Origin of the sequence: Actinosynnema sp. NPDC020468, assembly GCF_040642015.1 — a bacterium.
Taxonomy (GTDB): Bacteria; Actinomycetota; Actinomycetes; order Mycobacteriales; family Pseudonocardiaceae; genus Actinosynnema.
Genome location: NZ_JBFAEO010000011.1, coordinates 1 through 115343, shown reverse-complemented (window position 1 = coordinate 115343; position 115343 = coordinate 1). Strand labels below are relative to the sequence as shown.

The window sequence follows — 115343 nt, the reverse complement described above, 5'->3', positions numbered from 1 at the left end:
GGGTCGGTGTAGGTGACGGTCTGGTTATAGCCGGTGATCGAACCGCAGGTCCAGCCGCTCGTGGCGCCGGACTTGCAGAGCGACGCGCCGACCGCGCCGCGGTTGCCGCCCTTGACGGTGATCAGGCCGGCCGCGCCCCAGGTGCCGACCTGGGTGGTGATCGAGTTCCCGGAGTCGATCCTCGCCACGCCCATGTCCACGCTGTTGCTGCCCAGCGCGTACCGGGTGCTGGTGCCCTTCGCGAACCGGGTGCCGTTGTAGTAGAGCGAGGGCAGGCCCGCGATGCAGTGCCCGGCGCTGACCAGGTACTGCACGCCCGTGCTGGTCCGCGCGCCGAACCCGACCGAGCAGTAGCCCGAGCCGCCGTTGATCGTCATCTTGCTGCCCGGGTACACCGCCGCCTGGGTGCTCAGCGACTGCGAGACCTGCTCCACGCGGATCGCGGACCCGTGCTTGGCGGCCTCGGCGAGGAACGACCGGGCCGGCGGCCTGGTCCGGTCGACCACCTTGACCGTGACCACGTCGGAGGCCACGTCGACGCCCCACGACACGACGCCGGTGGGCGCCTGCTTCTCGGCGAGCCGGTCGAGGTCGGCCTGCACGTCGGTCAGCGCCTTCTCGCCGCGGGCGGGCGTGCGGGTCGCCAGCCCGACCGAGCGGGCCTTCGCCGCCCCCGCCTGGTCGACGTTCACGGTGAGCTTGCCGGACTGGTCGAAGTACGCGCCGTCCACGCGCACGCCGCTGCCGACGAGACCGGACAGCGCGCGCTGCTGGGCCGCCTCGCCGTCGAGGCGCTGCACGGCGGCGTTCTCGCTGACGCCCAGGGTCCGGGCCAGGGCGGCCACCATCTCGGGCTGGTAGTCGGATCCGGCGGCGGACGCGGTCGCGCCGCCGGACAGCAGGGTGAGGGGGATCAGACAGGAAAGGGCCGCGGCGCCGAGCACACGGTTTCGAGACACGGTGTCAACCTTTCGCAACCGGGGCGGACCACCACAGGGGAAAGAAGTGCGCAAAAGAAATGGCGACACATTCGATCAATGGTCCGTCCCCGGCCGACGGGACTTCCCGCCGTGCGGGCAACTCTGCCCCGCTGCTCCGTTGAGAGCAATGACACGCATTTCACAGCCGGCCTACGCCGAACTTGAAAAACAATACTTCGGGCGCAATGCGGCACTACCGGACGCGCTGCGCTCCCGCGACCAGCACCCAGAGCACCAGGGCGCCGGTGCCGAGCACGCCCAGCACGATCGCGCCGATCGAGAGCGCGCGGTCGTAGCGGCCCTTCGGGTTCACCACGCCGATCACCCCGAGCACCAGGCCGACGGGCGACAGGCAGCAGAAGAAGGACATCGCGAACGCCACGATGGGCAACGTCGAGGTGCTCTTCAGGTACACCGGTACCGGCGCGGCCTGCCACGTCGGGGGAGGCGGCGCGGCGGGCGGCCAGTGCCGCGGAGGCGGCACGATCGGCGACTGCCAGGTGGTGGTGGGCGGCGGGTCGGCGACCGGCGGGTGCACGCCGGAGACGACCTCCTCGCTCTCCCAGACCGACTCGGGCTCGTCGTCCCGGTCGAGTTCCTCCTCGTCCCACACACCGGCCGGCGGGTCGTCGTCCCGATCCGGTTCGTCGGAGTCGGACGAGTCGCCCGCGTCGACCTTGGCGCGTTCCTCCGGGTTCAGCAGCACGGCCCTGGCGATGTGCAACAACTTCGTCGTGTACTCGTCGCCGCCGGGCCGGTCCGGGTGCACCAGCAGGACCTGCTCGCGGTGCGCGGCGATGATCTCGGCGCGGGTCGCCGAGGACGGGATGCCCAGCAGCTCGTAGGGATCGAACCCGTCGAGGTCGTCCCGGTCGTGGTTGCTCACCGCGGGGTGCCCAGCACCTCGACCCGCCAGCACGTGAGGTCCCACGAGCGGGGGCCGGTCTCCGGCCGGTAGCCCTGCCCGACGCCGGTGGCGAACGTGACGTGCCGCTTGTCCGCGAGGTAGCACCAGACCTGGAGCGAGGCGCCGCCCATCGCGCTCGCCGACCCGTGCCGGTAGTAGTGGTGGTCGTGCCACAGGTCGCCCTCGCCGCCGACGAAGGGTTCCTGCAACAGCTGCTGGGCCCGGACGGGAAGGTTGCCGAGGAACCCGCTCATCCCCGCGCTCAGCCTGGTCTTCGGCGCGGCGGGCGGCGTGCCCGGTCGACTGCCCGACCCGGTGGGCGCCGCGTCCGGCCTGGCGTCCGGCGGCCCGCTGACCGACGCGCGGCGGAACGTCGACCCGTCCAGCTTGAGCGCCCGGATCTCGTGCGCCGGTCCGCCCGAGGCGTTCACCGTCGGCAGCACCGTCACGAACTCCCGCGTCCCCAGCACGACGGCCGAACCGCGACCGTCGACGTCCCACGCCCACCACTCGACCAGCTCGCCGACCCGGGCGTTCACCCGGTCCCGGAGCTTGTCGCCGAGCCGGTCCCAGACCTGCTCGCGGGTGAGCGAGGAGCCGCCGAACCCCAGTGTCGTCGCGGCGTGGATCGGGCCGGTGCCACCGGACGGCGCCGGTGGCCGCCCGTCACGCCGCGCGGGGACGGCGGCGCCGGGCCGGGATCGGATGGGTAAGCGGTCTTCCGCCACCGGTGTTCCTCCAACAGCCGAACCGGGATGGGCCGCCCATCGTAGTCAGCGCGCGAAGGTCGCCGACACCTCGCCCACCCCGGCCACGACGGCGCGGAACTCCCCGCCAGGAAGGGCGGGCACGACCAGGCCGAGCGCGCCGGTCAGCACCACGTCACCGGCCCGCACCGGCTCACCGTGCCGCCGCACGGCGTCCGCGAGCCACCCCAGCGCCAGGTACGGGTCGCCGTAGCTGTCCGCGCCGACGCCGTGCGCCACGACCTCCCCGTTGTGCCACAACGTGGTCGCGCAGTCCCGGGGTTCGACGGCGCCCGCGTCGACGGCGTCGCCGAGCACGAACAGCGCGGCGGAGGCGTTGTCCGCCACCGTGTCCACGAGCGTGATGTCCCAGTCGGCGATCCGGCTGTCCACGATCTCCAGCGCGGCGACCACCTCGCCGACCGCGTCCCGCGGGTCGTCCACCGCGGCCAGGTCGCGCGCCAGCACGAAGGCGATCTCGACCTCGACCCGAGGCTGCCGCAGCAGACCCGCCTCGATCGTGCCGCCGGTCGGGCGCGCCATCTCGTCCAGCAGCACGCCGAAGTCCGGGTGGTCCGCGCCGAGCCGGGCGCGCGCCGCCGGGTTGGTGAACCCGATCTTGCGCCCCACCACCCGCGCGCCGGCCGCCCGTCGCGTGCCCACCCACCCGGCCTGCACCGCGTACGCGGCGTCGAGGTCCGCCACCACGTCCCGGACCGGCGCGCACTGCGCACCGCCCGACCGGGCGCCCACCAGCCTGTCCAAGGCTTCCGTCACGTCCACCACCCCGTTCCGCGCGGTGATCACTCTCGCACGGCGACCGGCCCCGGCGACCTCGACCAAGATATTCCTTGACACGAATATTCGAGGCGAGGAATACTTCGGCCCATGGACCGGATCGCCTCAGCACTCGGAGACGCCGCGCGGTGGCGGATCGTGGAACTGCTCGCCGAGCGCCCGCGGTCCGTCGGCGAGCTGGCCGACCTGACCGGCTCGCGCCAACCGCAAACCACCAAGCACCTGCAAACCCTGGCCCGCGCCGGGCTCGTCACCGTCACCCCGCTCGGCCAGCGCCGCGTCTACGCGGTCGACACCACCCCGTTGACCGCCCTCGTCGGCAGGCTGCGGGAGCTGGTCGACACCGCCGAGGCGAACGTGGGCGAGCGGGACGTCCTGGAGCGGTACCGCGCCGCCCTGGAGGCGGACACCGCGCTCGCCGACCGGGACCGGTGGGCCGACGGCCGGACGTTCGCGTTCGACCGGGTGCTCGCCGCGCGCCCCGACGTCGTGTGGCGGCACTGGACCGACCCGGAACTCCTGGCGACCTGGTGGGCGCCGCCGTCGATGACGATCACGGACTGCGTGCTCGAACCCGAGCCCGGCGGCCGGGTGGTCCTCGAGTACCGCGACGCCGAGGGCCGCTACCGGTCCGAGGGCCGGGTCCGCGCCGCGACCGGGCCGACGCGCCTCGCGTTCGACCTGTCGGTGTTGGACCCGGAGGGCGGGATCGCGTTCACCGGCCACCACGACCTGGCGCTCACCGACACCGCCGAGGGCACCCGGCTCCGGCTCGACCTGCGCGTCACCGGCACGACCGTCGACGCCGCTCCGTTCGTCGCCGGCATCCGGACCGGCTGGGACCAGGTGCTCGACACCCTCGCGGACACCGTCCGCGCCACAACCGCACCGCACCAAGAAGAAGAGGAACCACGAGCATGACCAACCCGACCGCACGCAGGGTGACCGCGAACCTGAGCCTCACGCTCGACGGCCGCTACAACGGCCCCGGCGGTCCCGGCGACCTCGGCGCGATCATCCCGTACGCGACCACCGAGGTCGCGCGGAACCACCTCACCCGCATCTGGGAGAACGCCACCACCGCGGTGCTCGGCAGGCTCAACGCGCAGGGCTTCCTCGGCTTCTGGCCGTCGGTCGCGGGCGACGAGAACGCCGACCCCCGCGACCGCGGCTACGCGAAGTGGTTGGTGGACGCGGAGAAGGTCGTCCTGTCCCGCACCCTGACCGAGGCGCCGTGGGAGCGCACCCGGGTGGTCGACGCGCCCGCCGCCGACGTGGTCGCCGAGCTGAAGCGGACCGGCGAGGGCGACATCCTGGTCAACAGCAGCGCGAGCGTCATCAAGCCGCTGCTCGCCGCGGACCTGGTCGACCGGCTGTACCTGATCGTCTGCCCGGAGATCGCGGGCGGCGGCGAGCGGTTGTTCGAGGACGGACTGCCGGGGTCGCGGTGGTCGGTCACCCACCTGGAAACCGGCGACCTGGGCGAAACCGCGGTGGTCTACGACCGCGTGCGCTGACCCGGGGTGCGGGCGACGACCACACCCCCGGCAGCACGACCGCGCTGCCGGGGGTGGGCGTCTCCGGACCGGGCCCGGCGGCCCGCGCCTCAGGTCAGTTGCCCGCCCAGGCTCGCCCAGGAACTCCAACCGTTGTTGGGCTTGGTCTGCCAGATGTGCCACAACGCGTCGTCGGTGCCGCGCGCGAACACCTCGAGCCGGCCGTCCTTGTTGTTGTTCACCGCGGGCAGCGAGGTGATCTCGCCACCGAGGCTCGCCCAGGAACCCCAGCCGTTGTTCGGCTTCGTCTGCCAGATGTGCCACAACGCGTCATCCGTGCCGCGCGCGAACACCTCCAACCGGCCGTCCTGGTTGTTGCCCACGGCGGGCGAAGAGGTGATCACCCCACCCAGACTCGCCCACGAGCCCCAGCCGTTGTTCGGCTTCGTCTGCCAGATGTGCCACAACGCGCCGTCCGTGCCGCGCGCGAACACCTCCAACCGCCCGTCCTGGTTGCTGCCCACCACCGGGTCCGTCGTGATGACGCCACCGAGACTCGCCCAGGAACCCCACCCGTTGTTCGGCTTCGTCTGCCAGATGTGCCACAGCGCGCGGTCGGTGCCGCGGACGAACACCTCGAGCCGGCCGTCCTGGTTGTTGTCCACGGCGGGCGAGGAGGTGATCACGCCACCCAGGCTCGCCCAGGAACCCCAACCGTTGTTGGGCTTGGTCTGCCAGATGTGCCACAGCGCGTTGTCCGTGCCGCGGGCGAAGACCTCCAACCGCCCGTCCTGGTTGCTGCCCGCGACCGGGTCCGACGTGATCACGCCACCGAGGCTCGCCCACGAGCCCCAGCCGTTGTTCGGCTTGGTCTGCCAGATGTGCCACACCGCGTTGTCGCCGCCGCGGACGAAGACCTCCAACCGGCCGTCCTCGTTGTTGCGCACGGACGGCGTGCCGGTGAAGAAGCCGCCGAGGCTGGCCCAGGAGCTCCAGCCGTTGTTGGGCTTGGTCTGCCAGATGTGCCACAGTGCGCCGTCCGTGCCGCGCGCGAAGACCTCCAACCGGCCGTCCTCGTTGCGCCCCACGGCCTGCGGGTTCGTCAACGCCGACACCTGCGGCGCCGCCGCGGTGTCACCCACTCCCGGTTGCGCCGTCGCGACGCCCGCGCCGGCCGCCAGCAGGATCGCGGCGACGCCGATCACGAATCGGGTTCTCATCGGTTCCCCCTTCGAGTGTCCACTCCGGACTGAGTCCGGCTCCTCCACCATGCACCGCCCGGCACGGGGCGAGAAGTCGGCGTTCAGGGGAAGGGCCGCACGTTCGGGGCATGTCTGCCGGTAATCGGTTTGAGCCGGCGGAACCGTCGTTCCCGCAGGCAGTCGGTACCGGTCCGGTGGTTCGTGAAAGGTGTTCGAGAACGGGTGGTCACCCGTATTCCCCGCGATTCGGGTGACAGCCGCCCGAATGGTTGACGCCCGCGCGCGCCGGGTCGGACAATGCCCGGTCCCGGGCTCCCCGTAGCGTGCGACCCCGTGGTGGTGTGGAGCGTCGTCGGCGGTGCGCTCGGCGTCCTGGCCCTGGCCGCGTGGGGCACGGTGCGGGTCGCGGTGGTGACGCTGGCCGCCGTGCTGTGCGGCGGCGTCGGGGTCGCCGTGCTCGCCGGCGTGCCCGCGCGGATCGCGCTCGGCGGAGGTCTGGTCGCGGCCGGCGCGGTGACCACGACGTGGGCGCTGGGCCGGTGGTGCCGACGGTGGTGGGCGGTCCGGTCCGCGACCCTGGCGCACCGCGCCGCGGCGGCGACCGTGCCCGACGCGGCGGCCGCCGCGGAGCGCAGGCGGATGGCGGCGGTGCTGCACGACGTTGCCGCGCACCGGTTGACCTCGATCGTGGTGGCGGCGGGCGCGGCGGCCAGGCTGGCCGACCCGGCGTTGCGCGCCGAGGCGATCCGGCACGCCGCCGTCGAGAGCCGGCGCGTGGTCGCCGACCTGGACCGGCTCGCGGACACCGACCGGCCGCCCACCCTGCCCGAGGTCGACGCGATCGCGGCGGGGTTGCCCGGAGTCGAGTACCGCCGGGAAGTGCCGGACGCACCGCCCGAGGTGGTGCTCGTGGTGTACCGGGTGGTGCTGGAATCGCTGACGAACGCGCTCCGGTACGCCTCCGGCGCGGCGGTGCGGGTGCTGGTCGAGGGCGACGGGACCGAGGTGGTGGTGACCGTCGCCGACTCGGGCGGCCGGGCCGCCGCGCCCGACGTCGGGTCGGGCCGGGGGTTGGCGGGGTTGCGGGAGGCGGTGGTCGGGTGCGGCGGCGGGTTCACCGCGGGCCGCGTCGGGACCGGGTGGACGGTGTGCGCCCGGGTACCGGTGACCTCGGCCGCGAGCCCGGACCGGCGCAGGCCGCTGGACTGGGTCGCGGTGCTGCTCGCGACCGCCACGTCGATCGGCTTCCAGCTGGTCGCCGACGACCCACTCCCCGGGGTGGCGCCGACCGCGGTCCTGCTGGCCGTGTACGTGCCGCACGCGCTGGCGGTCGGGTTCCGGCACCGCGCGCCCCGCCGCGCGGCGGCGACGGCACTGGGCGCGTTCTGGCTGTGGCTGGGGTTCGACCTGCTGTCGTGGACGCCGACACCGGCGAGCGACGGCTTCCTGGTGCTGTGCTGGGTCGACCTGGTGCTGGTGCACACGGCGGCGTCGGCCGGCTTCGCGCGGTCGTGGCTCGCGGCGGTCGCGGTCGCCGGCACGGGCGGGGTGGTGCTGGCGAGCGGTGCCGGGATCACCGGCGGTCGGGTCGCGGCGGCCGTCGTGCTGGCGGGGGCGGTCGCGGTGCCGGCGTTCGGGGCGTGGTTCGCGGGCCGGGGTGCGGGTCGGGGACGGCGACGGCGGGGCGCGGCGGTGGTGCGGGCACAGGCGGAGCTCGACCGGCGGGCCCGGGAGGCCGCGTCGGACGAGCGGCGGCGGATCTCGGTCGGCGTGCGGCGGCACGCGCGGGAGCACGCGCGGGCGGTCGCGGTCGCGGCCGAGGAGGAGCGGCTGGGGGTCGTGCTGGTGCGGGCGCGGGCCGCGGTGGTGGCGCTGCGGCGGTTGCTCGCGGTCGAACCGTCCGATGTGGACGAAGGGCCGCCGACGGTGGGCGGTGTCGCGGTGCTCGCCGAGCGGCGGCGGGCCGGGTACCGCCGGGTCGGCGTGGTGCGGGCGGTGTCGCCGGTGGTGGACGTGCTCGCGCACCGGGTCGCGGGACGGCTCGTCGGGCCCGGGTCCGCGGTGACGGTCGGCTACCTGGCGGGCGGGGTGGAGCTCGTGGTGGCGGGCGCCCGGCCGGACCGGCGGGTGCGGGGCGTGGTGGACGCGGTCGGCGGGCGGGTCACGGCGGAGAGGGATGGCACGATACGGGTGTGGCTACCCGATCCGGTCCCGTCACCGTGACCGTCGCCGACGACGAGGCGATCGTGCGCGCCGGCATCGCGGCCGTGCTGTCCGCCGAGCCGGACCTGGTCGTGGTAGGGCAGGACGCGGACGGCGAGGGCGCGGTGCGGCGCGCGGTCGAGCTGCGGCCCGACGTGTGCGTCGTGGACATCCGGATGCGCGGCACCGACGGCATCGCCGCCACCGCGCGGATCCGCGCCGAGGCGCCGGGGTGCGGCGTGCTGATCCTGACCACGTTCGGCCACGACGACTACGTGTTCGGCGCGCTGCGGGCGGGCGCGGCGGGTTTCCTGCTCAAGGACTCGCCGCCCGCGCGGATCGTGGACGCGGTGCGGGTCGTCGCGCGGGGCGGGGCGGTGGTCGACCCCGGGGTGACCCGGCTGCTCCTCGAGCACTGCCGGCCCTCGCCCACCGGCCCCGGTCCGACCGGGCTCACGCCACGCGAGACGACCGTGCTGACGCACCTCGCGGCCGGGTTGTCCAACGCGGAGATCGCGGCCGAGACGGGGTTGCGGCCGGCCACGGTGAAGGACCACGTCGCCGCGATCCTGGGCAAGCTGAAGGTGCGCAACCGGGTCCAGGCGGCCGTCGCGGCCTACGAGAGCGGGCTCGTCCGACCCCGGTCGTAGACTCCCCCGCCGGTCGGCGGGGGTCGGGAACGGTCCTCCGGCACGATCCGCCCGGCGGGTCGCCGACCCTAGCGTCCGGACCGTGCCTCGGATCATCCTCCGCCGCGTCGCCGGGTCGACGCTGCTCCTCCTCGCCCTGCTCGGCTCGCTCGCCGCGGGCGCGTTCGCGTTCCTGCTGACCGCGGCGCTCACCGCGACCGTCCCGCTCGTCGCCGGCACCGCGCTGGCGGTGCTCGCCGGTACCGCGTTCTTGTTGTCCTGGGCGGGTTTCCGCGTGTTCGGCGGCCTCGGTCTTCGTGCCGCCGTCTACTTCGCGGCCACCGCCGCGGTGCTGACCGGCGTCCTCGCCGCCACCACCGTCTTCGCGCCCGGCCCGGTCGTGCCGGGCTCGCCACCACCGCCCGGGGTCCGGTTCTGGGACCTGCCGACGGGTTCCCGCATCGCCTACCAGCACCTGCCCGCCGCCGGCACCGCGCGTCCCACCCCGATCGTGTTCCTGCACGGCGGTCCGGGCACGCCCGGCGAGGGCATCCCGGCCGCCGGGCGCGCGCTCGCCGCCGACGGCTACGACGTGTACACCTACGACCAGGTCGGCGCGGGCCGGTCCACCCGGCTCGCCGACGTCACCGGGTACACGGTCGCCCGCCAGGTCGCCGACCTGGACGCGATCCGCACCACCATCGGCGCGGACCGGTTCGTCCTCATCGGACAGTCGTGGGGCGGATCGCTGACCGCGCAGTACCTCGCGGCCCACCCGGACCACGTGGCGAAGGCGGTCATCACCTCGCCCGGCCCGATCTGGCGCGGCGACGTGGTCTCCGACGCCGACGAGGGCTCGCCGTGGACCACCGAACCCGACCTGACCCCGCGCGCCCTGGCGATGTTCCTCCTCCTGGACCAGAACCCCCGGGCCGCGCACGCCCTGGTGCCCGACGCCGAGGCCGACACCTGGATGCACGACCTGGTGCTCACCGGCAAGGACGCCACCGGCTGCCCCGGCCAACCACCCGCCCCGCGCACGGCAACATGCAGGGCTTCTACGTCAACCAGCTCACCAACACCGACTTCGCCCGCATCCCCGACCCCCGCCCGGCGCTGCGCCGGGTCACCGTGCCGACCCTCGTCATGCGCGGCGAGTGCGACTTCGTGAGGTGGCCGATCACCCGCGACTACCGCGCGACGCTGCCCGCCTCGACCCTGGTGTACGTGCGCGGCGCGGGCCACTCCATCGCCACACCCCAACCCGAGCTGTACCTGACCCTGATCCGGAACTTCCTCGCCGACCGCCCACTCCCCCTGCCCGACTACGCGGCGGACGCACCGCCCCGCTAGCACCCGGGCGTCAGCCGACGGCGGCGAGCTTCTCCGGGTTCATCATCCAGAAGATCCCGTCGATGCCGTCGGCGGACGCGGCCACGGTCAGGACCGCGAACGTGGTGCCGTCCCGGCGCAGCAGGGCGGCCTCGGCGCCGTTGACCGACGACCACCCGATCTCCACGTCGGTCCAGAAGTGGCCGGCGAAGGCGCGCACGTACTTCGCCACCGTGGTCGCGCCGCGCACCGGGATCCGCGAGGCGCGGACCACGCCGCCGCCGTCGGAGTGGCTGACCACGTCGGCGGCGAACAGGTCCTCCAGCGCGGTCAGGTCGCCCTCGCGGGCGGCGGCCACGAACGCGGTCAGGAGGCGGCGTTGTTCGGGTGCCGCCACCGGGGCGCGGCGGCCGTCGGCGAGTTGTCGGCGCGCCCGGCTGACCAGTTGCCGCGCCGAGGCCTCGGTGGCGTGGACGATCTCGGCGATCTCGGCGTAGGAGTAGTCGAACGCCTCCCGCAGCACGTACGCCGCGCGCTGGGTCGGGGTGAGCTTCTCCAGCAGCACCAGCACGGCCACCTCCAACGCGGCGTCGCGTTCGGCTCCCAGTTGCGGGTCGGCGGAGGTGTCGACCGGTTCGGGCAGCCACGCACCGGCGTAGACCTCGTGCCGGGCCCGCGCGGTCCGGCTCTCGTTGATCGCGAGCCGGGTGGTGGCGGTGGCGAGGTAGGCGAGCGGGTCGCGCACCGACGCCCGGTCGGCGGCCCGCCAGCGCAGCCACACGTCCTGGACCAGGTCCTCGGCGTCGGCCGCGCTGCCCAGCATCCGGTAGGCGATGCCGAACAACCGGGGTCGCGCCTGCGCGAACGCCGCGTCGGGCTCCGGCATCGGACGTCCTCTCGCCACCGTGCGGTCCGGTCGGATCGTAGCGCTGTCACAAATCCGCGCGCCGTCTTGTCCTGGTGGGTGAAGGGCGTCCCGGAACGGCCGGGACGCCGGTGGAAGGAGCCACGTGATGAAGGTCGTCGTGATCGGCGGAACCGGCCTGATCGGATCGGGTGTGGTCGCCCGGCTCGGCGAGCACGGGCACGAGGCGGTGGTCGCGGCGCCGTCGACCGGGGTCGACACGATCACCGGCGAGGGTGTCGCCGAGGCGGTGCGGGGCGCGGACGCGGTGGTCGACGTGTCGAACTCGCCGTCGTTCGCCGACGAGGACGTGCTCGCGTTCTTCCGGACCTCGACCGGCACCCTGGTCGAGGCCGCGAAGGCCGCCGGTGTCGGCCACTACGTCGCGCTGTCGGTGGTGGGCGCGGACCGCGCGCCGGACTCGGGCTACCTGCGCGCGAAGGTGGCGCAGGAGCGGTTGATCCGGAAGTCCGGGCTGCCGTGGACGCTGGTGCGCGCCACGCAGTTCTTCGAGTTCGCGGCCGGCATCGCGAACTCGGCGACGGTGGACGGCGTGGTGACGCTGTCCGACGGCGCGGTGCGGCCGGTGGCCGCGGCCGAGGTGTCCGCGCTGGTGGCCCGCACCTCGGTCGGCGCGCCGCGCGCGGACGTGGTCGAGATCGGCGGTCCCGAGGTGCTGGGCCTGGACGGCTGGATCCGGACCGCGCTGGCGGCCCGGGGTGACGCGCGGACCGTGGTCACCGACCCGACGGCCCGCTACTTCGGCACCGTGCTGGACGACAGGACGCTCCTGCCCGGGCCCGACGCGGTGACCGGCGAAACCCGGCTGGCGGACTGGCTGACCCAGGACACCCACCGCTGACCCGAGCGGAGGCGGGCACGCCCGGGTACCGCCACCCGACCGGCGTGCCCGCCGCCGTGCCGCCGCACGCGCCCTGCTGCGCCCGCACCCGACCACCTGCGCCCGGCCGGGTGCACCGCCACCGACGGGAAGCCCGAACTCCTTGCCACCACGGGACATCCGGGCCTGCCGGGACGGCCGCCGACCTCGGATCCGCGACCGTGAACGGGCGTCGCCGACGGCCCGGCCACCGAATGGTCCAGACCCATTGACGTGAGTTGTCCGGTTCCGCGAACGTGTGACGGGCTTGGCCGCCTTCCCGTCCCGAGGAGGAACCAACGGTGAATGTCCGACATCGGGTGGCGCGCGTGCTCGCCGCCCTGCTGGTGGTCGGCGGGGCCACCGTCGTGTGGAGCTCCGGCTCCGACACCGCGTCCGCCGCCGCGTCGCTGCAACGCCTCGTCCCCGCACCCGTCTCACTCCAACCCGACGCGCGCGGCAGACACGTGCTGTCCGCGTCGACCAGGATCTACACCTCGCCGGCCGCGCACGCGGTCGGCGAGTACCTCGGTGGGGTCCTCCGCCCCTCCACCGGCTACCCGCTGCCCGTCCGCAACACCTTCGCCACCCCCGACCGGGGCATCGCGCTGCTGCTCGGCGGCGCGCCCCGCTCGGTCGGCGACCAGGGTTACCAGCTCGCCGTGACCCGGTCCGCCGTGACGATCCGCGCCAACACCACGACCGGCCTGTTCGCCGGCGTCCAGACGCTGCGCCAGTTGCTGCCGCCGGAGATCGAGAAGCGCGACCGGCAGCACGTCACCTGGACCGTGCCCGGCGTGCGGATCACCGACTACCCGCGCTTCGCGCACCGCGGCGCGATGCTCGACGTGGCACGGCACTTCCACCCGGTCGCCACCGTCAAGCGGTACGTCGACCAGCTCGCCCTGTACAAGATCAACTACCTGCACCTGCACCTGACCGACGACCAGGGCTGGCGGCTCCAGATCGACGGCTGGCCCAACCTCACCGCGCACGGCGCGAGCACCCAGGTGGGTGGTGGGCCCGGCGGCTTCTACACCAAGGCCCAGTACCGGGAAATCGTGAAGTACGCGGCCGAGCGCAAGATCACCGTGATCCCCGAGGTCGACCTGCCGGGGCACACCAACGCCGCGCTGTCCTCCTACGCCGAGCTGAACTGCGACGGCGTCGCGCCGCCGCTGCGCACCGACATCGAGGTCGGCTACAGCTCGCTGTGCGTGTCCAAGGACGTCACCTACAGGTTCGTCGAGGACGTCATCCGCCAACTGGCCGCCATCACGCCGGGCGAGTACCTGCACATCGGCGGCGACGAGGCCAAGGCGACCACGGACGCGGACTACCAGACCTTCCTGGACAAGGTGCTGCCGCTGGTCGGCAAGTACGGCAAGAAGGTCGTCGGCTGGCACGAGTTCGTCAAGACGACCACCGACACCTCGGCCGTGCCGCAGTACTGGGGCACCACGACGACCAACGCGGTCGTGCAGGCCGCCGCCGCGCGCGGCAACAAGGTGCTGCTCTCGCCCGCCAACAAGGCCTACCTGGACATGAAGTACGACGCGTCCACCCCGCTCGGCCTGAAGTGGGCGGGGTACGTCGAGGTGCGGACCGCGTACGACTGGAACCCGGGTGCGTACCTCACCGGTGTGCCGGAGTCGTCCGTGCGCGGCGTCGAGGCGCCGTTGTGGACCGAGACCATCGTGACACCGGCGCACATCGACTTCATGGCGTTCCCGCGCCTGCCGGCCATCGCCGAACTGGGCTGGTCGCCGTGGTCCACGCACGACTGGGAGAGCTTCAAGGTCCGACTGGCCGCCCAGGGCGCCCGCTGGACCGCACTGGGCATCGACTGGTACCACTCGCCGCAGATCCCGTGGACCTCGGCGCAGGCCGAGGCCTTCGACCAGACGACCACGACGACCACCGCGTCCACCTCGCCCTCGGGTCCGACCGCTCCGACGACCACGACGCGGGTCGTCGGCACGTGGAGCGCCGGGACCGCGTACAAGGTGGGTGACTACGTGACCTACCAGGGCAACCGCTACCGGTGCCTCCAGTCGCACACCGCCCAGCCCGGCTGGGAGCCGTCGCTGGTGCCGGTGTTCTGGGTGCCGGCCTGACGCCCGGCGGCCGTCCGGAGTGGAGTCCGCTCCGGACGGTCGCCGTCGGACGGTGGTAACGAAGCGGGCCGGTGCGGCGAAGTGTGACTGATGAAGATCGTCCGCACGTCGCGGACGGGAGTCATCACGTGCTCGCCGCCGCCCACCGGACTCCGAGGAACCCCAGATGGCACAGGACGGAAACTTCAAGTTCGTCGTCACCCAGGACCAGCCGTGCCCGCTCGCCGACGGCCAGACGGGGCAACTGATCCTGCGCGCCGACATCTACGCCGCGAAGATCAACGCGGATGTCGAGCAGGCGGCCGTCTACGTCGACCTGAGCGAGTCGACCGTCTCCGCGGTCACCCACGTCGAGGGTGACGCGACCCCCTCCGACATGGCCTGGAACAACAACCAGGACCAGGGCTACTTCGTGGAGCGGATCGCCGTGCTGGTCAAGGCGACCACCCAGGACGGCGAACAGCTCGAGCTGAGCCAGAACTCGCCCCAGACCACCCACGAGCGGGGCACCGTGGCGAGCCACGTGGACTACTCGATCGGCGCGGACCAGGCCGCGAGCATCGGCTTCTTCGGCGAGGAGCCGACCGGGTCCGTCACCGCGGGCGTCCACGAGGGCATCTCCTGGGGCAACTCGTACTCCAAGGAACTCCAGGCGTTCGAGGTCGACAACCAGTCGAGCGACACCGAGGCCGCGCACTACTACAACCTCACCGCGCACAGCCACGGCCGCTACGACGACTGGCAGTCCCTGATCCACAACGACATCACCACGATCGGCATCGGGCACATCGACCTGGTGCACGCGGTCGACCGCGGTTGCGTGTCGAACGTGCCGATCGCCTCCCAGGCGGTGTTCTACCTGCCGCGGCTGACCGGCGAGCAGCACCTGACCGTCGAGATCTCGATCACCGCCACGTTCCGCCGGGTGTGGGCCGAAACCAAGGACTTCCTGCTCGGGATCGAGGCGCACACGGACGCGATCGAGTCGACGGTGTCCGCGGCGAAGGTGCTCTACCCGTGACCGCGCCCGCCGAACCGACGCCGCTCGCGGAGTGGGACGCCGTGGAGCCCGGCGTGCTGTACCGGTGCCAGCAGCCGGGCTACGAGCCGCGGCTGGACCGCGACACCCCGCACGCGTTCACCGACGCCCAGATCCTCTTCCTGCGCGCGCACGCGATCAGTCTCGTGCTGTCCGCCAACTCGATCGCGCTGGAGGACGCCGACGTCGCGGCGTTGCGGGACGCCGGGATCGACTACCGGCACTTCCCCGTCACCGACTACACCGCGCCCACCCGGGACCAGGTGATCCGGGCGTCCACGGCCTTGGCCGCGAACAGCCGCGACGGTGGCGCGAGCCTCGTGTACTGCGGTTTCGGGCACGGGCGCACCGGAACCTTCGTGACGGCGTGGGAAATCCTCACCGACCACCCGCTCCGGCAGGCCGCCGCGTCCGTCCGCGAGCTGTGCGAGGCCAACCACGTCGAGCGGCAGACCCAGAGGGACCTGCTGGAGCGACTGGACGCCACGTCCCGCGGCCTGCTGGCGGACGACGGGTCGAGCGAGTCGGACTCGTCCTCCGGGTCCGACGACACCTCGGACTCCTCCGACACGTCCTCCGACACCTCGTCGGACGACACGTCGTCGGACTCGGACTACCGCCCGGACGACGACGGCGGCGAACCCGAACGCGGCGGCGAGGGCCGGATCGGCACCGGGGTGGCCGACGGTCGGTGACGCGGTCCGCCGGTCGTGGGCCACGACCGGCGGGCGGGGTCAGCGGCCGAGCGCGGCGGCCAACTGCTTCTTGGTCATCTTCGACCGGCCCTTGACGCCGCGCTGCCTGGCCTCGTTGTAGAGCTGGTCGCGGGTGGGTCCCTGCGGCCCCTGCCGCTTGCCCGACCGCAGCCCGCCGCGTCGTTGCGAGGAGATGTCCTCCAGGGACGAGCGGCTCGCGGTCTTGGACTCCCCTGCCCGCGCCCGGTTCTTGTTCACCGTGCGGGCCGCGATCTCCTCGGCCTGCGCGGTGGACTCGCCGCGCTTCTCCGCGGACTCCTTGATGTGCTCGTACTGCCGTTCCCGCTTGGCGCTGAACCCACGTGGCATGACGACCTCCCGCCCGTCGGTTACCCCGCCACCCGCCGTCCACACCCGACGGCCGTCAGCGGTCGGTGTCGGCGGGCTCGACGGGCGCGAGCAGCTCGTCCGGGCGCACGAACAGCGTCAGCAGGTCGTGGCGGGACACCACGCCGATGCGCCGGCCGCCGCCGTCGACCACCGGCACGGCCTCGGTGTCGGGTTCGGGCACGGGTTCCTCCCGGGTGTCGCGGGGTCTCCTCCGCGGACCACGGTCGTCCTGCGAGGTGAGGCGGGCCAGAGTCGTTGGTCCACTCCCGGTCCTCGATCGGACGGGACTTCCGGCTCTGCGCGGGCGTGGTTCGGCGGTGCCACGGTCGGTGCGGGGACCACGAAGCGCGGAGGTGAGCCGGGTGGACCGCGGTCGGCCGGACGACGAGACGATCAGGGCGGCGATCGCCTTCGCCTGCCGAGCGCCCTCGGTGCACAACACCCAACCGTGGCGGTGGACGATCGGCGACCGCGGCGTGCACCTCCACGCGGACCCGACGCGGCGGTTGCCGGTCACCGATCCGACCGGGTCCGACCTGCTGCTGGGGTGCGGCGCGGCGCTGCACCACCTCCGCGTCGCGCTCGCCGCGCTGGGCCGGCACGCGGTGGTGCACCGGCTGCCGAACCCCGCCGAACCCGACCACCTGGCGGCGGTCGAGTCCACCACCCGGCGCCGTCCGACCGACGCGGACGTGGCACTCGCGGCCGCGGTGCCCCACCGCCGCACCGACCGACGCCGCTACTCCTCGTGGCGCGTGCCCGCCGCGGTGCTCCGCCGACTGGAGGACCGGGCCGCCCGGGAAGGGGTGGTGGTCCGAGAGATCGTCACACCCCGTGCCCGCCACGAGCTGACCGCGGCCGTCGAGATCGCGGCCGTGCGCCAGGATGCGAACCCCGCGTACCGGTGGGAGTTGCGGGCGTGGTCCGCCCGGCACGCCACGCCCGACGGGGTGCCCGCAGGCAACGCGCCGCCCGGCGTGCCGCGACACGGCGACCTGCGGCTCCGCGAGTTCCCCGGCGGGGAGCTGGTCGACGGGCCGTCCGGCGAGTGGGAGGACGACGGCGCGTCCCTGCTGGTGCTCGGCACGTCGTCGGACGACCGTCGGTCCGCGCTGCGGGCGGGCGAGGCGATGAGCGCCGTGCTCCTGGAAGCCACCGCCGCCGGTCTCGCCACGTCCCCGCTGAGCCAACCGCTGGAGATCCCCGACACCCGCGCACACGTGCGGGACGCCGTGCTCGACGGCACCCTGCACCCTCGGATGGTGCTGCGCGTCGGCTGGGCCGCCTTCAACGCCGACCCCCTCCCACCCACACCGCGCCGCCCGCTGTCGGAGGTACTCGGCGGCTTGGCCTAGACCGACACCACGCGGCCGTCGAGGTGCCGCGCGCCGTGCCCCAGGCGGTGCGAAGCCTGGCCGACGCCGCGCCGCCCACTGCCGGGGGTCCTCGGGCCGCTCCAAGCCGGGCGACACCCGACCGCCACCACCCGCCCGCCATCGGAGGAGTCGCTTCGCCTGCTCCAGGCCGCGCGACACCCGGCGGGTACTACGCCGCCCACCGCCGAAGGTGCCCGGCGCGGTCCGCCCCAAGCTGTGCGGTGCCCGGTCAGCGCTCTCGGTGTTCGGCCTGGGCCGGGCGGCGGCCCCAGCGGAAGTACGAGAGCGGGCCGACGAAGTTCACGCCGATGAGGAGGGCCCAGAGCTTCTTCGGGCCGTTGACCCGTGCCGCCGGTCGGGTCGCCAGGTCCGCCCACGCCGCGGCGGCCAGTGCCACCTGGACCGAGCCCAGCGCCAGCACCGCGGCCCGTTCGACCGGACCGAGTTCGCTCCACTTCTTCTTCACGCCCCCGATCCTGCGCCCACCTCGCCCGCTCCGCCAGGCACGGCGCGGCACCCGGTCGGGCGCCCGTCCGCCGGGTGACCGGTGGTGGCCCGCGCCGCCCGCCCGGACTACGGTCCGCGCACCGACCGCGGGAGGGTGCCCCGATGTCCATCCACGTGCAGCAACCGAGGACGAACGACCTGGTGGGAAACCGGATCCTGATCGGCGGAACGGCCGGCGGCGCGTTCGAGGCCGCCTTCGGGTTCCGGGTCCACGACGGGCACGACGAGGTCACCGGGTTCTTCACCGCGGGCGACGGCGCGGGCGGGCACGGCCAGTTCCAGGTCACCGCGAACGTCTCGGGCGCGGCGTTCACCCTCGACCGGGTGACCGTGGAGGTCTTCCACACCTCGCCCGAGGACGGCGCGGAGCTGGACAAGCAGGTCGTCCAGGTCGTGCTGGGCCCGCGCGTCCTGCCCGGCTACCGCGCCTACCTGGAGCACGTCGTCGCGCCGGGCGACACCCTCTGGGCCCTGTCCACCCGCTACTACGGCGCCGGCAACCTCTTCCACCGGCTCGTCGCGGCCAACCCGGGCACCGTCACCGATCCGAACGCGATCAAGCCCGGCGACCTGATCCGGGTGCCGCGCACCTGACCATCCACAGTGGACACCCAGGCGATCACACCGCCCCGGTCGCCTCGACCCGGCGCACCACCTGCGCGGGCGCCAACCCGCGCGCCCGCCGCGCCACGTCGCGATAACCCTTGCCGTACAAGGGATCCGGACTCTCCGCCATGCCGCGCAGCAGGTGCTCGGCGAGCGGGCCGCCCCGGTGCGCCAACCACCAGCTGCCCACGAGTTCGCACGTCCCCTCCTCCACGGCCGCCGACCGGGTACCGGGGCACCGGGCCAGCCACGCGTGCGCCATCTCGTGCGCGAGCACCCGGCCGAACCCCGTCGCAGGCAGCCCGGACACCACCTCCAGCGACACCACGCGCGCCGACCGGCCGAACTGCACGACCCGGGTGAGCCCGTGCACCGCCTGGCCGCCGAGCGTCAACCCGGCCGGCCCGGCGAGCGACACCCTCACCCGGTTCGGCAACGAGATCCCGTAGGAGTGCAGCAGCGGCCGGACGAGCGCGACCACGCCGCCGACGTCGGACTGCCGGTCCACCGCCGACCGCGAACACCGCGCGCAGCGCACCCGCCCGTCGGCCAGCACGGTGCGGGCCCGCGCACCCGTGCCACCGGTGACGGCCTCGCAGCTCCAGCACGGCGGACCTCCCGCGCAGCCTTGGCACAGCGTCTCGCCGAAGTGGTCCTCCACCCACACGAACCGCAATTGTCGTTGGCACACAACGCATTCGTCCGCTCTCATCGACTAGACTGGCCCGATGAGAGCGGATGTGGTGCTCGCGCGGTGCGGTCGGGACTCGGCGCTGTACGGCCTGCGGGTCGAGCAGCGCCCGGACGCGTGGTACGTGACGTGGGCGTTCGCCCTGGACGAGAAGCGCGCGAGCGGCGAGAAGTACGGCGCCGCGGACATCTCGGGGCTGCTGCTGACGGCCGACGACTTCCCGGGGTGCCCTCGCTGCAAGGTCGACTCCTTCGTCAAGTGCGGGCTGTGCGGCCGGTTCACCTGTTGGCGCGCCGGCGAACGGCGGTGGCGCTGCCGGTGGGCGCCGTGCCGGTCGCACGGCGCCCCGAGCGGGTCGATCAGCTCGTTCTCCACCCGGGGCGACCGCTGACCGCGGTGGGGTCCCCGCCCGAGGACCCCACCGCTCACTCCTCCACGACCGCCGTCGCCGCCCCGAACTCGATCTGCGTGCCCTGGCGCAGCGCGATCGACTGACCCGGCGAGATGGGTCGCGTCGCCGCCGCGCCGGGCGGGGTCGCGTACCACTGCGAATCGGTCAGGTTCTTCAACCCGTACAGGTCCTGCGTCGGGTGCTTGGCGAGCTTGGCGAGCGCCTGACCCACCACCGCGGTGCCGTCCTTGACCGCGAGGTGCCTGGCGAACAACTGCGTGTCCGGGTTCAGCACCACCACCTGCTTCCCGTCCAGCACCAACCTCGGCGGGGTGCGGAACACCCGGCGGCAGCCCCAGCACGCGGCGCCGGGGTTGCCCGCGGTGTAGAAGTTCTCCCGCTTGCAGTTGTCGCAGGCGAAGATCGCGTCGAAGGCGGAGAACAGCGCGCGTTCCCACGTCCCGAACGACGGCCGCAACCCGGGGTCGGCCATGCCGTCGGTGAACACCTGCGTGAAGACGTCCCGGATCTCCTGCGGGTACAGCTGCCAGAAGATCGGCGCGTTCACGTGCACCCCGCCGACCGGCCGGTTCGTCTTGTTCACCGGGTCGAAGATGAACACCGGGTCGTCACCGTAGATCCGCTTCATCGCCGCGGCGTCGAACACGTGGATCCGCGCCTCGGCCGCGCCGTGCAGCGGGTGGTCGTTCATCAGCAGCAGGAACAGCAGCACCGCCATGGAGAAACCGTCGGTCAGCGCGGCGGGCTTGACCTCGCCGCGGACGATCTCCGGCGCCATGAACCGCGGCGTGCCCAGCACCCGCGGCGCCGTCCGCTTCGAGCCCACGTTGTCGTTGTCGCAGATCAGCACGTCACCGGTGGCCGGGTCGACGAACAGGTTGCCGTCGGAGATGTCGCAGTAGAACAACCCCTTGGCCTGCAACGCCTTGAACGCCGCCACGATGTGCCCGGCCGCGCGGACCAGCTCGCGGAACCGGATCTTCACCTTGCGCCCGAGCACCTCGGGCATGCCCGCGTAGGCCTTGGGCCGCAACGGCATCACGTAGCCGAAGTCGCCGTCCCGGAACACGACGTCCTCGGGCCACAGGAACGCCCGGGACGGTGACCTCGCCTCGACCAGCGCGGTGATGTTCTCCCGCAGGTCCGCCGTCTGGAACTGCGGCAGGTACCACTTGATCGCGACCTCGCGACCGTCGGGCGTCCGTCCGGAGTAGACGGTGCCCTGACCGCCGGAGCCGAGCACCGCCCCGACGGTGACCGCCACCCCGGACTCACTGCTGAGCTGCTCTCCCGCTGTCAGCATCGCGTTCGCACTCGTTCCCTTCCGATTCCGGGGCGGATTCCGCCGGACTGGATTCCTCTGAAGTCGGTTCCCCCAGGGCGGATTCCCCTGGAGCGGATTCCCCCGGAGTGGATTCGTCCGGTTCGCCCGGAGCGCGTTCCTCTTCCACGACCTCGTGCATCGCCCCGCCGGGCCGGTCGTCCGGAGGCTCCTCCACGACGGGCTGCTCCACGGCGGGCGCCTCGGATCGGACGGGTGCCGCGCGCACGGGCTCGGCGACGTGGTCGCCCCGACCACCGCCGACCCACGCCAGCGCCACGGTCATGTCGTCACCGCTGCCCCGCCGGGACAACTCGGGCAGCCACCGGGTCAACCCCTCGGCCACGTCGTCGCCCCGCCGCGCCCGGACCACCAGGTCGTCGCAGAAGTGGAGGAACTCGGCCTCCGACGGGTAGGAGTTCGGCAGGCCGTCGGTGGTCACCAGGAGCGCGGACGGCAGGTCGCTCTCGGCGAGCGGGTCGGTGTCCACGACCAACCGCCGGTCCGCGTCGTCGTCGCACAGCGACGGGGTCTCGTTCGCGAACGCCTCCGCGGGCGGCTCGACCAGGCGCTGCGCCCGGCCGTCCACGAACCGCAGCATCGCGCCGTCGCCGATCCGCAGCCAGTGCACCGACGTCGGCCCGACGAGCACGGCCAGCAGCGTCGTGCCGTACGCGCGGGCCTGCCAGCCGCCCAGCGTCGCGACGTCCCAGGTCGGGTCGGACGGCAGGGGCAGCGGCCCGAGCCGCTCCGGCGCCAGGTCCCGGCGCTTGCCTGCGTACTCGGCGAACCAGTGCAGTTGCAGGTACGTCTGGTAGTTCCGGTCGTGCCGACCCTCGCCGACGACCTTGTCGAGGAACCGGCGCAACCCCGGTTCCCGGTCCAGGTCGGCGAGCCGCGGCGGGTTGTCCACCAGGTCGGCGTGCACCAGGTACCGCCACGACGGCACCAGCCGCCGGGCCTCGGTGTCCCACAGGTCGGCCAGCGTCTTGATCGTCGGCGTTCCCCCGACCTGCCGGAGTTCCCGGTGGAACGACGCGACGACCTGCCGCGCCGCGGCGACCGCGAACGCCGCGCCGCGATCGCTGCGGAAGCAGTGGTCCGAGCCGTGGCCGTCCGCGACCACGACGAACGCCCACGCGCCCTCGTCCAGGACCTCCGCCGTGCCGGCGTCCTGGCACGGCGCCCCGCTCCTGAGGTGCGCGGCGCCGGTGGTCGAGTGGTGCGCGGTACGCCACGACCGCGCGTCCGCGTCCGGCTGCCCGCGATCGACCCAGCGCCGGATGAGGTTCACCACACGTCGTCCTGGTTGGCCAGGGTCGGCGCGGGCGGCGGAGGCGGCGGCGGGGTGCCGATCACCTGCGTGCCGACGGGTCGGCTCGCGGGCGCGGACGCCGACTTGAGCACGGTGGTCGACGCGTACCTGATGAACCGCACCAGATCTTCCGGGTTCTTCGCGGTCAACGGCTCGATCTCGGGGTGCGCGATGAACTTGCGCAGCACCTCCAGGTCCGCGTCGTCGCCGATCGCGATGGCGATCCGGACCGCCCGCTTGCCCCACGGCTCGTTCAGCAGCGCGCGCAGGCCGCTGTCGAAGTCGTCGGTGGGCTGGCCGTCGGACACCAGCACGATCACCGGCGGCAGACCGCGCTCGGGCATGTTGCCGACGGACAGCTCCGCCGCCATCGCCTTGAGCGCCGAGCCCATGTCGGTGATGCCGCTGACCGGCACGTCGGTCCAGCTGAAGTCCTCCAGCGTGATCGGCTTCGGCGTCATCCAGCGGAAGCCGGAGCCGAAGGTCATCGCCCGGATCTCCACGGCCGCGTGCGGGTTCTCCCTGGCCGAGGCCTTCATGGGGTCCAACGACTCGCGGATGGCGTGGTTGAGCGAGCCGATCTTCTCGCCCGCCATGGAGCCGGACACGTCCAGCATCCAGAAGAAGCGGAGCGGCCGGTGGGAGACGGCCCCGCCGGGAAGGTCTGACGTCACAGCGAACTCCTGTCCGGGGTGCCGGTGCTCCCGTGCCTCGCGCCGGCGCCCGAATCGGTCGGATCTGGTGGAACAGTGCGGTTTCAGCAGTCCTGGGCGGGCGTGGGCGCGAGCGGCCCGTAGCTGCCCTCGATCATCGGGTAGACGTTGACGGTGATCGCCCCGTCGGGTTTGTCCGGTCGGGGGTTGCCTCCCCAGAAGGCCCGGCTCGGCACCACACCGCCGTCGTCGCGGTGCGCGAACCGGCCCAGCCTCGGCAGGACGTCGGTGTTGAACGCGGCGGCGCGCGCCTCGCCGGTCTGCGGTTGGTCGGCCACCCCGAACGCCAGCACGATGCCCGCCCGGCGGCCCGCGAGGTCCGGTTGCGCGAGCCGCGCGGTCAGCTGGTCCTCGACGGCCTTGAGGGCGCCGTCGCGCTGCGGTGACGGCGGCGCGACCAGCAGCGCCGGGTCGGCGGTGACCCGGAAGCACACGAAGACGCTGTCCACGCCCGGCGGCGCGGTCGACGTCGTCGTGGTCGGCGTGGTGGTCGTGGTGCTCGACGGCGCCACGCTCACCGCGCCGCCGGTCTGCGTCGCGAGGAACACCACCACGAGCACCAGCAGCGTGTCGGCGAAGATCCAGCCGACGATGCCGACGAGGTTGGCGCCGGACCGGGTGCGCTTGCGCCGGCTCATCCGGCCACCCGGTCGTCCACCTGGTCCGACCGGGACCACGGCCACCGGCGGCGCGGCACGCCCTGGAGCCCGGTCTGGTCGACGTACTGGACGAACCGGGTGAGCGACTCGACCAGTTCCCGGCTCTGCCGGAGGCTGTGCGCCAACCCCTCGGAGGCCGCCCGCAGGTCCGGCGCGGTGAGCGCGGGCGCGGCCGCCAGGTCGTCCACCGCCCTGCTCAGCGTCCGCGCGGCGGTCGTGGTGGAGCCGGTGAACTCCTCGAGCGCGGTGCCGACCTGGTCGGCCGCGGCACGGCGTTCGGCCAGCTCGCGGTCGAGCGCGGCGAGCACGCCCTCGCGCAGCCGGTCCATCTGGTCCGGCAGCGCCTGGACGGTGGCGTGCAGGGCCTGCTCGACCCGCCGGGCCTCGTCCGCGGTGCGCTTGGCCGCCTGCGCCGCGGCCAGCGGGTTGTCGGCGAGCACGCCGAGCTCCTCGGCCACGACCTCCTGCCGCGCGTGGATGGCGTCCAGCTTCACCCCGAGGTCGCGGACGGCCGCGAGCACGTCCAGCACGCCCTGTTGCGCGGCGGGCAGCTGCCGGTTCAGGCCCTCGGCGCCCGACACCAGCGCCTCGACGCGGCCGCCGAACTCGGCCGTGCTCGTGGTGAGCGCGGTGACCGTCGTGGCCAACCGGTCGGAACCGGCCGCGACCGCGCCGCCGCCCTCGGCGATGTCCCGCGCGGCGCGGGCGAACTCGGCGACCTCGACGCGGCCCCGGTCGAGGGAGGCGGCGAGCTCCTGCCGGGCGCGGGCCAGGTCGGCGGCCGCGGTCGCGTGGGCGGCACCCTCGGCGCGCAGTTCGCCCAGCCGGGCCTCGTACGACTCGCGCAGGTCGCGGTCGAGGTCCCGCACCCCGGTGACGACGGCGAGCACGCCGTCCCGGGCGTCGGGCAACCCGGCGGTCACCTGCGAGAGCCCGGTCACGAGCGAGCCGACCGCGGTCTCCACGTCCCGCACCCGGGTCGCGATCGCCGCCGTCGGGTCCTCCAGCTCCTTCACGCTCGCCGCGATCGCCACGCCGGCGTGCGCGAGGTCGCCGGTGACGCGGGCGAGGTCCGCGACGTTGCGCCGGCCCGTGTCCACGAAGTCGGTCATCTCGCGCTGCGCGGTCACCAGCCGGTCGAGCGTCTGCTGGTAGAGCGGCAGCAGCTCCGCGGTGCGGTCGGCGAGCCGGTCGATCGCGTCGCCGGCGTCGACGTGCACCAGCAGGCCGGCCTCGACCAGCCTCGTCCGCAGCACGTCGACCTTGGCGAGCCGGTCGACCTCCTCGGCCTCGTCGGCGCGGCGCTGCAACCAGGAGCCGAGGACGGAGAACACGATGACGGCCAGGATCGCGGCGGAGTCCAGCAGCGCCACCACGTCCAGCGTGACCCACGTGCGGTCGCCGAACCCGCGCGTCCACATCTGGAGGAACGAGGCGTCCACGAACACGGCCTGCTCGGCGGCCGGCGCGTCGAGCAGCGCCCGGTACGCCTTGACCGCGAAGTAGATGCCGCCCCAGGTGAGCAGCAGCGGCACGAACAGCAGGAGGTTGCGCACCAGCTCGACGTTGCGCGCGATCCGCGCCCCGGCGCCCGAGCCGTCGCCGACCACCACGTCCGGGTCGAAGAACGCGAGCAGGTCGACCTTCCGCCACGACGCGGCGGCCCCGGAGTCGAGGTCGTCGGCGAGCCTGCCCAACGCCGCCGCGCAGTTGCGGTACGCGCCCTGACCGGCCAACTCCCTCAACCCGGCCGCGACCGTGCCCGTCGACCCCAACTCGAACCCCGCTCCCCTTGGCGCGCGAAATAGCCGGACGGCGCCGGGAGAAACCTCGTCGGCACTTCACCGCGAGCCCGTTCCCGAACCGGCGGAACATCCGTCCGCGAATGGTATCGGAAGAATCGCACTCACCTGATCGGAGTCCATCCGGAACAATGCCCGCAAATTGCGGAATTACCGCCAGTGTCGACCCTTGCGGTTTGCGTGACGATATTTGCGCTGGTCACGAGGGTGGCTCATATAAATGTCGGCACTGACCCGACAACAACCCGACGGAATAGCGACAGCGGGGTGCGCGGATGGCCACAGCGGGCGCCGGCGTTTGCCGTCGAATGGGGCCCGGCCGACCGAACCCCACTCGCGTTTTCCGGCCGCGGTGACGCGCTACTCGACCCGTTCGAAGAGCACGGTGAGGCCCAGGCCGCCGGCGATGCCGAGAAGGGCCAGGCCCCGGGAGCCCGGCGCGGTGGGGGTGCGGATCAGTTGGGTGTGCAGGCGGGTCACCAGGATCGCGCCCGAGGCGCCGTAGGGGTGGCCCAGGGCGATCGCGCCGCCGTCGCGGTTCACTCGGTCGTCCTCGATGGACAGCTGGTCCAGCGACGCCAGCACCTGGGAGGCGAAGGCCTCGTTGAACTCGATCGCCGACACCGCTCGCAGGTCGAGGTCCGGGCGGCGGCGCAGGAGGCGGCGGGTGGACTCGACCGGGCCGATGCCCAGCAGGTTCGGGTCGACGCCCGCCGAGGCGCCGTCCACGAAGGCCAGCACCGGGCCCAGGCCCAGGCGGCGGGCTCGGGACAGGCTCGTCACCAGCATCGCGCTCGCGCCGTCGTTGAGCGGGCACGAGTTGCCGGCCGTGACGGTGCCGTCGGCCGCGAAGGCGGGGCGCAGTGCGGCCAGCGCCTCGGCCGAGGTGTCCGGTCGCGGGCACTCGTCGGCGTCCACCACGCCGCGCCGGGTCGGCACCGGGACGGTTTCGGCGGTGAAGCGGCCGGCGGCGGCCGCGGCGACGGCACGGCGGTGGCTGCGCAGCGCGAACGCGTCCTGGCGCTCACGACCGATCCCGAACGCCCGCGCCACGTTCTCCGCCGCCTCGCCCATCTCCGGGTCGCCGACCGAGTCCGGCGCGAACCGGGCACGGGCGTAGAAGCGCGGCACACCGGTGGGTCGGGCCGGTCGTTCCGCCCGCCACGGCGCGGTGCTCGTGCTCTCCACGCCACCCGCCAGGTAGCACTCCCCCGCGCCGGCCGCGACCAACCGCGCGGCCGTCATCACGGCCTCCAGCCCGGACCCGCACTGCCGGTCCACGGTCACCCCGGGCACGCTCACCGGCAACCCCGCCGTCAACGCGGCAAGCCGTGCCACGTTGCCACCGCCACCGGCGGCGTTGCCGATCACCACGTCGTCCACCTCGCCCGGCTGGACACCGGCGCCGGCCAGGACCGCCCGCAGCACGGGCGCCAGCAGGTCCTCCGCCCGCACGCCGGCCAACGTCCCGCCCGCGCGCCCCACAGGCGTCCGCAGGGCCACCGCCACGACCGGACGCCGGTCGTCGGACCACGACTCGACTGCCATCACCGCACTCCTCGGGCTCGACCGGGTCCAGCATGCCCGTCAGGCAGGCAACGCCACGAGCCGGCCGTCACCGGCCGCGAGCCACTCCTCGACCCGGGCCCGGACGATCTTGCCGCTGGGCGTCAGCGGCCAGTCCCGCACGACGAACACCCGGCGCGGGATCTTGTGCCGCGGCAGGTGGTCGGCGCACCCGCGCCGCACGTCGGCGGTGCTCAACGCACGCGCGCCCGGCCCGGACACGACCGCCACCAGCACGGTGCCGAGGTACTCGTCCGGCAGCCCGACCACGACCGCCTCGTCCACCCCGTCCAGCCGGCGCAGCGCCGTCTCGACCTCGCTGGGGTAGACGTTGTGACCGCCGGTGATCACCATCGCGCCGGCCCGCCCGACCAGGTGCAGCTCGCCCGCCTCGTCCAGCAGGCCGTGATCACCCACCGTGGCCCACTCGCCGTCGGTGCGGAACGCCGTGCCGTCGTCGCCCCACACGTACCCGGAGCTGACGAGCGGGCCGCGCACGTGCACCGCGCCCGGCACCCCGGCGGGCACGGGCCGGCCGGCGTCGTCCCGGATCTCGATCTCCACGCCGGGGAACGGCGTGCCGACAGCGTCCGGGTCGTCGTCGGGCAGCGCGTCCGGCGGGGTGTGCCGCACCGTCACGAAGCTCAGCTCCGACGCGCCGTAGTACTCGTGGACGTGCGCGTGGGGCAGGTGCGCGCGGGTCCGCGCCACGGTGGCCGGGTCGAGCTTGGCGCCGCTGCTGACCACGCCGGTCACCCCGGGGTAGGCCGCCGGGTCCGCGTCCAATTCCCGGTTCAGGCCGCGCAGCATCGTCGGCACGACGACCAGCCGGGTCACCGCGCCCAGCTCGGCCCGGGTCGCGGCGGCGTCGAACCGGGGCAGGGTGGCGAACGTGGTGCCCTCGTGCAGGGCTTCGACCAGCGCGTAGAGGCCGAGGCCGTGCGAGAGGGGTCCGGGCGCCAGGGTGTGGTCGCCGGCCGCGAGCCCGAACACGTCGCCCGCGTGGGCGAGGCTCGCCCGCCAGGTGCCCCGGGTCCGGGAGAACGCCTTGGGCACGCCCGAGGTGCCCGACGTGAAGCCGATCAGGAACGTGCTGCCGGGATCGCCCGCCACCAGGTCCCGCGCCGGGTCCGCCTCCTGGCCCGCGAGCCACCCGGCGTACGAGCCGTCCTCGCCGACGGTGAGCACCGGCGCGTCGACCGCGACCGGGCGCGTCGTCACGACCAGGTCGGGTCGCAGCAGGCGCAGCACCTCCCGCGTCCGCGCGGCCGGCCACGCCGGGTCGAGCACCGCGCACACCCCGTCGCCCGCCGTGCCGCCGACCACCAGTTCGGCGAACGTCGGCGAGTTGCCGACGTCGATCGCGAGCAGCGGCCGGTCCCCCGCCAACGCCCGCAGACCCGTCGCGACGGCCGCGGCGCGCGCGGCGAGATCGGCGTACCCGAGCCGGAACCCGCCCACCCGGAACGCGGTGGTGCCGGGCCGCAGGCGCGACCAGGTGAGAACCCGTTCGGCGACCGGCATCACTTCACCGGGATCGGGTAGGCCCGGCGGACGCCGTGCACCACCAGGCCCGCGACGACCGCCTTGACGAGGTCGCCGGGCACGAACACCAGCCCGCCGACGAACGCCTTGCCCAGGGTCAGCCCGGACGCGAGCCACAGCCACGGGATGCCGATCAGGTAGACCACCAGGATCCCGCCGACCACGCACGCCGTGATGTAGCCCGCGATCTGCGCGCCGCGACCCCGCAGCCGCAGCACCCAGTGCTTGACCAGCAGACCGGTGACCAGCGCGCCGAGGATCCAGCCGACCACGTAGCCGCCGGTCGGGCCGAGGAACACCCCGACGCCGCCCCGGCCGCCCGAGAGCACCGGCAACCCGATGAGGGTCAGCAACGCCACCAACGCGCAGGACAGCGCGCCGCGCACCGGTCCCAGGGCCGCCCCCGCCAGCATCACGCCCAGCGTCTGGAGCGTGATCGGGACCGGCACGACCCCGATCGAGACGGGCGGCACCAGGCCGAGCGTGACGATGATCGCGGCGAACAGCGCGATCATCACGACGTCTCTCGTGCCCAGCCCGGATTCGTTGCGCGTGCTCATGGCGTGGTCTCCCGCCCTGTGGGGTGAGGTGGTGGGTAACAGCGGGCGTCGATGGCGTCCGCGATGGCGTCGGCGGACTTCAGCGTCCGCACGATCAGCGGCACGACGAGCGCGGCGGGGTTGGCCCGCAGCCCCCGCGCGGCCTGCGCCTCCCGGATCTCCAGGTAGCCGCGGTGGACCTCGGGCACGAACCGCAGCACCAGGGACACGCCCAGGCTGATCTTGGCCGGGTTCGCGACGCCGAGCCTGGCCAGCGGCGCCGTCAGCCGCTCGAAGAACTCGAGCAGGTCCGCGGCCCGGGTGCTGAAGGTCACCGCGAGCGCGAGCAGGAGCAGCGCGAGCAACCGGAACAGCACCACGAACGCCGTGTGCACGCCCTCGAACAGCGCGGCCGCCGCGAAGATCACCGCGAGGGTGATCAGCAACCCGGTCAGCTGACGCCGCAGCGCGGTCGCCGGCGGTCGCACGGACAGCAGCAGCCCCGCGCCGACGGCGGCGGCAGGCCCCAGCACCAGAACGCGGTCGGTGAGGAACAGCGCGATGCCCGACGCGAACAGCACGCCGAACTTCACCGACGCCGGCAGCCGGTGCAGCGGGGTGTTCCCGCGCACGTACAGGGAGAGGTTCACGAGCAGTGCTCCCGGTACCAGGCCACCGCGGTGGCCGGGTCGGCGTCGCACGCCACGCGTCCCTCGTGCACCACCAGCACCCGGTCGAACCCGTCGAGCAGGTCCAGGTCGTGGGTGACGACGACGGCGGCCTGCGCCATCCGCCCGATGGTGTCCCGGATCAGGTTGCGGTTCCGCAGGTCCAGCAACGTGGTCGGCTCGTCGAAGACGACCAGCTCCGGCCGCATCACCATCACCGCGGCGAGCGCCACCAACTGCTTCTCGCCGCCGCTGAGCAGGTGGCTCTGCCGCTCCGCGAGGTGCCCGATGCCGAACTCGGCGAGCGCGTCGGCGACCCGGCCCGGAATCGCGGCCTTGGGCACGCCGAGGTTCTTCACGCCGAACGCGAGGTCCTCGGCGACGATCGGGAAGACGATCTGGTTGTCCGGGTTCTGGAAGACGAAACCGACCTTCGACCGCACCTCGCGCGGGTGCTCGGCGGTGTCCAGCCCGGCCACCCGGACCGTGCCGCGCCCCGGCACGACGAGGCCGTTGAGCAGCCGGGCGAACGTGGACTTGCCGGAGCCGTTCGGGCCGATGACGCCGATCCGGCGCTCGGTGAGCCGCACGGTCACGTCGGTCAGCACGGGACGGTCGTCGTAGGACACGTGCACGCCGTCGAGTTCGAGCACGGGCGCGACGGTCGGTGCGGGTGGCTGTGCCGCGCCGGTCATGCGAGCGGGCCGCCCGCGGTCGCGCCCAGCGCGGCGTGGACGTGCTCGGGCACCGGGGTGGAGCGGCGGGTGGCCGGGTCGACGCACACCCACACGACGGTCGCCTGCACGGCGGGCTCGATCGCGCCGACGGTGCGGACCTCGGCCTCGAAGGTGAGGCTCGCCCGCCCGATCCGGCCCACCCGGGCGGTGACGTCCACCACGTCCTCGAAACCGATCGGCGAGTGGTAGAGGACCTCGACCTTGCGGACGTGGTAGGCGAGATCGGAGGAACGCGGGTCGAACTTCTCGGCGAGTCCGTTGTCGCGGAGGAACTCGTTGATCGCGTCCTCGACGTAGGCGACGTAGCGCCCGTTGTGCACGTTGCCGTGCATGTCCACGTCGGAGAAGGAGATCCGGGTGCGCATGTGCCTGCCCTCCCACGGGTGCTGCGGCGCGCACGCCGGGGCGCCATCGGGGATCGGAAAGCGGCGGGCGCCCCATTGTCCGGTGGCCTTCGGAGTCTTGTCCATATGATGTCGGACGACTTCCCGGAGGTGCGTTTGTACAGGGCGATCGCGCGCTCGTTCGGCCCCGCCGCCGACGTGGTGGAGGTGGAGCGCTACCAGCCGCCGACGCCCGGCGCGGGCGAGGTGCTGGTGCGCATGACGGCGGCCACGGTGAACCCCTCGGACCTGGTCACGATCTCCGGTGCCTACCGGTCGCGGACCACGCTGCCGCTGGTGCCCGGCTTCGAGGGCGTCGGCGTGGTGGACCGGCTGGGCCCGGGCGTCATCGGCCTCGCCGTGGGCGACCGGGTGCTGCCGATCGGCACGGCCGGCGCGTGGCAGGAGGTGAAGCCCACCGAGGCCCGGTGGTGCTTCCCGGTCCGCCCGGAGTTGACCGACGAGCAGGCCGCGACCGCCTACATCAACCCGCTGACCGCGAAGCGGATGATCGACGAGCAGGTCCTCGTCCGGGACCGGCCGCGGGTCGTCGTCAACGCGGCCGGGTCGGCGATCGGGCTGATGCTGTCCCGGATGCTGCGCCGGCTCGGCGTCCACCCGGTGGGACTGGTGCGCGGCGACCCGGACCGCCCGGAACTCGCGGACCCGGCCTGGTCGGCCGTGCTGAGCACCGCGCGTCCGGACTGGCCGGAGGAGGTGCGGCGGCTCACCGGCGGTCAGGGGCCGGACGTCGTCTTCGACGCGGTGGGCGGAGAGGAGGGCGAACGGCTCGCGCTGGGGTTGCGCGCGGGCGGGTGCCTGCTGCACTACGGCCTCCTGTCCGGTCGACCGCTCCCGTTCGACCTGCCCGCCCGGCGGCCGGACGTGACGATCCGGCTGTTCCGGTTGCGCGACTGGGTGCACGTCGCCGACCGGGCCGAGTTGCGCCGCGCGCTGGACGAGGTCGGCGGGCTGGTGCTGGGCGGCGAGGCGGCCAGTCGGGTGCAGGGCTCGTTCCCGCTGGCCGACATCACCACCGCGATCCGCCGCAGCGTCGACCGGGCGCGCGCCGGCAAGGTGATCATCACCCCCTAGCGGCGCAGGACGAGGGTCAGCGCGAGGTAGCCGCCGCCGAGGGTGACGGTGAGCGCGCCGACGGGGAGCTGGGTCGGCGCGAAGAGGTGGGCGGCGGCCCAGTCGGCCACCCCGAGCAGCACCGCGCCCACCAGCGCGCCGGCGGTGATCGGGTGGCCGCGCGGGAGCAGCGGGCGGGCCAGGTGGGGCGCGGCCAGGGCGATGAAGGCGATCGGGCCGGCGATGGCCGTGGTGACGGCGGTGAGGCCGACGGCGCACGCGATGAGCAGCGCCCGGCTGCGGGTGACGGGCAGGCCGAGGCCGGTGGCGACGTCGTCGCCGAGCGCGAGGATCCGCAACCTGGTGGCGACCGGGTAGGTGAGCGCGGCGAGGGCCGCGAGGGTGAGCAGGGCCGGGGTGGCCTGCTTCCAGCGGAGGTTGTCCAGGGTGCCGGCGGCCCAGATCGACCCGGTGGCGGCGGTGGCGGGGTCGGTTTTGTAGACCAGCCAGGTGTTGACCGACGTCAGCAGGGCGCTGACCGCGATGCCGGTGACGATGAACCGCCGTCCGGTCAACCCCGATCGCGCCGTGAGCACCGTGACGAGCGCCGCCGTGGCCAGGCCGCCGAGCAGCGACGCGGTGGCGAGGGTGGCGAACCCGGCGGCGGGCACGGTCAGCAGCGCGAGCAGCACGCCCGTGTAGGCGCCCGTGTCGAAGCCGATCACGTCGGGGCTGCCGAGCGGATTGCGGGTCAGGGACTGGAAGATCGCGCCCGCCGCGCCGAGCGCGGCGCCGAACGCGAGGGCGGCCAGCACGCGCGGCAGCCGCCAGTCCACCACGACCGCGGTGGTGAACGGCGTCGCGGACCCGGTCAGCGCGTCCCACACCTCGGTCGGGCCCAGCGGCAGGTCGCCGACCGCGAGCGAGGCGAACAGCACCACGGGCACGACCGCCGTGAGGGCGCCCCACCGCCACAGCCCTTGCGTCATCAGGTGACGCACCGTCACCGCCCCCTTCTCGACAGCACGATCAACACCGGCGCGCCCAGGGCCGCCGTCACCACGCCGACCGGGATCTCACCCGGCCACAGCGCGACCCGCGCCAGGGTGTCCGCCAGGAGCACCAGGGCCGGGCCGACCACCAGGCACGCGGCCAGCACCCGGGCCGTGCCGGGTCCGGTGAACGGGCGGACCGCGTGCGGCACCATCAACCCGACGAACGCGAGGGGACCGGCGACCGCCGTCGCGCCGCCGACGAGCAGGGCCGACGCGGCGGCCGAGGCGGCCCGGACCAGGGTGGGCCGGGTGCCCAGGCCGCGGGCCAGGTCCTCGCCAAGGCCCAGCGCGTCCAGCGGGCGCACGAGGCCCGCCGCGAGCAGCAGGCCGGCGCCGAGGAACGGCGTCGCCACGGCGAGCACGGCCTGGTCGGGCGCGGCGAGGGAGCCCGCGGACCAGGCGCGCAGGGCGTCCAGCGCGCGCGGGTCGAGCAGCGTGATCATGGACCGCACGCCCAGCACCGCCGTGCTGAACGCGATGCCCGCGAGGATCAGCCGGGACCCGTCGCCGCCGCGCAACCCCAGCAGCAGCACCAGGATCGTCATCACGGCGGCGCCGGCGATCGCGGTGAGCGCGACGCCGAGCGCCGAGTGCAGGCCGAACGCGCTCATGCCGACCGTGACGAAGAAGGCGCTGCCCGCGCCGACCCCGAGCAGTCCGGGGTCGGCGAGCGGGTTGCGGGTCGTCGTCTGCATCAGCGCTCCCGCGACGGCCAGCGCGACGCCGACGGCGAGGGCGGCGAGCGTGCGCGGTGCCCGCACCCGCCAGAGCAGCGTGAGCACGTCACCGTCGCCGTGCCCGCCGAGGGCGTCCAGCAGTTCGGCGGGTGAGACGGGGCGCGAGCCGATCAGCACGCTGCCCACCGCGACGACCACGAGGACGAGCACGGCCGCGGGGGCCCCGAGCGGTCGCGCCCGACCGAGGCCCCCGCCGCGCGGTGTCACCGGGTCGGCACCAGGGCCAGGCCCGGGCGGAGCCGGTCGAGCAGCCACGGCACGGCGACCACGTTCGGGTCCTGGAGCGCGGTGGCCACCTCCGCCTCCAGCGGCACGTACCGGGTGGACATGATCGGTCGGGACGCCACGGTCGGCGCCTTCTCGAAGGCGTCCCGGAGCGCGTCGGACTGGTAGGTCATGAACAGCACGCCCGCGTCGTCGAACAGCGGCGCCTGCTCGAAGCTCACGTCCACCGCGCCCGGCACGGAGCCCTTGCCGCCCAGGCCGGCCACTGCGGGCAGCGCCACGAGACCGAGCCGGCGCAGGAACCGCGCGGTCACGTTCCGGTCCTCCACCAGCATCACCACGACGCCGGCGCGGGCCTGGCCGTACAGGTAGGTGCCGCCGTCCAGGTTCGGCAGCTCCTTCTTGACCTCGTCGATCGCGTCGGACGCGGCGGTGACGAGCTTCCCGGCCGCCTCGACCTCGCCGAGCGCGGTGCCGATCCGGGTCGCGGACTCGTCGCCGGTGGCCGCGTAGAGCGACTTCTCGTAGGTCACGACCGGCGCGATGTCGCCCAGCTGCTCGTACTGCGCCTGGTCCAGGGTGAACGCGGCGGTGGCGAGGATCAGGTCCGGCCGGGCCGCGGCGACCTGCTCGACGTTGACGCTCATCGGGTTGACCCACGTGACGTCGGCGGCGAGCGGCTTCGCGTAGGGCAGGTTCCGGTCGGCGTCGGGGCGCGACAGGCTGCCGAACGACTGGGGCGCGACGACGACCTGCGCGCCCAGCGCCGAGGCGAGCGCGACGTCCGCGTAGCCCAGGGCGGCGATCCGCTGCGGCTTGGCCGGGATCGTGACGTCGCCGTACGCGTTGTGCAGCGTCACGGGGAATCCGCCGCCGGTCGGCGCGGCGGCCGGTGCCTGCTCGGGTGTCGAACAGCCGGCGAGCAGGAGGGCGGCGACGACCGCGATCGCCGTGCCGGGTCTGGAGGTTCTCATGTGCTCTCTTCCGGGGAGGGGGTGCGGAGGACGGAGGCCGCGGTGCGTAAGACGGCCGCGGCGGACGCGGTCGCGTCGAGCTCCGCCCAGCGCTCCACCAGACCCGCGACCACCGGCACCGAGCCGTCGAGGCCCAGCCGCACGCCGACGTCCACCGGGCCCGTGCTCCCCCGCCGGGCGTGGGTGACCGTCGCCTGACCCAGGACCGCGGCGAACATCTGCCGGTAGAACAGGAACGCGCGTCCCTCGTCAAGCCCGGCGGCGAACCCGCAGGACAGGAACTCCTCCGGGAACCGCAACCCCGCCGGGCTCGCCAGCCGCCCGGTCGAGATGAGCCGGATCATCCACGGGTGCGCGACCAGGAAGTCGTGCAGGCACAACGCGGTCGCGACGGCCCGGTCCACCGGGTCCTCGACCGGCGCGGGGAAGACGATGCGCTCGGACACCCGGCCCACCACGGCCAGCAGCAGCCCGTCCCGGTCCGCGAAGTGCCGGTACAGCGCCATCGGCGTGACCCGCAGCCGCGTCGCCAGCGCGCGCATCGACAGCGCCGCCTCGCCGCCGTCCGCGATGACCTCCATCGCGACGTCCACGATCTGCTCGCGGTCGAGCTTGCTCACGACTCCCCCAAGGTTAGGCTGACCTAAGTATACGCGTATACCTCGCGGCTCGGAACTCCCCCTCCGGTTCAGCCGATGGGGTGCATTCCGATCGACCCGGGCCGCGCACGGGGGTGGACCCGGACACTGGCTCGCACCAGAACGGGACCGATCGCGGGAGGACCGGACGATGAGCACAGCTGCGACCTCACCCGGAGAGGGCGCCGGCACGGCGGCTCCGGCCAGGGTGCGCGACGTGGTGCGCGACGTGGTGGCCGAGATCGCCGCGGAGGAGTTGCCGGTGGTCGACGGGCTGGCCGCGCTGGACGACGCGACGGCGCTGCGGCACCTGACCGACCGGAGCCACCGCCGCGAGCCGCTCGGGTTCGGCTGGGAGAACCTCGTGGTGCTGGTGACGCCGGTGGTGTGGCTGGTGGTGGACGAGGCGGCCAAGCGGGCCGCGGGCTCCGTGGTCGACGCCGGGGTCAAGTGGTCGAAGTCCTTGTGGCGCAAGGGTTCCCGACGCAAGGCCGAGGAGCTCGCGGTGCCGCCGCTGAACGCCGACCAGCTCGACCAGGTGCGGCTCCGGGTGCTGGAGGAGGCCGAGCGCCAGGGTCTGCCGGCGGACCGCGCGGAGGAGTTGGCCGCCAAGCTCGTGGACCGGCTCGGCCGGATCGGCCTCGAACCGCCCCGCGCGCCCGAGGACGAGGCCGACCCGCCGGCCGGGTCGTAGCGCCGATGGCGATCGGGTCCGCGCCGCGCCGGGTGGACGAGCGGGTGCTGGGCGCGGGCACCACGACGCGGTTCGTGCTGTTGATCGTGCTGATGGTCGTGGCGAGCGGCGTGATGATGGCCGACGTCCTGGACGGGCTCTCGGGCTCGCACGACATCGGGTGCGTGCTGGCGGGTGGCGGGGACCCGGACGCGGGCATCAACCAGGTCCGGGTGGTGCTGCTCCGGCAGTCCGCCGCCTACCAGGAGTGCGCTGACCTCGCCCGGCCGGCGACCGCGTGGTGGGTCGTGCCGGTGTGGCCGGTGCTCGTGCTGCTCGCGGCGGCCCTGCTGTTCCGGGTGATCCCCGCGCGCCGGCTGCGCCGCGTCGTGCCGCTGGAGGCGGTGGACCGCGGCGGTGTCACCGGCCGGCTGGTGGCGGAGGCCGCCGAGGTGGCCGGTCTGCGCCGCCCGCCGCGGGTGGTGGTGGACCCGACGGCGGTGGCCTCGACGGGCGCGACGGCGTTCGGCAGCGACCGGCGACCCGTCGTGTCCCTGCACAGCGGGTTGCTGGTGCTCGCCGCGACCGATCCCGAGCGGGTCCGGGGCGTGCTGCTGCACGAGTTGGCGCACATCAGGAACCGGGACATCACGCTCACCTACGCCACCGTGGCGCTGTGGCGGGTGTTCCTGGGCGCGGTGCTGATCCCGTACGCGGGCTGGCTCGTCGTGGCGGTGGTGTCCCCGTCGTGGTGGTCGGGCGATCAGGCGGTGCTGGCCCGCGGCGCGCTCGTCGTCGCGCTGATGGTCGTGCTCGTGCACCTGGCGCGGGCGGACGTGCTGCGGGGTCGGGAGGTGTGCGCCGACCTCGCCGCCGCCCGGTGGGGCGCGTCCCACCGGACCTGGGCCGGTCCGACCCCGGAGCCCGCCGGGCGGTGGTTCGCGCGCGCCTTCGACGCGTTCCGCGAGCTGTGGCGCACCCACCCCCGCAAGGACCGGCGACGGGCCGCGGTGGTCGACGACACCGGGCCGCTGGTCGGCGCGGGCGCCCTGGCGATGTTCCTCACCGGAGTCGCGGCGACCCTGGTGAACTCCCAGGCGCATTCCGCCTTCGGGTACTTCCCGGCCCGGGGCGTGGCGCTGGGCCAGGTCCCGCCGCTGCTGTCCGCCGGGTTGGTCGTCGGCGTGGCCGGCACCGCGCTGTGGCGGGCCGTGGCGCACGCCGGCGCGACCGGGCGGCGCGCGCCGTCGGGGCTGCGGGCCGGCGCGTGGCTGGGGCTCGGGCTGGCGTTCGGCGAACTGGCCCAGAACCGGGTCGCGGTCGCGGAGTGGGTGCCCGTCCACCCCGAGGCGCTGCTGCTCGTGGTGGTGGCGGGCGCGGCGGTGGTCTGGTGGATCGGGCAGTGCGCCGACCTGTGGACCACGACGCGGCGCGGTCGCGGCACCCGGCTCGCGATGCTCGCCGCCCTGGGCACGGCCGGGTTGGCGCTGTGGTCGTGGTTCGTGTGGTGGCAGGACACGGGCGTCCTGTACGCGAGCGAGTGGCCGTTCGCCGGCTCCCGGATCCGGGAGGTGCTCGCCGCCGGGCTCGGTGGGCCGAGCGGCGATCACCCGGTGCTGCTGGCCGCGGTGGCGGTCGGGATCCCGGTGCTGCAAGGGCTTTCCGCGCCACTGCCGGTGCTCGCCGCGGTGGGCGGGTTGTGGGTCGTGCCGCTGCTCGCGTGGGCGATCCGGCCGGCGGACGGCGTGCCGCGGTGGTTGCGCGGGACCGTGGACGACCTGGGCGGCGTGGCGGTCCGGCCGTCGACGCCGGCGCTGGGTCGGGTGCTGCTGCCCGGGTTGCTCGGCGGCGCGCTGACCTGCGGCGCACTGGTGGGCGTGCAGGCGGGGTTGCACACCTGGTGGCCGTTGGCGCCGGGTTCCGGCGCGCTGTACGCGTTGGCCCACCAGGCGTGGGTGTTCGCGGTCCTGGTCGCGGGAGTCGTGGTCGCCGCGGTGGCGGCCGCCGTGCCCGCCGGACCGCACCGGTTGCCGGCCACCCTGGTCGCGGCGGAGGTCGCTGCCGTGGTCGGCTTCACCGGGAAGCTCCTGCTGGCGTCCGCCGACGGCTGCGTCGAACCGCTGACCGTCCTCGGGACGTCGTGCACGCCGCACCTCCTCGGCACGGGCCTGGAGTTCAGCGTGATGCTGGGCTCGCTGGTGGTGATCGGCGCGGTCGTCGCGTTCCTCACGGCCGGCGTGGCGACGGTGCTCTCCCGGCTGCGGCCGGCCCGGCGGGTCGTGCCGAGGCGCGACCCGGTCGGTCGGGGCGCGTTCACCACCCGGCGCGGCGTGATCGGGGTGCTCGCGGCCGCGGCGGTCGCGATCGCCGGCACGGGGGTGTGGCAGCAGGCCGCCGCCGGCGCGTCCGGCGGTGAGGGCGGGGTGGCGGGGTTGTTGGCGGTCGCGGCGGACCGGCCGGTGCCCGAGCGGACCCGGCGGGCGCAGCTGTACGCGTGGTTCACCCGCGGCGGCGACGGGTTGATCCGGCGGGTGAGCGAGAACGAGACCCGGGTGGTCACGGCGGTGGAGGGGATCGGCGACACCCCGACCGGGGCGGCCGACCTGTCCGCGTTGGCGGACGCGTGCGCCGAGTTCGAGCGGATCGCGCGGGACGCGGAGCGGTACTTCGAGATCCCCGACCGGGAGGCCCAGGCGCACTGGGTCGACTTCCTCGCGGGGGTGAAGGTGGGTGCGGGCGACTGCGTGCGGGTCGTGGCGCGGCCCGACCACCGGGTGCTCGGTTGGGAGCAGGCGCTGAGCCGGTCGCTCGACCGGCTCACCGCCGCGCTCAGGTCGGCGGACGCGGCGGTGGCGCGGGTGACGGACGTCGTGGTCGGGTGAGCGCTACCCGCACGGCGGCCGGTAGTCCCGGCCCGGCAGGTAGTGCTCCCACTGCTCCCGGGTGATCGGATCGCCCACCGCGGCGCACAGGCCCGCGACGATGGCGGCCGGGTCGGTGTCCCACAGGTCGACGCCCGCGCCGCCGCGGACCACCGCGAGCGTCCGGCCGTCCGGGCTGAACGCCAGGTCGTAGAAGGACACGTACTCGCTGCCCGGCAGGTAGAACTGCCGCACGGGCGCGCCCGACACGTCCCAGACCTCGGGTCGGGTGTCGGAGTTCGACCCGCTCCTCGACCGGGCGATCAGCGCGAGCCGCCGGCCGTCCGGGCTGAACGCCAGCCGACCGCCACCGCTGCCGGTGCCGACCACCGCCCGGACCGGGTCGCCGATCGGCAGGTGGTCCCGCACCGGCCACACCCGCAGGGTTTGGGTGGTGTCGAAGGCGATCAACCGCGAGCCGTCCGGGCTGTAGGCGAACTCGGTGCTGAGCCCGGGCGGCAGGACCTTGCGCCACAGCTCGGCCGGGTGCTCGGGGTCGGTGACGTCCAAGGAGCGCAACTGCTTGCCCGCCTCGGGGTCGAACGACACGGTCGCGACGTCGCCGTGCACCTGGAGGGTCAGCGCGACGCCGTCCGGTGAGAAGGCCATCCCCCACACCTCCAGCGGCAGCCGGGCGATCTGGCGCGGCTCGGTCGGATCCGAGATGTCGTAGAGCCGCAGGCTCGGCGCGACGAGGTTGCGCGCCGCGAGGCCGTTGACGTCGGACACCGCGAGCAGGGGTTCGGTGGGGCTGAAGGCGATGTCCCCGATGCCGTTGTCCAGGTCCTCGATCACCGCCAGGGGCCGGGCACCGGCGGGGGCGGTGCGGCGCAGCGCGACCCCGACGGTCTTGCCGTCCGGCGACACCTCGGGCGCGGCGAGGAGTCCGCCGTCCGCGGTCAACGCCAGGGAGCCGCCGGTGAGCGTGCCCGGCGCGTCCGTGGTGGTGAGCTTCCTCGGGCGGGTCACGTCCTCGACGTCCCACAGGGTGTTGACGCCGACGTTCTGCACGGCGATCAGGTCCCGGCCACCGGCCGCCCGGTAGTCGAGTCGACCGCCCGTTCCCGGCTCCGGGCCCAGGAAACCCTTCGCGCCGGGACGGTACGGGTTGGACAGGTTCCAGACGTGGACGCCGATCGCGGTCGCCTGGAGCAGCCGCGGGCCGGTGGGGTCGAACACGACGGGACCGGGTTCGCGGTCGATGAGGTCGGTCGACGTGGCCTCGGTGAGCACGCCCGGGTCGCCCGCGTAGGTCAGCACGTGCCAGTGCCCGTCGCACACGGCGACCAGGTGGTCGTCGTGCGGGCTGAACGCCAGCGAGGTCACGTCGTCGCCGCTGCACGGTCCGACCGAGTAGCCGTCCTCCCTCCGGTAGGGGAGCCGCTCGGGCGAGCGCGGGTCGGTCAGCCGCCACACCAGCGGGTTGCCGAGGTCGGTCCCGCCGGGCTCGGGCGCCACCGCCGCGGTGGCCAGGAGTCGGCCCGTGCGGTCGAACGCCACCCGGTGCAGGGGTTGCCGGGCCTCGCCCGACGACGGTTCGTGGGCGGCTCCGACCAGGTCCGCGACCGGAGTCGGGTGGGCGGCGTCGGCGAGGTCCCAGATCCTGACCTTGCCGTCGGCGCTCGCGCCGGCCAGCAGCCCGCGTCCCGGCGCGACGGCGAGCGAGTCGACGCGCGAGGTGTAGCCCTCCACGGGGGTCAGGGCGCGGGGTTCGGCGCGGTCGGCGACGTCCCAGACCTGGATCCCGCCCGCGGCCGTGCCGCCGTAGAGGGTGCGGCCGTCGTCGGTGAAGGCGAGCGAGGCGACCACCGAGGGCATCGGCGTCTCCGCGGTCTGCCGGGGGTTCGCCGGGTCGGAGATGTCCCAGAACCGCAGCACACCGGACCACGCGCGCGCCGAGTCGAAGTCCGCCGCCACGAGCCCGGTGCCGTCCTTGGTCACCGCCACCGCGCCGGTCAGCAGCCGGTCGATCCGGCCCGCGCCGTCCCGGCCGCGCAGCGTGACGCCGTCGGTGGTCGCGATCACCAGCACGCGACCGTCGCCGGCGGGCAGGAGGTCGGTCACGACCTGGCGGTCGGCGATGACGCCGGGCAGGCGCTGGGCGGCGAGCATGGCGCGCTCGCCGGCGTCCGGCGCCAACCGGTAGGCCAGCACGCCGAGTTGCTTGGCCAGGCCCGGTTGGCGGTCGCGGACGTCCTCGGACTCGGCCGCGAGGAACCGGGCCAGGTCGTGGTCGCGAGCCCGGGCGGCCTGCTTGCCGAACACGACGGCACCGGTCAGGCCCGCGGGTGCGAGCAGCGCCAGGAGGGCCAGCAGGGCCACGAGTGCCCGCCGCCGGCCCGTCCGACGCCGCTCGCCGCGCCAGGACGCGTCCAGGAAGCGCGCGGTGCGGGGGTTCAGGTCGGCCGCCCGGCCCGGTGCCGCCGCGGCGCGCAGGTTCGCCGCCGCGAGCCGGTTTCCCCGGTACAGCAAGGACTTGTCGTGCCCGGCGCGCTCCCAGTCCACCGCGTCGGCGGTGATCCGGCGGCAGGCGTGCCACCAGTCCCGGTCGGCCTCGAGCCACTCCCCCAGCCGCGGCCACGCGTGCGGCAGCACGGCGTGGCCGATCCGGACCACGTCCCGCTCCGAGGTGAGCAGTCCCGCCTCGGTGAAGGCGTCCACGACGCGTCGCCCGGCAGGCACGTCCGGCAGCCCGGCCACCAGCGTCGCCGCCTCGACGGCCTCGACCGGGTCGCCGTCACCGGTCCGGACCAGTCGGGGCAGCACCCGCCGTGCCGCCTCCCGCTCGACCGCGTCGAGGTCCCGGTACACCTGCTCGGCGTGCGTCCCGATCGACGCGACCGGGCCACCCGCGGCCCGATAACCGGCCACCGTCAACACAGTCCCCTCGCGGCGCGTCCACGTCGCCCACAGCACGTGGGACAGCGGCGCGAGCTCCTCCACCTCGGCCAGGACCAGATCCGCGAGGCCGTCCTCCAACTCCAGACCGGCCGCGGCCGCCGGTTCCTCGATCGCCGCGCGCCGCTCGGCGGTGGTCATCGGCTCGACCGGGACGCGGTGGTCGCGCGGCACCCGCGCCCACTCCGGGAGCCGGTCCACGTGGCCGTCGAAGCCGGCGTCCAGGGCCGCCACGACCCGGGACCGTTCGGCGAGGGCCGTGAGCGCCCGGACGAACGCCGCGCGCTCCGCGGGGTCCGAGCAGCGCGTGAACAACTCCTCCAGGCGGTCCACGAGCAGCACCAGCGGCCCGTCGACCAGGTCGACCACCCGGTCCGGCTCCTCGCGCAGCACCTCGACGGCCCCGGGCTCGGCGTCCAGCGCCGAGACCAGACTGCCCAGCGGACTCGGGCCCGGGGTGATCGACCGGCACGTCGCCACCTCCCGCAGTCGCGCCTCGACGCCGGCGTGCAGCAGCGAGGTCTTCCCGGAGCCGGGCGGTCCCACCAGCACCGCGAACCCGGCCGCGCCCACCAGGCTCTCGACCACCCGCTCACGCCCCGCGAACACGGCGGCGTCCTCGACCCGGAACGGCCGCAGCCCGCGGTACGGGGCCACCTCCCCCGCGGGCGTCGGCACCGCGCGGCCTTCCACCGGGTTGTCCGCGAGGACGAGGGCGTCGGCACCCGCGTGCCGCCGCGGCACCGGCGCGTCCTGCTCCAGCGCCTGCCGGAACAGCGCGTCGTGGACCGAGTCGAGCGTGAGCCGCCGCGGACCGCGCGGGTCGCCGTGCACCAGCAGGTCGAGGAACACCCCGCTGAGCACCGGCCCACCGGCGGACACCGACCCGAGCAGGTACACCCCGTCGGGCACCGCGAACCGGGCCACGTCCGCGCCGTCGGTGACGCAGTCGAGCACCACCGCCACCGACCGCGCCCGCCCGGCGCGCACCGCCCGCACCACCGAGCCGACCGACAACGCCTCGTGCTCGGCCATCCCGTCCGCCACCGCGCCGGTGTCGGCGGCGGCCAGGTACAACTCGCCGTCGCCGTCGACCACGCACCGCCCGACGAAGTAGACCAGCAGCACCGACTCGGCCGCCCGCGCCTCCTCCACGACGATCCGCGCCGCGCTCCGCGCGTCCGCCGGGTCGAGCACCGCCCGCACCCGCTCGGCCGCGACACCGCACCGTTCGACCAGAACCGTCCGCAACTCCCGAAAAGCCCGCACCACCGAGTCCGCGACCACCGGGTCCGCACCCTGGTGGGAGGCTGTGCCGATCAGCAGGACCCGCACGCCCTCGCCGGACAACTCCGCCACGGAACCCCTCCGACCGCCATGGACCACCTGCCGATCAGGAACGACGACCACCGGAACCGGATACGTCCGCACCGGGTTTTCCAGCCGATCGGTGGAGCGGGTCCGGGGTCACCCGCCCAGCACGGCGTGGACCCACCACTCGTGCAGCGCGTCGAGCTGTGTTGAGTCCACTATGGACAGTCGACCGGCGACCAGGGTGCGGGAATCGGTCCACCACAGCACGCCGGTGCCGTTCTCGGTGAGGCAGGAGAGGAACTGGTCGGGGCGGCCCGGGTCGGCCTCGGGGGTGAAACGGGCGTAGTACTCGTGCGGCGCCCCCGACGTGCAGCCGCCGCGGCCGTCGAGTCGGGGGATCTTGTGGTCGCGCATGACGTCCACGTAGAACTCGTTCAGCGCGTCCAGGGTCGGGAACAGGTGGAACTCGGCGGTCGGGACCGACGGGCGGAGGAAGTCGTAACTGGTGGTGTTCGGGGTGGGACAGGTGACCGAGGCCCGGGCACCCTGCGCGGTGGCCAGGGGGCGGCACTTCTCGTTGCCCGCGTAGGCCGTGCCGGGCAGCGCGCCCAGCAGGGCCTTGTCCGCGGCGGCGGTGGACGGGCCGGCGGACGTGGTGGTGGACGGGGCGGTCGTCGTCGAGGACGGCGAGGCTTCGTCGCGGTCGAACAGGCTCGGGGTGAGGATCGCGACCGCGGTGGCCAGGGCGGCGAACACGAGCACGAGCACGACGGGGACGAGACGACGGGCCGGCCGGGGTGCCGACGGGGGGACGGGACGGGGCGCGGGCGACTGTCCGATGTGGACTCTGGACGCGGTCGGGGGCGCGGGCGCGGGGATCGGTGCGGACAGGGCGGCCCGGGCCGCGGCGGCCAGGGCGCCGGCGGTCGGGTGGCGGTCGTCGGGGTTCTTCGCCATGCCGCGGCGCACCACGTCGTCCAGGGCCCGCGGCACGCCGGGGTTGGCCTGGGAGGGGTGTGGTGGTGGGGTTTCCAGGTGGGCCCACAGCTGGGCGGCGGTGCCGCCGACCTCGAACGGCCGGCGGCCGGTCAACGTCGTGAACAGCACGCAGGCCAGGGCGTACACGTCGGTGCGCGCGTCGACCCGACCCTGCGAGATGCGTTCGGGGGCGAGGTAGTCGAGCGTGCCGACGATCTCGCCGGACGCGGTGAGCGCGGTGGCGGTGGCCGAGGTCTGGCGCGCGATGCCGAAGTCCACCAGGTAGACGAAGTCGGTCGGGGTGACCAGGACGTTGGAGGGCTTGACGTCGCGGTGCACCAACCCGTCCGCGTGCGCGGCGTCGAGCGCGTCCGCCACCTGCGCGACGATCCGCACCGCCCGCGCGGGGTCCAGCGGGCCGCGCGCGAGCAGGTCGCCGAGGTCGTGGCCCTCGACCAACCGCATGTCCAGGAACAACCGGCCGTCGATCTCGCCGAACGAGTGGATCGGGATCACGTGCGGCTCGCGCAACCGCGCCACCACCCGCGACTCCCGGCGGAACCGCGCCCGGTACTCCTGGTCGGCGCCGTGCACCGCGGACAGCAGTTTCAGCGCCACGACGCGGTCGTGCGCCGTGTCGTACGCGCGGTACACCTCACCCATGCCGCCGCGGCCCAGGAGCCCGAGCAGCCGGTACGGCCCGAAAACGTCCTCGGCCAACGCGGTGAGCCTCCCGACGCGAACGCGGTGTGCGACAACCCCGCGAGGCTACTGGCCCCGTTCCGCCGCCGGAGGCGAAACCGACCGAAGGCGACGAGTGCTCGGAAACCCCGTGGCGGCAACGGGTATCGGCCCGGTCCCTGGTATAGCTACCCGCGCACGAACACGATTTCGTCGTCCGACGGGGAGGACCTGCGGTTGAGCACGGTGTACCAGGACCAGGCGCCCGCGCACCTGATGACGGTGGCGCAGTTGCGCTCGTCGGGGTTGCGGCCGGGTGACCCCGGTGTCGCCGGCGGGTGGCTGGAGCGGGAGTTCGAGGGCGATGTGTGGCGCACGGTGCTCTACGACGCGCGGTCCGCCACGCCGCTGCCCGCCGCCGTCCCGCCGAAAGCCCGCACCGACGCCGCCGGGTGGGCCCGGGACGTCCTGCGCGGCGACGCGGTGGTGCTGGACACCGAGCTGACCGACTTCGCCGGCCGGGTCATCGAGATCTCCGTGCTGGCCACCGACGGCACGGTGCTGCTCGACAGCCTGGTCGACCCCGAGGGCGCCCCGATCCGCCCGCAGGCCCAACGGGTGCACGGCATCTCCGCGGCCATGCTGACCGGTGCCCCGACCATGGCGCACCTGTGGCCGCGGTTGGCGGACGTGCTGCGGGACCGGCCGGTGATCGCCTGGAACGCGCCGTTCGACCAGTCCAGACTCCGCGCCGAGCACGAGCGGATCGCCGGTGACGCACCCCAACCCGCCTGGCTGGCCCGCCCGTGGGACTGCGCGATGCGCCGCCACGCCGCGTGGGTGGGCGAACCGAACAGCAGGGGAACCGGCTACCGCCACCACAGGCTGGAGGGCGGCCACCGGGCCAAGGGCGACTGCCAGGCGCTGCTGGAACGCCTGCACGACATGGCGTCCACCCTCACGACGCCCCCACCGGCCGGCGATCTGGACACCGTCAAGGCGGCCTGGCCCCGGGTCCTGGAGGAGGTCCGCCGGCACAACCGCTCCACCGAGGCGATGCTGACGAACGCGCTCCTCCTCTCCGCCGCCGACCACACCCTCCACCTCCGCCACCCCTCCGCCCCACTGCACCGCCGACTGGCCGAACCCCGGTGCACGACCACCCTGGCCAAGGCCCTCACCACCGTCCTGAACCACCCCTGGACCGCCGAGGTGGCACCGCACGAGCCCCCGGCGTGAAGGCGCGCTGAACCACCGTCCGTCAGGTGCTCGGGGAACGCGCCCGACACCGGCGGAGGAGCCCGATGTCCGACCACGCCGAGCTCGACCCGGTCAGCCTCGCCGCGTTGGTCGGCGGCGGGGTGCCGGTGGACCGCCGGACGGCGGGCGAGGTCGGCCACCTGGCGATCACCGAGCGGGAGGACGAGCCGGACGAGGTGCTCCTGCGCGCAGGCTTGGTACTGCTGGTCCACGGCCTCGCCGATCCCGCCTGCCCGGGCATCGACCAGGCCCGTTGGTGCTTCGCGGCCATGATCGCGCAGTCCTCGATCGCGTCCTTGACCGGAGCCGCGTCGGACTGGGATGCCGCGATCCTGTGGGGCGAGGCGATGATCTCCGTGCCGGACCTCCCGCTCGACGTCGGTGAGTCGGTCGTCGTGGAGTTGGCGACGTACCACGCGGAGCGGTCCGACGTGGTGCTCACGACCCTGGTCGGGCGTCCCTCAGAGCAGTTGGCCGAGGTCGACCGCGTGACGGGAGTGGTGCTGGAACTCGGGGAACTCGTCCACGCCGAGGACACCCGTGCCGAAGTCGTGCTCCTGCACGGCAAACTGCTCTCGACCCGGTGGGAGCTCACCGAGGACACCGACGACCTCGACCACGCGGTCCAGGCGCTGGAAGCCGCCCTCTGGACATTGCCCCCGTCACCGGACCTGGTGGACGACCTGGAACAACTGGCGCTGCTGTGCCAGCAGGCCGTCGACGCCGGCCGAGGTGGGCGGGTGGCGGACCTGAAGGTCGCCGCGTTGGCCAGGGCGGTCGACCACACCGAGGAGCACGGGTTCCACGAGTGGTACACGGCGGTACTGCTCGCGCGCGTTGACGAGGAGTCCGATGTCGACGCCCTGTTCGAAGCCGCCGCCTGGGCCCACCGCTGCGCCACCGCGCCGGAGACGGCGGTCGAGGACGTCGCCGAGTACTGGACCGGTCTCGCCCACGCCCACCGGTTGCTGTGGGCGCGGACCGCGGACACCGCCCACGCGGACATCGCGATCCGGAGCGCGACGGAGGCACTGCGGTTCGCCGGCGACGACACGGACCTGCTCGTCGAAATCCACCTCACCCGACTGATGTGCCTCGTGCCCGACGACCACGAGCGCCCCGACCTCGAGGCCGCGTTGGCCGAGCACCCGCTGGGCCGCTGGCTGGACGAGGCGCACGCCTTCGTCCTGGCCACCTCGGACATCCTGACCGCGGACCGCGCACTGCTCGCCTGGCACACGACCCACGCGTGGTTCAGAAGTCTGCTGGAGGCGGACATCACCAGCATCTCCTTGAAGATGTCGGACCACCTGCGGCTCGTGTCGGACATGTTCGACGCCATGCTGGCCACTCCGGGATTCCCTCCCGAGTTCTACACCGCGGTCGACGTCATGTCCGATCTTGTCGCGAACATGGTCCGCGTCTGCTTTGGCGACGGTGACCTCGAACTGAAACCCACCACCACGAAGGCCCTCCAGGGGCCCGGGTTGCCGGACGTGATCCACGTCTTGCACAGCATGCTTCTCAACACGGCGGGTGCCAACACCGGGGTGCTGGCCATGCTCGACCACCCCTTCCACCCCTGGGCCGACGCCGACCCCCAGGGCGCCGCCTTCGCGGCGTGGTCACGCTTGGCACGTGCGCTTCACCTGAACGAAGGCCTGGACACGGTGACCGGCCACGCCCGGGTTCTGCGCGACCTGCTTCAGGTCGACCGACCCGCGGGCGCCGAGGCGATGTTCTCCTTCGCTGACGTCCTGGTCGACGTGGGCGACCAGGCGCACGGACGGAGTGCCGGTCCCCGATCGCGGGAACTCGATCGGACCGACCCTCTCATCCGCCCCTTCGCCCACCTCTCCCGACTCGCTCACGCCGCCGCCGTAGGCGACTTGGCCACCATTCGTGGCCATTGCGCGGACCTGGACGACCTGAACCGTTCACCGCTCGCCAGCAGCTCGATGTACCGGGAGGTGATAGCCAACGCGCGATTCCTGGCCTACCGCGTCCGGGCCGACGCCGAACCCGATGACGGAACTCTCGACGCCGCGATCGACGTGGGCGAGCAATGCCCGGCCCCTCGACGCGGGCCAGGGTTGCTCACCAAACCCGGTGAGGACATGGCCGTGCTGCTGCGCCGGCGCGGACGTCCCGACGACCTGGCGCGGGCGCGGGCGTCAGGGCTGCGGGTGCTGGCCGCGGCGCAATGGCAGGTGCTGCTCCAGTCCCGGGGTGAGCACGCCCTGGCGATCGCCCGGAGTCGGAGCGACGACACCGACCGCATGGTGGCGTGGTGCGTCGAGGACGGGGCGGTGGAGGATCTCGTGCGGGCGCTGGACGCGCGCCGCGCCCTGGTGCTGACCGCGGCCAACACCACGAGGAACGCGGCGGGCGCGCTGGTGGCGGCGGGGCGGACCGAACTGGCCGAGGAGTGGGCCGCCGCCGACAGCGAGCTGGACCTCGGCGCGGCGCGCCGCCGGGTGTTGCGCGAACTCGGCGACGAGTTCGCCACCTCGCCGCCCGAGGTCGCCGAGATCCGGCGCGCGTTGGCGGCGCACGGGTCGGACGCGCTGGTCTACCTGGTCGGTCGCACGGACCGGCACGAGGGGATGGCGGTGGTCGTGCCGGCCGTCGGGGACGTGCGCGTGCGGCCGCTGCCGCTGCTCACCTCGGAACCCGAGTCGCCGGTGGGGCGGTACCTCGCCGCGTACGACGCGTGGCAGGGCGCCGGGACGTCGACCGGGCCGGAGCACGTCGCCTGGTCGGAAAGGCTGGCCGAGGTGTGCGACTGGGCGTGGGACGCCGCCGGCGCGACGCTGCGGGACGCGGTCGACGTGCCGGGAACGCCGCGGCTCGTGCTCGTCCCGGTCGGCGCGCTCGGCGCGGTGCCGTGGCACGCCGCCGTCCGCCGCGACCAGGGCCGTGAGCGGCGGTTGGCGGAGGACGTGCGGTTGACCTCCACGCCGTCCGCCAGGTTGTTCTGCGAGGCGGTGGCGCGCACGGCGGTGACGGCCGGGCGGGCGGTGCTCGTCGGGAACCCCGCGCGCGACCTGCTGCCCGGCGCGACCGAGGTGGAGGCCCTGCGCGCCGCGTTCCACCCGGACGCCGTGGTGATGGGCGCGCGGAACCGGCCGCCGCGGCCGGCCGTGTGGTTCCCGGACGGGCCGGGAACGCCGGCCGAGGTCGTGGCGCGGCTGGAGGTGCCCGTCCCGGTGCTGCACCTGGCGTGCCACGCCGTGGCGGACATGCGGCGCCCGCTCGACTCCGCGGTGCACCTGGCGGGATCCGACGTGCTGTCGGCGGGCGAACTGCTGGGGTTGAGCCCCACCCGCCCGGTCGACCTGGGACTGGTGGTGCTGGCCGCGTGCGCCACCAACGCGGGCGGCGTGGACTACGACGAGACGCTGAGCCTGTCCACCGCGTTCCTCGCGGTCGGCGCGCGGTCGGTCGTGGGCTCGCTGTGGCGGGTACCGGCCGGGGCGCGCACGGTGTGCCTGATGTTCGTGCTCCACCACCACCTGGCCCGCGGCCTCGCGCCGGCGGACGCGGTGCGGGAGACGCAGCTCTGGGCGCTCGACCCGAACCGGGAGCTGCCGGAACCGGCTCCGGACCACCTCCGGCGCGCGGCGCGGGAGGAGGACCTCGCCGATCCGCGGTGCTGGGCGGCGTTCGTCCTCGTCGGCCGGTAGGTCCACAGTGGACACACCGCGGTGCGGGCCGGTGTCCCGACCCGCACCGCGGCTCGTCACCGGTCGCGTCCGCCGAAGAGGTCCGACACGGCCCGGCACAGTCGCACGAGCAGGTAGACCACCGTCAGCAACCTCCGCCGGAGCGAGGGGCGACCGCGGTCACCCCCGCCGCCGGCACCGGGTGCGACGGTCATCGGCCGGCGACCGTCGACTTGCCGGTGTAGCCCTGGCGGTCGTCCTCGTCACCGTGGTCCTTGCCGGTGGCGACGAGGAGGTCGGTCGTGTCGTCGTAGGCGGTCATCGTGTTCCCCTTGTCTGGTCCCGTCCGGAGAGCGGGCCGGTTGTCGTTCGCACTCACCGGGAGGCGTGGCGGGGAGGGCCGCCCGTCGGCTGTTCACCGGGCGACGACGGGACGCAGGGACGCCGCTGTCCGTCACACCTGGACAGGACAGAGGCGAGAGGAGAGCGATGGTCACCGCATGGGACGGGTACGCGCGGGTCGACTACCTGCCGAACCCGGGGCGGCTCCAGGTCACGCTCCACACGGTGGAGACGACCGTCTACCGGCGACTGCGCCCGGGGTTGGCGTGCGCGTTCGTGTCCGACGACATGTCCGGGCCCCCGGCGTTCGTGGAGGTCGACGTCGGGGTGGAACCCGGCTACGACGCGAGCGTCCTGCTGCGCGGCCGCCTGCTGACCGTGGCGCGGGAGCTGATCGGGCCCGGGCAGTCCTCGCGGGCCACCCGGCTGCGGCTGGACGAACTGGCCGAACTCGCGCGCACCTGGGCGCCCTACCGCGCGTTCGTGCTCGCGCCCGAACCGACCGCGGTCCGCCGCACGGGGTCGTGGGCCCGCGGCCTCTGGGCGCTGTTCGACGGGCTGCGCCTCGCCGAGGCGCTGCTCCGGTACCGGCCCGCGGCCGTGCTCGAGCACCGCGGGTCCGAGTCGATCGACGAGGACACCGCGGACTGGCACCCGCTCGTGCTGCCCGAGGAGTTGGCGCGGGCCGCGGGGGTGGCGCCGCGAGCGCGGTGGACGGTGTACCGGGACGAGACCCTCGCGGGTGACGAGGAGATCGGGCTGGTGGTCGAGGTGGTCGGCACGTCGGCCGACCCGCCCGACCTGGTGGTGGGCTTGGACGACGGCACCGGCCGGTGGGTCGACTTCCGGCCCGGATCGGGTGCCACCCGGTTCAGCGCGGACGTGCCGCTCGCCGCGGACGCGCCCGAGCCGTCGCTGCGATTCCGCACCCGAGGGGAGGACCGATGATCGAGACCACCACCACCGGCGCCGGCCCGGCCCGGCCGCCCTACGACGAGGAACTCCTCCGGGACGCGGCGTACGAGGTCGTCGCCGCGCTGCCCGGGTTCCTGGCCGAGGACACCGCCTCCCGCTTCCACGCGCCGGACGACCTCGTGGACGCGATCGTGCGGCGGGGCGCGCAGGTGTGGGACCACCTGGACCGGCGCGACCGGTCCGTGCCGCACGAGCACTACCCGTTGCTCGCCGCGGCCACGCTGGCCGTGCGCACCAGGCCCCTGGACGTGCAGAAGCGACCGGACCACGTGGCCGCGCAGTACGACCGCCTGGTGGCCCTGGGCGACGTGCCGATCGGCATCGCCGTGCAGAGCAGGATGATCCGCGAGGACCTCGGCGGACTCCTGGTCGAGGCGTACCGGTTGCGGTCGCGGGTGCGGTCCGCGCGGCCGGACACCCCGGCGCACTTCGTCGGCATGGTCGTCTGCGCGGTGCTGGGGCTGCCCGGCGACCACGTGGTGGACACCGACGTCGTGCTGCGGGTGCTCGACCGCGCGGACGCCCTCGCCGCCCGCCACCGGTCGGCGCTGCGCCGGGTCGAGGGCGTGGACACGTCGGCGCCGGCACTGGGCAACGTCGACCTCTTCGGCCAGGTGGCCGGGTACCGCGTCGCGATCGCGGAGGCCGTCGGACGCCCGCCCGCCGACCCGGACGCCGCGACCCGGGAACACGCCGGGGCGCTCGCGGGACGGCTGCGCGCCGGCATGACCGGAAGGCCCGGTCGCGAGGCCTGGAACGCCGAGCCCGACGCCCTCATCGCGTTGCGCGGGTTCGTCAAGCACCTGGCCTCGGACGCGCCCGACCGCGGCACGGCGGCCGAGGAGCTCTTCCAGTGGCTGCAACGGGATCTGACCGTCCTCTCGCGCAACCACTGGCGGGAGACGCCGTCCGGGCACGACGGCGACCTGGACCTGGCGACCGGCGCGGTGGACGAGTTGCTCGACCTCGAGTCGCACGCCGAGCACGTCGCGAACTGGCTGCTCGCCGAGCTGTACTCGGTGACCGACCACGACCAGCAGGCCCTGCTCGACGAGTGGCTCACCGGGGCGCGACCGCCGACCGAGCAGGAAGGTCTGCTGTTCCTGATCGACCGCGTGCGGCGCGTCGACCTCCGGTTCGGCCGGCTGCCCGCACGACCCTCGAGGTTCCGCGACCGCCGCCGGCCCGCGTCGAACGTCGTCGCGGACCGCGTGCGCGACGCGCTGAAGCTGGGTCTGCCCGGCCGGGAGATCGCCCAGTGCGTCCTCCCTCCACTGTGGACGGATCGGGGCCTGGCGGCCTACTACGTCCGTCGCACGCTCCAGCTCGAGCTGCCCGCGTCGAGCAGGTTGGTGAAGGCGGTGCTGCTGTCCGCGCTGGTGGTGCGCGCGCCGGCCCAGGAGGTCGAGCGCCGGACGAGTCCCGACCTGCCGGAGCGCTGCCCGTGCGGCGAGGAGGCGGACCGGGTCGTGCCGCCGCACGCGGTGCCCTGCGCCCACCGGCGGTGGCTCGAACCGGGGGTGGTGGAGAACTACACCACCCTGGCGCGCGCCGCCGGGTTGTCCGAAGCCGCCGCGGCTCGCCAGCTGCAACGGCACCAGGGGCGCTGGAGGGAGTGGGTCGACGAGTTCCTCGGACTCGACGGCGCCGAGGTGTGACGAGGGTGGGCGGACCGCTCCCGGTCCGCCCACCCCTCACCGCGTTCCGACGTCCACCGCCAGGGCCGCGACGCGGGCGCGGACCGCCTCGACCTCGGCGTGGCGGTTGAAGTCCGCCTCGCGGTCGCCCGCCGTCGCGGCCACCCACCGGTCCACGACGGACAGCAGGCGGCGCACCCGCGGCACCTCGCGCTCGGCGGGCGCGACACCCGTCTCCACCGCCAGCAGGAGCGCCGGCGCGGCGCGCAACGCGAACATCGACTGGAACGCCGTCACCTCGCCGACCAGGGTGTCCACGGCGTTGTGCTCCATCGCGCGACTGATCCACCGGTGGCCGAGGGCGGCCCACTCGGCCGCCGCGCGCGGATCGCCGTTCGCCCGTTCCCACTCGCCGAGTCGGGAGGTCGCGGCGGTGGCCACGGAGTAGGCGACGCCGAGCGGGCCGAAGTGCTGGAGCCGTCGGTACAGCCGTTTGCGGCTGGGTATCACGAAGTCCCGGAACAACCGCACCGCTTCCCGCTGGTCGGCGCGGTCCGGGAGGCTGCCGAGGAAGCTCGCGTAGTTGTGCAGGTGGAAACCGACGTCCCGATCGGCCTCGGGGTCGAGCGCGCGCAGGTCGACCTCCAGCGCCTCCGCGTAGCCGTCCCACAGCTCCCGGAGGACGGCGATCAGGTCGGCGGGCGCGGGCAGCCCCGCGGCCGGGTCGGTGGCGTTGGTGGTGCGCACGCCGTTCAGCTCGACGCACGCGGCGCCGAGCAGGTCCGCGACGGTGCCCCGGTCGAGGTCGCCTCGGCGCAGCAGGCCCACCGCCGTCCGACCTCCGGCGACCAGTGCCGCCACGTGCGGCACGAGGTCGTTGACGCGGTTGTGCCGCAACACGGCCAGGCGCAGCACCGGCAGGCGCACGTGGAGCACCGCGTGGACCGGGTCACCGGGCGCCAGGCAGTCGTCGGCGAACGAGGTCAGGCGGTCGACCACGTCGAGGAACGCCGCCGGGGCGAAGCCGTCCTTCCCGACACCGGGACGCAGGCTCCGCACCACGCCCAGCGCCGCGAGCACCAGCGCCCGCCGTGCCGCCGTGCCGAGTTCCGCGATCTCCGCCGCGGTCGGGAACACCGGGGGAACCGACCGCCTCGCGGCGACGGCGGCGTGCGGGTGCACGGTGAACCAGTGGTCGACGAGGTCCTCCACGATGCCCGACGAGGGCAGCACCGCCTCGGCGACCGCCCGGCCGGGCACGACCTCGCTCGCCCAGACCCGACCGACGCCCTCGGGGTGGCTCGCGTCGAGCAGCAGCCGGACCAGGTGCTCGACCATCTCGTCGCCCAGGTTGCGCGCCGGGGACCGGACGTCGTCGGGCTCCGGGTCGATCGCCGCGTCCTCGGCGAACGCCGCGGCCTGGGGCAGCCCGAGGACGCGGACGGTGCGGTCGAGCAGGAACAGGTCGCGGGGGTGGGTGACCGGGTCGCGGTGCTGATCGCCGTCGGCGCCGATCTCGCAGCGCGCGGGCTCGCGCGTGCGGACCGACGCGGCGGAGGACAGGCGCGGGCTGTCCAGGAACTCCCGCTGGGTGACCCGCGCCTTGAGCGCCGCCACGAGCAGCACGGGCTGGGACCGGAAGGCCTCCACGATCGTCGTCGCCCACGCCACCACGCGGAGCCGGAGGGGCAGGTCTCCGCCGTCGGCCGCGCGCAGCAGGGGCACCACGGTCTCGACGGCGGCGGTGACCGGGGCGAGCAGGACGTTGCTCGCGGTGAGGAGCAGCGCGGACTTGGTGTGCGGGCCGTACCTGTTCGTGGTGGCGCTGATGATCTCGTTGGGCAGCGCGCCGCCGCGCGGGGCGACGATCGCGCGGTCCCGGACCACCCACCCCTGATCGGCACTCGTCCCGGTGTCGCCCGAGCGGGGGCGCCGCGGGAGCGGGGCACCGCGGGCGATCTCGGAGATCGTGATGAGGTTGAAGTCGCACAACCACGTCAGCGGTGTGAACGGGTTGTGCGGGGAGTCCACACCGAACAGCGGCGCCACGTTGTGCGCCAACCGCGTGGGCACCCGGTCCGCGCGCTTCTCGGTCGCCTCGGGCACGACTGCAGGAAGCAGCGGCATCGTCCAACTCCGTCTCCTCGTGAACCCGCCACCCGACAGGGGCGGTGGGCACGGCGCCAGACCGCCGTTCATCACAATCTTGTCAAGTGGGGTGACGCAGGCCTGCCGACATATAAAACTATGCGTATGACTGCCGCCATGATTCCCGAGCTCCCTCCGGACACGCTCAAGGCGTTATGGGTCGAACTCCACGCTCCCCGCGCCGCCGTGCACCGCCAGCACCGGGTGCGCGCCTGCGACACCGAACTGCACGGACGCGGTCTCCGCCTGGGCGCACGGACGAGCCGCGCGACCGCCGGTGCGCACACCGCCTACCTGTTGATCGGCCAGTGCCCCTGCCGGGACCTGGTGGCGGACGCCGTCGAGGTCGCCTTGGCCTTTCTGACGGACCGCGGCGGCTCCCTGACCAACCCGCCCGGCGCGGTACGCCACCACCTCCGCTTCCGGCTGGTCGACCTGCACCGGCGGGCGCGCGGCGACCTCGGTGCGCAGGTCAAGCCCGAGACGGTCGCCGGGAACCGGTACGGGCGGGCGCTTCCCGACGAGTTCCACCGCGCGCTGTACGTGATGCTCGCGGACGAGGCCGGGGTGCGCGGGCCCATCCGCGGCCAGGAGGGCCTCCTGCGCCGACTGGCCGACCGCGGCGCCGCCCGGTCCGAGGACCAGCGGCGCCGACTCCCCGCCGCGCTCCGGCTGATCGAGCGGACCTGCCGCACCGGACCGCGGGTCAACGTCGGCACGCGCACCCACCCCGAGCTGGTCTCGTGGTGGGAGGCCTACATCGACCGGCCGCTCGGCAGGCGCGCCGACCCCGCCGACCACCCCCTCCTGGGCGTGCCCGACGGGCCCGACCGGGTTCGCGAGATCCGCGACCCGGCCGCCGAACTGGCCTTCGACCTGGTGCTGCGGTCCGCCGCCGATCGGGGTGGCCGCGCCGACGAGTCCGAAGAGGACGCCGTGGTGCGCGCCCTGCGCGACTCGGTGTGCCCGGTCGCCGAGCACGCGGCCGACGCCGCGCTGCGCGACGTGATCACGCGGCTCGGCGAGCAGGAACTGCTGCCCGCGGAACGCGTCCGCGTCCTGCTCGCGGACCCCGACCACCGCCGCGAGATCGTCGCGCGGGTGCGCGCCCTCGCGCCCTCGGACACCCGCGACGAGCGGTGATCGACACCGCCGCGCTCCGCGCCGAGGCGGCTCGGGAGGTCGCGGCGCTCGACCGCGACCCCGAGTCCGTCGACCCCGCCCGCGCCGGGATGCTCGGCGACGACCTCGCGCTGGTGCTGGACCCCGGGACGGACTGCTTCGCGACCGATCTGGACCTGGTGCTCCGACTGGTGGAGCACGCCTCGACCCGGGCACTCGACCACCCCCTGCTCCCGGACTGGGTGCTGTGCCTGGCGATCGGGTGGCGGTGGCGGGCCGACCTGACCGGACTGACCGCGGACTGGGACCTCGCGGTGCGCCGAGGGGAGGACGCCGCCGCCTTCCCGTTCGAGGATCCCGAGGACGTCGACACGGCGTTGCGCGAACTCGCCCTGACACACGCCGGTCGGGTCCTGGCCCGCCAGGCGGGCGGGGCACCGGAGAGCGAGCTGCTGTCCGTTGTCGACACCGGGCTGCGCGCCCTGGCCGCCCTCGCGCCCCGGGCGAACGACCCGGTCACCCGCGCCCACGTCAGGATGTGGGCAGCCCACCTGCACTCCCAGCGCTGGGACCTCGCCGGCGACCCGGCGGACCTCGACGGCGCGGTCGGCGCGGCGCGCGACGCGGTGCCCGCCCTTCCCGAGGACAGCCCGGAGTCGGCGGAGCTGTGGGAGCTGATCGCCCACGTGGGCCGGATCGGTCGCGACATCGGGGTGGTGCCGCTCGACGAGGCCGTCGACGCGGCCGCGCACGCGGCCACGGCCACGGCCACCGCGGATTCGGAACTGACCGCACGCCACCTCCTGCTCACCGACCTGCTCGAAGCACGGCCCGACGCCGCTACCCCCGAGGTCGCGGATCGGATCATCGCGAGCCTGCTCGTCGTCGCCGAACGCGGCGATGCGGACGCGGAGGTCTTCCTCCGGCTGGGATACCAGTTTTTCGACCGCGGCGAACTGCGCGAGGACCCGGAGGACCTGGCCGCGGCCGTCGAGTGGCTGGGCCGCCACCTCGACGCCACCGCGGAGCCCGAATCCTGGCTCGCCCAGGGCACGATCGCCCACGCTCACGAACTCCTGTGGCGTATCACCGGCCGACCGGCGCACGCCGACACCGCGGTCGAGTGGGCCACGAAGGCGTTGGCCGACGACGTGCCGGACATCGGGGTGGTGCACGAACTCCACTACCGCCGGTTGACCACCGTGTTCATGGAAGACGCACGCCCGGACCTGGCCTCGTACGTCGACAACCACCCGGTGTCCGAGTGGTTGGTGGACGCCGCCCGGGTGGCCGCAACCCGATCCGACGACACGTCGGCGGCCGACACCGGCGCGTTGCTGGCTGTGGTCGTCGGCGCGAGTTGGGTGATGCTGATCCCGGCCGCCCCCGAGGTCGTGTGCGGACGCGACAAGGAGACGCTCGATCTGATCTCGAATGTGGTGCGCGGGCTGCGCAGGGTGGAGGAAGCCTTCTCCCCCACCGACGAGTGCACCGTGCTGACGGGTGTGCTCGTGGAACTGCTGAACAACATTGCCCTGACCTTCTCTGGTGAGTCCGTGCTGAACCTCGACCGAGCGTGCGCCGTGCTGGCCGACGACCGCTTCGCACACCTGCACGACGGCATCAGACGCGCGCTCGGCGTCCTCAGCGCATCCATCGGGATGAGGGGTGGGGACCTCGGGGCATTCGACGTGGCGGATTCGCTGATGCGCGCCGACGCACCCGAGCACCACGCGGTTCGCCTGTGGGGCGAGCTGATTCGGTGCCACCACAGCGGAAGCGGCAGAGAGGGCATGCTCCCTCCACTGCGGCAGCTCGCCGAGTTACTGGCAGGCGCCGCCACACCGTTGATCGCCATCATGCGCGACACGCTGGGCCCCCTGATCGCAGTGATCGAGAACCCCGTCAGCCCCTCGGCGGACCCGAACGCGACAGCCGGGCGCCCGATCATCGTCGTGGCGGCGACCTTGGCGGCTCGCGCGAGATCGGCCGCGGCGCGGTACGACCACGTCGAACTCAGGTCCGTGTGCCGGAGGCTGGACGACCTCGCCGGTCCCCTGGTCGCCGGACGTGCCCCGGACGGTGTCGACAGCCTCCGGAACTACGCGTACGGGGAGTTGTCCCGCCTCCTCCCCCACGACGGGCAGGTGCTGAAGGCGGCCCTCGAGGGAGCCGAGGCGAGGTTCGCCGACGCACGGGATCAGCAGGACCCCCTGGCGGACGTCGCGTGCACGGCCCTCGCGGAACTGGTACGCCGACGCGGCGCGTCCGGGGATCTCGACCGCAGCAGACGACTGGGCTTGGAGGCGCTACGGCTCACCGGGTGGCGGGTTCTGACCCAGTCCCGGCCGGATGACGCGCTGAAGGTGGCCGCGAAGGCCGCAGCGGAGTCGGACGTGGCGATGGCCTGGTGCCTGCACGATCACGCGCTCGACGAGCTGGTCCAGGTGCTCGACGCGCGACGCGGGCTCGTCCTGGAGGCGGCGCTGACCAGTCGCGGGGTTTCCGATCGGCTGGTGCGACTCGGGCACGTCGAGCTGGCACGGGAGTGGGAGGCGAACGAGGGGCGCGACGGGTCCCCGATACCGGGGAGCACTCAGCACTGGGGTGCCTTGCGGCGCAAGGCGCTCCGGGCGCTCGGCGCGGAGTCCGGCGCTCGGCTCACGTCGCCGTCCACCGGGCAGATCCGGCACGCGCTGGGGCTGCGCGGCGCGGACGCGCTGGTCTACCTGGTGCCCCGGACGGTGCACAGCATCGGCATGGCCGTGGTGGTGCCCGTCCGCGGCCCGGTCCGCGTGCTGGTGCTGCCGGAGCTGCGACTCGGTCCCGGCACCGCGCCGAGCCGCTACGCCGCGGCCTACAAGGCCTGGTACGAGGCCGCGGACTCCGACGGCCCGGAGCACGCCGCCTGGCGCGCCGAGCTGCGCTCGGTGTGCGACTGGGCGTGGAAGGCGGCGGTGGAGCCGGTGCTCGACGCGGTAAGGCCGCACGACGGCACGCCAGGCCTCGTCCTGGTTCCCTTCGGCGAGTTGGGCATGGTGCCGTGGCACGCGGCGTTCCGGGTGGTCGACGGCGTCGACCGGCACCTGGTGCGGGACGCGACGGTGTCGTACACCCCGTCGGCGCGCCTGTTCTGCGAGGTGGCGGAGCGGGTCCGGGTGACCGGCGGTGTGCCGGTGCTGGTGGGCAACCCCGCTCGGAACCTGCCCGTCGGGTTGGTCGAGGCGCTGGCCGTGGGCGAGGCGTTCTACCCGGACGGGGTGGTCCTGGGCGGCGTCGGGACGCCACCGCGACCCTGGCGGCCCGCGCCGGGCGGAGCGGGCAGTCCGGAGGAGGTGATCGCGGCGCTGCGCGCGCCGTTGCCCGTGCTGCACCTGGCGTGCCACGCGACGGCGGACATGACGGACCCGCTCGCGTCGGGCGTGCAACTGGGCGTCGCCGGTGTCCCGACTCCGCTCACCGCCCGCGAACTGCTGGAGCTGAGCCCGACCCGATCGCTGCCCAGCGGGCTGGTGGTGCTCGCCGGGTGCGAGACCAACCTGACGGGCGGCACCTACGACGAGGCGTTCAGCCTGTCGACGGTGTTCCTGGCGATCGGGGCCCGCGGTGTGGTCGGGTCCTCGTGGCGGGTGCCCGCCGGCCGCACCACCGCCCACCTGATGTACCTGCTGCACCACCACCTGGCGCGAGGGGTCGCCCCGGCGGAGGCGTTGCGGCGGGCGCAGCTGTGGATGCTCGACCCGGACCGCGCGTACCCCGACTCGATGCCCGACCGGCTGCGGGACCTGCCCGCCGCGCCCGGCCACGACCACGTCGACCTCGCGTGCTGGGCCGGGTTCACCCAGCAGGGCCACTGACCGCCGGCCTCCTCGGGCCGGCGGTCGGCGGGATCAGCCCAGCACCACGCGTCGGGTGTTGCCCGCCTTCTCCTGCGCCCTGGTCCGGCCGGACGCGGGAATGGCGCGGTCCCGCAACTGCCTGATCTCCTCGACGCGCTCCGGCGCGGACCTCAGCAGCGGGACGACGTTGTCGAAGGCGCGCAGGTAGAAGTCGAACGGCACGTTCTCGTCGCCGACGCGGATCGCCTCGTACCCGATCTCGGTCACCGCCGCGTGCAGGTCGGAGCCCGCGAAACCCTCGCTGCGGTCGACCAGTTCGGCCACCAGCTCCTCGGGCACCGGCACGCTCAGGTACTTGCGCAGGTAGATCCCGATGATCTGGCGGCGCTCGTCCGGTTCGGGCAGGTCGAGGAAGAACATGTCGTCGAACCGGCCGCTGCGCAGCAGTTCCTGGGGCAGGGTGCGGACGTCGTTGGCCGTGGCTACCACGAAGACCCGCGCCCGGGACTCCTGGAGCCAGTACAGGAACTGCCCGACGAGCCGGGTCGTCACACCCGTGCTGTCCGATCCGGCGCCGGCCAGCCCCTTCTCGATCTCGTCGATCCACAACACGCACGGCGACACCGAGTCCGCGGTGGCCAACGCCTCGCGCAGCCGGTTCTCCGACTGGCCGACGTAGGCGCCGAACACCGAGCCGAGGTCGAGGCGGTACAGCGGCAGCTGCCAGTCCGACGCGATCGCCTTGGCGGACAACGACTTCCCGCAGCCCGGCACGCCGATCAGCAGGACGCCGCGCGGTGCGCGCATGCCGCGGGAGCGCAGGTCGGCGGTCAGCAGCGGCCGCTTGCGGTCGAGCCACTGCCGCAGCCCGTCCAACCCGCCCACGCGGTTCTCGTCGGGGTTGAGCACGACCCGCTCCAGGCCGGCCAGTTCGCTGAAGATCGAGTCCTTGGCCTTGGTGAGCGCCACCAGGTCGGCCTTGGCGATGGACTTCTTGGCCACGAACGTGGACAGGATGTTCAACGCCTCGATCTTGGTGATGCCGGACAGGATCGAGGCCGCCTGGTCGAACTCCGCGGGACCCCACTCGATGGGGATGGCGCCCTCGTAGTGCCGGAGGAAGGTCACCACCTCGTGGCGCATCTCGTCCACGTCGGGCAGGTCGAGCGTGATCGACATGCCCAGGCGCTGCAACGGTTTCCACACCGGCTCGGAGGTGATCACGACGATGCACCCGCCGTGCTCCTCGGCCAGCGTCGCCAGATCCGCGAAGCGGCGGGAGACCTCGTTGTCGTCGCCGATGTTCTGCACGTCGGTGAACACGATCGTGACGTTGGACCGCGACTGGAACATCTCGCCGGCCAGGTCGAGCGCGCCCAGCAGCGACTTGTCGTCGGAGAGCACCTGCCTGGTCCGCACGTCGCGCACGCCCTGGCTCAGCGTGTGCACCTTGACGTCGAACGTCCGGGCCACCGCCAACTCGCCGAGGATCTCCAGGAACCTGCCCCGCTCGACGGTGCGCGCGGTGACGAAGGGGATGCGCGCGAGGAGGTAGGACTCCACGAGCGACCGGGTTTCCGCGCCGTTGGGCATGGTCGTCCTTTCAGAGGATCACCCGGCGGCCGGGCGGAGGGCCGGACCGCGCGGGCGGGGGTGGGGGCGCCGGCGGCGCCGTCAGCGCCGTCGGCATCGAGTTCTCGCGCACCGCGGCCTGGAGCGCGAACGGCGCGTCCCGGGCGCTGTCCTCCAGGGTGCGCTGGGCGGACCGCACGGTGTCCGCCAAGGCCTGCGCCAGCCCCTCCCGCGCGGCCTCGGGCAGCGCGGGGTGCGCGAGGAGCGCCCGCAGCGGGGCGAGGCGGGCCTTGGCGTTGTGCAGCACCGCCGCCACCGACGCGACGTCGCTCACCGCGCGCACGTCCCGGTTCAGCGTGTCGGCCCACCGCCGTTGGCGCAGCGTGAACGCCCGGTTCAGGTGCTCCGCCCACCGCTCGAACGCCTGCGGGCTCACCCGCGGGTCGACCGGCCGCAGGTGCGCGGAGGGCGGGTCCTCGCCCCGCGAGTAGGCGTCGAGCCAGCTCACCCACGCCGCGTAGGGTCCCGGCGGGTGGGTCACGACGCGGTACCGCCGCGCGGGCGGCGTTCGACGAACTCCGCCGGTGGCAACAGGTTCCACTCCGGCAGCCGGATCGCCAGGTCGTTCTCGGCCTCCGGTCGGGGTTGCTCCTCCCGGCGCGCGGGCCGGTCGCCGAAATCGGGTCCGGGCACGGTCACAGTCCCCTTCGCTGGTCGGGTGCGTTCAGGGCGAACGCCGACGAGTCGAGACCCGCCAGGTGGTCCCGCAGTTCGGGCGCCACCGCGAGCGCGGCCTGCCAGTCGCGGTGCAGGTCGACCAGTTCGGCCAGACCTCCGCGCAGCCGGGCCACCGCGATCGCCTTGCGCTCCCGGCCCTGCCGGCGCAGTTCCTCCCGGCGGGCCGGGATCCCGCGGCCCAGCAGGCACGACCAGCCGCCGAGCGCGGCGGCGACCAGGAGGAAGAAAATGGCGGAGCCGGCGTCACCGCCCAGCGCGGTGCCCAGCGCCAGCACCAGCGCGAGCGCGCCGGACACGGCCAACGCCAGGGGTTTGCCGACGAACCGCACCTGGGCGACGGCCCTCTCGGTCTCCGCGTCGATGTGCCGGCCGAGGTCGGCGGCGAGCGCGTCCTCGTCGGCCGTGCCGTCGACGCGGCCCTGCCAGCCCTCCAGCACGAGGTCGACCACCTGCGGCACCGCGGTCGTGTTGCGCACCTCCAACCGCCCGGCGGCCTGGGTGATCCAGTCCTTGCCGGCCGCGATCGCGAACCGCCGCGTGCCCGGCGACGCGCCGGACTCCTCCGGGTGGATGCCGGCGTTGCTGATCATGGTGAGGAAGTCGGTGGTGACGTCGCGCGCGGGATCGGAGTGGCGCAACGCCGCGAGCGCGGCCTGCTCGTCGCCCCGGGCGTCGATCACGGCCTGCTTCTCCGCCTCCGCGCGCCGCAACGGCGCCTCCTCCGCGTCGTGGTTCGTGACCAGTCCGTCGAGGATGGTGTCTACGCGCTCGCGCAGGTCCGCGGACAGCGGCACGGCGCCCGCGAACACCGACCGGAGGAGTTCCAGCGCCGACCCGTGCACGGTCGCGCCCTCGTACAACTCCTTGAGCTGCGGCCAGGTCGGGCTGATCGACGGCAACACCTGGTACCGGGGGTCGATCGGCCTGCGCAGCGAGTCCAGCGCCACCGCCCACCGGTCGACCTGGCGGTCCACCACGGCGGCGTCGTCGGACAGCCGCTCGACCCACCGCGCGGTCTCGGCCAGCACCACCTGCTTGGCCTCCTGGCCGAACACGCCGCAGCTCACCGCGTCGAGCACGACCACGAACTCCCGGTGCAGCCTCGCCGGGTCCTGGCGCACCACGTACTGCCGGATCCACCGGACGGCCGCGGCGTCACGACCGTTGCGCCGCAACACGATCGCGAAGAACAGCGACGTCTTGTCGTGGTCGCGCCGGACGGCCTCGGCGAGCGCCCGGAACGCGAGGTCCGCGTCATCCCTGACCCACGCGGCGAGCCCGACGAGCGCGGGCGCCAGCCAGTAGCGCGGGGTCAGCAGCATCAGCTCCTCGGACAGCCGGCGCATCGCCGCCCGGGACACGATGCCCGCGTCGAGCGCCTGGAGCGTCCCCGTCGCGAGGCGCCGCACCTCGTCGAAATGCCCGAACTCCCTCTCCAGCCGCTGCCGCACCTCGATCAGCTCGGTGTGCGCCACCTGGAGGTTGTGCCGCAGCTCCTCCTGGCGGGCGAAGTGGTCGAACCTGGCCATCAGGGCCTGCAACTCGGCCCGGGTCTGGTCGCCGGTGGCCGCGACGTTGTCGATCACCACCTGCATGGCTTCCTGCCGCTGCGCCACGATGACCTGCACGTCGCGCAACTGCTCGACGGCACGCGCGACCTCGCCGAGCTGCGGGATGTTGACCGTGTTCACGCCTCACTCCCCAGGGCGACGACCGAGCCGTCCAGCCGGACGCACACCAGCCGGTCGGCGTAGACCTCGACCGCGGCGTAGACGGCGGAGACCGCGACCGGCCGCGCGCGTTCGAGGCCGCCGGGCAGGGGCCGACCCAGCTCGTAGTGCTCGAGGATCGAGTGGTCCAGGGCGAGGGTGTGCACCTCGTAGGGCTCGCCCAGGTAGCACCGGCTCACGATGCCGAAGGGCGTCGTGCAGTGCGCGTCGTCGAACTCCCGGCGGACGTCGTCCACGAGGCGGGAGAGGTCGACCGCGCCGACGTGCCCCGAGGTGTCCAAGGCGCGCAACGCGTCCTGGTACTCCCGGGACCGCTTCGTGGTCGACACCCGGTGCCGGGCGTTCGACGCCGTCGTCGCGCGCGGCCCGGACAGCCGGGACGACGTCGCGGAGGTGTTGCCGAGCATCGGGCGGGGCATGGCGCACCAACTCCCTGGGAATCCTGGACATCGGGCTCGAACGCGGGCGATCGGCGTCGTCCCCGGTCGCGCCGCGCGCGGAGCGGCGTGGCCGGGTCGGTGTCACCGACCGAGGACGAGGAGCAGCACGAGGACCGCGCCGGCCGCGGTCCACACCCCCGCCGCGCACCACATCGCGATCCGGGTCGTGGTGGCGGCGAGCGGCGAACCGACCGTCGCGACCGCACCCGTCGTCCTGTCCACGAAGTGACGGACGACCACCCGCCCGGATCGGTCACGCCTGCCGTACACCTCCACCGCGGCGCCCTTCACCGGCATGGCCGGGCGCACCGCGCCGCGGATACCGCAGTCCACCACCGCCCCGCTGACCTGCTTGACCGCCACCTCGAGGACGTCGACCTCCCGACCGCGCACCGCGCCGCTCAGCGGCAGCGCGAGCCGGCGCAGCACCGCGCGGGCGGGCGACACCCGTTCCAGGTCCCACTCCACCGCGGGAGGCCGGGGCGTGACGCGGTGCAGCACCACGCCGAGGACCAGCAACGCGGGCAGCGCGAACGCGGCCACGGCGAAGTCCCGGGCGAGCGCCGACATCCCGTCGACCGGGAGGGTCACCAGCGCCAGCACGCCGGTGACCGCCGCCGCCACCCGCGCCCAGCGCAGAACCCGCCGTCCCACAACGGGTTCCGACCGCGGCAGGCCGACCGACACGACCGTGCCGACGACCGCGCGGCCGGGCACGGCCCGATCGGGCGGCGCCGCCGGTCCGGAACTGCCGCAGGACGGGCAGCCGTCGTCCCTGCCGGACAACGGTTTCCCACAACTCGGGCACAGGGTGACCACGGCGGTCGACCTCCTCGCTCCTGGGCGATCCGATCCGATCCGGACGGTGGCGGCGGGCGCGGCCGTCCGCCACCACTTCGTGACGGACGGCCGGCCGTCCGCCAGTCATCGGGTGGAACAGCCCGCCGTCCACCCCGAACCGAAGGCCTCCACATGAGCCAGCCTCCTGGGCACCACTCGTTCCCCCTGCCGGGCAGTTCGACGCGGCAGTCCGCTCCCGACGCGTCCGCCGAACCGGCCGAGGAGTCACCCGCCGCGCGGCCGAACCGCAAGGTCCCGGTGGCGCTCGTCGCCGCCGGCGCGGCGTTCGCCGCGGTGACCGCCGTGGTCGTGGTCGTCGCGGTCCGCGGCGACCAGCACGCGGCGGCGGCCCTCCCGACCACGAACCTCGTCCTGCCCACCTACCCGGCGCCGTCCACCACCACCCGGAGGACCACGACCACCACCACGACCGCGGTCACCCCCACCACCTCGTCCCCCTCGTCCGCCTCGTCCGCCTCGGGACGGACGACCACCAGGTCGCCCTCCGCCGTGCGCCGGGTGTCCGGGCCGGCCGGCATCTCGGTCGAACTTCCCGCGGACTGGCCGGTCGAGGACGGCACGATCCCGTCGAACGTGCAGGCGGACAACCCGCGCGTGCCGGGAGACCTGGTGCGCTTCGGCGGCAGCCCCGCACCGGCGGAGCCGCTCCTGGACACCGTCGCCGCGAACGAGACGCAGAACCCCAACACCACCCCCGGCTACCAGCGGATCAGGTTGGCCCGCGGGTCCGGCGCGGGCGAGGTCGTGGAGTGGGAGTTCCTGTACCGGCGGGACGGACGGCCGATGCATGGCTTCGCCCGGTACTGGCGGGTCGCGGGCACCGAGTACATCGTCTACGGCACCGGTGGCACGGCCACGTGGACCGACATGCGGGCCGTGGTCGACGCGGTGGTGCGCTCCGCCACGCCGACCTGACCGATCACCGTCCCAAGTGGAGGAATCCCGCCCAGCACGCCAACTCGGCGTTGTCCGACGGCGCCGGCGCGCGCGCCGCGGACAACACCGACGGCAGCTCCTCCGGCTCGACCCGGTCGGGGTCGAGCATCCACAGTTGCGCGCGCCGCAACGCCTCTGCCGGCCGGAGCCCTTCCTTCCGGATCCCCCGGTACATGACGAACATGAGCTGGACCGTCGGCAGCCCGGCCGGGACCTCCCACATCGAGCCGACCACCGTGCGCGCGCCCAGCGCCAGGAACGCGGTGGACAGGGTGAGCGCCTCGTCGTAGTCGACCCGGGTGACGTTCGTGGTGCAGGCGGCGAGCGTCACCTGCTCGACGCTCGCGTACTCCGTGGGCATCCGGTCCAGCACCTCGCGGACGGTCAGGTCGGCGCCCGCCAGCCGGATCGCGGAGTCCAGGGGCGTGGAGAGGTCGGCGACCGCGTGGCACGCCAGGTGGAGCAGGCCCAGTGGCGCGGAGAGCGCGTCCAGCACCTCCTCCGGGGTGCCGGCACCGACGCCCGTCACGTTCCGGCGCCGCGGCCCGGACGTCGACCCGAAGAACAGCCCTTCCTCCCGGTAGTAGGCCTCCTTCACCGCCGACGCCTCGTAACCGCCGTACTGGAGGTCGAACCTCGGGTTGCCCACCAACACCGCCCGGCCGCCGGTGACCGCCGGCCGCCGCACCGCGTCCCGCCACACCGCCGCGGCCGGCGCGTAGCTGAGGACGACGTCCTCCAGCAGGTGCCGGTGGCGTTCGCCGTCCGGGCGGCGGGCCGCGTGCCACGGGATCAGGCCCAACCTGCCGACGGGCACGAGGACGACGGCGGGCAACCGGCCCGGGGCCAACCCGCGCAGCACCGGCAGGAGATCACGCGCCGCCGCGTTCCAGGCCCACCCGCACACCTCCGCGAGCGCGGCCCGCCATCGGTCCCGCAACCTGGCGGCCTCCTCCTTCGGCGTTCCCGGGGGCGGCAGGGCCGCGTAGGCCTCGGCGTACTGCCGGAACGCCGGCGCGGAGGCGTCCTTCAGCAGCGGCAGGCCCAGCACCCGCACCTCGCCGCACGCGGGCACCACCACCGCCTTGCCCGGCCCGGAGTCGGACTCCGGCAGCAGGTACACCACCGCGTCGGTGCCGTCCGCGACGAGCGCGGCGCGGATCCCGGCCACCGAGGGTGTCCCGGCGAGCGGGTCGGGTCCATGGTCGCCGACGGCGACCAGGGCGGTCAGCACGCGCCGCCGCAACTCTCCCCACGTCACGTCGGAGTCGAGGTCCTGGAGGTACAACCGGTCCTGCCCCTCCTTCTCCCGCCACTCCGCCGCGAGGTCCGCCCGTCCCGCCGCGGTCAACTGCCGCGCCACGTCCCGCCCCGTCGTGGCGGCTTTGAGCACCAGCGAGCGCCGCGCCTCGAGAACGCGCACCAGGTCCTCGAGCGCCCCGTCCTCGAGGCACCAGTCGAGGAGCGGATCACCACGCCCCGCCTGCTCACGCGCGACGTCGACCGCGTCGGTGGTCGACGACTGGAGGAGCACCTGGTAGCCGCGCCAGCCCAACGCCTCCAACCCCAACCGCCTGCTGTGCTCCCGATCGCCCGGCCCGTCCCGGCGTCGGAGCCGGTCCGCGAGCCGAAGCACGAAGGAGTGCGTCCTGATGTCCCGGTGCTCCCTCAGCAGGTCCACGAATCTCGACAGGAGGGTGATGGCCTTGTCGCGCGCGTCCGCGTCGCCCGGGTCCATCAGCGCCAGCGCGTCGGCGGCGTACACCCGGGCAGCCAGTGCCATCCGCTGTTCCACGGGGTGGTCGGGAGTCGTCGCCGCCAGATCGTCCAGTCGGCCGCAGATCTCGCGGACAGCGGCGACGTCCCACCGCCGAGCGGCCGCGGTCACCTCGTTCACGATCAAGGCGGGACGCAGCAGACGGCCGTGCCACTCGTCCCCGACGCTCGGACGCTCCCCCATACTCGCCCGGAACAGGGCCAGCAACGGTTCTCGCAGTTGTGGCGCCGTCCGGGAGACCCGGCGGGCCACGTCCTCGATGTCGGATTCGTCAACCCGTTCACCGCGGTCCACCGCGCGCACCAGCGTGAGCAGCTTCCCCATCGCCTCACCCTTCACCGTTCCGGACATGAGGATGTCGCCCAAGCGGCGAGCCGCGCGATCGTCGTGCGCTTCGCCTGCGATGGCGGCCTCCCACGACGAGGTGGTCCGCACGAAGTCGTGGAGGTCGGCCTGATCCGGTCGGGTCAGCAGTTCGAGAGTCCGGTCGAGCTTCAGGTCCGCCCGGCCGGCCGCGATCTTCGACACGTTGCGCACCTGCTCCTCGACCATGTCGACGGTTTCGGTGAACAGTGCGTCCATCCCACCCACCCGCCGCGCCGCGGCGATGAGAGGCAACACGTGCTGCTCGACCACGGGGTGTCCGGCGAGCGTGGTCGGGTCCTCGATCCGGGACAACGTCATCCACCAGGCCACCGCGGCCAGTCCCGAACACCGCGCGGCGAGTTCCGGATCGGCGTCGTCCGCCACCCTGATCGCGTCCTCGGCGGCCAAGAGCCACTCGCGCACGGGGTGCTCCGGGAAAACCTCCGCCACCGGCCGATCGGAGTTCAACAGGCAGTGCAGCCGCACGACGTGCGCGTGCAGCGCCTCCAGCGGATCTCCTTCGAATGCCGGAAGGCTCCAAGCCAGGCACTCGAGTGCCCGCCCGCGGTCCTCCGCCCGACCGGTGTCGGCGAGCACCCAGGTGATCCACTCCGCTTCCGGCAACTCACCGGCCGCGGCGTGCGCGGTGGCGTGCCGGTGCAACTCGTCCGCCGCCCGGTCCAGCACCGCGGTGTCCTCCGACGTGGCCACGAGCCCCATCTGGAGAAGCACGCGCAACCGACGCGCCTCGCCGTCCTCGGCGCGCACCACGGCGAGCGCCTGCCCGGCTCGGTCGAGCACCTCCTGGTCCGCGGTGTCGTCCCAAGCTCGGAGAAGCAGGTAGACCTGCTGCAACCGCACCTGCTCGCGTGCGTCCTCGCTGACGACGCGGTCGACGAGGGCACCCACCTCCCTGGCCCGCTCCGCCGGGCCACCGCGAGGCGTCACCTCCCGGTCCATCGTCCAGAGCACGTGGATCGAGGCGATCTCCACCAGGATGGAATCCACGGACTCGTCGTCGGGAAGCCACACCGACGAAGCCCGGTGAGCGCACTCCAAGGCGACATCGCGTTCCTCGTCCGAGGTCGCCAGACACCAGTGGGCCATCGCGAGGCAGCACCACCACAGCCCGATCTCACCGTGTTCGGGAGCCCGGTCGACGGCGAACCGCATCAGGTCCACGACGTCCACGAACTCCGACCGGGCCGCACTTTCAGCCGTGAGGTGGTCGAACAACGCGATCCCCACCCGCGCCGCCTCGACCACCCCGACCCCGTCGGGATCCGTGCGCACCCCCGTGAGCAGGTCCCGCGCGACCTCGATCAGCTCGGCGGGCGTTCCGCTGTGCGACGTCATCGATCCTCCACTCGCGCGAACGCGGACAGCACACCGGCCAGGTGACGGACGGCCGCCTCCGGTCGGGGGCGAGAATGCGTCGGTCGGCGCGAGGGGTGGGAGGGTCCGGATCGTGGACGTGGCGGGCGTGCGGGCGCTGGTGGACCTGTCGCGGCGGGAGCAGCGGGAGCGCCTCGTCGCCGCGGCCGGTGACGGCGGCTGGTGGTTGTTCGTCGTGCAGGTTTGCGCCGGTGGCGCGGACGAGGACGGGCGGGCCGCGGGCTGGGCACGGCTGACGGCCGTGGTGCTGGGCGCCGCGCTGGACACCGGCGGGCTGTCGGCGGACGAGGTGGCCGTGCGGCGGGCGTCGTTGGTCGCGGCGCTCGCGCCCTGCGGGCCGCCCGAGGACGTCGACCCGTCGCTGCGGACCGACGACGTCGTCCGGGAGTGCCTGCGCCTGACGGGCACCACAGCGGCCGAGGTGGCCGCCACGCCGTGGGCGCTCCGGGCCGAGGACGTTCCCGTGCTGCGCCGACTGCGCCGCGTCCGCACCCTCGTCGGCGCCGCGCTGTGGCCTGCCGACCACGTGCACGACGCCGGCCTCCGCGCCGAACTGGCCGGGTGGCGCGCGGTCCTGCCCCGGCTTCCGTGAAACGCCCGCGGCGAGCGGTGGCTCACGTGGCGGCGGGTGGCCGCGGTGGGGTGGCGAGGCCGCGGCGTTCGGCTTCCCCAGCCCGGCCCTCGGCTTCGGTGATCTCCTCGATGGTCCCGACCAGGATCGCGGCGGCCGACGCGGTGTCGTAGGGCTCCACGCAGTGCTTGTAGTAGGTGATCTCCCGGCGTTGCGCCGCGGTGGAGTGGGCCGCGCCCTCCCGTTCGTGCGCGCTGTGACGAGGTGCGCGGCTCGTCATCACAACAGGTGGTGGCCGGGCACCCGATGAGGTCGCGTCGCCGCCGGGTCGGGCGTGGGTCCGGGACGCTGCGGGGATGGGTGGGCGCAGAGGGGTGGGGCGGTGAACGGGCCCTACTTCGAGGTCGTGGACGACGTGGTGCACCTCTACCGGTTGATCACCGGGCCCGGGGTGTTGCCCGCCGGGTACTTCGTGGGGTTCCGGGCCACCAAGGCGCTCGCGTCCCGGGGTGACGGGACCTACGACATGTACGAGACGTGGAAGGACGACGGTGGGGTGTACGTGTTCGCCACCCCGGCGCCGGTGTCCTACCCGGCGTTCGTGGCGGGGGTCGACCACTACCGGGCGAAGTTTCCGGAGCTCCGGTTCCTGTGGGCGAACGGGGTCGACCGGCCCGCGGCGCAGTGGCGCACCTCGTCGGTGGACGTGGTCGGGCGGGTGGTGAGGAAGAGCGCGGTCCAGGCGCTCGACCGGTACGCGGTGGGGTTGTTCGGGGAGGTCACGCTCACCACCCAGGGGTTCGTCTTCGGGGCCGGGCAGTGGGCGGCGGCGGACGGGACGCCGTACGGGATCACCAAGACGCAGATTCCCTACACCGGTCACCGGATCGGGTGTGTGACCGGGTCGGTGACGTTGAACCGGCGCGAGCCGGACGACTTCACGCGGCTCGACGTCGGCCTGCGGTACTCGCTCGGGCGGGACGGCGGAGGGCACGACGTGGTGCACATGCCGTTGTTGACGAGGCTCGAGCCGGACGTCCTGCTGCACCTCGCGTTCGACCCGCTGTCGCCGTTCGAGCGGGGGGAGTTGGCGTTCTCCGGCGAGGACGAGCAGGTCGCGCTGCCGAAGTTGCGGTCGACGTTCTCGCTCGCGATGGGTGTGCCGGTGCGGTTGCGGCCCTACCGCGGCGAGGCGCCGCTGTGGCCCGCGCGGTTGCGGTTCGCGGTCAGCCCTCGGACGGGAGGGGCGGACGAGGTGTACCTGACGCCGGACGGGGCGTTCCTGGTCGAGCAGCTGCCCGCGGACGGGTCGCGGATGTTGCTCGGGCAGACCGGGTCCGAGTACGTCGATCTCGGCCTCGGCGCGATCGCGCTGTTCCAGGCGGGTCACCCCGCGTTCGTGCCGGCGGGCGGCGGCACGGCGCTGGAGGCGAGGGGCACGACGGCGCGGGTCGCGATCGTGCCGCGGGGGACCACCCCGCTCGACTACTACGCGGAGCCGCCCGGGTCGCCGTTGTTCACCCGGACCGCCGACCCGCGGTTCCTGACCCCGCACCCGATCGTGGCCGCGCGACTGGCCCGCTACACGAAGGGCATCCCCCCGGTCGTGCCGATGGGCGCCTACCTCGGGTTGGCGGCGGCGCTCGTCCCGCACGCCGCCGCGATCGAGCGCCGGGCGCTGGCACCGGTCCGGCGGGCGCTGCTCGCGACACCGGCGCACGCGGTCGAGGCGGGCGGGCCGCTCACCCCCGCCGTCACGCCCGGAGGGCTCCTGGTCCGGTTGGCCGGCGACGCGTGGGACCAGGTGGTCCTCGCCGCGCTGCCCGACAGCCCGGTGACCGAACTGGTCCTCACCGCCGTCACCGGCCGGGCCCGGACGGTCCTCCAGTCGCCGGAGGCGTTCGCGGTCGTGTCGAACGTGGCGGAGTTCCTGGCCCGCTGCTCGGTGCGCTACCGGGTGGACGCGGCGGTGCGGGCCCTGCTGCTGGCCGCGAAGGTGCCCGCCGACGTGGTCGCCGGGATCGCCGCCGCGGCGGGCACCACCGCGTACCCGACCGAGAAGGCCTTCACCGCCGCGGTGTCCGCGGCCGCCGGCACGCACCTGCGCACGCTGCTGTCGGTCGCCGGCCAGTTGAAGCCGACCGTGCGGGGCTGGACGTTCCAGCTCTCGCCGAGGTCGTGGCGCACCGGGCCGGACACCGGCACCGTGCTGCTGGTCAAGTTCGCCACCCGCACCCTGGCCGAGCTGATCGCGGACCCGGGGTGCTGGGGCTGGCCGGAGGCCGCGCTCGACGCGCACCACGACGCGGCGCCGACCCGGAAGCTGCTGGCCGGGGTGGTCGAGGACGCCCGCGAGCGCGCGAAGGCCGAGTCGGACGGGCCGTACGCGCGGTTCCTCGACGACGTCGTGGACAACCCGGCGTGGAACGGGTTCCTGTTCCTCAACGCGCCGGTCGCGATCACCGAACTGGCGCACGAACTCGGGTTCGTCGCGGCGGGCGTGGTGCCGGGGAAGCTGTACGCGCACCACGTCGGGTTCTCGCTCGGCGCGTTCCGCAGCACGGCCGACGGCATCACCCCGGGCCGGGGCTCGGTGTTCGGGCTGATCGCCTACGACGACCCGGCCGACCTGACCGTCGCGCCCGGCGGCGCGGACTTCGCGTTCAAGACCCAGCGCCTCACGGCCCGGTTCGACAACTCGGGACCGGCCGGGTTCACCGCGCGGGTCGAGCTGATGGTCAACGCGCTGTACGGCACCCGGTTGACCAGGAACCGGCCGGAGCGCGGCAACAACCTCGTGCTGACCGGCACCTACCAGGTGCAGAACGACCGACCCGGCTACGCGTTCACGCTCGCCGACCGCGCCGAGTTCGGCACCGCCGACCCGGTGCTGACGAGCGTGGACATCGCCGCGGTGCAGGTGCGCCGGGCCACGAGCGGTGCCGGGAACGACGTGGCGTTCGCCCTGTCGGGCACCCTGCGCTTCGCGGAACTCCCGGACGTCGACCTGTTCTCCTACGGCCCGACCGGGTCGACCGACGGGTGGCTGAGGTTCACGAACCTCGTCGTGACCCTGGGGACGGTCGCGGGCAAGCACGTCTTCACCACCGACTACGACCGCGTGGTGTTCGACCCGGCCGACAGCCGCCCCCGCCCGCGCTCGCTCGTGGCGAACCTGCCGATCCGGGTCGTCGGGTCGGTCGCGGTGTCCGACCCCGGCGGAGCGACGCCCGAGGACCTCGGCTACACCGCCGTCGCGACGGACGTGGCCACGACCGTGCTGTCGGCGCCGTGGTTCGGTCTGGTGCACGCGCTCGACCTGGGCACCGTCGGCGACCTGGGTGACGGCGCGCCACTGGGCGCGACCCTGCTGACCGCGTGGTCACCGGCCGACCCGGGCGGACCGGCGCCGGTGTTCCTCGGCTTGACGACGGCGGGCGACGACCCGTCGTGGACCGTCCAGGGCGTGCTCCGGCTCGGTTACGGCGGCGCGGAGCTGATCACCCGCGAGGACGGCGCCGACCGCGCGTACCTGGTGCGGCTGCGCCGATTGGTGCTCTCCGTGCTCGGCGTGTCGATCCCACCGGGCGGCGTCGACGCGCTGGTCTTCGGCGACCCGTCGGGCGACACCGACGCGATCGGCTGGTACGCCGCCTACGCGCCACCCCGTGCGGACCCGCCGAGGGGGAACCGATGAAGAGGATGACCTTCCGGGTGCTCGACGTGGGCCAGGGCAGCGGCAACTTCGTCCAGGTGGTGGACGACGCCGGCGATCCCCTCTGCTCGGTCCTGGTGGACCTCGGTTCCACCCAGAACCGCGACGAGGCGGGTGTTCCGAGCGTCAAGCAGGTGTTGACCCTGCTGGCCAAGCGCCCGCTGATCGACCTGATCGTGCTGTCGCACAGCGACGAGGACCACGTCAACCTCGTCCTCGACATCCTGGAGGCGCCGGACATCCCGCCCAAGTCCATCACGGTCGAGCGGACGTGCTACACCGGCGAGTGGGACTGGTACCTGAAGCGCGGCCGCAACGTACTCGAGGCGATCCAGGAACACACCCGGGACGAGCGCCCGCCGGAAGCCTTTCTCGAGGCGGACCACAACGACTTCACCGGCGGTGACGAAGCCGAGCCGTTCCTCGTCGTCGAAGACCTGAAGATCTGGCTGGTGATGGCGAACGCGACCAGCGCGCTGACGGGATTGCGGGGCAAGCGCCCCAACGGCTACAAGGTGAACACGAACTCGGCGATCGTCATGCTGGAGTTCCACGGCGCGCAGTTCATGGTCACCGGCGACGCGACCGGCGGAACCCTGTTCGAGGTCAACAAGGTCATCGACACGGGCGACTCCTACCGGAACTTCCAGAACATCCGGATGCTGACGGTTCCGCACCACGGGAGCTTGACGACGCTCGTCAACGTCGCCGGGACCAACACCCGCGACGACAAGGACAAGGGGAAGGCGAGAGCGAACGTCAAGAAGTTCGTGGAGAGCACCGACCCCGACTCGATCACGGTGAGCGCGGGGCGGAGGGTCGACTGGAAGCACCCGGACAACGAGACGCTCAAGTTCTTCTGGCCCGCCGTCGGCGGCGTGCCGCTGTGGGACGGGATCCCCGAGGTGGACGAACGGCACTTCTACACCGCCTACTTCTGGCAGCACGCCGACCTGGCGGGCGGCGCGGACGAGAAGTGGCCCGTGGGACCGTCGGGCTTCTACTCGGTGTTGACCCGCTACAACATCTACACCACCTTCTACGTGGACGGTCCCGCACAGCACGTCCGGTTCCCCAACGCCGGGACCTCGCACGGCGCGCTGGGCGTGGTGCTCCCACCGAGCGGATCGCCGTTCCTGACCCTGCCACAGCAGGTTCTCGCCCAGCCGCTCGGCGTCGCGTGGACCTACACGGTGCAGGTGAAGGGCGGCATCGAGGAGACCACCCTGGTACCGGAGGTCAACCGGCCCGCGTACCTGCGGATGGTGGCGGCGCTCGGCGGGGTTCCGGAGGGGTGGCCCGATCCGGCGGCGCTCGGGGACGCGCCCACCGTGGCGCTGCCGTCGCGGTCGGTCGGTGACGTGGTCCCGGTGCCTCGGCGGGTCGTCCCGGCACCGCGGCGGGAAGCGCCGACTCGGCGGCGGCCGTTGCCGCGGCTGGTGGCGCTGCCATGACCGTGACGCCGCACCAGGTCTACGAGGCGCTCGTCCGGCAGCGGCACGACGGGCGGGTCGACCTGCCGGCGGCCGTGGCGGCGGAGCCGGACCTGGCGGGGCTCGCGCCGGCGATCACCTCGTTGCGGCTGGGCACCTCCTGGCGGGTCGACGGCGTCACCGTGGCCGAGGACGCGACCAGGGCGACGTTGACCGGCACGGCGCGGCTGAAGATCGGCGCGGGCGCGGAGTTCGCGGTCGGGGTGACCTTGCGCTACCAGCGTGACGGGTTCGAGCTGCGGCTCGCGACCTCGCCCGGGTGGCGGTTCGGGACCGCGTTCGCCGGGTTGCCCCGGACGCCCACCGCGGTGAACCACGTCCTCGAGCACCGGCCGTCGTTCCTCAACGACCTGGCCGTCGCCTCGGTGGTGTTCGTCGCGACGGCCGGCGCCACGAACTCGTTGCGGCTCACCGGGTCCCTCACCGCGTTCCCGCCGTTCACCGACTTCTTCGGGCCGTTCCCGCTGCGCTTCGACGGGCCCCTGGCGCTCGGGACCGGCGCGCCGGCGCTGGACCTGGTCGCGCCGTCGAACCGGCCGTCGGTCACGCTCGGCCCGGTCGCGTTGAGCGGGTTCCGGCTGCGGTTGGCGACCGAGCACGAACCCGGCGCCGCCCCGCTGCCCGACCGCTCGGTGGCGTACGGCGAGGCGACGCTGCGGATCGGGACGCACGAGGTGCTCGTCTCCACCCCGCTGCTCGCGTCGGGCTCGACGTGGTTGTTCACCGGCACGTTCGCCGACGCGCACGCGCCGACCCTCACCTCCGGGCTCGCCTCCGTCGCGACGCTGCTCGGCCTCCCGGACGCGGTGCTCGCCGCGCCGCGCACGTTCGCCGACTTCACCGGGTTCCGGCTGGTGGCGGTCGACCTCGCCCTCACCCCGGCGACGCTCGCGCTCGAGCACCTCGGGGTGATCGTCGGGTCGGGCGCGCGGTGGACTCCCCCGGTCCCCTACCTCACCTTCCGCGACGTCGGCATGCGCTGGGTCGTGCAGTGGTCGGGCACGGACTCGGTGGTGGCCGGGTCGTTCTTCGGCACGGTCGACGTCGGCCCCGCCGCCGAACCGACCTTCTCGCTGGACGCGACCCTGCTGTTCCCGAGCTTCGCGATCAGCGGCGTGCTGGCGGCGGGCGAGGTGCCGCTGGACGCGGTGCTCGGGTGGCTGCTGGGTGCCTCCTTCCCGGTGCCGCTGGCCGTGCGGGCGTTCGCGTTCGAGGCCGACCTGCCCGAGCAGACCTTCACCGCCCGGGCGACGATCACGACCGACCTCACCGTGTCGGTGCACGGCGTCGACCTCGCGCTGACCGAGCTGTACGTGACCGTCGACGCGGCGCAGGACTCCGTCTCCGGTGGCGTGCGCGGCACGTTCCTGTTGCCCGGCAAGGCTCCCGACCACCTCGACGACGCGTGGTTCGAGATCGGGGTGGAGGTGCCCGGCGACGGGGTGTGGACGATCGAGGGTGGTCTGCTGCCCGACGAGAAGGTCGTGCTGAAGGTGCTGGTCGCCCGGTTCATGGCGTCGGCGGTCGACCACGGGCTGCCCGAGGTGGCGGTGACCGACCTCGCGCTGTCCGTCCTCTGGTCGACCGAGCCGCTCGACCGGACCTACCGGGTGCGGGGCGCGGTGGCCGGCACGTGGCGGGAGAAGGTCCTGGGGCAGCTCCGCGACCTGGCGTTCGGCGCGGAGGTCGACGTGACCCGGGACCGCGCGGGGGTGCGGGGCAGGCTCGCGGGCCGGTTCTCGGTCAACCGGCTGGAGGTCCGGGTCGGGGTCGACTTCGCCGCCACCACGCTGGTGTACCTGCTGGAGGTGCGGTTCGGCGACCTGTGGTTCCAGGCGATCGCCGGGAAGCGCGGGACGCCGGCGCACGAGTACGTCTCGATCCGGGTGGGCGGCCTGACGCTCGGCGAGGCGATCGACCACCTGTGCGGGCTGGCCGATCCGACCGCGGAGGTCGTGCTCGCGCCGCCGTGGGACCGGTTGCGCGAGGTCGACCTGTCCGCGTTCGTGCTCACGGTCGACCCCACCGAGTCGCTGGTGGAGTTCGCCTACGCCGTGGACGTGGAACTCGGTGTGCTGGCGGCGGATCGCGTCGGGTTGTCGTGGCGGCGGCTGCCGGACGGCACGCAGTCCGTCGCGCTGGTGCTGACCGGGCGGTTCCTCGACCGGGAGTACCCGGCGACCCGGCCGCTCACCTGGAACCTGCTGGCCGACGACGCGCCCGCGGTGCCCGGCCGGGGCGCCGCGCTGGTCGACCTGGAGTACCTGGGCGTCGGGCAGTCCGTGGCGCCGCGCGGCGTGCTGCCGCTCGGGGTCGCGGCGACGGTCGAGCGGTTGCGGACCGCGATGCCCCCGGTGCCGCCGGGCGGCGAGCCGATCACGCCGACGGGCGGGGTCGTGTTCGACCCGGACGCCGGGTGGCTGGTGGCGCTGCGGGCGGTGCTGCTCGACACCGTCGACCTGTCGATCGCGTTCCTGGACCCGGATCTCTACGGGTTGGCCGTGGCGCTGCGCGGCGGGCGCGCGGGATCGTTGGCGGGCCTGCGGTTCGAGGTGGGGTACCGCAAGGTCGCGAGCGGTGTCGGGGTGTTCCGCGGCGAGGTCCGGCTGCCCGAGGTGTTCCGCCGGCTCCAGCTCGGGCCGGTGTCGGTGACCGCGGGCACCGTCGTGGTCGAGGTGCACACCGACGGCGGGTTCGCGGTGGACCTGGGTTTCCCGGAGGGCACGGACTTCGGCCGGTCGTTCGAGGTCGAGGTGCTGCCGTTCCTCGGTCGCGGCGGGGTGCGGTTCGGCCACCTGCGCGGTGTCACGTCGAGCCGGGTGCCGACGGTCGCCGACGGCGCGTTCGGGCCGGTGCTGGAACTCGGGGTCGCGCTGGCGGTCGGCGTGGGCAAGGAGGTCCGGGTCGGTCCGCTGGAGGGTGCCGCCTACATCGAGGTCGTGGGGATCTTCGAGGGCGTGCTGTCCTGGTTCACCCCGACCCGCGACGGCGAGCCGCCGAGCGTCTACTACTGGGCGCGCGCGGTGGTCGCGGTGCACGGGCGGATCCACGTGCGGGCGGACTTCTCGGTGGTGCGGGTGGACTTCACCGTCGACGCGTGGGCGTCGGTGAGCGCGGTGCTGGAGTCGCACCGGGCGACCCCGATCCGGTTGCGGGCGGAGATCGTCGCGAAGGCCTCGGTCGCGGTCGGGTTCGTCACGGTGTCGTTCAGCCGGACCGAGCGGATCGCCTACGACCTGGTGATCGGCGTCGACCGGCCCACGCCGTGGATCGTGACCGGCGGCCAGTCCGCGCCGACGTCGAAACGCCTGCGCGCCAACGTGCTTCCGCCGGTGCGCCGCGAACTCGCGGTCGTCGCGGACCAGCCGGTGGTGTGGAACCCGACGACGAGGGTGTTCGCCGACTCGCCGCGGACGGTCGGGGTGACGCTGCTGCCCGCGTTCTCGATCGCCGGTATCGCCGTGGGGTGGGGCCACGAGCCCGCGGCGCCGGCGAACCCGGTGCACCGGGCCGCGCTGCTGCTGTTCGCACCGGTGTCCGACCCGACGATCGCGGAGGCGCTGCTGCGCTGGTGCGTGGCCGCGGTGACCGGCGCGCCGAGCGGTGGCCGGATCGACGTCGGGAGGCTGCACGCCGTCCTGACCGCGTTGCGCGACCCGGAGCGGACCGCGACGCCGTTCGGGATCGACGCGCTGAAGACGTTCTTCGCGACGAACCTGCGCCTGGAGGTGGCGGGTCGACCCGCGGGACCGGACCCGGTCGACGTCGCGGGCATGGTCGTGGCGATGCCGCCGGTGCTCGCGTGGACCTCGCCGCAGGCGGTGGGGCGCGACCTGGCCACGTTCACCATGGTCGGCCCGCGCTACCGGTGGAGCGCGGGTGTCCGGGCCGCGCGCCAGGACGTGACGCCGCCGCCGCGCAAGAACCGACCGCCCGACCCGCGCGAGGACTACCGGTCGTTCGCCTCGGACGTCTTCCGCGACTGGTGCCTCTGCCTCACCACGGCGGTCGTGCGGGAGGCGGTCGACCTGCTCGGCCGGTGGCCGGTGGAGCTGACGACGACACCCGTGTCGCTCGCCGCCCTGGCCGAGCGGTTCCCCACGACGACCGTCACGCACACCGTGCGGTCCGGTGACACGCCGGACGACGTGGCGCAGCGGCACGGTGTCGGCACGGCCGACCTCCTGTTCCACGACCCGACCTTCCCGGCCCGGTTGGCGGCCACGCCGGCGGGTGGCGTGCTCGACCTCGCGCTGGGCGTGACGCCGACCTCGCTCGCCCTGGCCAACGACGACTTCCGGTTGACCGCGTCGGCACCGGTGCCGCTGGGCGCGATCGACTACCAGGTCGACACCGGTGACACGCTCGCCACGATCGCCCAGCGGTTCGGGATCGGGGTGCCGGCGCTCGTCGCGGCGGTCGCGTCGGACCGGCGGCTGCTGCGCGCGGGCGCGGCGCTGCGGGTGCCGGCGTTCACGCTCACCGGCGCGCCGGACGCGCTCGCCGCCGCCGCGACCATGTTCGTCCGCTACGAGTCCGGCACGGACTACGACGGGATCGACTGGTACCTCCAGGCGGTCACCGCGCTCAACCCCACCTACACCGGCGGTGTGGGCGTGGTGCTGCGGGTGCCGGTCTCGTTCGGCGACCAGAAGGTCACCACCGAGTACCGGACCCGGCGCGGCGACGGCACGTGGTCGATCGCGGCGGCGCTGGTGCTCCGGCAGCGGCCCGGCGGGCCGGCGGGGTGGCCCGCGTTCCGGGACGCGGTGCACGCGGTGGAGGGCGGGTTCCGGGTGCCCGAGCACGGGACCACCGTGCGACCGGGGGACAACCTCACCGCGCTGGTGGACCGGCTGCTGCTGACCGCGGCGCCCCGGCACGCGGACGTGCTCGCGCCGTCGGCGCTGATCGCGGTGCCCGGGGTGACCGCGACCCTCGGCCCCGGTCACGACACCCTGGGCGCGCTGGCGGCCGAGCACGCGCTGACCGTGGCCGACCTGGCGGTGCGGATCCAGGACGTGCCGCTGTTCGCCCGCACCGCCGACGGCGGGACCGTGGTCGTGCCGAACCCGCCGACGGTGCCGGTCGAGGAGCTGGTGGTGGCGGCGACCACCGCCACCCGGCTGGAGGGGCTCGCCGCCGGGATGTCCCGGCAGCTGCTGAGCGGCCAGCGGGTGCCGAGGGCGGTCGACGTCGACGGGCACGTGGAGGCGTCGCCGGACCTTGCGCCCCTGCACGACCTGACCGGCCAGCAGTTCGACGGCCCCCGGCCCGACAGCGCGAAACCCGGCGTCGTCGCGCTGCGGATCGCGGTCACCTCCTCGGCGGCGTGGGTCACATTCCGCCATTCGTCCACAGTGGACGGTGCGGTGGTGCGCGGCGCGACCACGCCGGGTCTGGTGCTGGAGTTCACGAACGCCGAGCTGGCGCAGCGGTATCCGGCGACGACGCTGAAGCTCGACGTGGTCCGGGCACCCGAGCCGCTGCCGCGCGGCGAGGACGCGCCGGTGACCTACGGGCTCGGGCACCGGGTGGAACTCCAGTCACCCGTGGCACTTCCGGTCACCTCGACCGCGGCGGGCAACCCGAGCCTGTGGTCTCTCCCGAGCGCGCTCCGGCGCCGGGCCGCGACGACCCCGACCACCCGCTACGACGTGGTGCGCGCGGTCGACCACCGGTCGGAGCCGATCACCGGCGCGGTGTTCGCGACGGCGGTGACCTTCGGGGTGCACGCGCTCGACCACGGCTGCGCGCCGACGGGCGCGGAGTCGGCCGACCGGGAACCCCTGCTCGCCCTGCGGCGGCACCTCGCGCGGGGCGGGACGGCGTCCGCGTTCCTCGCGGTGGAACCGCCGCCGGACGCGGGCAACACCTCGGGGTTGGTGGTGCTGCCCGCCTCCGGCACGGCGACCTTCCTGCTGAAGACCAACGAGTCCACGACCGCCCGGCCGCCTGGTGCCGGTGTCGCGCCGCCGCACGCGGCGAGCCTGGACCAGGTCGCGGACTTCGTCTCGCTGCTGTGGCAGGGAGTCGTGGTCGGCGGCGAGGGGTACGTGCTGCGGTACCGGTCCACCACCGGCGACGACCTGCCGCCGGGCCTGTTCGACCGGACCGGACGGGCGCGGGTGACGCTGCTGGTCGTGGTCGGCGGTCGGACGGCACCGGACCTGCTGCACCCGTTCGACACCTCCGTGCTGGTGCCGGCGGGAGTGGACCCGACCACGTCGGCGCTCTACGTCGAGGCCGCGACGCCGGGTGCCGACACCGTGCCGACACCCGTGGTCGCACCGGGGTTGATCGGCTTCCGGGCCACCCTGGCCGAGCCGACGACGCGCACCGGCCGGCTGTTCGGCCTCCTGACCTGGAGCACCGCCGCGCTCGGCCCGCCGATGCTGCCCGTGCCGCCCGACGCCGACGACGGCACCGGGTTGCCCGCGTGGCACCGCGACCGGCTCGCCCGCGCCCACCGCCCCACCGCCGAACCCGTGCACTGGGGGTTCCGGCGGATGATCCCGCACGCCCGGCTCGCCGGCCGGTCACCCGCGCCCGCCGTGCCCGGATTGCCCCCGCCGGCCGACGACCCGTACCGGGGCGTGTCCGCGACCCCGACCGCGATCACGCTGGGGGTGTCCGACGTGCTGGGCAACCCGGGCGCGTCGACGCCGCCGCGGGTGGTCGACGGGCCGACGACCTACACCGACACGCTGCTCTCGGTCGCGCAGTGGCCCGCCGTGGCGCTGTCCTACTCGGTGCGCACGGGGACCACGCTCGTGGTCACCCTCGAGCCGCAGGCGGGTTCGGTCGCGCCGGGTGCCGCGCCGCGGCTCGCGATCGAGGAGGCCGCCCGGCAGGCCGAGCGCTACGCGACCGCGTACTACCAGCTCGCGGGCGACCGGGTGACGGCCGCGGTCGTCACCACCCTGGCGGCAGAGCCGCTGGTCGTCGACGGGAAAGCCCTGTGGCGCCTCGCCGCGGCCTCGTACCTGGCCGCGAAGGCCGCCGAGAGCGTGGAGGCCGTGACGTGGACGGGGGTGCTCGACCAGGTCGCCGCCGCGCGCGGGGTGTCGTTGGCCGACCTCGCCGAGGTCAACGCCGAGCGGCCGGTCCGGGAGCTGTTCGGGTCGGCGGTGCCGGTCGTGCCGGGGTACGCCGTGGCGACGGCCGGCGCGAGCGCGGACTCCGTCGTGGCCGGGTTGCCGACGGGCGTGCCGCGGCCCGCGTCCGGTGGCGCGCTGCTCTCCTTGCCGCAGAACGGAACCCTCGCGCTGCGGGCGGACCGGGTGCTCACCGTGCCGGCCGCCGCCGTCACCGGGTCGCACGCCACCCTGGCCACCGCGGCCGCCGCCGCGCACACCCTGCCCGGTCTGCTGGCCGCGGCCAACGCGGACGTCGCCGGTCTGCTGCGCGTCGGGAGCGTGCTGGAGTGGGACGGCGTGGTGCTGCCGGTGCCCGAGCCGCGTTCGTTCACCGCGACCGCCGCCGCGTTCACCGCCCTCGGGTACCCGGTGGACCCCGCGACGCTCGGGGCGACCAACGCGGAGCAGGTGGTGCTCGACCCGCTGGTGTCGCTGACCACGAAGCATTACGTGACAAGGGAAGGCGACACCCTCGCGGCGAACGCCTCCGGCGTGGCGCGGACCGTCCTCGCCGGGGCGAACGGGGCGGTGGTGGACCTGGTCGACGCGGGAACCGTGCTCTACCTGGGCGATGTCACCGGCGTGACGGTGCCGGCGACGCAATCCCTGCGCGCGCTCGCCGACCGCTACGGCTGCCCGCTCCCCCTGCTGCTCGCCGCGAACCGGTCCCGCACGATCACCGGGGCGACGCTGCCCGGCCGGGTGACCGTGCCCGGGACGGTCAAGGTGCCCTACCGGGCAAGGCCCGCCGAGACCCTGGCCGGTATCGCGCCGAGGTTCGGGGTCGACGCGCTCGCGCTCGGCCGGGCCAACGCGGCGATGCCGGGGATCCTGGCGCCCGGCCAGACGGTGCGGCTCGCCGATCCCCCGCGCACCACCGGGGTCCGCGCGGACGACACGATCGAGGCGCTGCGCGGTCGACTCCTCGACGCGCCGCTGGACGAGGTGATCACCGCCGCGTCCACGCTGGTGCTGGCACCGGAGGCACTGCTGGTGTGCCCGCCCGCCGTGCTGCCGACCACCGGGCGACCCGTGACGCCGGTCGCCGCCGCGGCCCGGTACGGGCTCGACGCGGGCGCGTTCGGCCGGGCGAACGCGGCGGTCCAGGGTCTGGTCGCGGCCGGCGTGCCGCTGACCCGCGCCGGTGTCACCGTCACGACCGGCGCGGAGGACACGCTCAACGCGGTCGTCTCCCGCTTCGCGGCGCGCGACGTGGTGCTGACGGTCGCCGAACTGGTGGCGGCGTTCGGGGAGACGGCGTTCCTGCGCGGCGGCACGACCGCGCTGCTGCCACCCGCGCCGGTGACCCTGCGCCCGCCGCTGCACGGCGCGCCACCGGCGTCCACGGCACCGTTCCCGCTCACCGTCGCGCTGCGGTTCACCCGGCCCACCGCGCTGGTCGACTCGAGCCTGGACGCGGGCGTCGCGGACGCCGCCGTGCCACCCCTCGCGCTGGGAACGCCGTTGACGTTGGCGCAGTTCGAGGCGTGGTTCCGCCAGGAGTACCCGGCGCTGCGGCTGGCCACCGCCGGGCAGGGCGGGGACCTGGTCGTGGTGCCGTTCGGGCCGGCCGGGATCGGGACGGTCGACGTCGGCCCGGGTCTGGTCTGGAACGGGACGCGGCGGCCGCGGGTGTTCGCGATCCGACCGCTGTCCACGCACCCGGTGGCGCGGGTGGGCGTGCCGGTGTGCCCGATGCGGCCGGACGGGACGCTCGCGCCGCACCCGTCGCCGATCGACGTGGACAACGTCGACCTGGAGGCGCTCGCCCGCCGCTTCCTGGCCGACGTGGACCTGTTCCTCGGCCCGGGTTACGCGCCCGCGGTGCACGCGGATCCCCGGGCGGCGGGCGTGCTCGGGCGTGTGCTCGCCGCGAAGCGGACGCTGGTCGCCGCGGTCGCGCGCGGGTTGGCGCCGGTGTGCCGGGTGGAGGATCCGCACGCCGTCGCCGCGCGGGCGGCCGCGGTGGCGCTCCTGGCCGACGACCTCGCGGTGACCCTGTCCCGCGCCTACGACCTGACCGCGCTGGTGCAGTACGACGCCACCGTGACACCGCGCTCCACCGGACCCGGCCGGCGGTTGCACGGCTCGGCGACCAGCCCGGCCGACGCGACGTACACGCTGTCCGCCGCGAGCACGGACCTCTCCGCCGCCACCTCCCACGTCGGGTTCCCGCTCCGGGTGCCCGACGCGCGGGCGGCGGAGTCGGTGGCGGTGGACCTGGACTACGGGTTCTCCCACCTGGAGTACGACATCACCCCCGAACCCGGCGTCGACGGCTACTCCTCGTCCCGCTGGGCGACCTTCCTGCCGCCGTTGACCGGCACGGTGAAACCCGCCGCCCTGCGGACCGATCTCGGCTCCACGACGGTGCCGGTCCCGCTGCGCGCGTATCCGCCGACGCCCGTGCTCGCGGGCCAGACCGCCGAGGCCGCCGCGCCGACGACGGTGAGCCGGTGTCCACTGTGGACGTACTCGGTGGAGTACGCGCACGAGCACGCGGCGCAGGACGAGGTCGTGGTGGAGGTGGACTTCGACGTGGTCGAGGCGCCGCGCGACCCGCGTACGCCGACCGACGACCTGGTGTGCGCGCTGACCTGCTACGCCGCGGTCGCGGAGGAGGTGTGGGCACTGCTGGCCGACTACGACGCGACGCCGGGCGAGCGGACGGCCAACGCGGCCCGGTCGTTCGCGTCCCTGGTCGAGCAGGTCGCCACGACCTGGACCCGGTGGTGGGACGGGCAACCGGCCGCCACCGCGCACCCCGACCTGGCGTACGCGGTGCGCTGGGAGGGCACCGCGACCGAGTACACCGCGGTGGTGCTGACCCGGTCGGCGGGCGACCGCTGGCCGGAGGTGGCCTACGCCGGAACCCACGCCCTGGCACCGGATCCACCGGTGGGCTCGTCGCGCACCTACCGCTTCGCCGCACCCGTCCACCGCGTGCCGTGGCCCCGGCTCCGGCTGAGCTGGCCGGACCTGACCGTGACCGGCGCGCAGAACGCCCGCGCCACGATCCGCGTGCACCGCAACGCCCACCTGCTCCCCGACGGCCCGCCGACCGACGAGCGCTTCGTGTTCCACGCCGCGCCGGTCACCGCGCCGCACCCGGTGGCGCCGCTCAACCTGCACGACGGCACCCTCGACATCACCTCGCTCGGCACCCTGTCCGACGCCCTGGCGACCGTCCTGACCACCCTGGCCGGCACCGGCGCGCCGCTGGGCACGGTGGCCGTCGACTACGCCTTCGACCTCGCGCCCGGCCTGCCGAACTGGACCTCGGCCACGCTGGCCAACCTGCCGCTGTCCGCCGCCAACGGCCGCGAGGTGGCGCGGCGGGTCGGCACCTGGCTCGACACCCACCGCCCGGTCACCGTCACGGGCCGCCGACTCCGCGTCGCGGTCACCGTCTACTCGACCCTCACGGGCCACGACGACCAACCCGTGCTGCACGTCGCCGATCTCCGCTACCGGTTGTGAGCGGCGAGGGTCACCGGTGCCGGTTGCAACGCTGGACGTGCAGCAGGATCGGCGGGTTCCGGCGTTCGCCGACGCCCGGTGTCCAGTGGCCGAGGCCGAGTTCCGCGCAGCAGTGCGTCTCGGGGGCCTGCGCCAGGTGGGCCGAGCAGTCCTCGGCGAGCGCGCGCACCTCGTCGGCGCGCAGTTCGTAGGCGTGCCTGCTGCCCACCAGGAACAGGGTGTCGGCGGCGATCGACCAGCGGAGGTGGTCGTGGAACCCGTCGTGGAGGGAGCGGTGGTGCGCGTCGCGGTCGAACGCGGGGAACGCGGCGGGCGGGAGGGTCACCTTGTGCGGCGCGGGGCGCGAGCGGTGGGCGCGGACCTCCTTCCAGCGCGACACCGGGAACGCGAGGCTGTGGTGCAGCAGGACCAGGTCGAGCTTGCGCGGGCCGTACTCCTCGCCACAGGTCGACGTGCTCGACCGCAGGGGCAGGTGCACCAGGCTGTGCGGTGAGCGCGCGGCCAGCCACCAGGCGGACGCGAGGTCCGCCGCCGCGGCCTTGTCCACGGACAGGTGCGCGCCCAGCCGACCCTCGTACAGCGACGCGTGGGCGATCGGCCGCGCGGGGCGGATCACCCGGTGGTGATCGGCGCCCAACCGCACGTCCTGCACCGACGTCCGCCACTCCCGTCCCGCCAACCGCACCCCGTGCCCCCTCCTCGACCTCGGCCGGCGACACGGTAGCCGGCCGCCCGACCGGTGGGCCACCGAGTTCCGGTCGACGGGCTAATGATCACCCGCGGTCGTGCGATGAAGGCGACGAGGTGACCGTCCGACGGAAGGGACCGGAGCGTGGCCGGGATCAACCCGTTCACCGTGGCCGGGTTCGACTCGCCCATGCAGCCGCTGTGCCCGTTCCGGCACGAGCACGACGACCTGTACGTGGGCGTGGACGACAGCGAGCGCCAGTACGAGCGCTTCCGCCGGCACCTGGGCGACCTGTCGTCGCTGCGGTCCGACGGCCGGATCGCGCTGGTCACCGGTGACACCGGCTGCGGGAAGTCCGCGCTGGTCAACCGCTGCGCGGCCTGGGTGGTCCGGAAGCTCACCGCGCTGGGGGTGACCGCGAACGTGGTGGACGCGACCACCGCGCTCGCCGCGGCCCGGCCGTCCTCACCCGCCGAGCGGCTCGCGGCCGTCACCGACCACCTGTTCGACGCGCTGCGCCACCTCGACGTCCTGGAGCCGACGACGCTGGCCGAGTTCGAGCTGAACCGGACCAACCCGATGCGCGTCTACCGCAACCTCTACCGGTACCTGCGCCCCGACCACGCGCTGGTGGTGCTGCTGCCCTCGCCCGGCGTGCGGTGGGACGAGGTGGTCACCTACGCGGACCTGCGCCAGGGCAACGTGCTGTTCGTCGCCGAGTCCGACGCGCTGGGCGAGAAGGACGTGGCCCGGATCGCGAACGCCGTCGAGCGGCACACCCGGCTGGTGGACCTGCGGGTCGGCGCGCTCAAACCGGGCGACGTGCGGGCGTTCGTCGCGGACCGGTTCGGCCGGCACCGCGCGGGCCGGTTCCCCGCGCTCGCGGACGCGGTGCCCGAGTGGGCCGACTCGTTGGCGCTCACCGTCGGCCAGTTGCAGCGCATCCTGCACAGCACGTACGAGCACCTGCTCGACCAGGACACCGACTACGGCGACCGCCCGGTCACCAAGGAGGACATCCTGGCCGACATCCGCCGCCGCAACCGACTCCTGGACGCACCGTGACCCCGAACCCGTTCTCCCCCTTGGCCGTCGCCCGGGTCGACTTCGCCGACCCCGCGCCGTCGATCCCGACCACCTCCGCGCGCCGGGCGTTCGAGGTGGTCCGGGAGCGCGCGCCCGGGTCGGGTGCGACGCTGCTGCTCCTCGGCGAGCACGGCGCGGGCAAGACGCACCTCGCGGCCGCGCTGACGAGGTTCGGGCACACTCCCGTGTACTGCGCCGGGGTGCGCCGGCTCCAGGAACAGGCGACGCGCGCCGTGGGCCTGGACCGGCTGGTGGACCGGGTGCGGCGGCTGCACACCGACGTCGTGGACACCCTCGCGGAGGTGTCCGTCGAGGTGGTCGACAGCGTGGCGGTGCGCCGGCTGGAGGCCGACCTGCGGCACCGCACCGACTCGGCCGAGTTCGCGCGGGCGCTGACCCTGGTGCTGGACGACGGTTTCGCGGAGGCGGTGTGGGAGTGGCTGACCGGCCGGCCGCCCCGGGCCGAGCTGCGCAACCAGGGTGTCGGGCGGACGTTGGAGGGGACGTCGGCCGCGTTCGAGACGCTGGGCGTGCTGGCGTCGTTGTTCGGCACCGATCTCGTGGTGGTGCTGGACGAGGTCGAGCGGGTGGACGACGAGCCGGACGCGGCGCTCGCGTTCCAGCGGCTGCTGGAGGTGGTCGGCGCGACCGGCGCGGCGCTGGTGCTGTGCGGTGGGCCCGCGCTGCGGGAGTCGTTGCGGCCGGCCGTGCTGGAGCGGATCGGCTCGGTGGTCCGGTTGGCCGAGTGGACCGCGCCCGAGGTGGAGCGGTACGTGCGGCTGGCCCAGGAGGTCGGGTCCGGCGCGCCGAGGCTGGAGCCGTTCACCGCCGGGTCGATCGCGGAGATCACCGACCTGACCAACGGCAACCCGCGCCGGGTGATCAGGCTGCTGCACCGGTGTTGGCGCGCGACGGGCGGCGCCCTCGTCACGCCCGAGCTGGTGCGGGCGCAGGCGGTGGAGCTGACGCCGAGCCGGTCCGGTCTCGTGGTGGCGGAGGCACGGCGCGCGCTGGGCGAGCGCGGGTGGGCCTACGAGCGCGACGTGTTCCCGGAGGCGGACGTCGACGCGCGGGTCGACCTGCTGGTCACGTTCCCCGGCCGGGTCGGCGCGTGCGCGGTGCTGGTCACCGACTCGGTGCTGGACGACTTCCAGGTCCGCGACCTGGTGCTCCGGGTCGAGTCGGTGCGCGCCGCGCTGCCGGACGTGCTGGTGGTGCTGCTCGCCGAAGGCCTGGTGCGGCGGGCGTCCGCCGCCCGGCTGCGCGAGGTCACCGGGGTCGAGGTGCTGTCGGCCGACCGCGACCTGGCCGACGACCTGGTGGCCGCGGTCGGCGCGATGGGCAACCGGCTGCCGGAAACCCGGTTGGCCGACGACGCCGCGACGGTGCTGGACCGGGTGAGCCGGCAGCAGTCCACCCTGCAACGGGTGGTGGAGCGGCTGGCCGACCGGGTGGACGACGTGCGGGCGGCGGTCGCCCGAACCCGCCCCGAGGCGGAAACCCGGTTGCCCCAGGAGGTCGAGCGGCTTTTCGTCGGCGTGTTCGACGTCCTCGACTCGCTCACCCGGCTCGACGGCGACCCGGACGCCCTCATGCGCCTGGTGTACGAACGCGACCAGGTCGAGGCGTTCGGCGTCGCGCTGCTGCTGATCCGCACCGTGCAGAACTTCCGCGACGCCGTCGACCGCGACCGGCGCGACCTCGACCGGGCCGCGCTCGCCTACGACCTGGTGGTCGAACGCCTGCCGCTGTACCGGCTCTACCCGCTCGCCGACGCGGCCGACACCCGGTCCGGTCCCGGTAGCCGAGCGCGGTTGCACCTGGTGCTCGACAACCTGTCGATCCGCGTGGTGCAGGCGTTCGACGCGGCCGGGTGACCTCGGGCCACCCGGCCGCGCCCGCTCAGCTCAGTCCTTGCCGCACAACGCGGTCGTCGCGAGCTTCGTGGTGGCCTCGGCGATCCGCTGCGCCGCGGGGGTGTCCTCGCGGTCCAGCGCGCCGTGGTTGATCGAGAACTCGACGCGCCGCGAGCCGTCCGTCCGGCTGTACATGTACGACGTCTGGCCCTGCGTACCGCCGGTGTGGCCGACGGCCGTGCACCCCGGCGCGAACTCGGTCTCGAACAGGCCGAGCCCGATCCGGGAGCCGGGCGCGCCGGTCTCGGTGAACGACCGCATCTCCTTGAGCTGCTGCGGCTTCAGCAGCTTGCCGCCCAGCAGCGCGGTGATGAACCGGTCGAGGTCGTCGGTGGTGGAGATGATCTCACCCGCGGCGCCCGCCCAGGAGGCGTTGAGCCGGGTGATGTCGACGACCTTCTGCTTCCCGTCCTGCTTGAACGTGAGGTAGCCGTGCGCGTGGGGACCCCGGATGTCGGTCCGGGAACCCGGCAGGCTGGTGTCCCGCATCCCCAGCGGTCGGAAGATCCGCTTCTCGACCTGGGTGGCGTAGTCGGTGCCGGTGATCTTCTCGATCAGCAGGCCGAGCAGCGTGTAGTTGGTGTTGGAGTAGGAGTACTTCGCGCCGGGCTCGAACCGGGCCGGCTTCGACAGCGCGAGCCGGACGTGCTCCTCGGCCCGGTAGTCGTGGAACAGGTTGTCGAGGTATTCCTTGCCCCACAACGGGATCCCGGCCTCGATGGTGCCGTCGGCCCGCGGCTCGCCGGTGTAGTTGAACAAACCGCTGCGGTGCTGCAACAGCATCCGCACCGTGATGCGGCGGTCGACGCCGAACCGCGGCAGGTAGTCGGCGATCGGCTTGTCCAGCGCCACCTTCCCCTCGCCGACCAGCTGGAGCACCGTGGTCGCGACGAACGACTTGGTGATGCTGCCCGCCCGGAAGCGGTTGCCGGGCAACGGCTTCACCGGACCGTACAGCTCCGCCGACCCCGCGCTGGAAGTCCACTCGCCACGCCGGTCGTTGACCCGCAGCACGATGCCGCCACCGAGGCTGGCGTCCGCCACCGCGCCCAACGCCGTCCGCAGCTCGGTCCTCGACCGGCCGGCCGACTGGTCCACCGCCGACTGGTCCACCGCCGACTGGTCCACGGCGGACTCCTCGACGGCGCTCCCCGACGCCATCGCGGGCTGCCCCACCACGGCGCCCAGCACCGCGGCCAGCAGCACCGCGCTGCCCGCACGTCGCATGTTCTTCCTCATCAACGCATTCCCCTTGGTTCTCCGTGCCCGATCCCGGGATTCGCCGGTGAGCACAACGGTAGAAATCGGACGGCCGCGCCGAAATCCCGCGGACGTCCGTTCCCGGGGTGGCCCTGGCGCTACCGCGCGCCCGGGGGTTGATCCCCCTCGGCCCGGCCGAACACGGCTGCGTCCCTCTGCCCGGCGAAGCCGCCGAATGGCCGCCCACCAAGGAGATCGCACCGTCTCGATAGGTCGCCGGAACCGCCGCGGCGCCCTTTCCCGTGCTAGCTTCCGGAGAATGAGTGGAGGATCGACGCGCAGTCGTGCGAGGGTTCCGGTCACCCGGGCGCTCACGGCGTTCGCGTACGCGATGACGGTGGTGCTCTTCGGTTCGACGGTGGCGGCGCACGCGGCCCCGTCCACGGACGCCTCGGCGAACGGGGGGCGGCACCGCCAGGAGTGCAGAACGCCGTCCATCGACCGGTTGCAGCAGTGGCTCGCCTCCGGTGAGGGCACGACCGTTCCGGCCACCGGCAGCCTGCTGGTGCGCGAGGGCAGCGGATACGCGGCCAAGGTGACGTTCCTCAACCCCGAGTGGCACGTGGTCGTCGTGTGGCTGGGCAACCAGTTCGAGGCGCAGGCCGACCTGACCAGGTCGGCCGGGTTCTGGCTGACCTACAGCGCGACCGACGACCTCTACGTCCAGCTGCGCCCCGCGTCGCACTGGAGCGGCGGCGACAAGTGGCTCACCCTGGTGCCCTCGACCGGCGGGAAGATCGTGCGGAAGTTCTTCCCCCTGACGGCGGACAAGTGGACGTGGCTGCCCGAACTCGGCAAGCCCTCGTACTCGTTCGCCTCGGCGCTGACCGACGCGCGCGGGCTCGTGTTCGTCGGCAAGACCCCGAACCGGATCGACTTCCGCGGTCTGCTCATCGACGGCTACCAGCCGCCGTGCCGGTGACCGCGCCGTTCTGACCCCCGCCCGGGATCACCCCGGCCGACCCGCGTCGATGGCCCCGTCCGCTCCGGATCACCGGTGTCGCCGGGGCCATCGGCGTGTTCGCCTTGCCGGAGCACGACTTCGTGGTGCCGCCGTTCGTCCTAACACCTGCGGGGGAGCGCTCCCACCGCGATCTTGACCAGGTCTTGGTGAGTTCGTGAAGATCGGCGCGTGCCGCCGCACGCCGAGGAACGGACTTGCCGATGTCACGCAGACACCTGGGTGCCGTGCTCGCCGCGGTGCTCGCCGCCGGGCTCATCAGCGCCGGCGCCCACGCCTCCCCGGGGCAACCGGCGGTGGGCGAGCCGCGCACCGAGAACGGGTGTGCCCGGATCGAGAAGTCGCTGCCGGTGCTGTCCGACTGGCCGCGGGTGCACAGCCGCGTCGAGTCGAGCGCGGCCGACGAGCGGAGGATCCGGAAGATCCTCGGCTCGTTGACGCTCGCCGAGAAGGTCGGCCAGATGACCCAGGCCGAGATCTCCGCGATCACGCCCGACGAGGTGCGCGCGTACGGGATCGGCTCGGTCCTCAACAGCGGCGGATCGTGGCCGGGCAAGGACAAGTACGCCACGCCCGCCGCGTGGCTCGACCTCGCCGACGCCTACTGGGCCGCGTCCACCTCCTCGCGCACCGGCATCCCGGCGCTCTGGGGCACCGGCGCGGTGCACGGGCACAACAACGTTTACGGCGCCACGATCTTCCCGCACAACATCGGCCTGGGCGCGGCGCACGACCCGTGCCTGGTGCGCGAGGTCGGCCAGGCCACCGCGACCCAACTCCGCGTCACGGGCCAGGACTGGACGTTCGCGCCCGGGTTGGCGGTGCCCCAGGACGACCGCTGGGGCGACACCTACCAGGGTTACTCCGAGGACCCGCGGATCACCCGCGCGTACGGCTACGAGGCCGTGAAGGGCCTTCAGGGCGCGGACCGGCGACGGGTCGGCGTGCTGGCCACGGCCAAGCACTTCGTCGGCGACGGCGGCACCACCGGCGGCCGGGACCAGGGCGTGACGCCGGCCTCGGCGGCCGAGCTGATCAACACGCACGGCCAGGGCTACTACGGCGCGCTGGCGGCGGGCGCGCAAACCGTGATGGTGTCGTTCGGCAGCTGGACGAACGCGGAGGTCGACGAGGGCAAGCTGCACGGCAGCAAGGCCGTGCTGACCGACGTCCTCAAGGGCAAGATCGGCTTCGACGGCCTGGTGCTCTCGGAGTGGAACGGCATCGCGCAGGTGCCGGGGTGCTCGAACTACTCGTGCCCGCGGGCGATCAACGCGGGTGTCGACGTGGTCATGGCGCCGACCGACTGGAAGGCGTTCATCGCCAACACGGTCGCCGACGTCGAGCAGGGCCGGATCCCGATCGCGCGCGTGGACGACGCGGTGACCCGGATCCTGCGCGTGAAGCTGCGCGCCGGCGTGCTCGACGGTCGCAAGCCCTCGGCCCGGCCGAACGCCGGCTCCGCGCCGGCGTTGCGGGCGCGGGAGTTGGCCCGCAAGGCGGTGCGCGAGTCCCAGGTGCTGCTGAAGAACAACGGCGGCGTGCTGCCGCTGTCGGCGCGGTCGCGGGTGCTGGTGGTCGGCAAGAGCGCGGACAGCCTGGCGAACCAGACCGGCGGGTGGACCTCGTCGTGGCAGGGCACCGGGAACACCAACGCGGACTTCCCGAACGGCACCACGGTGCTCGGCGGGCTGCGCGAGGCGCTGGGCGCGGCGAACGTGGTGTTCAGCGAGGCGGGCGAGGTGGACCCGGCCGGGTTCGACGCGGTGATCGCGGTGCTCGGCGAGACGCCGTACGCGGACGGCAACGGCGACCTGGGCAAGCGCAGCCTGGAGGCGGCGCTGCTCCAGCCGCAGGACCTGGCCGTGCTGGACAAGGTCCGGGGGCGCGGCGCGCCGGTCGTGACGGTGTACCTGTCCGGAAGGCCGTTGTACGTCAACAAGGAGCTGAACCGCTCGGACGCGTTCGTGGCGTCGTGGTTGCCCGGCACCGAGGGCGGCGGCGTCGCGGACCTGCTGGTGCGCGGGCGACACACCTACCCGGGCTTCACCGGTCGGCTGTCGTACTCGTGGCCGCGCGCCGCCTGCCACACCCCGCTCAACCCCGGCCAGGACGGCTACGACCCGCTGTTCAAGGCGGGCTACGGGCTGACGTCGTGGCAGCGCACCACGCTCGGGCAGCTGGACGAGACGTCCGAGGCCCGGTGCGGTGACGACGGCGGCGGCACGGCGACCGAGGACCTGGGGCTGTTCGCGGGCAAGGCGGTCGCGCCGTACCGGGGCTACATCTCCTCGCCCGACAACTGGGACGGCACCGAGTTCGGCCCGGACGGCACCGCGGCGCACAGCACGATCGCCGTCGCGCCGGGACAGGTGGACGCGCCGAGCGACGCGGTGCGCGGCACGTGGACGGGCACGGGTCCGGGCCAGTTCTACTTCGCGGACCCGGCAGGCGGCACGGACCGGCGCGGCTACCTCAACGCGAACTCGGCCGTGGTGTTCGACGTGGTGGTGCACCGGCCACCGGCCGGCCGGACCGCGTTGAGCGCGCACTGCGGTTGGCCGTGCCTGGCGGAGGTCGACCTCACCAAGGTGTTCACCGGCCTGCCGGTCGGGCAGAAGTCGACCGTGAAGATCCCGATCTCCTGCCTGGCCGCCGCGGGCCTGGACCTGGAGAAGGTCAACATCCCGTTCCTGCTCTTCGCCGACAGCCCGTTCCAGGCGTCGTTCGCGAACGTCCGCTGGGTGCCGAGGGCGGCGGGCGACCCGGACGCGAAGACCTGCGCGGACCTGGGGTAGCCGCCGGGTGCGGGACCTTCCCGGTCCCGCACCCGGTCGCCGGTCGCCCGGCGCCGGACGACAATCCGGGGTCATGACGACCTCGCCGTCCGACGACCTCGCGCCGCGGGACGCCGCCGCGTACGCCGAGTGGTTCGCCCGCCTCGCCGACCCCGTCCGGATCCGCCTGCTGCACCTCGTGGCCGGCCGACCGGACGGGATCGCGGTCGACGCGCTCGCCGGAGTGCTCGGCGTGAGCCCGTCGACGTGCGCCCACCACCTGGACGCGCTCGCCGGTCTCCTGCTGCGGCGCGGTGACCGGGTGTCGGTCGACCCCGCCGGCCGCACCGCGCTGCCGCTCGCCGACGTCCTCCTGGGCACCGCGGCCCGGCGCTCCCCCGTCGGCCCGTCGACCGAGGTCGTCGTGCGCGCCCTGGCCGAACCCGACTGGGCCGACGTGCTCCGCGTCCACGTCGAGGGCATCGCGACGGGCCACGCCACCTTCGACACCGACACGCCCGGCCGGGCCGTGCTGGACGCCCGGTGGCTCGCCGACCACCGCTGGGTGGCGGAGGTCGACGGCCGGGTGGTCGGCTGGGCCGCCGCGAGCCCCGTCTCGGCCCGCGAGTGCTACTCGGGCGTCGCCGAGACGTCCGTCTACGTCGGCGAGGGCGCGCGTGGCCGCGGTGTGGGCCGGGCGCTGCTGCACCGGCAGGTCACCGCGGCGGACGACGGCGGCCTGTGGACGCTGCAAACCGCGATCTTCCCGGAGAACCGCGCGAGCGTCGCCCTGCACCACGCCGCCGGGTTCCGCACCGTGGGACTGCGCGAGCGCGTCGCGCGACACCGCGGCGCCTGGCGCGACACCGTGCTGCTCGAACGCCGGTCCGCGGCCGGAAACCCGTCATTGCACGGAGAGCGGACCGGCGGGGCTCGCCACACTCCCACCGGTGAGCGATGACGACGAAGTGCCCGCCGAGCTGCGCCTGCTCCCGGTCGACAACAGCGCCCGGGGCACGTTCACCGGTGTCCAGGCCGGCACGATCCACGGCGGCGTGCGGGTCGGGGTGGACCGGAGGCCCGAACTGGTGGTGCTGCGGGCCACCCAGGCCGAGCTGGACGACGTGCGGCAGCGGTTCGAGCCGCCCGGCGGGTACGCCACGGCGCGCCGGATCCTCGACACGCGCGGCGTGGTGGTGCTCACCGGACCCGGCACCGGGCGGTCGCACACCGCGCGGCGGCTGCTGGTCGACGTGGGCGCGACCGACGTGGTCGAGGCCAACCGGGAGCGGTCGCTGGGCTCGTTCGACGGGCTGCGCGCCGGCACCGGGTACGTGTGGGACGTGCGGGAGTCGGCGCGCGAGCCGTTCGACCGGGCCGGGTTCGAGCGGGTGGTCCGGCTGGTCCGGGGTGTCGGCTGCCACCTGGTGATCGTGCTCGACTCCGCCGCGCAGGCGCCCGGCGAGGCGGCCGACCACCTCGTGCCGCTGACCGCGCCGCCCGCGCACGAGGTGGCGCTGGCGCAGTTGCGCCGGCGGTGCCCGAACGGGGTCGCCGAGCCCGAGCGGATCCTGTTGACCGGGCTCGACCTGGAGGACAAGGCGTCGCCGGAGAAGGCCGTGCGGGCGGCGGAACTGGCCGTGCGGGTGCACGAGGGTCTCGCGGTCGAGGACGCGCTCGCCGAGTTGCGCGAACACGTCGAGCAGGCCGTGGACCGGCACCTCGCGGAGCGCACCGACCTGGAGTTCGCGCTGTCGTTCGCCGTGGCGCTGCTGGAGCACCAGCCCTACGACGAGGTGGTGCGGTGGGCGCTGCGGCTGGACGACGCGCTGCGCCGGGAGGAGAGCGACGACGAGGCGCTGCGGCGGCGGGCGTTCGCGCTGTCCAAGAACCGGCTGCTGACCGCCGTGGCGGCGACCACGACCGTGCGCGACCACCCCCACCACCCCGGTTTGCGCGAGGAGACCGTCCACTTCACCCGGCAGGGCTGGGCGGGTGTGGTGCTGCGCAAGCTGTGGCGCGAGTACCCGCTCGCGCACGACGTGCTGTGGCGGTGGATGAGCGATCCCGCGATGACGGCCCGGTTCGCCGACGCCGTGCGGCACGCGCTGATCACGATCGTGACCGAGGTGCCGGCGCACCAACCGCTCCGGCTCCTGGACGACCTGGCGGGACGGGGCAAGGTGGCGCACCAGGCCCTCGCGGCGTCGGTGGTGGCCCGGCTGGACGAGCGGTACGGCGACCTCGTGTCGCGCGCGGTCGAGGCGTGGACCTCGGGCACCGCCTACCAGCAGACGACGGCGGTGTGGTTCAGCCTCCGGCTCTCGGAGTCCCGGCCGCTCGCCGAGTCGTTGCGCCGACTGGAACTCCTCGCCCGCTCCCGGAAGTTCACCCCGCGCAACGCGGTGGTCTTCGCGGTGCTGGAGCTGTTGACGGTCGAGGAGCACCGGACCCCGGTGCTGGAGGCCGTGCTGTCCTGGACGGTGAACCGCCGGCTGACCGACGTGGCCCTGCCGCTCGCGATGTACGTCACCGGCTACTACACCTACCCGACCTCGACCGACCTGGCCCGCACCCACCCGGAGCAGCTGAGGACCCTGGCGAACCGGGTGTTGACCGACCCGGAGTCCCGGTCGTACGCGGTGGAGTGCCTCACCGCGTTGGCGGACGAGGCGCACCTGAGGGACACGTACGCCAAGCAGCTCGTCCACCTGGCGGACCTGCTGACTCCGACGTCCGGGTGGCTGGGCAGGCGCCGGGCGGTGACCCGACTCGACCCGGCCACGGCCGCGGACCGCGCCGCGCTGCACCGGGTGTTCCGGGTGGCGGCCCGACTCCGGGAATCCCGGCCCGCGACCGGGCTTGACGGGACCACGCCCGCTCCCCGATCCTGAGCCGGCGGAGGGGAGTACCCGCCCGGTTCGTGATCGTCAACGCGGTCGCTCGACAGCGGCCCGGTCACGACGTCGTCGCCCGTCGACGACCGGGGAGACCTCTGGTTCAGTCGAACCGGGGGTCGTCCATGCGCTCGTTCGCCACCGTCGTCCTGCTCGTGGTCCTGGCGGCGCTCGGGAGTCCCGTGCCGACCGCCGGCGCCCGCGCAGCCTCGCCCTCCCGCGGCACGACGTCTTCCCGCACCACAACGCCTTCCGGCGCCGGCACGTCCTTCAGCGGCACCGCGGCCGGCCCCACCACCGCGTCCCCCACCACAGCGCCTTCCCCCACCAGCGCGACCTCCTCCGCCGGCGCGTCCTTGAGCAGCACCGCGTTCAGCGGCAACGGCGCGTCCTCGAGCAGTACCGCGTTCGGCCTCGACACCGCGTCCTTCAGCGGCACGACGGCCCAGCCCGGCGCGCCGGACCCGGTCGCCTCGTCGCACCACCTCGCGACCACGGCCGCCGACACCGCGGTGGCCGAGGCGCTCGCCGCCATCGGCGGCACCATGCGCCACTGGGCCGCCACCGGTCGGTGAGCCTCCACCCACCCCGGCGCGGGTGGGTGGAGGCCGAACCCCGGTCGTACCGGGGTCAGCTCGCGCGCAGCGGCACCGACCAGCGCTGCTGCGGGGTGCCCACGCAGTCCCACAGCTGGATCTTCGTGCCGTCGGCGGTGGCGCCCGCCTGCACGTCCACGCAGCGCGTCGACTGCACGTTCACCACCGTGCCGTCCGGCCGGACGGACCACTGCTGGCTCAAACCGTTGTGGCAGTTGTACACCCCGACCGCTGTGCCGTTGACCACGTTGCCGATGTCCAGGCACGTGCCGATGGTGCGGATCGTGCCGTCGTTCAGGCCGAGGTAGGTCTCGCCGACCGGCCCGAAACACGTCCACAGCCACACCACGCCGTTGGCCGGGTTCTCCCCCTTCACGTCGGCGCACTTGCCGCCGACGCCGACCAGCGTGCCGGTCCACAGCGTCATCGCGCCGAGCCGCCACAGCTGGAGCGGCGTGCCCGTGCAGTCCTGCACGGTGTAGGCCGCGCCGTTGGTGCCCGAGGCGGCGGTCAGGCAGCGGCCGGAGGCGCCGTTGACCACGGTGCCCTCGGGGCGGACCGACCACTGCTGGGTCTGGGCCGCCGTGCAGTCGGCCAACGACACCGCGCTGCCGGCCGCCGTGCCCGCGACGTCCAGGCACCGGCCCGAGGACGCGAGCCGGCCGTCACCGACCGCGGACCACCACTGCGCCGCGCTGCCGTTGCAGTCCCACGGACCGACCTTCTTGGTCCGCGCGTCGTTGTTGTACACGTCCAGGCACTTGCCCGTCGCGCCGTAGAACGCGCCGAACCGGCCGTGCTGGTCCGGCACCCGCCACACCTGGCTCGCCGAGCCCGCGCAGTCCTGGATCCGCAGGCCCGCGCCGCGCTCGGTGGTGGCCGGGGTGAGGCAGCGGCCCGACCGGTTGTTGACGATCGCCCCGCCCGGCCGCACGGTCCACTGCTGCGGGTTCTCCGTGGTGCAGCCCTGGAACAGCACGACCGTGCCCGCCGCCGTGCCGCCGTTCTCGGCGCCGAGGCACCGGCCGAGGTTGGTGATCCGGCCGTCGTCGGTGAACGTCCAGCGCTGGTTGGGGAACAGGTTGCAGTCCCACATCTGCGGCTGGGTCACGGCCGGGTCGTAGCCGGGCACGTCGAGGCAGCGGTTGTCCACGCCGATCACCTCGCCGGTGCGCACGGACGTGTTCCGCTTGATCCGCACGTTGCGGAACTTGACCGGCGCGCTGGACCCGGTGTTCTGCAACCCGACGTACCCGTTGTCGTGCACCCGGTTCGGGTCGGTGATCGCGTACTGGTTGACCTGCTGCCCGTTGAGCACCACGGTGACCGAGTTCCACGCCACGGTGATCTCGTAGGTGTTCCACTGCCCCACCGGTTTCGCGGCCGCGACGTCGGCCTGGCGCCCCGGCACCACGGCACCGGTGGACAGCGGCGAGATCTGCACCTGCACGCCGTTGTCGGCGGGCGCGGTGGGTGAACCGCCGGGATCGCCGAACAGCAGGAACACGCCCGAGTCCGACGACGCGCCGGTGGCCTGCCAGTCCAGCTTGAGCGTGTAGTCCGCGCCGACGGTGTGCGCCGCGTACCACGTCACGTCGCGCCCGGTGGTCGTCGTCAGCTCGCACCCGTCCGCGCGCAGCGCCGCGGTGCCCGCGACCCGCCAGCCGGCCAGGTTCGACTCCAGCCTGCCGTCGAACGCGCTGGTGTAGCCGGTGTCCCCGACCGGGCTCGCGCACGTGCCGGCACCGACCTTCGCGCCGCCGACGAAGTAGCCCTGGGCGTCCAGCGTCACGGTCGCGTCGCCGCGCTCGTTGCGCACCGCCACCCGGCCGCTCGCGCCGAGCGGGGTGAACGTGGTGGTGGACAGGCGTTCCCGCTGCTTCGTGGCGAACGCCGTGGCCGCCGATGTGCCGATCTCGGCCGCCGACACGGACAGCTCGGTGCCCAGCCGGTCGTCGCGGGCCGACGGCATCAGCACCGCCGCCGTGGCGTCGACCGGGATGCCCGCCGCGCCGGTCACCTGGAACGTCGCGGTTTCGCCCTGGCTCAGCGGTGTGGTCCGACCACCGGTCCCGGTCGCCGTGTCGGCGATCCGGGTCGCCTCGGTCAGCGGCACGTACCGCGCGCCCGCGCCCGGCGCGAACCAGCCCACCACGTCGAGCATGGCCTGCACCTGACCGCCCGCGTTGCGCAGCCGGATGTCACCGTCCTCGCCGATCGCCACGATCGCCAGGTTGGACCGGCGTTCGTTGCGGTTGACGTTGAGCGACGTGCCGGTGTTGTCCTGCGCGTAGAGGCCGAACGCGCTGCCGGTGGTCGACTCCGCGGCGGTCAGGTTCACCACGACGGCCGAGGCGTTGTCCGGGATCCCGTTGGCGCCACGGGCTTTCACCCGGTAGACCTCGTTCGGCGCGAGCGGGGTGGCGCGCGGGCTGCCGTTGTAGCCGCGGGTGTCGAGCACCCGGACCGGGTCGGGGTTGGCGAAGTAGGTCGAGCCGCTCGACGGGCTGAAGTAGCCGAGCAGGTCGACGTTGTCGAACACGTTGCCCGGTCCCGCCCTCAGCCGGATCGCGCGATCCCGCCCGACGGCGGCCACCACGAGCGTGGAGACGAACCCGCCGCCCGGCCGCACCCGCACGGTGGCCGCCTGGGAGGTCGACGTCGCCGGGTCCTCCGGGAACACGTCGAGGCCGCTGTCCACGTCGGGACCGGCGCCCGGGTCGGTGCGCACGGCGAGGTTGAAGGCGACCGCCGTGGTGTCGTTGGGGATGTTCGGGATCGGCAGCGTGAACACCTCGTTCGGCGCGAACGCCTTCCCCTGGAGCGGCAACGACTTCGTGAACGCGGTGTAGCCGGACCCGGTGACCGCCGGGACGGTGTCCGGGGTGCCGAGCGCCAGCACGCCGTTGCCCCAGTCGTTGTCGGACCGGTGCGGGTTCGCCCTGGTCTGCAACGCGGTCTGGATCTGCGAGGCGTCCAGCGCCGGGTTCGCCGACTTCAGCACGGCCGCCGCGCCCGCCACGTGGGCGGCCGCCGCCGAGGTGCCGGCGAAGCCCTGCGGGCCGTAGGTGGTCGTGGTCACCTTGTCGAACGCGGTCAGGTCCGGCTTGAGCCGGCCGTCGATCGTCGGTCCACGCCCGCTGTACCGCTCGACCGCGCCGCTGCCGGGCCGCGTCGCGCCCACCGCGATGGCGTACGGCGAGGTCGCGGGTTCGGTGACGCTGCCGGCGGCCGTGGTGAACTGCAACGGGTTGTCGTCCGGCACCGCGGCGAACAGGTCGAACCGGGTGGTGAACCGCGCGGTGTTGTTCTTCACGAACAGGTAGTAGGCCTTCGCGCCGGCCGAGGTGTTGGTGAACGTCACCTCCTCGGTCGGCCGTCCGCCGCCCACCACGTCGCGCTGGTTGTTCACCGAGGAGGCGACGATCAGCGGGTCCGTCGGCCCGGTCGGCGCCTTCGCCTGCGCCATCACGTAGACGTCGAGGTCCTCGGTCGACGTCGGCCAGGCGTCCCAGCGCAACCCGATGGTCGCGGTCTTCCCCGCGCCCAGGTTGAACCCGTTGTTCTGCGCCGTGCCGCTGAACTCCACGAACCCGTCGCCGTTGGCGTCCGCCGCCGAGCCCGAGAAGTGGCCCTGCGCCAGGTTCCCGGCCGCGATCGACCACAGCACGCCGGCCTGCCGGGCCTGCCGCACCACGTCGTTCGGCCCGCCCGCCTCGCCGGTGCCGTCGCCGCGACCCGAGGTGAGGAACCCGAGGGCGGCGGTGATCACCTGGACGCCCTGCGCGCGCAACCAGTCCGTGGCCGGACCGAAGTCCAACGGCCCGTCGATGCACGCCAGGAACAGCTTCGCGTCCGGCGCGACGTCGTGCACGACCTCGGCGACCGCGGTGCCGTGGTCCTCGTTCTTGGTCACGTCGTGGCAGCCGGTGTTGCTCACCGTCGCGTCGGCGGGCAGGTCGCCCTCGCCCTGCGCCTCGTCCAGCCGGGAGAACCCGACGTCGATCACGCCGACCTTGACGCCCGCGCCCTTCTTGCCGTCCCGGATCCACGCGTCCGCGCCGGACGCGGAGACGCCCTCCGACGTCACCGCCATCGGCACCGCGCGCTCCGGCCGCCGGATGTCCACAATGGACCTGTCGGCAGCCAGCGACGCCGCCCTGTCCTCGGGAACCGCCACCTGGGCGCGGTCGCCGAGCGCGGCGGTCACCTCGCCGCCGAGGCCCGCGACCACCTCCTTCACCCGGTCGCCGCGCACCTCCAGCAGCACCCGGCCGCGTTTGTCCTTGGCCACCAGCTCCTTGTGGTGCAACGGTGGTTCCGGTCTGGGCTGGGCGCTCGCCGGTGTCCCGACACCGGACACCGCAAGCGCGACCCCCGCGGTCAGCGCGACCGCACGTCGCAGTGCTCTCATCTGACGTCCACTTCCTCGATCGGGTCGAACCGGGGTCGACGGCCGCGAACGCGGTCGTCGAAGAACTCGTGACGCCACCGCCCGGTGAGCACGTCCAGCAGGAACCCGGTCGCCGGACCGGGGTGCGCGCCCCAGCGGGCGAAGTCGTCGTCGGCGACCACGACCGGCCAGCGGTTCGGGTCGGCGTCGGTGGTGAGCCAGCACAGGGTGTGCGCGGACGTGGTGGAACCCCACGGCAGCAGCCCGCCCGGCTCCGGGTGCACGGGGTGCGGCAGGTCGTCGCGCTCCCGCAACAACTCCAGCGTCCCGGCCAGCTCGACCCCGAAGGGCGACCAGCCGGTCGACCGGGGCACCGGCGAGTAGACCGCGAGGAACGAGCCGAAGTAGCCGGTCGGGAACTCCGCCGCCAACGCCTTGACGTCGTCGGGCAGCCGCCGTCCCACCACGTCCTCGATCGGGTCCCACGCCGAGCCGACGTCGACCGGACCGCGCCACCCGGTCACCTCAAGGAGTCGCCGCACACGCGGGTCGGTTGCCATCCTTCTTCCCTCCCGGATATCCGTTGGGCACGTGCGGGTTCAGGATCACCGCGTCGCACCGGAAACCGGCGCTGGTCCGCGCGTGCAGGTCGACCTCGTAGGGGATCGCGTCGCCCGGTGTGCGGTACCGGGCCTCGACCCGGTAGTACAGCCGCGCGCCACCGGTCACCGACAGCGCGATCTCCCGCTCCACCATCCGCATGTCGGTTTCGTTGACGTCCTTGTCCAGCGGCACCAGGTTGTCCCGGAGGTTGCTGCCGCCGAACTGGTGCCCGATCAGGTGACTGCGGTCGTGGACGCCGGACACGTAGCCGACCGGGTCCTCCATCTTCTTGCGGTTCGCCTCGGTCAACTCGCTGACGCACGCCGTGCCGGCCGTCGCCCGCAGGGCCGGCAGCCCGTCGCCCTTGCCCTCGTACGGCCCGGAGTAGCCGACGATCTTCTCCATCGGGTCGTTGCCGACGATCTTGCCGGTGCTCGCGAAGCAGTCCTCCGCGTCGTCGGCGAACGGGTCGTCCGCGATCTCGCCCTTGGCCCGCGACGGGTCGGGCAGCAGGCCGATCAGGTCCTGGAAGGCCGAGATCACCTGACCCGCGTTGTCCACCAACGCCCTGCTGACCTTGGTCGCGAGGTCCACGAAGGTGTCGGTGAGGTCGAGGATCCGGGTCAGCGGACCGGTCGGGTCGTAGGTCGGCGGCACCGGCAGCAGGTCCGAGCCCTGCGGCGGCCGGGGCAACGGCCGCCCGATGTCGACCACCCAGCGCGGCGGGGGCGGCGGGGTCGGCTTGGCGCGCGGCGGCACGGGCCGGTGGCCGCCCGACCCGCCCGGCCCGCGCCCGGTCGGACCGCCGCGGTCGCAGCCGTGCACGAAGTACCGGCAGTCGCCGATCCGGATGGGCTCCTCGTTGCCGCCCTCCCAGTAGTACGGGTTCGTCCACTCCTTGCCCGGGCAGTAGTGGCCGTTGGAGTCCTTGAGCTGGTCGCCGCAGCCGGCCCGGGTGGCGGGCGCGTTGCAGATCATCTGGTTGACGACGGTGCCGAGGATCGAGCCCGCCTTGGCCAGCCGGCGTGCCCACTTGCTCGCCGGGTTGTACCGACCGCCGACGCCGCCCAGGTCGCAGACGTCGCTGATCCAGTCGTGACCGCTCGGGTCGCTCACCCCGACCGGGTCGCCGACGCCGTAGGAGTACCGGTTCGCCGCCGACGACGGCGTGGGGTCCAGCGTCCAGTCGTCCCGACCGGCGAACGCGCCCGCGCCCGGTCGGTACCAGCGCGCGGTCATGTTCACCGCGCCGGTGTCCGCGTCGGTCCAGTCGCCCTGGAAGCCGACGGACGCGGTGTCGCCGGAGGCGGAGGTCACCGCGCCGAACGGATCGAACTCGCGGGTTCCGTCCACCGTGTTGCTCAGGTACCGCGCCGTCACGTCGCCGTGCCGGTCGGCGAAGAGCATCCGGGCCACGCCGGAACCCTTGTCCGACAACGCGGTCCCGTCCGGCAGCCGGCTGATCGACCGGGCGCCGTCGGAGATCGCCTCGTTCGACCGGCCGGAGTACTGGAACGCCTGGCCGTTGCGGTCCGCCACCCGGTCCAGCGAGTCGTAGCGGTAGGTGCCCTGGCCGTTGACGGTCATCCGGTCGAACGCGTCGAACTTCGTGGTGGACGTGGACCCGGCGCGGGTGGTCGAGGAGAGCGTGCCGCGGTCGGTGTAGGTGTAGGTCGCGCCGTCGCCGGACACCAACCGGTTGCGGTCGTCGTAGGTGAAGGTCTTGTCCCCCACCGAGGTCCGGTTGCCCGCGCCGTCCCACCCGTAGGCGGTCGTGGTGGTGCCCCGGGTCCACGAGGTGAGCCGACCCGCGCCGTCGTAGCCGTAGGTGTTGGCGGCCGCGTTCGTGGTCTTGGCGGTGACCTTGTCGTCCAGGTCGTAGCCGTAGTCGACGCCGACCAGCGTCCGCGGCGGCACGCCCACGTCCACGGTTTGGGTGAGCCGGTCGGTTGTCGTGCGCCCCAGCTCGTCGTAGGTGATGGTGCGCGAGGTCTTCGCGGCGACCACCCGGTCCGCGACGGTCGACAACCGCCCGGCCGCGTCGTAGCCGTAGTCGACCGAGCGACCGGTCAGCGGGTCCTTGACGGTGGCCAGGCGTCCCGCCGCGTCGTAGCCGAAGGTCGCGGCACCGGTGGCGTCGGTGCGGCCGACCAGGGCGCCGTCGCCGTCGTACCGGAACGTCGACTCGCCGCCCGCGCCGTGCGTTTCCAGCAGGTTGCCGCGGTCGTCGTAGCGGTAGGTGCTGTCACCGCGTGGTCCGCCGACCTTGTTCAGCCGTCCGGCGGCGTCGTAGCCGAACGTCCGGTCGGCCGTCGCCACCTCCGCGCCGGATCCTCTGTGGACGGTCGGCCGGTCCTGCTCGTCGTAGTCGGTGGTCGTGGTGACGCCGCCGGGCTTGACCTCCCGCACCGCCCGACCCGCCGCGTCGTAGCCCGTGGTGAAGGCGGCGTTGCCGGGTTCGACCACCGATTCCGGTTGACCCCAGGGCGTGTAGGTGTACGTCGTCACGTGCCCGTCGCCGTCCACGAACCGGCTGCGGTTGCCCAGCTTGTCGTACCCGGTGGCCGTGGTGATCGCGTGCGTGGCGTCGAGCTTCTCCACCTGCTGCACCACGCGGCCCAGTTCGTCGCGGCCGTAGGCGACCTGCCTGCCCTGCGCGCTGGTGGTGGCGACCACGTCGCCCATGCCGTCGTACGCGGTGGTGGAGAAGCGCTTCTCCTGACCGCCCACCACCTGCGCCGAGCGCACCGCCCGGCCCGCGAGGTCGTACCCGGTCGTGGTGGTGATGCCCGCCGGGTCGGTGACGCTCGCCGGGCGGCCCGCGATGTCGTAGCCGTAGGTCGTGGCCCGGGCGGTGGCGTCGGTGGTGGACACCTGCTCCCCCACCGCGTTGTAGGCCGCGGTGGTGGTGTGCTGCGCCGGGCTGGTCACCGACACCGGGTTGCCCGCGTCGTCGTAGGCCGTCGTGGTGGTGAAGTACGCCGTCGAGCCCGAGGAGTGGTCGACCCGGGTGGAGGTGACCTCGCGGCCGAGGTCGTCGTAGGTGGACCGGGTTTCGGCGCCGCCGGGCGCGGTGCGCGCCAGGATCTCGCCCGCCTTGTCGTAGTGCACCTCGACCACGCTCGGCGTCGCGCCGACCTGGGGCAGCGTCACGGTGAGCACCCGCCCGTACGGGTCGAACGTGCGCCCGGTGACGTGGTTCAGCGCGTCGGTGGACTTCACCGCGTTGCCCGCGTGGTCGTACTCGGTGCGGCTGGTGGCGCCCTTGATGGTCGTGCCGCCCGGGGGCGTGTAGTCGGGCAGCACGCCCGCGACCACCCGGCCCAGCACGTCGCGCTGGGTGGTCGTGACGTCGCCCGCGCCGTCGCGGGACTGCGTGACCTCGCCGAAGGCGTTGTACCCCAGCGTTTCCGCCTGCCGGAACCCGGCGGTGCGGGTGCCCGCCACCCACACCTCCGCCGCCGGCGCGGTGGTGCGGACCAGAGCGTGCGCGGGGTCGTACTCGAAGTTCGTGGTGACCCCGCGCCGGTCGACGGTCGCGATCGGCAGGCCGCGCTCGTCGTAGGCCGCCGTCGAGGAGATCACCGTGGTGGCGTCGACGTAGGTGTCCTCACGGGTGTGGTTGCCCGCCGGGTCGTAGGTGTGGCTCGACTTCTCCACCCGGTTCGGGTCGGCCGCGCCGCGCAGCTCGACGGTCAGCGCGTTGCCGTCCGCGTCGTAGCGCGCGGTCGTGGTCCGCTTCACGCCGGTCGGGTCGACGGTGGTGGTCACCGCGTTGCCGGCCGGGTCGTAGGCGTGGGTGGTCCGACCGCCGCCCGCGCCGACCTGCTCGACCAGTTGGCCCGCCGCGTCGTAGGAACGCTGGTCCACCACCAGGTTCCCGCGCCGGGTGGTCGCGGGCAGGTCGTCGTCGTAGTAGGTGTACTTCGTCAGCCGGCCCATCGCGTCGGTGACGGACGCGAGCCGACCCGCCGGGTCGTAGGACCGGGCCTCCAGCGTCATCGTGGTGGCGGCGGGGTTCTCCGGGTTCACCCCGGCGCCGGACGCGACCCGGTTGAGCGGCTTGCCGAACTCGGTGTAGCGGGTGGTCCAGGTGGTGCCCCGGACGTCGGTGACCGCCTCGGTCAACCCGTTGTCCGCGTAGGAGGTCGTCTGCACGCCCCCGTCCGGGAACTCGACGCGCACCACCCGGTCGCCGCCGTCGTAGCCGTACTTCGTGGTGCGCGCGGTCTCACCGGGCGCGGTGTCGGCGAGCGTCCGCTCCAGGGTGTTGCCGTCCGCGTCGTAGCGGTAGGTCGTGACGAGGCTGTGCGTGACGCCGGTGACCGCGTTCGGCACCGCCGGTCCGGTGACCTTCGAGACCAGGCCCCGAGGCGTGTACTCGTAGGAGGTGGTGGCCAGGGCGGTGCCGCCCGCGTTGACCTCGGTGGCGCTCTTCTGCCGCCCCAGCAGGTCGTAGGCGTAGCGCAGGGTCAGGCCGGAGGGCGTGGTCACCTCGGCCAGGTCGCCGTTGGCCGCGTACCGGCGGGTGGTGGGTTGGCCGCGCCTTCCCGTGCTGCGCACCAGAAGTCCGGCCGGCACCTTGCCGCCGCCGACCGCGTCCTCCGCGCCGGTCGAGTACTCCGAGGTTTCGGTGGGCGCGGCCGTGAGCCCCTCGGGCGTCGGGTACTTCACACTGGTCGGACGGCCGAGCGCGTCGTAGGTGTAGGAGGTGCGGAAGCGGGTGTCGTCCGGACCGGTCGAGCGACCGTCCGAACTGGACTCCAGCCGGTCGCCGCGCGGGTCGAGGGCGCCCGCGGGCTTGACGTACGTGGCGTAGGTGGTGTTGCACGACCCGGCCGCGCGGCACGTCTTGACGCTCAGCACGTTGCCGCGCTCGTCGGTGGCGCGTTCGGTGCGGTGGCCGTTCTCGTCCACCGTGGCGAACGGGAAGCCCGCGGCGTTGTACTCGATCCGCGCGGTGGCGCCGTCGTGCGTGCGGTCGACCAGCCGGCCGCCGTTGTCGACGTCGAACGTGTAGGTCCAGTCGCCGTACCCGGCCGGACCGCGCAGCGTCGCCGTGCGCGTGGAGTCCCGCACCGCCGGGGTGTCCAGCGTCCAGGTCCGGCCGTCGTGGTCGGTCAGCGTGCGAACGCGGTCCTCCACGTCGTCGTAGGCCACGGTGGCGAACGTGCGGCCGTCCTGCGGCAGCGCGAGGCCGGTCAGCTCGTCGGTCGCCTTGGCCGCCGCGAAGTGCTGCCGCGCCGCGAGCGCGCCGAGCGGGTGCCGGTACAGCGCGACCTCGTCCACCGCGCCCTGGAAGTAGAAGTCGCCGTTGTTGGTGGCGGGCCAGTCCTTGCCGTTGCCGCCGCCGAGCGTGAGCCTGCCCTGGTGCGCGTGGTCGACGTACCCGGCGAGCGTGCCGGCCGCGACACCGTCCAGGTACAGGGTTTGGGTGTCGATCGCCGCGGTCAGCACGACGTGGTGCCAGCCGCCGTCGTCCACCTGCCTGCTGGTGACGACCTGGCGCGGCCCGGTGGCGTCCCGGCGGGCGAAACCGCCGTACAGCAGGCCGTCCGTGCCGACGTAGAGGATCGGGGTGGACTTCCCGGCCGCGGCGGGGAAGCTCTGGTCGGCGTAGCTCAGCAGGGTGCCCTGGGCGGTGGTCCTGAACCACAGCTCGACCGAGAGCGACATGGTGTCGGTGGTCAGGTCGTCGGGCAGCGTCACGTAGCTGGACGTGCCGTCGAAGGTGCCCGCCTTGTCCGACGTGCCGCCGAGCGCGCCGTCACCGCCGAGCACCACGCCGTGCTGCCGGCCCGCGTCCGCGCCGGGTCGGCGGGCCAGCGCGTTGGCCACCGTGTCACCGCTGGTTTCGCCGAGCCGCCAGTAGGCGTGCGGGTTGTCGTCGGCGACGGAGCTGCGGTAGTGCGACCCGGAGCGGTAGGTGTGCTGGGTGCACTGGTTCCCGGGCGCGCAGGCCTTGACGAGCTTGTCGCCGTCGTAGGTGTAGCTCCAGGTGAGCGGTGGGCCGCCGGTGTCGGGCGCGGGCGTCGACACCGACGCGACGTGCGCGCCCTGCCAGGTCAACCGCAGCGCGCGACCGCTGGAGGTGTTGGTGATCGTGGTGACGTGGTCGTTCGTGTCGTAGGCCAGCGTCTCGACCAGCCCGGCCGGGTCGGTGATCGCGGTCAGCCTGCCGAGCACGTCGAACGTCCACCGGCTCGCGGTCGCGTCCCGCAGCACGTAGGTGCCGTTGGGCTGGTAGACGAGGTCGGCGTTCTGGCCGAACGGCGGCGCGAAGCTCCCGTCGGGGTTGCGGCCGAACCGGGACTGCCTGCCGGTCGGGAAGGTGACCACGACGTTGTCCGTGCCGTCCTGGTCCTTGGCCAACCGCATGTCCACCCTGGACGACCAGCCGACGCCGAACGCGGTGTCCCGGCGCGGGTCCAGGCTGTTGTAGGTGCGGCCGATGGTCAGGTCCGGTCCGACGGTGTCCACCGAGGCGTCCGTGACGACCGTCGAGTAGTTGCCGATCTGCGGGTCGAGTCCGGGCGCGAGGTCGCCGCCGGGGCTGCCCGCGAGGTGCGAGGTGATCTCCGGCTGGTGCACGCGCGGGGTGAAGACCAGCCGCGCGCCGTCCTTGGCCGACACCCAGGACGGCGTGGCGTCGACGGTGTCGTAGACCTTCACGCCCCAGAAGTAGGCGCGGTTCCAGGACAACCCGGTGGGCGCCCAGGACTGGCCGGTCCACGGCGACTCCTGGCAGCCCTGACCGAGGTTCTCGTCCGCGCAGACCAGGAACTTGTAGGTCAACCCCTTGCCGGGCCAGTGGTCGTCGTCCACGCCCTCCGCGTACAGCGTCGGGGTGAGCGTCGGCACGATCGCCCCGCCGCCGGGTTGTTGCAGGTTCGACGTGGGCGGCGTGTTGCGGACCGTGATGTCGAACCGGCCGTAGGGCACCTGGTAGGCCACGAAGAAGTCCTGGCCCTGCGGGGTGAACATGGTCAGGAAGACCTGGTAGTCCCCCGGCGCGAGCGGGTCGATCGGCACGTCGAAGGCGACCTTCGCGCCGGGCGCGGCGTTCGCGGTCCACCCGGTGGCGGCGCGGATCTTCGTGCTGCCCTGGTTGACGATGTAGCCGAACTTGATCCCGCCGCCGGCCGTCCAGGCGGACGTGCCGAGGTTCGTGGCGTCGACCTTCAGCCGACCCGCGCGGCTCGCGCTGGGCAGCGTCACGTCGGTGACCTCGAACCGGACGCCCTCGGGGACGTAGCGGACCTCGAGGTAGGGCTGGTTCGGCGAGTGCGTCGAGCCGAACCGCATGCCGTTGCGGTCGGTTTCGTCGGAGGCCCGCAGCGCCAGGCCGTTGCCCATCGCGGCGCCGTGCGTCCAGTCGGTCAGCACGTTCTGGTCCAGCGCCAGCTTCTCCCACGCGGCGCCGGCGCAGGACGGCCCGCCGTGCGCGAAGGCCTTGGTGGACAACGATCTCCCGACGGCGGCGCCGGGCCAGCTCAGCGAGGCGCTCCACGGCTCGGTCACCTCGAACACCGACACCGACCGGGGCGCGCAGGTCGTGCTGTAGCCGGCTTCCACCACCAGCGCGCCGGCCAGCACGTACTGGTTGCGCACCGCGTTCAGGGCGTTGCCGAAGTGCAGGTAGCTGCGCGAGAGCCCGCCGTCGACGTAGCCGGTGCGCAGGTCGATCTCGCCGGGTTTGCCGGGCGCGCCCGGGGTCACGTAGGTGCTGTCGTCGGCGTTGAGGTTGCTCGTCGTGGGGTCGACCACGACCGGGAACGCGCGGGCCGGGTCGTGCAGCCAGGCCGGGTCGAGCGCCACCACGAGCCGCCACGCGTCGCCGTCGCGGGTGAGCCGGTAGGTCGTGTCGACGCGCCGACCACGGGCGTCCTGCGCGAACCCGCGCGGCACGACCGCGACGACCTGCGCGCCGTCGACCAGTTCGACCGCGCCGTCGGCGAGCCGCGGGGTGAGCCCGCGCGGGGTGAGGGTGAACGTGGTCTCGTTGCCGGCCGCCGCCGAGGTGAGCACGAGGTCTTCCTTGACCCCACCGGCGGTCGCGGTGAGCTTGACGTCCACAGAGGACAGTGCGTTCGGGTAGGTGGCGGTCGCGCCCGCGGTGGTGGCCTCGACGTCGGCCGCGCCGTCGAGCCGGTAGGACAGGCCGTGCCGGTCGTCGAAGGCGAGCCGGACCAGCTCGGGATCACGTGCGGCGCGGGCGAAACCGGTGTCGTTCGGCGCGGTGCGGGGTGCCCAGCGGCCGTCGCGGTCGGTCAGCGCCAGGTCGACCGGCTGCCAGTCGCCGCCTCCCTGCCGCACGTTCGCCGGGCCGGGGTGCACGCGCAGGGTGCGCGAGCCGTCGGGGTTGTCGAAGGTCTCGGTGGTGGCCGTGCGGTCCTGGGGTCGTTCCTTGGCCTTGGCGTCCAGCGCGGGCAGGTCGACCGGTTGCGCGACGGTCGGCTTGTCGTGCGGCTGCGCGGTGACGTCCGGCTGCGCGCCGACGGCGGCTTTCGCGACCTGGTCCGGCACCGCGCCCGGTGGCCGGGGTGTGTCGTGCGGTTGCGCGCCCAGCGCGGTCGAGGTCTCACCGGACGGGCTGTCCGGTGACACCCCTTCCGCCGTGCCGCTCTGCTGTCGCGGCGCGGAGACCGACGCGCCCGGCGGGAGTGGTGGCGCGGGCGGCGACTCCGAGGAGGCCGACCCGAGCACCAGCAGCACCACCACGACGGCGGCGCACAACCCACGCTGTCCCATCGCTGCACCCCCCCAAGCGACCGGACACGGGCGCGTCGGTCAGGGGAAATCCTGGGACGAGGAGGTTGGAGAAACATTGCGCCGCTGGTCAGAGCAGCTTGTCGGCCCGTTCCGCCTCGGCGTGCCTGCCCTGTTCGAGCAGCAGCTCGCGCACCTGCCGCAGCGTCGCGCGACCCGCCTCCCGCTCACCGGAGGCCAGTTGCGCCTCGCCGAGGTGCAGCAGCACGTCCGCCTCGTGCGCCGCGTCGCCGGACGCCCGGAACACCTCCAGCGCCTCCTGGCACAGCTCGACCGCCCGGGCGTGGTCGCCGGTGTTGGTCGCCACGAGGGCCAGCGTGTCGATCGCGCACGCGAGGCTGCTCAACGCGTTCAGCTCGCGGCACAGCGCCACCGCGTGCTCGGAGTGCTCGCGCGCCTGCTCGTTGCGGCCCAGCAGCGCGCTGTGCCAGCCGACCGCCACGTGCGCCTGGGCGATCTCGGTGCGGAACGTCGGCGCGGCCAGGTAGCGGTGCAGGGCCTTGGTCGAGTGCTCCAGCGCGGACTCCACGTCGCCGCGCTCCTCGAACGCCGCGCCGATGCCGTAGTGCACGTTGGCGTGCAGCACCGGGTCGCCGGACGCCTCGGCCAGCGCGAGCGCCCGGTGCAGGGACCGCATCGCGTCGTCGTGCCGGCCCAGGTGCGCGTAGGCGTCCGCGATCGACCGGTGCGCCAGCGTCACCGTGCGCGGGTCGTCGACGAGCCGTTCGGCCGAGGGCAGCCCGGTGAGCCAGAACGCCAACCGGTCCCGGTAGCGGCTCTTGCGCACGTGGAAGGTGGTGAGCGACCAGGCCAGCCGCCACGCGCGGTCGCCCGCGTGCTCCCGGACCGCGAGCAGCGCCGGGTGCTCCGCGGTGAACCACGCCACCGCCTCGGCCGGGTCCGGCAGCGGCACGACCGTCACACCCGGCGCGGCCGGCGCGAGGTCGATGTCCCGGCGGAGCGGGAAGAGCACCCGCTCGGCCCGGTAGGCGGTGTGCAGGTAGTGGTCGACCAGCCGGTCCAGCGCGGCCTCGGGTTCGGGCGCGGTCTGCTCGGCGGCGTAGAGCTTCACCAGGTCGTGCAGGCGGTAGCGGTCCTCGGCGCGGGAGACCAGGTGGGCGTGCTCCAGCTCGTCCAGCAGCGGTCGGACTCGCTCCGCCGGCACGCCCAGCAGCGAGGCGACGGCGGGCAGCGCGAGGTCCGGGCCCGGCACGAGGCCGAGCGCGGCGAACAGCGCGCGGGCGTCGGCGGACAGGGCGTTGAGCGACCACGACAGCACCGCGCGCAGGCTGACGTCCGCCTCGCCCGCGTCGACCGCGTCCAACCGGGCCTGCTCGTCGCGCAGCTCGTCGGCCAGCGCGGCCAGCGACAGCTCCGACTGGACGAGCGCGCGTGCCGCCACGATGCCCAGCGCGAGCGGCAGTCCGGCGCAGTAGTCGAGCACCGCGTCCACCGCGGCCGGTTCGGTGCGCACGCGCGCCTCGCCCAGGTGGCCGAGCAGCACGGCTTCCGCCTCCTCGCGGCTCAGCACGTCCAGCGCGAGCGGGTAGCCGCCGTGCCCGGACACCAGGCCCGCCAGGCGGTTGCGGCTCGTGACCAGGACCCGGCTCGGTCCGGCGCCGGGCAGCAGCGGCACGACCTGGGCGGTGTCGGACGCGTTGTCCAGCACGATCAGCACCCGGCGGCGGGCGAGTTCGGTGCGGTACAACGACGCCTGGGCGTCCACGTCGACCGGGACGGCCTCGGGCTCCACGCCCAGCGCCTCCAGGAAGCCCCGCAGCACGACCTCCGGCGCGACGGGTCCGGTCCGCGGGTCGAAACCGCGCAGGTTGGCGTAGAGCTGGCCGTCGGGGAAGGCGTCGAGCCGGTCGTGCGCCCAGCGCAGCGCGAGCCACGTCTTGCCGATGCCGCCGACACCCCCGATCGCCGAGATCACCGCCGTCGACCGGCCCCCGAGCACGTCGGTCAGCACGTCGAGCTCGGCCTGCCGCCCGGCGAACACGGTGGGCCGCGCGGGCAGTTGCCGCGGTCCGCCCGGGGTGGGCGCCGGCAGTTCGGCCCGCAGGATGCGCTCGTGCAACCGGGTCAGCTCGGGCCCGGGGTCCGCGCCGAGCTCGTCGGCGAGCACCCGGCGGGTCCGGTCGAAGTGCTCCATCGCCTCGGCCTGCCGCCCGCAGTGGTAGAGCGCGAGCATCAACTGGCCGGCGATCCGCTCGTCCCGGGGGTGCCGCGCGGCCAGGTCGACCACCTCGGCGAGGACCTCGGCGTGCGCACCCCGCCGCAACCGGATGTCCAGGTGGTCCACCACGGCGGTGTGCCGCGCGACGACCAGCGCGTGCCGCCGCCCGGCGAACCATGGCGACTCCATCCCGGCGAACGGCTCACCGCGCCACAGCTCGAGCGCGCCCCGGTACGCCCGCGCGGCCGCGACGTCGTCACCCGCCCGCCGCGCCTCGGCGAGCAGCGCCGCGAACCTCTCGGTGTCCACAGAGGACGGTCCGACCTCGACCAGGTACCGCCCACCCCGCCCGACGATCCCGACCCCGCGCAACACCGACCGCAACCGCGACACGTAACTCCGCACGGTGGTCACGGCCGTGCCGGGAGCCCGCTCCCCCCACACCCGGTCCACCAACTGGTCCACGGTGACCGGCCGCCCGACGTCCACCACCATGGCCGCCAACACCGCCCTCTGCCGCGCCGGCCCGAGGTCGACCACCACCCCGTCCACCCGCGCCCGCACTTCACCGAGCAGCTCGATCTCGACACCCACGCCCGAACCCCCTAGGCGGCCATCATCGCACCCTCCTCCGCGAACCCCGTCCGGACGCCCACGCCCCGCCGCCGCCCCCCCGCGGGGGCCGGGGGGGC

General features: G+C 74.0%; 76 protein-coding genes (1 of these 76 running past the window's edge). 33 read left to right on the top strand and 43 right to left on the bottom strand.

Features of this window, described 5'->3' with window-relative positions:
• The 4 genes from AB0G50_RS11095 to AB0G50_RS11080 form a co-directional block, all read right to left on the bottom strand.
• On the bottom strand, positions 1–959 hold the 5' portion of the coding sequence (locus tag AB0G50_RS11095; RefSeq protein ID WP_360105289.1) for a S1 family peptidase. 235 nt of this gene lie to the left of the window's left edge; 959 of the gene's 1194 nt are visible here — the first part of the coding sequence; the start codon lies at positions 957–959; its stop codon lies off the left edge, out of view.
• 214 nt (positions 960–1173) lie between these two features.
• Positions 1174–1866, bottom strand: a complete 693-nt coding sequence (locus AB0G50_RS11090; protein WP_360105286.1) for a J domain-containing protein — start codon at positions 1864–1866, stop codon at positions 1174–1176.
• Positions 1863–2615, bottom strand: a complete 753-nt coding sequence (locus AB0G50_RS11085) for a hypothetical protein (protein WP_360105283.1) — start codon at positions 2613–2615, stop codon at positions 1863–1865. Before AB0G50_RS11085 ends, AB0G50_RS11090 begins: the two co-directional genes overlap by 4 nt.
• 45 nt (positions 2616–2660) lie before the next feature.
• Positions 2661–3410, bottom strand: coding sequence for a fumarylacetoacetate hydrolase family protein (locus AB0G50_RS11080; RefSeq protein ID WP_360105280.1), 750 nt, complete (start codon positions 3408–3410; stop codon positions 2661–2663).
• Positions 3411–3521: 111 nt separating this feature from the next.
• On the opposite strand from AB0G50_RS11080, the gene AB0G50_RS11075 reads away from it, so the two are divergent.
• Together AB0G50_RS11075 and AB0G50_RS11070 are read left to right on the top strand one after the other, a co-directional pair.
• Positions 3522–4352 (top strand): metalloregulator ArsR/SmtB family transcription factor, encoded by an 831-nt coding sequence (locus AB0G50_RS11075; RefSeq protein WP_360105277.1) that lies wholly within the window; start codon positions 3522–3524, stop codon positions 4350–4352.
• Positions 4349–4948, top strand: coding sequence for a dihydrofolate reductase family protein (locus tag AB0G50_RS11070; protein ID WP_360105274.1), 600 nt, complete (start codon positions 4349–4351; stop codon positions 4946–4948). Before AB0G50_RS11075 ends, AB0G50_RS11070 begins: the two co-directional genes overlap by 4 nt.
• An 89-nt stretch (positions 4949–5037) precedes the next feature.
• Here the strand turns inward: AB0G50_RS11070 and AB0G50_RS11065 are convergent, their stop codons facing one another.
• On the bottom strand, positions 5038–6147 hold the full coding sequence (locus tag AB0G50_RS11065) for a carbohydrate-binding protein (protein ID WP_360105271.1): 1110 nt from the start codon (positions 6145–6147) through the stop codon (positions 5038–5040).
• Between the two features lie 315 nt (positions 6148–6462).
• On the opposite strand from AB0G50_RS11065, the gene AB0G50_RS11060 reads away from it, so the two are divergent.
• The 4 genes from AB0G50_RS11060 (at position 6463) to AB0G50_RS11045 (ending at position 10313) form a co-directional block, all read left to right on the top strand.
• A complete protein-coding gene (locus AB0G50_RS11060; RefSeq protein ID WP_360105268.1) occupies positions 6463–8352 on the top strand; it encodes a histidine kinase in 1890 nt (629 codons plus the stop codon).
• Complete coding sequence (locus AB0G50_RS11055; RefSeq protein WP_360105265.1) at positions 8322–8981, top strand: response regulator transcription factor; 660 nt, start codon at positions 8322–8324, stop codon at positions 8979–8981. The genes AB0G50_RS11060 and AB0G50_RS11055 overlap by 31 nt, the downstream gene beginning before the upstream one ends.
• An 82-nt stretch (positions 8982–9063) precedes the next feature.
• On the top strand, positions 9064–10131 hold the full coding sequence (locus tag AB0G50_RS11050) for an alpha/beta fold hydrolase (protein WP_360105262.1): 1068 nt from the start codon (positions 9064–9066) through the stop codon (positions 10129–10131).
• Positions 10128–10313: a hypothetical protein gene (locus tag AB0G50_RS11045; protein WP_360105259.1), complete on the top strand. Its 186-nt coding sequence runs from the start codon at positions 10128–10130 to the stop codon at positions 10311–10313. Before AB0G50_RS11050 ends, AB0G50_RS11045 begins: the two co-directional genes overlap by 4 nt.
• Positions 10314–10323: 10 nt before the next feature.
• On the opposite strand, the gene AB0G50_RS11040 is transcribed toward AB0G50_RS11045, so the two are convergent.
• Positions 10324–11178, bottom strand: coding sequence for an RNA polymerase sigma-70 factor (locus AB0G50_RS11040; protein ID WP_360105256.1), 855 nt, complete (start codon positions 11176–11178; stop codon positions 10324–10326).
• Between the two features lie 127 nt (positions 11179–11305).
• On the opposite strand from AB0G50_RS11040, the gene AB0G50_RS11035 reads away from it, so the two are divergent.
• From AB0G50_RS11035 to AB0G50_RS11020, 4 genes are all read left to right on the top strand, one after another.
• Positions 11306–12058, top strand: coding sequence for an NAD(P)H-binding protein (locus AB0G50_RS11035; protein ID WP_360105253.1), 753 nt, complete (start codon positions 11306–11308; stop codon positions 12056–12058).
• A 386-nt stretch (positions 12059–12444) separates the two neighbouring features.
• A complete protein-coding gene (locus AB0G50_RS11030; protein WP_360105335.1) occupies positions 12445–14193 on the top strand; it encodes a family 20 glycosylhydrolase in 1749 nt (582 codons plus the stop codon).
• 166 nt (positions 14194–14359) lie between these two features.
• Positions 14360–15214, top strand: a complete 855-nt coding sequence (locus AB0G50_RS11025; RefSeq protein WP_360105250.1) for a hypothetical protein — start codon at positions 14360–14362, stop codon at positions 15212–15214.
• Positions 15211–15927, top strand: coding sequence for a hypothetical protein (locus tag AB0G50_RS11020; RefSeq protein ID WP_360105247.1), 717 nt, complete (start codon positions 15211–15213; stop codon positions 15925–15927). Before AB0G50_RS11025 ends, AB0G50_RS11020 begins: the two co-directional genes overlap by 4 nt.
• A gap of 39 nt (positions 15928–15966) precedes the next feature.
• Here the strand turns inward: AB0G50_RS11020 and AB0G50_RS11015 are convergent, their stop codons facing one another.
• Positions 15967–16296, bottom strand: coding sequence for a plasmid stabilization protein (locus AB0G50_RS11015; protein WP_360105245.1), 330 nt, complete (start codon positions 16294–16296; stop codon positions 15967–15969).
• A 55-nt stretch (positions 16297–16351) separates the two neighbouring features.
• A complete protein-coding gene (locus AB0G50_RS11010) occupies positions 16352–16498 on the bottom strand; it encodes a hypothetical protein (RefSeq protein ID WP_360105242.1) in 147 nt (48 codons plus the stop codon).
• Between the two features lie 181 nt (positions 16499–16679).
• Between AB0G50_RS11010 and AB0G50_RS11005 the strand changes: the two genes are divergently transcribed.
• Positions 16680–17672, top strand: a complete 993-nt coding sequence (locus AB0G50_RS11005) for an NAD(P)H nitroreductase (RefSeq protein WP_360105239.1) — start codon at positions 16680–16682, stop codon at positions 17670–17672.
• Between the two features lie 250 nt (positions 17673–17922).
• On the opposite strand, the gene AB0G50_RS11000 is transcribed toward AB0G50_RS11005, so the two are convergent.
• Positions 17923–18159, bottom strand: coding sequence for a PLDc N-terminal domain-containing protein (locus tag AB0G50_RS11000; protein WP_360105236.1), 237 nt, complete (start codon positions 18157–18159; stop codon positions 17923–17925).
• A 143-nt stretch (positions 18160–18302) separates the two neighbouring features.
• On the opposite strand from AB0G50_RS11000, the gene AB0G50_RS10995 reads away from it, so the two are divergent.
• Positions 18303–18794 carry a Gmad2 immunoglobulin-like domain-containing protein gene (locus tag AB0G50_RS10995; RefSeq protein WP_360105233.1) on the top strand — a complete coding sequence of 164 codons (492 nt, stop codon included), beginning with the start codon at positions 18303–18305 and terminating at the stop codon, positions 18792–18794.
• A 25-nt stretch (positions 18795–18819) separates the two neighbouring features.
• Here the strand turns inward: AB0G50_RS10995 and AB0G50_RS10990 are convergent, their stop codons facing one another.
• Positions 18820–19473, bottom strand: coding sequence for a protein DA1 (locus tag AB0G50_RS10990; RefSeq protein WP_360105230.1), 654 nt, complete (start codon positions 19471–19473; stop codon positions 18820–18822).
• Positions 19474–19534: 61 nt separating this feature from the next.
• On the opposite strand from AB0G50_RS10990, the gene AB0G50_RS10985 reads away from it, so the two are divergent.
• Positions 19535–19888, top strand: a complete 354-nt coding sequence (locus AB0G50_RS10985) for a hypothetical protein (RefSeq protein ID WP_360105227.1) — start codon at positions 19535–19537, stop codon at positions 19886–19888.
• A gap of 34 nt (positions 19889–19922) precedes the next feature.
• On the opposite strand, the gene AB0G50_RS10980 is transcribed toward AB0G50_RS10985, so the two are convergent.
• The 11 genes from AB0G50_RS10980 to AB0G50_RS10930 all read right to left on the bottom strand — a co-directional run bounded on the left by AB0G50_RS10980 (position 19923) and on the right by AB0G50_RS10930 (position 31139).
• Entirely contained in the window at positions 19923–21212 is a 1290-nt protein-coding gene (locus AB0G50_RS10980) for a hypothetical protein (RefSeq protein WP_360105225.1), read from the bottom strand.
• Positions 21181–22527, bottom strand: a complete 1347-nt coding sequence (locus AB0G50_RS10975; RefSeq protein WP_360105222.1) for a protein phosphatase 2C domain-containing protein — start codon at positions 22525–22527, stop codon at positions 21181–21183. The genes AB0G50_RS10980 and AB0G50_RS10975 overlap by 32 nt, the downstream gene beginning before the upstream one ends.
• The gene (locus AB0G50_RS10970; protein ID WP_360105219.1) at positions 22521–23219 is read right to left on the bottom strand and encodes a hypothetical protein; all 699 of its coding nucleotides are present in this window, start codon (positions 23217–23219) and stop codon (positions 22521–22523) included. The genes AB0G50_RS10975 and AB0G50_RS10970 overlap by 7 nt, the downstream gene beginning before the upstream one ends.
• 83 nt (positions 23220–23302) lie before the next feature.
• Complete coding sequence (locus AB0G50_RS10965; RefSeq protein WP_360105216.1) at positions 23303–23896, bottom strand: hypothetical protein; 594 nt, start codon at positions 23894–23896, stop codon at positions 23303–23305.
• Positions 23893–25692, bottom strand: coding sequence for a hypothetical protein (locus tag AB0G50_RS10960; RefSeq protein WP_360105213.1), 1800 nt, complete (start codon positions 25690–25692; stop codon positions 23893–23895). The genes AB0G50_RS10965 and AB0G50_RS10960 overlap by 4 nt, the downstream gene beginning before the upstream one ends.
• A gap of 387 nt (positions 25693–26079) precedes the next feature.
• Positions 26080–27267, bottom strand: a complete 1188-nt coding sequence (locus AB0G50_RS10955; RefSeq protein WP_360105210.1) for a thiolase family protein — start codon at positions 27265–27267, stop codon at positions 26080–26082.
• Between the two features lie 39 nt (positions 27268–27306).
• Positions 27307–28809 carry an AMP-binding protein gene (locus AB0G50_RS10950; RefSeq protein ID WP_360105206.1) on the bottom strand — a complete coding sequence of 501 codons (1503 nt, stop codon included), beginning with the start codon at positions 28807–28809 and terminating at the stop codon, positions 27307–27309.
• The gene (locus tag AB0G50_RS10945; RefSeq protein WP_360105203.1) at positions 28809–29390 is read right to left on the bottom strand and encodes a biotin transporter BioY; all 582 of its coding nucleotides are present in this window, start codon (positions 29388–29390) and stop codon (positions 28809–28811) included. The genes AB0G50_RS10950 and AB0G50_RS10945 overlap by 1 nt, the downstream gene beginning before the upstream one ends.
• Entirely contained in the window at positions 29387–30019 is a 633-nt protein-coding gene (locus tag AB0G50_RS10940) for an energy-coupling factor transporter transmembrane protein EcfT (RefSeq protein WP_360105200.1), read from the bottom strand. The genes AB0G50_RS10945 and AB0G50_RS10940 overlap by 4 nt, the downstream gene beginning before the upstream one ends.
• On the bottom strand, positions 30016–30690 hold the full coding sequence (locus AB0G50_RS10935; protein ID WP_360105197.1) for an ABC transporter ATP-binding protein: 675 nt from the start codon (positions 30688–30690) through the stop codon (positions 30016–30018). Before AB0G50_RS10935 ends, AB0G50_RS10940 begins: the two co-directional genes overlap by 4 nt.
• 38 nt (positions 30691–30728) lie before the next feature.
• Complete coding sequence (locus AB0G50_RS10930) at positions 30729–31139, bottom strand: thioesterase family protein (protein ID WP_360105194.1); 411 nt, start codon at positions 31137–31139, stop codon at positions 30729–30731.
• A gap of 129 nt (positions 31140–31268) precedes the next feature.
• Here AB0G50_RS10930 and AB0G50_RS10925 point away from each other — a divergent pair, with 129 nt between their 5' ends.
• On the top strand, positions 31269–32252 hold the full coding sequence (locus AB0G50_RS10925) for a zinc-dependent alcohol dehydrogenase family protein (RefSeq protein WP_360105191.1): 984 nt from the start codon (positions 31269–31271) through the stop codon (positions 32250–32252).
• On the opposite strand, the gene AB0G50_RS10920 is transcribed toward AB0G50_RS10925, so the two are convergent.
• Genes AB0G50_RS10920 through AB0G50_RS10905 form a run of 4 tightly spaced genes read right to left on the bottom strand, consistent with a single transcriptional unit; the run spans position 32249 to position 35842 of the window.
• Positions 32249–33238 carry an iron chelate uptake ABC transporter family permease subunit gene (locus tag AB0G50_RS10920; RefSeq protein ID WP_360105188.1) on the bottom strand — a complete coding sequence of 330 codons (990 nt, stop codon included), beginning with the start codon at positions 33236–33238 and terminating at the stop codon, positions 32249–32251. The genes AB0G50_RS10925 and AB0G50_RS10920 overlap by 4 nt on opposite strands.
• Positions 33235–34173 carry an iron ABC transporter permease gene (locus AB0G50_RS10915; protein WP_360105185.1) on the bottom strand — a complete coding sequence of 313 codons (939 nt, stop codon included), beginning with the start codon at positions 34171–34173 and terminating at the stop codon, positions 33235–33237. Before AB0G50_RS10915 ends, AB0G50_RS10920 begins: the two co-directional genes overlap by 4 nt.
• A 53-nt stretch (positions 34174–34226) precedes the next feature.
• Positions 34227–35222 carry an ABC transporter substrate-binding protein gene (locus tag AB0G50_RS10910; protein WP_360105182.1) on the bottom strand — a complete coding sequence of 332 codons (996 nt, stop codon included), beginning with the start codon at positions 35220–35222 and terminating at the stop codon, positions 34227–34229.
• Entirely contained in the window at positions 35219–35842 is a 624-nt protein-coding gene (locus tag AB0G50_RS10905) for a helix-turn-helix domain-containing protein (protein ID WP_360105179.1), read from the bottom strand. Before AB0G50_RS10905 ends, AB0G50_RS10910 begins: the two co-directional genes overlap by 4 nt.
• Positions 35843–36011: 169 nt before the next feature.
• On the opposite strand from AB0G50_RS10905, the gene AB0G50_RS10900 reads away from it, so the two are divergent.
• Both AB0G50_RS10900 and AB0G50_RS10895 read left to right on the top strand, forming a co-directional pair.
• On the top strand, positions 36012–36554 hold the full coding sequence (locus tag AB0G50_RS10900; RefSeq protein WP_360105176.1) for a hypothetical protein: 543 nt from the start codon (positions 36012–36014) through the stop codon (positions 36552–36554).
• 5 nt (positions 36555–36559) lie between these two features.
• Positions 36560–39415 (top strand): M48 family metalloprotease, encoded by a 2856-nt coding sequence (locus AB0G50_RS10895; protein ID WP_360105173.1) that lies wholly within the window; start codon positions 36560–36562, stop codon positions 39413–39415.
• Between the two features lie 3 nt (positions 39416–39418).
• On the opposite strand, the gene AB0G50_RS10890 is transcribed toward AB0G50_RS10895, so the two are convergent.
• Both AB0G50_RS10890 and AB0G50_RS10885 read right to left on the bottom strand, forming a co-directional pair.
• Positions 39419–43711, bottom strand: coding sequence for a hypothetical protein (locus AB0G50_RS10890; RefSeq protein ID WP_360105170.1), 4293 nt, complete (start codon positions 43709–43711; stop codon positions 39419–39421).
• 108 nt (positions 43712–43819) lie between these two features.
• On the bottom strand, positions 43820–45364 hold the full coding sequence (locus AB0G50_RS10885) for a serine/threonine-protein kinase (RefSeq protein ID WP_360105167.1): 1545 nt from the start codon (positions 45362–45364) through the stop codon (positions 43820–43822).
• 207 nt (positions 45365–45571) lie between these two features.
• Here AB0G50_RS10885 and AB0G50_RS10880 point away from each other — a divergent pair, with 207 nt between their 5' ends.
• From AB0G50_RS10880 to AB0G50_RS10865, 4 genes are all read left to right on the top strand, one after another.
• On the top strand, positions 45572–46564 hold the full coding sequence (locus AB0G50_RS10880) for an exonuclease domain-containing protein (RefSeq protein ID WP_360105332.1): 993 nt from the start codon (positions 45572–45574) through the stop codon (positions 46562–46564).
• A gap of 65 nt (positions 46565–46629) precedes the next feature.
• The gene (locus AB0G50_RS10875) at positions 46630–50271 is read left to right on the top strand and encodes a CHAT domain-containing protein (RefSeq protein ID WP_360105164.1); all 3642 of its coding nucleotides are present in this window, start codon (positions 46630–46632) and stop codon (positions 50269–50271) included.
• A 468-nt stretch (positions 50272–50739) separates the two neighbouring features.
• Positions 50740–51540: a hypothetical protein gene (locus AB0G50_RS10870; RefSeq protein ID WP_360105161.1), complete on the top strand. Its 801-nt coding sequence runs from the start codon at positions 50740–50742 to the stop codon at positions 51538–51540.
• On the top strand, positions 51537–53225 hold the full coding sequence (locus tag AB0G50_RS10865) for a hypothetical protein (RefSeq protein WP_360105158.1): 1689 nt from the start codon (positions 51537–51539) through the stop codon (positions 53223–53225). The genes AB0G50_RS10870 and AB0G50_RS10865 overlap by 4 nt, the downstream gene beginning before the upstream one ends.
• Positions 53226–53261: 36 nt before the next feature.
• On the opposite strand, the gene AB0G50_RS10860 is transcribed toward AB0G50_RS10865, so the two are convergent.
• Entirely contained in the window at positions 53262–55331 is a 2070-nt protein-coding gene (locus tag AB0G50_RS10860; protein WP_360105156.1) for a hypothetical protein, read from the bottom strand.
• A gap of 126 nt (positions 55332–55457) precedes the next feature.
• Here AB0G50_RS10860 and AB0G50_RS10855 point away from each other — a divergent pair, with 126 nt between their 5' ends.
• Positions 55458–56495 (top strand): hypothetical protein, encoded by a 1038-nt coding sequence (locus AB0G50_RS10855; protein WP_360105154.1) that lies wholly within the window; start codon positions 55458–55460, stop codon positions 56493–56495.
• A complete protein-coding gene (locus AB0G50_RS10850; RefSeq protein ID WP_360105151.1) occupies positions 56492–60331 on the top strand; it encodes a CHAT domain-containing protein in 3840 nt (1279 codons plus the stop codon). The genes AB0G50_RS10855 and AB0G50_RS10850 overlap by 4 nt, the downstream gene beginning before the upstream one ends.
• A gap of 33 nt (positions 60332–60364) precedes the next feature.
• Here the strand turns inward: AB0G50_RS10850 and AB0G50_RS10845 are convergent, their stop codons facing one another.
• The 6 genes from AB0G50_RS10845 to AB0G50_RS10820 form a co-directional block, all read right to left on the bottom strand.
• The gene (locus AB0G50_RS10845) at positions 60365–61906 is read right to left on the bottom strand and encodes an AAA family ATPase (RefSeq protein WP_360105148.1); all 1542 of its coding nucleotides are present in this window, start codon (positions 61904–61906) and stop codon (positions 60365–60367) included.
• 10 nt (positions 61907–61916) lie between these two features.
• Positions 61917–62393, bottom strand: a complete 477-nt coding sequence (locus tag AB0G50_RS10840) for a hypothetical protein (protein ID WP_360105145.1) — start codon at positions 62391–62393, stop codon at positions 61917–61919.
• 29 nt (positions 62394–62422) lie between these two features.
• Entirely contained in the window at positions 62423–62578 is a 156-nt protein-coding gene (locus tag AB0G50_RS10835; protein ID WP_360105142.1) for a hypothetical protein, read from the bottom strand.
• Positions 62579–62580: 2 nt separating this feature from the next.
• Positions 62581–64314: a hypothetical protein gene (locus tag AB0G50_RS10830; RefSeq protein ID WP_360105139.1), complete on the bottom strand. Its 1734-nt coding sequence runs from the start codon at positions 64312–64314 to the stop codon at positions 62581–62583.
• A complete protein-coding gene (locus AB0G50_RS10825; RefSeq protein ID WP_360105136.1) occupies positions 64311–64772 on the bottom strand; it encodes a hypothetical protein in 462 nt (153 codons plus the stop codon). The genes AB0G50_RS10830 and AB0G50_RS10825 overlap by 4 nt, the downstream gene beginning before the upstream one ends.
• Before the next feature lie 102 nt (positions 64773–64874).
• Positions 64875–65579, bottom strand: coding sequence for a hypothetical protein (locus tag AB0G50_RS10820; RefSeq protein ID WP_360105133.1), 705 nt, complete (start codon positions 65577–65579; stop codon positions 64875–64877).
• 186 nt (positions 65580–65765) lie between these two features.
• Here AB0G50_RS10820 and AB0G50_RS10815 point away from each other — a divergent pair, with 186 nt between their 5' ends.
• A complete protein-coding gene (locus AB0G50_RS10815) occupies positions 65766–66569 on the top strand; it encodes a hypothetical protein (RefSeq protein ID WP_360105130.1) in 804 nt (267 codons plus the stop codon).
• Positions 66570–66573: 4 nt separating this feature from the next.
• Here AB0G50_RS10815 and AB0G50_RS10810 read toward each other — a convergent pair whose 3' ends face one another.
• On the bottom strand, positions 66574–70089 hold the full coding sequence (locus AB0G50_RS10810) for a CHAT domain-containing protein (RefSeq protein ID WP_360105127.1): 3516 nt from the start codon (positions 70087–70089) through the stop codon (positions 66574–66576).
• 112 nt (positions 70090–70201) lie between these two features.
• On the opposite strand from AB0G50_RS10810, the gene AB0G50_RS10805 reads away from it, so the two are divergent.
• Positions 70202–70720, top strand: a complete 519-nt coding sequence (locus tag AB0G50_RS10805; RefSeq protein ID WP_360105124.1) for a hypothetical protein — start codon at positions 70202–70204, stop codon at positions 70718–70720.
• Between the two features lie 22 nt (positions 70721–70742).
• Here the strand turns inward: AB0G50_RS10805 and AB0G50_RS10800 are convergent, their stop codons facing one another.
• On the bottom strand, positions 70743–70979 hold the full coding sequence (locus AB0G50_RS10800; protein WP_360105121.1) for a hypothetical protein: 237 nt from the start codon (positions 70977–70979) through the stop codon (positions 70743–70745).
• Between the two features lie 102 nt (positions 70980–71081).
• On the opposite strand from AB0G50_RS10800, the gene AB0G50_RS10795 reads away from it, so the two are divergent.
• The 3 genes from AB0G50_RS10795 to AB0G50_RS10785 are packed head-to-tail and all read left to right on the top strand — an operon-like array spanning position 71082 to position 86526.
• Positions 71082–74396, top strand: a complete 3315-nt coding sequence (locus AB0G50_RS10795; protein WP_360105118.1) for a hypothetical protein — start codon at positions 71082–71084, stop codon at positions 74394–74396.
• Positions 74393–75868: a hypothetical protein gene (locus AB0G50_RS10790; protein WP_360105115.1), complete on the top strand. Its 1476-nt coding sequence runs from the start codon at positions 74393–74395 to the stop codon at positions 75866–75868. Before AB0G50_RS10795 ends, AB0G50_RS10790 begins: the two co-directional genes overlap by 4 nt.
• Positions 75865–86526: a LysM peptidoglycan-binding domain-containing protein gene (locus tag AB0G50_RS10785; protein ID WP_360105112.1), complete on the top strand. Its 10662-nt coding sequence runs from the start codon at positions 75865–75867 to the stop codon at positions 86524–86526. Before AB0G50_RS10790 ends, AB0G50_RS10785 begins: the two co-directional genes overlap by 4 nt.
• Positions 86527–86536: 10 nt before the next feature.
• Here AB0G50_RS10785 and AB0G50_RS10780 read toward each other — a convergent pair whose 3' ends face one another.
• The gene (locus AB0G50_RS10780; RefSeq protein ID WP_360105109.1) at positions 86537–87211 is read right to left on the bottom strand and encodes a hypothetical protein; all 675 of its coding nucleotides are present in this window, start codon (positions 87209–87211) and stop codon (positions 86537–86539) included.
• Positions 87212–87358: 147 nt separating this feature from the next.
• On the opposite strand from AB0G50_RS10780, the gene AB0G50_RS10775 reads away from it, so the two are divergent.
• Together AB0G50_RS10775 and AB0G50_RS10770 are read left to right on the top strand one after the other, a co-directional pair.
• Positions 87359–88279: a hypothetical protein gene (locus AB0G50_RS10775; protein WP_360105107.1), complete on the top strand. Its 921-nt coding sequence runs from the start codon at positions 87359–87361 to the stop codon at positions 88277–88279.
• Positions 88276–90177, top strand: a complete 1902-nt coding sequence (locus tag AB0G50_RS10770) for a hypothetical protein (RefSeq protein WP_360105104.1) — start codon at positions 88276–88278, stop codon at positions 90175–90177. The genes AB0G50_RS10775 and AB0G50_RS10770 overlap by 4 nt, the downstream gene beginning before the upstream one ends.
• 30 nt (positions 90178–90207) lie before the next feature.
• On the opposite strand, the gene AB0G50_RS10765 is transcribed toward AB0G50_RS10770, so the two are convergent.
• A complete protein-coding gene (locus AB0G50_RS10765; RefSeq protein WP_360105101.1) occupies positions 90208–91455 on the bottom strand; it encodes a serine hydrolase domain-containing protein in 1248 nt (415 codons plus the stop codon).
• 352 nt (positions 91456–91807) lie between these two features.
• On the opposite strand from AB0G50_RS10765, the gene AB0G50_RS10760 reads away from it, so the two are divergent.
• The 4 genes from AB0G50_RS10760 (at position 91808) to AB0G50_RS10745 (ending at position 98108) form a co-directional block, all read left to right on the top strand.
• On the top strand, positions 91808–92398 hold the full coding sequence (locus tag AB0G50_RS10760) for a hypothetical protein (protein WP_360105329.1): 591 nt from the start codon (positions 91808–91810) through the stop codon (positions 92396–92398).
• 242 nt (positions 92399–92640) lie between these two features.
• Positions 92641–95235 (top strand): exo 1,3/1,4-beta-D-glucan glucohydrolase, encoded by a 2595-nt coding sequence (locus tag AB0G50_RS10755; RefSeq protein ID WP_360105098.1) that lies wholly within the window; start codon positions 92641–92643, stop codon positions 95233–95235.
• A gap of 73 nt (positions 95236–95308) precedes the next feature.
• Positions 95309–96175 carry a GNAT family N-acetyltransferase gene (locus tag AB0G50_RS10750; protein ID WP_360105094.1) on the top strand — a complete coding sequence of 289 codons (867 nt, stop codon included), beginning with the start codon at positions 95309–95311 and terminating at the stop codon, positions 96173–96175.
• The gene (locus AB0G50_RS10745) at positions 96165–98108 is read left to right on the top strand and encodes a hypothetical protein (RefSeq protein WP_360105090.1); all 1944 of its coding nucleotides are present in this window, start codon (positions 96165–96167) and stop codon (positions 98106–98108) included. The genes AB0G50_RS10750 and AB0G50_RS10745 overlap by 11 nt, the downstream gene beginning before the upstream one ends.
• Positions 98109–98214: 106 nt before the next feature.
• Here AB0G50_RS10745 and AB0G50_RS10740 read toward each other — a convergent pair whose 3' ends face one another.
• The 5 genes from AB0G50_RS10740 to AB0G50_RS10720 form a co-directional block, all read right to left on the bottom strand.
• The gene (locus AB0G50_RS10740) at positions 98215–98646 is read right to left on the bottom strand and encodes a hypothetical protein (RefSeq protein WP_360105087.1); all 432 of its coding nucleotides are present in this window, start codon (positions 98644–98646) and stop codon (positions 98215–98217) included.
• 95 nt (positions 98647–98741) lie between these two features.
• Positions 98742–103121 carry a ricin-type beta-trefoil lectin domain protein gene (locus AB0G50_RS10735; protein WP_360105084.1) on the bottom strand — a complete coding sequence of 1460 codons (4380 nt, stop codon included), beginning with the start codon at positions 103119–103121 and terminating at the stop codon, positions 98742–98744.
• Positions 103118–103642 (bottom strand): hypothetical protein, encoded by a 525-nt coding sequence (locus tag AB0G50_RS10730; RefSeq protein WP_360105081.1) that lies wholly within the window; start codon positions 103640–103642, stop codon positions 103118–103120. The genes AB0G50_RS10735 and AB0G50_RS10730 overlap by 4 nt, the downstream gene beginning before the upstream one ends.
• Positions 103626–112454 carry a LamG-like jellyroll fold domain-containing protein gene (locus AB0G50_RS10725; RefSeq protein WP_360105078.1) on the bottom strand — a complete coding sequence of 2943 codons (8829 nt, stop codon included), beginning with the start codon at positions 112452–112454 and terminating at the stop codon, positions 103626–103628. Before AB0G50_RS10725 ends, AB0G50_RS10730 begins: the two co-directional genes overlap by 17 nt.
• A gap of 88 nt (positions 112455–112542) precedes the next feature.
• A complete protein-coding gene (locus AB0G50_RS10720) occupies positions 112543–115245 on the bottom strand; it encodes a BTAD domain-containing putative transcriptional regulator (RefSeq protein WP_360105075.1) in 2703 nt (900 codons plus the stop codon).
• Positions 115246–115343 lie beyond the last annotated feature (98 nt).

Coding starts and splice junctions, on each gene's coding strand:
- AB0G50_RS10785 (WP_360105112.1), top strand. CDS start 75,865: ATGACCGTGACGCCGCACCAGGTCTACGAGGCGCTCGTCCGGCAGCGG.
- AB0G50_RS10910 (WP_360105182.1), bottom strand. CDS start 35,222: ATGAGAACCTCCAGACCCGGCACGGCGATCGCGGTCGTCGCCGCCCTC.
- AB0G50_RS11070 (WP_360105274.1), top strand. CDS start 4,349: ATGACCAACCCGACCGCACGCAGGGTGACCGCGAACCTGAGCCTCACG.
- AB0G50_RS10735 (WP_360105084.1), bottom strand. CDS start 103,121: ATGAGAGCACTGCGACGTGCGGTCGCGCTGACCGCGGGGGTCGCGCTT.
- AB0G50_RS11035 (WP_360105253.1), top strand. CDS start 11,306: ATGAAGGTCGTCGTGATCGGCGGAACCGGCCTGATCGGATCGGGTGTG.
- AB0G50_RS10750 (WP_360105094.1), top strand. CDS start 95,309: ATGACGACCTCGCCGTCCGACGACCTCGCGCCGCGGGACGCCGCCGCG.
- AB0G50_RS10870 (WP_360105161.1), top strand. CDS start 50,740: ATGGTCACCGCATGGGACGGGTACGCGCGGGTCGACTACCTGCCGAAC.
- AB0G50_RS10860 (WP_360105156.1), bottom strand. CDS start 55,331: ATGCCGCTGCTTCCTGCAGTCGTGCCCGAGGCGACCGAGAAGCGCGCG.
- AB0G50_RS10945 (WP_360105203.1), bottom strand. CDS start 29,390: ATGAGCACGCGCAACGAATCCGGGCTGGGCACGAGAGACGTCGTGATG.
- AB0G50_RS10765 (WP_360105101.1), bottom strand. CDS start 91,455: ATGAGGAAGAACATGCGACGTGCGGGCAGCGCGGTGCTGCTGGCCGCG.
- AB0G50_RS10825 (WP_360105136.1), bottom strand. CDS start 64,772: ATGCCCCGCCCGATGCTCGGCAACACCTCCGCGACGTCGTCCCGGCTG.
- AB0G50_RS10985 (WP_360105227.1), top strand. CDS start 19,535: ATGAGAGCGGATGTGGTGCTCGCGCGGTGCGGTCGGGACTCGGCGCTG.
- AB0G50_RS10895 (WP_360105173.1), top strand. CDS start 36,560: ATGGCGATCGGGTCCGCGCCGCGCCGGGTGGACGAGCGGGTGCTGGGC.
- AB0G50_RS10740 (WP_360105087.1), bottom strand. CDS start 98,646: ATGGCGGCGAGCGCCTCGGCCACCGCGGTGTCGGCGGCCGTGGTCGCG.
- AB0G50_RS11015 (WP_360105245.1), bottom strand. CDS start 16,296: ATGCCACGTGGGTTCAGCGCCAAGCGGGAACGGCAGTACGAGCACATC.
- AB0G50_RS11075 (WP_360105277.1), top strand. CDS start 3,522: ATGGACCGGATCGCCTCAGCACTCGGAGACGCCGCGCGGTGGCGGATC.
- AB0G50_RS10995 (WP_360105233.1), top strand. CDS start 18,303: ATGTCCATCCACGTGCAGCAACCGAGGACGAACGACCTGGTGGGAAAC.
- AB0G50_RS10760 (WP_360105329.1), top strand. CDS start 91,808: ATGACGGTGGTGCTCTTCGGTTCGACGGTGGCGGCGCACGCGGCCCCG.
- AB0G50_RS10875 (WP_360105164.1), top strand. CDS start 46,630: ATGTCCGACCACGCCGAGCTCGACCCGGTCAGCCTCGCCGCGTTGGTC.
- AB0G50_RS10810 (WP_360105127.1), bottom strand. CDS start 70,089: ATGACGTCGCACAGCGGAACGCCCGCCGAGCTGATCGAGGTCGCGCGG.
- AB0G50_RS10725 (WP_360105078.1), bottom strand. CDS start 112,454: ATGGGACAGCGTGGGTTGTGCGCCGCCGTCGTGGTGGTGCTGCTGGTG.
- AB0G50_RS10800 (WP_360105121.1), bottom strand. CDS start 70,979: ATGACGAGCCGCGCACCTCGTCACAGCGCGCACGAACGGGAGGGCGCG.
- AB0G50_RS11040 (WP_360105256.1), bottom strand. CDS start 11,178: ATGCCGGAGCCCGACGCGGCGTTCGCGCAGGCGCGACCCCGGTTGTTC.
- AB0G50_RS10955 (WP_360105210.1), bottom strand. CDS start 27,267: ATGGCAGTCGAGTCGTGGTCCGACGACCGGCGTCCGGTCGTGGCGGTG.
- AB0G50_RS10815 (WP_360105130.1), top strand. CDS start 65,766: ATGAGCCAGCCTCCTGGGCACCACTCGTTCCCCCTGCCGGGCAGTTCG.
- AB0G50_RS10950 (WP_360105206.1), bottom strand. CDS start 28,809: ATGCCGGTCGCCGAACGGGTTCTCACCTGGTCGCGCCTGCGGCCCGGC.
- AB0G50_RS10980 (WP_360105225.1), bottom strand. CDS start 21,212: ATGCTGACAGCGGGAGAGCAGCTCAGCAGTGAGTCCGGGGTGGCGGTC.
- AB0G50_RS10755 (WP_360105098.1), top strand. CDS start 92,641: ATGTCACGCAGACACCTGGGTGCCGTGCTCGCCGCGGTGCTCGCCGCC.
- AB0G50_RS10790 (WP_360105115.1), top strand. CDS start 74,393: ATGAAGAGGATGACCTTCCGGGTGCTCGACGTGGGCCAGGGCAGCGGC.
- AB0G50_RS11025 (WP_360105250.1), top strand. CDS start 14,360: ATGGCACAGGACGGAAACTTCAAGTTCGTCGTCACCCAGGACCAGCCG.
- AB0G50_RS10845 (WP_360105148.1), bottom strand. CDS start 61,906: ATGCCCAACGGCGCGGAAACCCGGTCGCTCGTGGAGTCCTACCTCCTC.
- AB0G50_RS10855 (WP_360105154.1), top strand. CDS start 55,458: ATGACTGCCGCCATGATTCCCGAGCTCCCTCCGGACACGCTCAAGGCG.
- AB0G50_RS11065 (WP_360105271.1), bottom strand. CDS start 6,147: ATGAGAACCCGATTCGTGATCGGCGTCGCCGCGATCCTGCTGGCGGCC.
- AB0G50_RS10930 (WP_360105194.1), bottom strand. CDS start 31,139: ATGCGCACCCGGATCTCCTTCTCCGACGTGGACATGCACGGCAACGTG.
- AB0G50_RS10900 (WP_360105176.1), top strand. CDS start 36,012: ATGAGCACAGCTGCGACCTCACCCGGAGAGGGCGCCGGCACGGCGGCT.
- AB0G50_RS10865 (WP_360105158.1), top strand. CDS start 51,537: ATGATCGAGACCACCACCACCGGCGCCGGCCCGGCCCGGCCGCCCTAC.
- AB0G50_RS10965 (WP_360105216.1), bottom strand. CDS start 23,896: ATGAGCCGGCGCAAGCGCACCCGGTCCGGCGCCAACCTCGTCGGCATC.